The 115,343-nt window shown below is 72.5% G+C and carries 89 protein-coding genes and 1 pseudogene (1 of these 90 running past the window's edge); 49 read left to right on the top strand and 41 right to left on the bottom strand.

Going from position 1 to position 115,343, the window contains the following annotated elements; all coding sequences use genetic code 11:
- Nucleotides 1-37: 37 nt before the first annotated feature.
- Nucleotides 38-835: an SAM-dependent methyltransferase gene (locus tag ACWDR0_RS06575; protein ID WP_456350528.1), complete on the bottom strand. Its 798-nt coding sequence runs from the start codon at nucleotides 833-835 to the stop codon at nucleotides 38-40.
- A gap of 602 nt (nucleotides 836-1,437) precedes the next feature.
- Here ACWDR0_RS06575 and ACWDR0_RS06580 point away from each other — a divergent pair.
- From ACWDR0_RS06580 to ACWDR0_RS06590, 3 genes are read left to right on the top strand one after another with little or no spacing between them, the layout of a single operon-like run.
- Nucleotides 1,438-2,187, top strand: a complete 750-nt coding sequence (locus ACWDR0_RS06580) for a (5-formylfuran-3-yl)methyl phosphate synthase (RefSeq protein WP_456350631.1) — start codon at nucleotides 1,438-1,440, stop codon at nucleotides 2,185-2,187.
- Entirely contained in the window at nucleotides 2,184-3,596 is a 1,413-nt protein-coding gene (locus ACWDR0_RS06585; RefSeq protein ID WP_456350529.1) for an aldehyde dehydrogenase family protein, read from the top strand. The genes ACWDR0_RS06580 and ACWDR0_RS06585 overlap by 4 nt, the downstream gene beginning before the upstream one ends.
- A 2-nt stretch (nucleotides 3,597-3,598) precedes the next feature.
- The gene (locus tag ACWDR0_RS06590; protein ID WP_456350632.1) at nucleotides 3,599-4,699 is read left to right on the top strand and encodes an NAD(P)-dependent alcohol dehydrogenase; all 1,101 of its coding nucleotides are present in this window, start codon (nucleotides 3,599-3,601) and stop codon (nucleotides 4,697-4,699) included.
- 101 nt (nucleotides 4,700-4,800) lie between these two features.
- Here ACWDR0_RS06590 and ACWDR0_RS06595 read toward each other — a convergent pair whose 3' ends face one another.
- Nucleotides 4,801-5,706, bottom strand: coding sequence for a class I SAM-dependent methyltransferase (locus ACWDR0_RS06595; protein WP_456350530.1), 906 nt, complete (start codon nucleotides 5,704-5,706; stop codon nucleotides 4,801-4,803).
- 84 nt (nucleotides 5,707-5,790) lie between these two features.
- Nucleotides 5,791-6,222, bottom strand: a complete 432-nt coding sequence (locus ACWDR0_RS06600; protein ID WP_456350531.1) for a hypothetical protein — start codon at nucleotides 6,220-6,222, stop codon at nucleotides 5,791-5,793.
- A 106-nt stretch (nucleotides 6,223-6,328) separates the two neighbouring features.
- On the opposite strand from ACWDR0_RS06600, the gene ACWDR0_RS06605 reads away from it, so the two are divergent.
- Nucleotides 6,329-6,763, top strand: coding sequence for a VOC family protein (locus tag ACWDR0_RS06605; RefSeq protein WP_456350532.1), 435 nt, complete (start codon nucleotides 6,329-6,331; stop codon nucleotides 6,761-6,763).
- A gap of 107 nt (nucleotides 6,764-6,870) precedes the next feature.
- On the opposite strand, the gene ACWDR0_RS06610 is transcribed toward ACWDR0_RS06605, so the two are convergent.
- The 5 genes from ACWDR0_RS06610 to ACWDR0_RS06630 all read right to left on the bottom strand — a co-directional run bounded on the left by ACWDR0_RS06610 (nucleotide 6,871) and on the right by ACWDR0_RS06630 (nucleotide 12,190).
- Nucleotides 6,871-7,785, bottom strand: coding sequence for a M56 family metallopeptidase (locus ACWDR0_RS06610; protein ID WP_456350533.1), 915 nt, complete (start codon nucleotides 7,783-7,785; stop codon nucleotides 6,871-6,873).
- The gene (locus ACWDR0_RS06615; protein WP_456350534.1) at nucleotides 7,782-8,249 is read right to left on the bottom strand and encodes a BlaI/MecI/CopY family transcriptional regulator; all 468 of its coding nucleotides are present in this window, start codon (nucleotides 8,247-8,249) and stop codon (nucleotides 7,782-7,784) included. Before ACWDR0_RS06615 ends, ACWDR0_RS06610 begins: the two co-directional genes overlap by 4 nt.
- Before the next feature lie 56 nt (nucleotides 8,250-8,305).
- Complete coding sequence (locus ACWDR0_RS06620; RefSeq protein ID WP_456350535.1) at nucleotides 8,306-8,950, bottom strand: TetR/AcrR family transcriptional regulator; 645 nt, start codon at nucleotides 8,948-8,950, stop codon at nucleotides 8,306-8,308.
- 28 nt (nucleotides 8,951-8,978) lie between these two features.
- Nucleotides 8,979-10,484, bottom strand: a complete 1,506-nt coding sequence (locus tag ACWDR0_RS06625; protein ID WP_456350536.1) for a salicylate synthase — start codon at nucleotides 10,482-10,484, stop codon at nucleotides 8,979-8,981.
- 74 nt (nucleotides 10,485-10,558) lie between these two features.
- Nucleotides 10,559-12,190: a (2,3-dihydroxybenzoyl)adenylate synthase gene (locus ACWDR0_RS06630; protein WP_456350537.1), complete on the bottom strand. Its 1,632-nt coding sequence runs from the start codon at nucleotides 12,188-12,190 to the stop codon at nucleotides 10,559-10,561.
- 379 nt (nucleotides 12,191-12,569) lie between these two features.
- On the opposite strand from ACWDR0_RS06630, the gene ACWDR0_RS06635 reads away from it, so the two are divergent.
- The 4 genes from ACWDR0_RS06635 to ACWDR0_RS06650 all read left to right on the top strand — a co-directional run bounded on the left by ACWDR0_RS06635 (nucleotide 12,570) and on the right by ACWDR0_RS06650 (nucleotide 20,545).
- Entirely contained in the window at nucleotides 12,570-17,681 is a 5,112-nt protein-coding gene (locus tag ACWDR0_RS06635) for an amino acid adenylation domain-containing protein (protein ID WP_456350538.1), read from the top strand.
- Nucleotides 17,678-18,478 (top strand): thioesterase II family protein, encoded by an 801-nt coding sequence (locus tag ACWDR0_RS06640; protein WP_456350539.1) that lies wholly within the window; start codon nucleotides 17,678-17,680, stop codon nucleotides 18,476-18,478. The genes ACWDR0_RS06635 and ACWDR0_RS06640 overlap by 4 nt, the downstream gene beginning before the upstream one ends.
- Nucleotides 18,479-18,584: 106 nt before the next feature.
- The gene (purF, locus tag ACWDR0_RS06645) at nucleotides 18,585-20,006 is read left to right on the top strand and encodes an amidophosphoribosyltransferase (protein WP_456350540.1); all 1,422 of its coding nucleotides are present in this window, start codon (nucleotides 18,585-18,587) and stop codon (nucleotides 20,004-20,006) included.
- 173 nt (nucleotides 20,007-20,179) lie between these two features.
- Nucleotides 20,180-20,545 (top strand): BlaI/MecI/CopY family transcriptional regulator, encoded by a 366-nt coding sequence (locus ACWDR0_RS06650; protein ID WP_456350541.1) that lies wholly within the window; start codon nucleotides 20,180-20,182, stop codon nucleotides 20,543-20,545.
- Here ACWDR0_RS06650 and ACWDR0_RS06655 read toward each other — a convergent pair.
- The 8 genes from ACWDR0_RS06655 to ACWDR0_RS06690 form a co-directional block, all read right to left on the bottom strand.
- A complete protein-coding gene (locus ACWDR0_RS06655) occupies nucleotides 20,519-24,781 on the bottom strand; it encodes a type I polyketide synthase (RefSeq protein WP_456350542.1) in 4,263 nt (1,420 codons plus the stop codon). The genes ACWDR0_RS06650 and ACWDR0_RS06655 overlap by 27 nt on opposite strands.
- Complete coding sequence (locus tag ACWDR0_RS06660) at nucleotides 24,778-28,992, bottom strand: SDR family NAD(P)-dependent oxidoreductase (protein ID WP_456350543.1); 4,215 nt, start codon at nucleotides 28,990-28,992, stop codon at nucleotides 24,778-24,780. The genes ACWDR0_RS06655 and ACWDR0_RS06660 overlap by 4 nt, the downstream gene beginning before the upstream one ends.
- Nucleotides 28,993-29,174: 182 nt before the next feature.
- Nucleotides 29,175-30,023 carry an LLM class F420-dependent oxidoreductase gene (locus ACWDR0_RS06665; protein ID WP_456350544.1) on the bottom strand — a complete coding sequence of 283 codons (849 nt, stop codon included), beginning with the start codon at nucleotides 30,021-30,023 and terminating at the stop codon, nucleotides 29,175-29,177.
- The gene (locus ACWDR0_RS06670; RefSeq protein WP_456350545.1) at nucleotides 30,020-31,660 is read right to left on the bottom strand and encodes a type I polyketide synthase; all 1,641 of its coding nucleotides are present in this window, start codon (nucleotides 31,658-31,660) and stop codon (nucleotides 30,020-30,022) included. Before ACWDR0_RS06670 ends, ACWDR0_RS06665 begins: the two co-directional genes overlap by 4 nt.
- The gene (locus ACWDR0_RS06675; RefSeq protein ID WP_456350546.1) at nucleotides 31,657-33,492 is read right to left on the bottom strand and encodes a fatty acyl-AMP ligase; all 1,836 of its coding nucleotides are present in this window, start codon (nucleotides 33,490-33,492) and stop codon (nucleotides 31,657-31,659) included. The genes ACWDR0_RS06670 and ACWDR0_RS06675 overlap by 4 nt, the downstream gene beginning before the upstream one ends.
- Nucleotides 33,485-33,988, bottom strand: coding sequence for a hypothetical protein (locus ACWDR0_RS06680; RefSeq protein WP_456350547.1), 504 nt, complete (start codon nucleotides 33,986-33,988; stop codon nucleotides 33,485-33,487). Before ACWDR0_RS06680 ends, ACWDR0_RS06675 begins: the two co-directional genes overlap by 8 nt.
- Nucleotides 33,985-34,845: a hypothetical protein gene (locus tag ACWDR0_RS06685; protein ID WP_456350548.1), complete on the bottom strand. Its 861-nt coding sequence runs from the start codon at nucleotides 34,843-34,845 to the stop codon at nucleotides 33,985-33,987. The genes ACWDR0_RS06680 and ACWDR0_RS06685 overlap by 4 nt, the downstream gene beginning before the upstream one ends.
- Nucleotides 34,842-35,477 (bottom strand): class I SAM-dependent methyltransferase, encoded by a 636-nt coding sequence (locus tag ACWDR0_RS06690; RefSeq protein WP_456350549.1) that lies wholly within the window; start codon nucleotides 35,475-35,477, stop codon nucleotides 34,842-34,844. Before ACWDR0_RS06690 ends, ACWDR0_RS06685 begins: the two co-directional genes overlap by 4 nt.
- A gap of 156 nt (nucleotides 35,478-35,633) precedes the next feature.
- Here ACWDR0_RS06690 and ACWDR0_RS06695 point away from each other — a divergent pair, with 156 nt between their 5' ends.
- The 3 genes from ACWDR0_RS06695 (at nucleotide 35,634) to ACWDR0_RS06705 (ending at nucleotide 38,771) form a co-directional block, all read left to right on the top strand.
- Nucleotides 35,634-36,800: a zinc-binding alcohol dehydrogenase family protein gene (locus tag ACWDR0_RS06695; protein WP_456350550.1), complete on the top strand. Its 1,167-nt coding sequence runs from the start codon at nucleotides 35,634-35,636 to the stop codon at nucleotides 36,798-36,800.
- An 89-nt stretch (nucleotides 36,801-36,889) separates the two neighbouring features.
- On the top strand, nucleotides 36,890-38,005 hold the full coding sequence (locus tag ACWDR0_RS06700; RefSeq protein ID WP_456350551.1) for a 3-oxoacyl-ACP synthase III family protein: 1,116 nt from the start codon (nucleotides 36,890-36,892) through the stop codon (nucleotides 38,003-38,005).
- A 28-nt stretch (nucleotides 38,006-38,033) separates the two neighbouring features.
- Nucleotides 38,034-38,771 carry an SDR family NAD(P)-dependent oxidoreductase gene (locus tag ACWDR0_RS06705; RefSeq protein ID WP_456350552.1) on the top strand — a complete coding sequence of 246 codons (738 nt, stop codon included), beginning with the start codon at nucleotides 38,034-38,036 and terminating at the stop codon, nucleotides 38,769-38,771.
- Nucleotides 38,772-38,878: 107 nt separating this feature from the next.
- Here the strand turns inward: ACWDR0_RS06705 and ACWDR0_RS06710 are convergent, their stop codons facing one another.
- Entirely contained in the window at nucleotides 38,879-40,450 is a 1,572-nt protein-coding gene (locus ACWDR0_RS06710; RefSeq protein WP_456350553.1) for an MFS transporter, read from the bottom strand.
- Between the two features lie 145 nt (nucleotides 40,451-40,595).
- On the opposite strand from ACWDR0_RS06710, the gene ACWDR0_RS06715 reads away from it, so the two are divergent.
- Nucleotides 40,596-41,084, top strand: a complete 489-nt coding sequence (locus ACWDR0_RS06715; RefSeq protein WP_456350554.1) for a nuclear transport factor 2 family protein — start codon at nucleotides 40,596-40,598, stop codon at nucleotides 41,082-41,084.
- A 244-nt stretch (nucleotides 41,085-41,328) separates the two neighbouring features.
- Here ACWDR0_RS06715 and ACWDR0_RS06720 read toward each other — a convergent pair whose 3' ends face one another.
- The gene (locus tag ACWDR0_RS06720; protein ID WP_456350555.1) at nucleotides 41,329-41,973 is read right to left on the bottom strand and encodes a TetR/AcrR family transcriptional regulator; all 645 of its coding nucleotides are present in this window, start codon (nucleotides 41,971-41,973) and stop codon (nucleotides 41,329-41,331) included.
- A 271-nt stretch (nucleotides 41,974-42,244) separates the two neighbouring features.
- On the opposite strand from ACWDR0_RS06720, the gene ACWDR0_RS06725 reads away from it, so the two are divergent.
- The 4 genes from ACWDR0_RS06725 (at nucleotide 42,245) to ACWDR0_RS06740 (ending at nucleotide 47,238) form a co-directional block, all read left to right on the top strand.
- Entirely contained in the window at nucleotides 42,245-43,750 is a 1,506-nt protein-coding gene (locus ACWDR0_RS06725; protein ID WP_456350556.1) for an MFS transporter, read from the top strand.
- 237 nt (nucleotides 43,751-43,987) lie between these two features.
- Nucleotides 43,988-44,698, top strand: a complete 711-nt coding sequence (locus tag ACWDR0_RS06730) for a response regulator transcription factor (RefSeq protein WP_456350557.1) — start codon at nucleotides 43,988-43,990, stop codon at nucleotides 44,696-44,698.
- 241 nt (nucleotides 44,699-44,939) lie between these two features.
- The gene (locus tag ACWDR0_RS06735) at nucleotides 44,940-45,851 is read left to right on the top strand and encodes a glycoside hydrolase family 19 protein (protein WP_456350558.1); all 912 of its coding nucleotides are present in this window, start codon (nucleotides 44,940-44,942) and stop codon (nucleotides 45,849-45,851) included.
- A gap of 289 nt (nucleotides 45,852-46,140) precedes the next feature.
- Nucleotides 46,141-47,238 (top strand): endonuclease/exonuclease/phosphatase family protein, encoded by a 1,098-nt coding sequence (locus tag ACWDR0_RS06740; RefSeq protein ID WP_456350559.1) that lies wholly within the window; start codon nucleotides 46,141-46,143, stop codon nucleotides 47,236-47,238.
- A gap of 155 nt (nucleotides 47,239-47,393) precedes the next feature.
- Here the strand turns inward: ACWDR0_RS06740 and ACWDR0_RS06745 are convergent, their stop codons facing one another.
- Together ACWDR0_RS06745 and ACWDR0_RS06750 are read right to left on the bottom strand one after the other, a co-directional pair.
- Nucleotides 47,394-47,867 carry a hypothetical protein gene (locus ACWDR0_RS06745; RefSeq protein WP_456350560.1) on the bottom strand — a complete coding sequence of 158 codons (474 nt, stop codon included), beginning with the start codon at nucleotides 47,865-47,867 and terminating at the stop codon, nucleotides 47,394-47,396.
- Nucleotides 47,868-47,942: 75 nt separating this feature from the next.
- On the bottom strand, nucleotides 47,943-49,112 hold the full coding sequence (locus ACWDR0_RS06750) for a PucR family transcriptional regulator (RefSeq protein WP_456350561.1): 1,170 nt from the start codon (nucleotides 49,110-49,112) through the stop codon (nucleotides 47,943-47,945).
- 87 nt (nucleotides 49,113-49,199) lie between these two features.
- On the opposite strand from ACWDR0_RS06750, the gene ACWDR0_RS06755 reads away from it, so the two are divergent.
- Together ACWDR0_RS06755 and ACWDR0_RS06760 are read left to right on the top strand one after the other, a co-directional pair.
- Nucleotides 49,200-50,255, top strand: coding sequence for a ferredoxin reductase (locus ACWDR0_RS06755; RefSeq protein WP_456350562.1), 1,056 nt, complete (start codon nucleotides 49,200-49,202; stop codon nucleotides 50,253-50,255).
- Between the two features lie 7 nt (nucleotides 50,256-50,262).
- Nucleotides 50,263-51,381, top strand: coding sequence for a fatty acid desaturase family protein (locus tag ACWDR0_RS06760; RefSeq protein WP_456350563.1), 1,119 nt, complete (start codon nucleotides 50,263-50,265; stop codon nucleotides 51,379-51,381).
- Between the two features lie 174 nt (nucleotides 51,382-51,555).
- On the opposite strand, the gene ACWDR0_RS06765 is transcribed toward ACWDR0_RS06760, so the two are convergent.
- Entirely contained in the window at nucleotides 51,556-52,332 is a 777-nt protein-coding gene (locus ACWDR0_RS06765; protein WP_456350564.1) for a MerR family transcriptional regulator, read from the bottom strand.
- Between the two features lie 165 nt (nucleotides 52,333-52,497).
- Nucleotides 52,498-53,619: a serine hydrolase domain-containing protein gene (locus ACWDR0_RS06770; RefSeq protein ID WP_456350565.1), complete on the bottom strand. Its 1,122-nt coding sequence runs from the start codon at nucleotides 53,617-53,619 to the stop codon at nucleotides 52,498-52,500.
- Nucleotides 53,620-53,912: 293 nt separating this feature from the next.
- Between ACWDR0_RS06770 and ACWDR0_RS06775 the strand changes: the two genes are divergently transcribed.
- The 10 genes from ACWDR0_RS06775 (at nucleotide 53,913) to ACWDR0_RS06820 (ending at nucleotide 67,568) form a co-directional block, all read left to right on the top strand.
- Nucleotides 53,913-56,855, top strand: coding sequence for an aminotransferase (locus ACWDR0_RS06775; RefSeq protein WP_456350566.1), 2,943 nt, complete (start codon nucleotides 53,913-53,915; stop codon nucleotides 56,853-56,855).
- Nucleotides 56,856-56,857: 2 nt separating this feature from the next.
- Nucleotides 56,858-57,901: a LacI family DNA-binding transcriptional regulator gene (locus tag ACWDR0_RS06780; RefSeq protein ID WP_456350567.1), complete on the top strand. Its 1,044-nt coding sequence runs from the start codon at nucleotides 56,858-56,860 to the stop codon at nucleotides 57,899-57,901.
- Nucleotides 57,902-58,121: 220 nt separating this feature from the next.
- Nucleotides 58,122-59,741: an ABC transporter substrate-binding protein gene (locus tag ACWDR0_RS06785; protein WP_456350568.1), complete on the top strand. Its 1,620-nt coding sequence runs from the start codon at nucleotides 58,122-58,124 to the stop codon at nucleotides 59,739-59,741.
- A gap of 6 nt (nucleotides 59,742-59,747) precedes the next feature.
- On the top strand, nucleotides 59,748-60,713 hold the full coding sequence (locus ACWDR0_RS06790) for an ABC transporter permease (protein ID WP_456350569.1): 966 nt from the start codon (nucleotides 59,748-59,750) through the stop codon (nucleotides 60,711-60,713).
- A complete protein-coding gene (locus ACWDR0_RS06795) occupies nucleotides 60,710-61,708 on the top strand; it encodes an ABC transporter permease (protein ID WP_456350570.1) in 999 nt (332 codons plus the stop codon). Before ACWDR0_RS06790 ends, ACWDR0_RS06795 begins: the two co-directional genes overlap by 4 nt.
- Nucleotides 61,705-62,709 carry an ABC transporter ATP-binding protein gene (locus tag ACWDR0_RS06800; protein WP_456350571.1) on the top strand — a complete coding sequence of 335 codons (1,005 nt, stop codon included), beginning with the start codon at nucleotides 61,705-61,707 and terminating at the stop codon, nucleotides 62,707-62,709. The genes ACWDR0_RS06795 and ACWDR0_RS06800 overlap by 4 nt, the downstream gene beginning before the upstream one ends.
- The gene (locus ACWDR0_RS06805; protein ID WP_456350572.1) at nucleotides 62,706-63,545 is read left to right on the top strand and encodes an ABC transporter ATP-binding protein; all 840 of its coding nucleotides are present in this window, start codon (nucleotides 62,706-62,708) and stop codon (nucleotides 63,543-63,545) included. The genes ACWDR0_RS06800 and ACWDR0_RS06805 overlap by 4 nt, the downstream gene beginning before the upstream one ends.
- Nucleotides 63,542-64,582: a P1 family peptidase gene (locus tag ACWDR0_RS06810; RefSeq protein WP_456350573.1), complete on the top strand. Its 1,041-nt coding sequence runs from the start codon at nucleotides 63,542-63,544 to the stop codon at nucleotides 64,580-64,582. The genes ACWDR0_RS06805 and ACWDR0_RS06810 overlap by 4 nt, the downstream gene beginning before the upstream one ends.
- Nucleotides 64,579-65,709, top strand: a complete 1,131-nt coding sequence (locus ACWDR0_RS06815; RefSeq protein ID WP_456350574.1) for a C45 family autoproteolytic acyltransferase/hydolase — start codon at nucleotides 64,579-64,581, stop codon at nucleotides 65,707-65,709. The genes ACWDR0_RS06810 and ACWDR0_RS06815 overlap by 4 nt, the downstream gene beginning before the upstream one ends.
- Nucleotides 65,706-67,568 (top strand): MOSC domain-containing protein, encoded by a 1,863-nt coding sequence (locus ACWDR0_RS06820; RefSeq protein WP_456350575.1) that lies wholly within the window; start codon nucleotides 65,706-65,708, stop codon nucleotides 67,566-67,568. Before ACWDR0_RS06815 ends, ACWDR0_RS06820 begins: the two co-directional genes overlap by 4 nt.
- 222 nt (nucleotides 67,569-67,790) lie before the next feature.
- Here the strand turns inward: ACWDR0_RS06820 and ACWDR0_RS06825 are convergent, their stop codons facing one another.
- Complete coding sequence (locus ACWDR0_RS06825; protein WP_456350576.1) at nucleotides 67,791-68,738, bottom strand: NAD-dependent epimerase/dehydratase family protein; 948 nt, start codon at nucleotides 68,736-68,738, stop codon at nucleotides 67,791-67,793.
- 68 nt (nucleotides 68,739-68,806) lie between these two features.
- On the opposite strand from ACWDR0_RS06825, the gene ACWDR0_RS06830 reads away from it, so the two are divergent.
- Nucleotides 68,807-69,580: an SDR family NAD(P)-dependent oxidoreductase gene (locus ACWDR0_RS06830; RefSeq protein ID WP_456350577.1), complete on the top strand. Its 774-nt coding sequence runs from the start codon at nucleotides 68,807-68,809 to the stop codon at nucleotides 69,578-69,580.
- 159 nt (nucleotides 69,581-69,739) lie between these two features.
- Here ACWDR0_RS06830 and ACWDR0_RS06835 read toward each other — a convergent pair whose 3' ends face one another.
- A complete protein-coding gene (locus tag ACWDR0_RS06835) occupies nucleotides 69,740-70,711 on the bottom strand; it encodes a ScbA/BarX family gamma-butyrolactone biosynthesis protein (RefSeq protein ID WP_456350578.1) in 972 nt (323 codons plus the stop codon).
- A gap of 883 nt (nucleotides 70,712-71,594) precedes the next feature.
- Between ACWDR0_RS06835 and ACWDR0_RS06840 the strand changes: the two genes are divergently transcribed.
- The 4 genes from ACWDR0_RS06840 (at nucleotide 71,595) to ACWDR0_RS06855 (ending at nucleotide 77,741) form a co-directional block, all read left to right on the top strand.
- The gene (locus tag ACWDR0_RS06840) at nucleotides 71,595-72,884 is read left to right on the top strand and encodes a serine hydrolase domain-containing protein (RefSeq protein WP_456350579.1); all 1,290 of its coding nucleotides are present in this window, start codon (nucleotides 71,595-71,597) and stop codon (nucleotides 72,882-72,884) included.
- Entirely contained in the window at nucleotides 72,872-73,588 is a 717-nt protein-coding gene (locus tag ACWDR0_RS06845; protein ID WP_456350580.1) for a response regulator transcription factor, read from the top strand. The genes ACWDR0_RS06840 and ACWDR0_RS06845 overlap by 13 nt, the downstream gene beginning before the upstream one ends.
- A complete protein-coding gene (locus ACWDR0_RS06850; RefSeq protein WP_456350581.1) occupies nucleotides 73,581-74,660 on the top strand; it encodes a sensor histidine kinase in 1,080 nt (359 codons plus the stop codon). The genes ACWDR0_RS06845 and ACWDR0_RS06850 overlap by 8 nt, the downstream gene beginning before the upstream one ends.
- Nucleotides 74,661-75,275: 615 nt before the next feature.
- A complete protein-coding gene (locus tag ACWDR0_RS06855) occupies nucleotides 75,276-77,741 on the top strand; it encodes a hypothetical protein (RefSeq protein ID WP_456350582.1) in 2,466 nt (821 codons plus the stop codon).
- A gap of 122 nt (nucleotides 77,742-77,863) precedes the next feature.
- Here the strand turns inward: ACWDR0_RS06855 and ACWDR0_RS06860 are convergent, their stop codons facing one another.
- The 3 genes from ACWDR0_RS06860 to ACWDR0_RS06870 form a co-directional block, all read right to left on the bottom strand.
- Nucleotides 77,864-77,980: an ALQxL family class IV lanthipeptide gene (locus ACWDR0_RS06860; RefSeq protein WP_456350583.1), complete on the bottom strand. Its 117-nt coding sequence runs from the start codon at nucleotides 77,978-77,980 to the stop codon at nucleotides 77,864-77,866.
- A 105-nt stretch (nucleotides 77,981-78,085) separates the two neighbouring features.
- Nucleotides 78,086-80,866, bottom strand: a complete 2,781-nt coding sequence (lanL, locus tag ACWDR0_RS06865; protein ID WP_456350584.1) for a class IV lanthionine synthetase LanL — start codon at nucleotides 80,864-80,866, stop codon at nucleotides 78,086-78,088.
- An 18-nt stretch (nucleotides 80,867-80,884) separates the two neighbouring features.
- Complete coding sequence (locus ACWDR0_RS06870; RefSeq protein ID WP_456350585.1) at nucleotides 80,885-81,925, bottom strand: radical SAM protein; 1,041 nt, start codon at nucleotides 81,923-81,925, stop codon at nucleotides 80,885-80,887.
- 935 nt (nucleotides 81,926-82,860) lie between these two features.
- On the opposite strand from ACWDR0_RS06870, the gene ACWDR0_RS06875 reads away from it, so the two are divergent.
- The 7 genes from ACWDR0_RS06875 (at nucleotide 82,861) to ACWDR0_RS06905 (ending at nucleotide 89,996) form a co-directional block, all read left to right on the top strand.
- Entirely contained in the window at nucleotides 82,861-83,691 is an 831-nt protein-coding gene (locus tag ACWDR0_RS06875) for an SAM-dependent methyltransferase (RefSeq protein WP_456350586.1), read from the top strand.
- Between the two features lie 195 nt (nucleotides 83,692-83,886).
- Entirely contained in the window at nucleotides 83,887-84,375 is a 489-nt protein-coding gene (locus tag ACWDR0_RS06880; RefSeq protein ID WP_456350587.1) for an NUDIX hydrolase, read from the top strand.
- 96 nt (nucleotides 84,376-84,471) lie between these two features.
- Entirely contained in the window at nucleotides 84,472-85,491 is a 1,020-nt protein-coding gene (locus tag ACWDR0_RS06885) for a Gfo/Idh/MocA family protein (RefSeq protein ID WP_456350633.1), read from the top strand.
- A 48-nt stretch (nucleotides 85,492-85,539) separates the two neighbouring features.
- On the top strand, nucleotides 85,540-86,829 hold the full coding sequence (locus tag ACWDR0_RS06890) for a DegT/DnrJ/EryC1/StrS aminotransferase family protein (RefSeq protein WP_456350588.1): 1,290 nt from the start codon (nucleotides 85,540-85,542) through the stop codon (nucleotides 86,827-86,829).
- A gap of 26 nt (nucleotides 86,830-86,855) precedes the next feature.
- The gene (locus ACWDR0_RS06895) at nucleotides 86,856-87,545 is read left to right on the top strand and encodes a methyltransferase (protein ID WP_456350589.1); all 690 of its coding nucleotides are present in this window, start codon (nucleotides 86,856-86,858) and stop codon (nucleotides 87,543-87,545) included.
- Nucleotides 87,546-87,585: 40 nt separating this feature from the next.
- Entirely contained in the window at nucleotides 87,586-88,437 is an 852-nt protein-coding gene (gene hisN / locus ACWDR0_RS06900) for a histidinol-phosphatase (protein ID WP_456350590.1), read from the top strand.
- Nucleotides 88,431-89,996: a carbamoyltransferase C-terminal domain-containing protein gene (locus tag ACWDR0_RS06905; protein WP_456350591.1), complete on the top strand. Its 1,566-nt coding sequence runs from the start codon at nucleotides 88,431-88,433 to the stop codon at nucleotides 89,994-89,996. The genes hisN and ACWDR0_RS06905 overlap by 7 nt, the downstream gene beginning before the upstream one ends.
- A gap of 205 nt (nucleotides 89,997-90,201) precedes the next feature.
- Here the strand turns inward: ACWDR0_RS06905 and ACWDR0_RS06910 are convergent, their stop codons facing one another.
- The 5 genes from ACWDR0_RS06910 to ACWDR0_RS06930 all read right to left on the bottom strand — a co-directional run bounded on the left by ACWDR0_RS06910 (nucleotide 90,202) and on the right by ACWDR0_RS06930 (nucleotide 94,368).
- The gene (locus ACWDR0_RS06910; protein WP_456350592.1) at nucleotides 90,202-90,603 is read right to left on the bottom strand and encodes a peptidase inhibitor family I36 protein; all 402 of its coding nucleotides are present in this window, start codon (nucleotides 90,601-90,603) and stop codon (nucleotides 90,202-90,204) included.
- A gap of 150 nt (nucleotides 90,604-90,753) precedes the next feature.
- Nucleotides 90,754-91,131: a hypothetical protein gene (locus ACWDR0_RS06915; RefSeq protein ID WP_456350593.1), complete on the bottom strand. Its 378-nt coding sequence runs from the start codon at nucleotides 91,129-91,131 to the stop codon at nucleotides 90,754-90,756.
- 272 nt (nucleotides 91,132-91,403) lie between these two features.
- On the bottom strand, nucleotides 91,404-92,228 hold the full coding sequence (locus ACWDR0_RS06920; protein ID WP_456350594.1) for a methyltransferase domain-containing protein: 825 nt from the start codon (nucleotides 92,226-92,228) through the stop codon (nucleotides 91,404-91,406).
- A 104-nt stretch (nucleotides 92,229-92,332) separates the two neighbouring features.
- A complete protein-coding gene (locus ACWDR0_RS06925; RefSeq protein ID WP_456350595.1) occupies nucleotides 92,333-93,040 on the bottom strand; it encodes an alpha/beta fold hydrolase in 708 nt (235 codons plus the stop codon).
- A gap of 71 nt (nucleotides 93,041-93,111) precedes the next feature.
- A complete protein-coding gene (locus ACWDR0_RS06930) occupies nucleotides 93,112-94,368 on the bottom strand; it encodes an FAD-dependent monooxygenase (RefSeq protein ID WP_456350596.1) in 1,257 nt (418 codons plus the stop codon).
- A 502-nt stretch (nucleotides 94,369-94,870) separates the two neighbouring features.
- Here ACWDR0_RS06930 and ACWDR0_RS06935 point away from each other — a divergent pair.
- Nucleotides 94,871-95,785, top strand: a complete 915-nt coding sequence (locus ACWDR0_RS06935; RefSeq protein WP_456350597.1) for a LysR family transcriptional regulator — start codon at nucleotides 94,871-94,873, stop codon at nucleotides 95,783-95,785.
- A 42-nt stretch (nucleotides 95,786-95,827) separates the two neighbouring features.
- Here the strand turns inward: ACWDR0_RS06935 and ACWDR0_RS06940 are convergent, their stop codons facing one another.
- The gene (locus ACWDR0_RS06940) at nucleotides 95,828-96,499 is read right to left on the bottom strand and encodes a TetR/AcrR family transcriptional regulator (RefSeq protein WP_456350598.1); all 672 of its coding nucleotides are present in this window, start codon (nucleotides 96,497-96,499) and stop codon (nucleotides 95,828-95,830) included.
- A 145-nt stretch (nucleotides 96,500-96,644) separates the two neighbouring features.
- Between ACWDR0_RS06940 and ACWDR0_RS06945 the strand changes: the two genes are divergently transcribed.
- On the top strand, nucleotides 96,645-97,784 hold the full coding sequence (locus tag ACWDR0_RS06945; protein WP_456350599.1) for a prolyl oligopeptidase family serine peptidase: 1,140 nt from the start codon (nucleotides 96,645-96,647) through the stop codon (nucleotides 97,782-97,784).
- A gap of 257 nt (nucleotides 97,785-98,041) precedes the next feature.
- Here the strand turns inward: ACWDR0_RS06945 and ACWDR0_RS06950 are convergent, their stop codons facing one another.
- From ACWDR0_RS06950 to ACWDR0_RS06965, 4 genes and pseudogenes are all read right to left on the bottom strand, one after another.
- The gene (locus ACWDR0_RS06950; RefSeq protein ID WP_456350634.1) at nucleotides 98,042-98,938 is read right to left on the bottom strand and encodes an intradiol ring-cleavage dioxygenase; all 897 of its coding nucleotides are present in this window, start codon (nucleotides 98,936-98,938) and stop codon (nucleotides 98,042-98,044) included.
- Between the two features lie 138 nt (nucleotides 98,939-99,076).
- Nucleotides 99,077-99,790, bottom strand: a pseudogene (locus ACWDR0_RS06955) (FAD:protein FMN transferase); the annotation flags it as partial.
- Between the two features lies 1 nt (nucleotide 99,791).
- Nucleotides 99,792-100,202: an FMN-binding protein gene (locus ACWDR0_RS06960; protein ID WP_456350600.1), complete on the bottom strand. Its 411-nt coding sequence runs from the start codon at nucleotides 100,200-100,202 to the stop codon at nucleotides 99,792-99,794.
- 76 nt (nucleotides 100,203-100,278) lie between these two features.
- Entirely contained in the window at nucleotides 100,279-101,616 is a 1,338-nt protein-coding gene (locus tag ACWDR0_RS06965) for a ferredoxin reductase family protein (protein ID WP_456350601.1), read from the bottom strand.
- Between the two features lie 155 nt (nucleotides 101,617-101,771).
- Between ACWDR0_RS06965 and ACWDR0_RS06970 the strand changes: the two genes are divergently transcribed.
- Both ACWDR0_RS06970 and ACWDR0_RS06975 read left to right on the top strand, forming a co-directional pair.
- The gene (locus ACWDR0_RS06970) at nucleotides 101,772-102,461 is read left to right on the top strand and encodes a response regulator transcription factor (protein WP_456350602.1); all 690 of its coding nucleotides are present in this window, start codon (nucleotides 101,772-101,774) and stop codon (nucleotides 102,459-102,461) included.
- Entirely contained in the window at nucleotides 102,458-103,969 is a 1,512-nt protein-coding gene (locus tag ACWDR0_RS06975) for a sensor histidine kinase (RefSeq protein WP_456350603.1), read from the top strand. The genes ACWDR0_RS06970 and ACWDR0_RS06975 overlap by 4 nt, the downstream gene beginning before the upstream one ends.
- Nucleotides 103,970-104,210: 241 nt before the next feature.
- Here the strand turns inward: ACWDR0_RS06975 and ACWDR0_RS06980 are convergent, their stop codons facing one another.
- Together ACWDR0_RS06980 and ACWDR0_RS06985 are read right to left on the bottom strand one after the other, a co-directional pair.
- A complete protein-coding gene (locus ACWDR0_RS06980; RefSeq protein WP_456350604.1) occupies nucleotides 104,211-104,960 on the bottom strand; it encodes an SDR family oxidoreductase in 750 nt (249 codons plus the stop codon).
- Between the two features lie 43 nt (nucleotides 104,961-105,003).
- The gene (locus tag ACWDR0_RS06985) at nucleotides 105,004-106,266 is read right to left on the bottom strand and encodes an acyl-CoA dehydrogenase family protein (RefSeq protein ID WP_456350605.1); all 1,263 of its coding nucleotides are present in this window, start codon (nucleotides 106,264-106,266) and stop codon (nucleotides 105,004-105,006) included.
- A gap of 646 nt (nucleotides 106,267-106,912) precedes the next feature.
- On the opposite strand from ACWDR0_RS06985, the gene ACWDR0_RS06990 reads away from it, so the two are divergent.
- The 5 genes from ACWDR0_RS06990 (at nucleotide 106,913) to ACWDR0_RS07010 (ending at nucleotide 112,390) form a co-directional block, all read left to right on the top strand.
- The gene (locus ACWDR0_RS06990; protein ID WP_456350606.1) at nucleotides 106,913-108,100 is read left to right on the top strand and encodes a low temperature requirement protein A; all 1,188 of its coding nucleotides are present in this window, start codon (nucleotides 106,913-106,915) and stop codon (nucleotides 108,098-108,100) included.
- A gap of 304 nt (nucleotides 108,101-108,404) precedes the next feature.
- Nucleotides 108,405-110,297, top strand: a complete 1,893-nt coding sequence (locus ACWDR0_RS06995) for an amidohydrolase (protein WP_456350607.1) — start codon at nucleotides 108,405-108,407, stop codon at nucleotides 110,295-110,297.
- 133 nt (nucleotides 110,298-110,430) lie between these two features.
- The gene (locus tag ACWDR0_RS07000) at nucleotides 110,431-111,093 is read left to right on the top strand and encodes a hydrolase (RefSeq protein ID WP_456350608.1); all 663 of its coding nucleotides are present in this window, start codon (nucleotides 110,431-110,433) and stop codon (nucleotides 111,091-111,093) included.
- 54 nt (nucleotides 111,094-111,147) lie between these two features.
- Complete coding sequence (locus tag ACWDR0_RS07005; protein WP_456350609.1) at nucleotides 111,148-111,672, top strand: DoxX family protein; 525 nt, start codon at nucleotides 111,148-111,150, stop codon at nucleotides 111,670-111,672.
- Entirely contained in the window at nucleotides 111,653-112,390 is a 738-nt protein-coding gene (locus ACWDR0_RS07010) for a YoaK family protein (protein WP_456350610.1), read from the top strand. Before ACWDR0_RS07005 ends, ACWDR0_RS07010 begins: the two co-directional genes overlap by 20 nt.
- Before the next feature lie 76 nt (nucleotides 112,391-112,466).
- Here ACWDR0_RS07010 and ACWDR0_RS07015 read toward each other — a convergent pair whose 3' ends face one another.
- Nucleotides 112,467-113,408, bottom strand: coding sequence for a helix-turn-helix domain-containing protein (locus ACWDR0_RS07015; protein WP_456350611.1), 942 nt, complete (start codon nucleotides 113,406-113,408; stop codon nucleotides 112,467-112,469).
- A 167-nt stretch (nucleotides 113,409-113,575) separates the two neighbouring features.
- Nucleotides 113,576-115,343, bottom strand: partial view of a BTAD domain-containing putative transcriptional regulator gene (locus ACWDR0_RS07020; RefSeq protein WP_456350635.1) — the 3' portion only. It continues 23 nt past the right edge of the window; only the last 1,768 of its 1,791 coding nucleotides appear in the window; its start codon lies beyond the right edge, outside the window; its stop codon occupies nucleotides 113,576-113,578.

The raw sequence follows: 115,343 nt of genomic DNA on the forward strand, positions 1-115,343 counted from the left end.
GCCCGGCCGGCCCGGGCCGGCCCGGGCCCGTCCGGGGTCAGGGTTTGAGGCCGACGAAGCCCCACTGGTCGACGGGTTCACCGGACGGCGGTGCGTCCGGGTGCCAGAGGCTGATCGAACCGAAGCCCGGTTCGACCAGTTCGAGCCCGTCGGCGAAGGAGCGCAGGGTCGCGGCCGGCCGGGAGACATAGGGCGCGGCGCCCCCGCTGGAGTAGTCCTCGGCGGCGGCCCGGGTCTCGGGCGTCTCGACGGTGTCGCAGAGGATCAGCGCGCTGCCCGCCGGAAAGGCCCCGAGATAGGCGCGGATCAGCCCGGCGGCCCGGGTGTCGTCCGTGATGTGCCCGAGGGTGGAGAGCAGCATCACGGCCACCGGCCGGGCCCGGTCCAGCACGCCCTCCACCGCGGCGAGCACGGTCTCCGGATCGCCGAAGTCGGCGTGGACATAGGTGGTGACGCCCTCGGGGCGCCCGACGAGCAGGGCCCGGGCGTGGGCCAGCACGATCGGGTCGTTGTCGACATAGGCGATCCGCGCCGAGGGGTCGACGGTCTGCGCGGTCTCGTGCGTCGCGTCCGCGGTCGGGAGCCCGGTGCCGAGGTCGAGGAACTGCCGGATGCCGTACCGCAGGGCGACCTGGCGTACCGCCCTGGTCTGGAACCGCCGTGACTCCCGCGCGATGTCGACGATCCGCGGATAGCTTCTGCCCAGCCGGGCGCCGAGCGCCCGGTCGACGGCATAGTTGTCGCGCCCGCCGAGCCAGTAGTTCCAGACCCGCGCCGAGTGGGGCGTGCCGGTGTCTATCTGTTCCGGCAGCACCCTGGACCGCTGCGCCTCCATCGGCGTCCCCCTTGCATCTCCATGCCGTACGGCCGTACGAGTGATCGCCATCCTTCCGCACCGGGCTCCGGGCGGACGCGGCGGACCTCCCGTGCCGGGGGATCCCCCCGGGGGAAGTCCGTCCGCCCCGGGACACCGCCTCGCACGGACAGCGGGACGGGACCACGGGCGGAGAGGACAGGGGCGGCGACTGACGGGCCCGGGCGGCGGGGACGGGCCCGGCGGCCCGGACCCACCGCGTCCGGTCCCGGGCCCGGGACCGAACACGTCCCGCAGAACGGTCCGCATGCGGAACCCCTGGAGGGCCCCGCGGGGGCCGCCGCACCCTTCGAGGCGGGGCGCAGAGGGTGAGCGGGCGGCGGGCCGCTGTGCCTGTGTCACCACCGTGCGGCAGGTGACCGGCGCCTGGTGACCCGCACCCGGTGACCGGTACGGCGCCCGCGGGCGGCCGGTTCGCGCCCTACCGGGTACCGCGGCGGCGCCGGAATGATGAAGGAACCGGAACGGAACCAGAACGGAACCGGAACCGACCGTCAGAGATCCGGAAGCCACCGTTCCCCCGCGCCCGGGGGCGGCGGCACCGGCGGAAGGAGCCCACCGTGTTGCTTCTCATCTCCCCGGACGGTGTCGAAGAGGCCCTGGAGTGCGCGAAGGCGGCGGAGCACCTCGACATCGTCGACGTCAAGAAGCCCGACGAGGGCTCTCTCGGCGCCAACTTCCCCTGGGTGATCCGGGCGGTCCGCGACGCGGTCCCCGCGGACAAGCCGGTCTCGGCCACCGTCGGCGACGTGCCGTACAAGCCCGGCACGGTGGCCCAGGCCGCCCTGGGCGCGGCCGTCTCCGGCGCCACGTACATCAAGGTCGGTCTCTACGGGTGCACGACCCCGGATCAGGCCGTCGAGGTGATGAGCGGGGTGGTCCGGGCGGTCAAGGACCACCGGCCGGACGCGCTCGTGGTCGCCTCCGGCTACGCCGACGCCCACCGCATCGGCTGTCTCGGCCCGCTGGCCCTCCCCGATGTCGCCCGTCGCGCGGGCGCCGACGTGGCGATGCTCGACACCGCCGTCAAGGACGGGACACGGCTCTTCGACCACCTTCCGCCGGACGTCTGCGGGGAGTTCGTCCGGCTCGCCCACGGCGCCGGGCTGCTGGCCGCCCTGGCGGGCAGCGTCCGCCGGGAGGACCTCCGCGAACTGACCCGTATCGGCACCGACATCGTCGGCGTGCGGGGCGCGGTCTGCGACGGCGGCGACCGCAACACCGGACGGATCCGGCCCGCTCTGGTCGCCGAGTTCCGGGCGGAGATGGACCGGCACGCCCGGGAGTTCGCGGCCGGCCCGGCAGCGGGATGACCACGGGAACACCGGGGAACGGGCTCCGCCGGGCGGCGGCGCGGGGAGGGCGTTTCGCGGTCGTCGATCCGGCGACGGGCGAACCGTTCGACGAGGCCCCCGACCAGGGCCCGGAGGAACTGGACGCCGCCGTGGCACGGGCCCGCGCGGCCTGGCCGGGCTGGCGCGCGGACCCGGCCGCCCGGACCACGGCACTGCTCGCGGCCGCCGACGCCGTGGTGGCCGCGGGCGACCAGCTCGCCCCGCTGCTCACCCGGGAACAGGGCAAACCGCTGGCCGAGTCGTACGCCGAGATCACCCGGACCGCGGCTCGGCTCCGCTACTTCGCCGAACTCGCCCCCGGGACCCTGCGGATCGCGGACGGCAGACCGGTACGGAGCGAGATCCGCTGGCGCTCCGTCGGTCCCGTCGCCGCGATCGTGCCGTGGAACTTCCCCCTCCAGCTCGCGTCGGCGAAGTTCGCGCCCGCGCTCGCGGCGGGCAACACGATGGTGCTGAAACCGTCCCCGTACACCCCGCTGGCCACCCGGCTGCTGGCCGAGGTGGTCCGGACCGCGCTGCCCGACGGCGTACTGACGGTGGTCACCGGCCGGGAGCCGCTGGGCGCCCGCCTGGTGTCGCATCCGGGGATCCGCCGGGTGTCCTTCACCGGGTCGGCCGCCACCGGCCGGGCCGTGGCCAGGGGTGCGGCGGAAGCGCTGACCCCGGTCACCCTGGAGCTGGGCGGCAACGACGCCGCCGTCCTGCTGGACGATGTGGACGTCGGGCGGATCGCGGACCGGCTGTTCCGGGCCGCCTTCCGCAACTGCGGCCAGGTCTGCATGGCGGTGAAACGCGTCTACGCCCCGGCCCGGCTCCACTCCCGGGTCGTCGAGGCCCTCGCCGAGCGTGCCGAGGCGACCGTTGTGGGATCCGGCCTGGACCCGGAGACCGGGATGGGGCCGGTGAGCAACGCCCCGGCGCTGGCCCGGGTCGAACGCCTCACCGCGCGCGCCCTGGCGGACGGCGCGCGGGCCGCGTCCGGCGGACACCGGCCGGACCGGCCGGGCTACTTCTTCGAACCGACCGTGCTGACCGGCGTCCCGCCGGAGAGCCCCGTGGTGACGGAGGAACAGTTCGGACCGGTGCTGCCGGTGCTGCCGTACCGGAGCCTCGACGAGGCCGTCGACGCCGCCAACGGCACCGGTTTCGGACTCGGCGGCTCGGTATGGGGCACCGATCTCGACCGGGCCGAGGCCGTCGCGGACCGGCTGGAGTGCGGCACGGTATGGCTCAACCACCACGCCGAACTCTCCCTCCACCAGCCCTTCGCGGGCACCAAGGAGAGCGGGGTCGGTGTCGCGGGCGGGCCGTGGGGACTGTACGCCCAGCTCGGTCCGTTCGTGGTCCACCGCCCGGAGGAGCCGTGAGCCTGACGTTCCGCGCCGCCGTCCTGCGCTCGTACGACGGGCGGTTCACCGTCGAGGACGTCGTACTGAGGTCCGGGCCCGCCGACGGCGAGCTGCTGGTCCGGATCGCGGGCTGCGGGATGTGCCGGACGGATCTCGCGGTACGGCGCTCCGCGGGCCGGACCCCGCTGCCGGCGGTCCTCGGCCACGAGGGGGCCGGGACCGTGGTGGCGACCGGCGGACCGGATACCGGTCACCGGCCCGGTGACCATGTGGTGCTGAGCTTCGACTCCTGCGGGCGATGCCCGAACTGCCTGCTGGCGGCCCCCGCCTACTGCGAGTCCTTCGCCTCGCTCAATCTCTTCGGCGGGCGCGCGGAGCACGCCGCCCGCTTCACCGACGCCGCCGGGGGCGCCCTGGCGCCCCGGTGGTTCGGCCAGTCCTCGTTCGCCGAGTACGCCGTGGTCCCGGCCCGTAACGCCGTCGTGGTCGACCCGGATCTGCCGGTCGAGCTGCTCGGCCCGCTGGGCTGCGGCTTCCTCACCGGCGCCGGGGCGGTCCTGAACACCTTCGCCGCGGGCCCCGGCGACACGGTCGCGGTCTACGGGGCCGGGGCGGTGGGGCTGGCCGCGGTGCTGGCGGCGACGGCCGCCGGGGCGGTGAGCGTGGCCGTCGACCGGCATCCCGGACGGCTGGCCCTCGCGGAACGGTGCGGCGCGATACCGCTGTCCGCCTCGACGCCCGCGCTGCCCGAGCGGATACGCCGGCTGACGGGCGGCGGCGCCCGGTACGCGCTGGACACCACCGCCTCCCCCGAGCTGATCAACGACGCGCTGCGGGCCCTGCGCCCCACCGGCCGGCTGGCGCTCGCGGCCCGGCTCACCACCCCGCTCCCCCTCGCCCCGGGCACCCTGGACCAGGGGCGCGGAATCTCCCACCTCTGCGAGGGGGACGCGGTCCCCGGGGTGCTGATCCCGAGGCTGACGGCGCTCTGGCGGGCCGGACTCTTCCCCTTCGACCGGCTCATCCGTACGTATCCCCTCGCCCGGATCGAAACGGCCGAACGGGATTTCGAGGCGGGCCGGGTGGTCAAACCGGTGCTGCTGCCGAAGGGCGCGGGCTGACGACGGCGGCGCACCGGGCCCGACGGCGATACGGCGATACGGCGGCCGGGCCGCGCCGCGCTCCGGCCGCGCGTCCTGTCCGGGTGCCCTATGCGCGTGCCCTATCCGCGTGCTCTGGCCGCGAACACCCAGCGGTTGCCCTCCAGGGCGTCGTTCGCCTCGGGCAGCGGGCCCCGCCCGTGGCGGCGGCTGAACTCGAAGGGCGTGTGGACGGTGGTGGACCAGCCCCGGCCGGCCAGCTCGCCCGCGGAGTCGGGCCGGTCCTCCAGCGCGAAGAGGTCCAGCAGGTCGATCCCGAGCTGCTCCCTGGTCGCGGTGTAGATCGGGCTGTCCCGGTACTCCAGCAGGTCCTTCTCCAGTTTGACCTCGTACGCCAGGGCACTGCCCGCGGCGCTCAGCCGGTCCACCAGGCCGACGAGCCGGGTCTCGGCGGTCCTGGGCAGATAGAACAGCAGCCCCTCGGCCAGCCAGACGCTCGGCGCGGCCGGGTCGAAGCCGGCCCCGGTCAGCTCCGTGACCCAGTCGTCGCGCAGATCGGCCGGTACGGTCACCCGGGCCGCCTTCGGCACGGCGGACACCCCGCCGAGCACCTCGTCCTTGAACGCGAGGACCCCGGCACGGTCGACCTCGAAGACCGTGCAGCCGTCCGGCCAGTCCAGCCGGAACGCCCGGGAGTCCAGCCCCGCCCCGAGCAGCACCACCTGACGGGCCCCGCCCGCCACCGACCGCAGCAGGAAGTCGTCGAGCACCCGGGTCCGCAGCCCGAAGTACCGGGCGAACCGCCCCCAGAGCGGATTGGCCTCCCCGCCCGCCACCTGGTCCGGCCGCACCGGCCAGCCCACGGACGCGGGCGCGGCACGCACGAAGTGCTCGGCGTACCCGTCCCGCGCCAGGCTGTCGTGGCGATGGCTCTCGATCGCCCGTGCCGCAGCCACCAGCAGCGCCGTCACACCGACGCCCCCGTGGACGCCGTCCGTACCCGTGGTCCCGTATGCCGTGTCCGTCATCAGCCCTCCCCAGCCGACACGAGACATACACACCCCGGCCCGCCTCGCAGAGCCGCGCCCACTTCTTTCACCCGAACGGGCGACTCAGGCGGGTATCCAGTTCGGCCACCGCGGCGGGATGTTGCTCGCGGGACAGGTATCGGCGAGCGTCGGATACCCGTCGATGGTGCCGCGGGTCGCAAAGACCCACCAGGCGAACAGGACCGTCACCACCACGATCAGGACCACGGACACGGCGACACGGACGGCCGTGGGAGCCCGGCGGGTCAGCAGCCGCCCGGTGAGCAACGACGCGAGCGCGAGGGCGACGCTCGCCCCCGGGAGGAAGAGGAACAGTACGTTCACCTCCATGCTGCCGCCCGCGTCCTCATCGGGCATGCAGTACTGGCGGGCCCATGCGGTCAGGTACCAGCCCGCGATCCCCACGGCGGCTCCGAGCAACGCGGCACCCGCCAGGGGCAGGAAGGCGGGAAGCTTCGGCTTCTGTGCGGCCGTGACCGTGGTGTCCATGTTCATGAACGGACATGACACCCCCCACGCCGTACCGGTTCCCGCGGCGGCCCGGGCCGGGGCCGGAAGAAATCCTGTGGAAGCGGCCGGAGCTCGCCTTTACGATGGCCCGATGGCGTCGATCAGAGAAGTTCAGATCACCTTCGACTGCGCGGACCCCGAGCGGGTCGCCCGGTTCTGGGCGGAGGTGCTGGGGTATGTCGTACCGTCACCGCCGGAGGGCTTCGCCACCTGGGCCGAGTACGACCTCACCCTGCCGCCCGAGCAGCAGGACCAGGGGGCCTCCTGCTCCGACCCCACCGGGAAGGGTCCCCGGCTGTACTTCCAGCGTGTCCCCGAGGGCAAGGTGGTCAAGAACCGGCTGCACCTCGACGTCCGTGTCGGCACCGGGCTGAAGGGCGCCGAGCGGCTGGCCGCCCTGGAGGCCGAGTGCGCCCGGCTGATCCCGCTCGGCGCGGAGCGCGTGGAGCTGCTCGTCGCGGACGGTGTGAACGAGTCGTGCCTGGTGATGCGGGACGTCGAGGGCAACGAGTTCTGTCTGGACTGAGCCGGTCCGCCTCCGGCGCGGAGATGCGCCAGGGTGGATGGGGCTTCTGGAAAGCCCTCCGCCGGACTGCGGACCGGCCCGGTTACGGACGGCCGTCGGCCCCGCCGTCAGCAGCCGCCCGTCCAAACCCGGGCCACGGCGAGCGCGGTCGGGGCGACGGCGGTGAGGAAGCCGCCCGTCGCCGCCAGGGTCTGGCCCGCCCCGGTCGCGGGGGCGCGGCGGAGCCGGACGATCCGGAGGCCGGTCGAGTCGGCGGCGGCCTGGAGTCCCACCGTGCCGGCCGGGGCGGCCGTCAGGACGGAGAGCGCCGTGGCGACCGTCTCGGAGCGGCACCGGCGCGACGCGTGGTCGTCGGCGGCCAGTTCGACGAGCCAGGCGGTGGCGGGGCGGGCGAGCCGGAAGAGCGGTACCCGGGGGAAGGCCCGGGCGAGCGAGACCGTCACGGCGGCCATCAGATGATGGCGGCCCCGTAAGTGGGCCCGCTCGTGTTCGACGACGGCGGCGACGGACGCCGGGGGCAGTTTGTTCAGCGCTCCCGAGGTGAGCACCACCCGGCCGCCCCGCGCGGGTACGCAGTAGGCGGCGGGCGCGGCGTGCTCCAGGGCGACGGCGGGCAGGCCGGGCAGCGGTCGGGCCAGCAGGTCGAGCACGGCGACATGCCCCCGCCAGCCCTTGCGCAGCCGCCGGAAGGTGCCCGTTGCGACAACGATGCCGCGCAGTACCACCCCGGCCAGGACCGCCGCGCCCGCGGCGCAGAACACCGCCAGCCCGTTGCTGAGCGCCGCGCGGCCCAGCTCCGTACAGCAGCGCATCGTGGTGAACCCGGCGCCGCTCCACAGGAGATGACCCAGCGCGGTCAGCCCGAGCGCCGCGACGGCGGCGCAGACCGCGGCGAGGAGTCCGGCCCAGACGGCGAGCGCGGCACGCGGATAGCGCGAGGTCCACGCGGCCCCGGACAGCAGCCGGGGCATCCAGATCGCGCACACCACCAGATAGCCGGTCAGCAGCGCGATCTGGATCATGTGTCGCGGTCGCAGTCGTGACGGTGGCCGTCCCGGCCGTCCCGGCCGTCCCGCGGTTCCGCGGCTCCCGGCCCGGATTCCGGTGCCGCTCCGGCCACGGGGTCGCCGGGGAGCCGGTGCAGGGCGGAGCGCAGCGCGGTCGAACGCTCCGAGCCGAGGCCCTGGACGAAGTGGAGCAGCGCCACATCGGGGTCCGCGCTGTCGCCGAGCACCTGGTTCATCAGCCGGGCGACGCAGGCGTCGCGGGCTTCGACGGGGGCGTACACGTACTGCTTCCCGCGTTTGTCACGGGTGAGCCAGCCCTTGCGGAAGAGCTTGTACATGGTGGTCATCACGGTGGTGTACGCCAGGGGCTGGGCCCTGGCGGAATTGATCTCGCCGCTCACCTCGCGGACCGTGACGGGCTCGGCGGCGGACCAGATCCGGTCCATCACCTCGGCCTCGAGACTGCCCAGATTCCACATCGTCGCCCGCCCCTCCCGCCTGCGCCTGTGATCATAGCGAGCGGTTCCGGCGGGTCCTAGACGGCCGGTTTGCGGAGGGTGGCGAGCAGGGTGGTCTCCAGGACGGCGGCGGCCTCCTTGGCGCGCAGCCGGCGGGCGGTGGTCTCGGCCGCCGCCGAGTGGAGCAGGCTGTAGAAGACGGTGACCAGCCAGGGGCGCGGCAGGTCGGTGCGGAAGACGCCCTCCTCCTGGCCGCGGGCGATGAGGCGGTCGACGCGGTCCAGGACCATGCGGTGCTGGCGGCGGCGGCGCGGTTCGCCCACCAGGCCCTCGGATGCGGTGACCAGATGGGAGTGCTGGTCGAGGATCCGCCAGCAGGAGCGGATCATGCGGACCATGCTTTCGTCGGCGGGCCCGGTGTCCAGCTCCTGGGCGGCGAGCGCCCGGTCGGCCTCGCTGACGGAGTAGGCGAGGACCGCCTCGAACAGCTCCTCCCGGGAGGGGAAGTGCGCGTACAGGGTGACCCGGCTGACGCCGGCGGCCCGGGCGACGGCGGTCATGCTGGCGTTGGGGTCCTCGCGGAAGCACTCCAGCCCGGCGGCGACGATCGAGACGATGCTGCGTTCGGCGTCGGCGCGGCGTCGGGCGGCTCCGCCGGACGGTCCGGGCGCCGGACGGCCGGCGGAACCGGACGGCGTCCGGCGGCTGGAACTCGTGGGCATGGGGGGAGGGTACGTCAACGCCCCGCCCTCAGCCAGAATCGGCGGCGGTGCCCGGGGGCCCGGCGGCGGGCTGCCGCGCCGCCCCGTTCACGGGCCCGCGCGCACCCTCCGCCGGGCCGGGCGCCGGGCCCCGGACCGCCGCGCCGGACGGGCCCGGGGCCGGGACGAGATGCCGGGAGACGCTGCGCAGCTTCTCGCAGGTCTCCTCGAACTCGCGCTCGGGGCGGGAGGCGCCGACGATCCCGGCGCCGGCCCGCAGCCAGGTGCGGCCCTCGCGCTGGTAGACGGTCCGCAGCACCAGGGCCGCGTCGAGTTCGCCGTCCGCGCCGACCATGAGGACGGCGCCGCTGTAGAGGCCGCGGGGTTCGGTCTCGTACTGCCGGATGAGGTCGTAGGCCGCGGTCTTGGGTACGCCGGAGGCGGTGACGGCGGGGAACACGGCCGCGAGCGCGGGCCAGGGGCCGCGGGTCCGGTCCGCGAGGCTGCCGGTGACCCGGGAGGCGATGTGCTGGACGCTGCCGCGGCGTTTGACGGTCATGAACTCCTCGACCCGGACGGACTCCCGGGCGCAGACCCCGGTCATCTCGTTCCAGGCCACCTGGACGGAGATGGCGTGCTCGTAGACCTCCTTGGCGTCGGCGAGGAGTTCGGCGCGCAGGGCGGCGTCGCGCTCGGGGTCGCCGGTGAGGGCGCGGGTGCCGGCGAGCGGCTGGGTGGAGACGGTGCCGTCGGCGGCGGCCTCGACCACGGTCTCGGGGCTGAATCCGGCGGCCCGGAGTCCGCCGAGGCGCAGCAGGAAGGAGCGGGCGGGGTCGTTGGCGCCGCGTCCGGTCGCATAGGTGGCGATCAGGTCGACGTCCCCGGCGATTTCGACGGTGCGGGAGAGAATGACCTTGTGCAGTTCGCCGCCGCGGATCGCGGCCACGGCGGCGGACACGGCCTTCTCGTAGCCCTCCTTGCCCTGGGCGGCGACATCGACGCGGAGCGCGGGGGCCGGGGCGGGTGCGGGCCGGGTGGTCCGCAGCAGCCGTCCGATCCTCTCGGCCATGGCGGGGTCGGTGGCACGGATGAGCGCCGTACCGTCGCCGATCCGTACTTCGACGGCGGGTACGAGAAGGTGCAGCAGTGGTGCGCCGGGAGCGGGTTCCCCGGATCCGGGGGCGGCTGCGCCGGGGGCGGGTACGGGGGCCGCGGGGCGGGCCGGGCGGCCGTCGAGGGCGTACGACAGCTCGAAGGCGGCCCACCCGTAGGCGCGCCAGTTCTCGACGGGGAGGGCGGCGAGGAGCCGGCGGACCGGGGTGAGGGGGTCGCCGGTCCAGGGCTCGGTGGTGTGCCGGGTGCCGGTGCGCAGTTCGGCGAGGCCGGGGCGGAGGGTGAGTTCGGCCTCGGCCCCGGCGGCGTAGCACCACTCGCCGGGCCGCTCGTAGACCACGTACTGCTCGTACGGCCCGCGCCGGGCGAGACGGGTGGCGAGGTGCAGGGGGTCGCCGGTGACCGGGACGGTGGTTTCGGAGTAGCGCCGGCGCTCGGCCATGGGGGTTCCTCGGGGTCGGAGGTCGTCGGGTCCGCGGCGGTCGCCTGGGGCCGGGTTCACCGGCACCGGGCGGGTCACCGCGGTGGACGGGCGGTGGCCCGCGGGCCCGGGGCGGGCCCGTTGGTCAGGCTGCGGACGAGTGCGCGTTTGTCGACCTTGCCCACGCTGGTGAGGGGGAAGGAGTCGCAGATGCGCACCACGTCGGGGATCTTGTAGGCGGCGAGTCCGCGTTCGTGGAGGAAGTCGGTCAGTCCGGCCGCCTCCCGGTGCCCTTCGCGCAGCAGCAGACAGGCGCAGGTGCGTTCGCCGAGGTAGGGGTCGGGGAGCGGCACCACGGCGGCGTCGAGTACGGCGGGGTGGGCGCGGAGGTGGTTCTGGAGTTCATCGGCCGGGACCTTGTCGCCGCCCCGGTTGACGAGGTCCTTCTCCCGGCCCTCGACGACGAGCCGGCCGCCGGTGGTGAGGCGTACGAGGTCGCCGGTGCGGTAGAAGCCGTCGTCGGTGAAGGCGGTGAGGTTGTGCGCTTCGGCGCGGTAGTAGCCGCGCAGGGTGTACGGGCCGCGGGTGAGGAGCCTGCCGACGGCGCCGGGGGCGACCTCGCGGTCCTCGTCGTCCACGATGCGCAGTTCGTCGGCGGGGCTGAGCGGCAGTCCCTGGGTGGTGGCGGCGGTCTCGGGGTCGTCGCCGCGCCGGGTGTAGCTGAGGAGCCCTTCCGCCATGCCGAACACCTGCTGGAGTTCGCAGCCGAGGGCGGGCGGGACGAGCCGGGCGGCCTCCGGGGAGAGGCGGGCGCCGCCGATCTGGAGGAGGTCGAGGCTGCTGATGTCGGCGGTGTTCCACCGGGCGGCCTGGACCCACAGCGCGGCGAGCGGCGGTACCACGGCGGTGACGGTCGCCCGGTGGCGTTCGACGGCGGCGAACGCGGTCTCGGGGCTCGGGGAGGGGCAGAGGGCGACGGCGCCGCCGGCGTGGAGGGTGCCGAGGACGCCGGGGCAGGCGAGCGGGAAGTTGTGGCCGGCGGGCAGCACCGCGAGATAGACGCTCCGCTCGTCGAGGGCGCAGACCTCGGCGCTGGCGCGCAGGTTGTAGAAGTAGTCGTCGTGGGTGCGGGGGATCAGTTTGGGCAGTCCGGTGGTGCCGCCGGAGACCAGGAGGAGCGCGGTGGTGTCCGCGGGCGGCGCGGGCAGCGGGCGCGGGGCGGCGTCCAGCTCCGCGAGGGCGGTGTGCGGGCCGGGGTCGCCTGCCACCAGGACATGGCGCAGGGAGGGGACCCGGGCGCGTACCTCGGTGGCGAGGTCCCGGTAGTCGAAACCGGTGGCCGGGTCGGTGTCGGGGACGACGTACGCGACGGCTCCGGTGGTGGTGCCGAGGTGGACTGCCTCGCTGCGGCGGTAGGCGGGCAGTCCGAGGACGGGCAGGGCGCCCAGGCGGAAGAGGGCGAAGAGCAGGGTGAGCATCTCCGGGATGTTGGGGAGCTGGACCACCACCCGGTCGCCGGGGCGGATGCCGAGGCGGGCGAGCCCGGCGGCACGCCGGTCGGCGCGCTCGTCCAGCTCCGCGTAGCTCCAGGTGCGGTCGCCGCTCAGCAGGGCGGGGGCGCCGGGGCGCGCACGCGCCCGCTCGCGCAGCAGCTCGCCCAGCGGGCGGCCGAGCCAGTATCCGGCCCGCCGGTACCGCTCGGCGAATTCCGCGGGCCACGGAACCATGTCCACGAGGATTCACACCCCTTCTTATCGATTTTCCCGGCAAGGAATCCCATAACCCTTACCCCTCCGTAAAGAATCTGGCTTCCGCAAAGACGGAACGTCAATAACCACTCGATAACGAACAGGCAAAGTGTCCGGCGGAATCAGATGGAATCAGGGCAACTTCCGGCGTATTTAATAGGATTGATCGCCTAATTCCGACACTCTCCTGGCGGGTATTACACCTTCGAGCACCTTCCTTCCGCGGAACGCGCGTGATGTTTTAGGTTGGCCCGACGGAAGCAGCACCGGGGCGTTACGGCGAACCCGACGAATTCCCCCACGCACCCTTTTGAATCGCCGGTAAAACCGTCGGCGAGGAAGCGAGGAGAGGACAGCGATGACGCACCGCGATCCCGCTGTAGCACGCCAGATCCGCGAGGCCCTGTCCGAGGTGCTCGGCCTTCCCCCGGACTCCCCCGACGCGCCGGCCGATACGGACAATCTGATCGCGCACGGACTCGACTCGATCCGCACCATGGCGCTGGTGGGGCACTGGCGTTCGGCCGGGTTCGAGGTGGACTACGCGGCGCTGGCCGGGGAGCCGACCATCGCGGCCTGGACCCGGCTGATCGGCGCGCTGCCGGGCGCCGGTCTCGCTCCCGCGGCCGGTCCCGCGGCAGGTCCCGGGGGCGCGGCCGCCGCCGGAGCCGCCGTCCGGGGAGGCCCGGACGCCCCGGACTCGGACGACACCCCGGACCTCGACGAGTCGCGCCCCTTCCCGCTGACGCCGGTCCAGCAGGCGTACTGGCTCGGCCGCCAGGACGGCCGGCCGCTCGGCGGCAACGGCTGCCACGCCTATATCGAGTTCGACGGGAAGGGGGTACGCCCCGACCGCCTCGAAGCGGCCGTACGCACCCTCCTCGCCCGCCACGGCATGCTCCGCGCCCGCTTCCTGGACGACGGAACCCAGCAGGTGGCGCCCGATTCGCCCTGGCCGGGCCTGACCGTGCACGATCTGCGCGAGCAGTCTCCGGAGCGGGCGGAACGGTCCCTGGAGGACGTCAGGGCCGCACTCTCGCACCGCCGCTTCGACGTCGCCGCCGGGCATGTCCTCGACGTCCGGCTCTCGCTGCGGCCCGGCGGCGCCACCCGGATCCACTTCGGCATCGACCTGCTCGTCGCCGATGTCCTCAGCATCCAGCTGCTGCTCGCCGAGCTGGCCGAGTGCTACCGCGGGGGCCCGCGCGCCGGAGACGGCGCACCGGGCGGTCCGGCGGAGCCCGGGACGTCCGAGGCATCCGGGGCGTCAGGGGTGTCCGGGGAACCCAGGGCCGCGGGGGCCTCGGGGGTGTCAGAGTCGTCGGAGGCGTCCGGGAAACCGGCGTACTCCTTCGCCCGCTATCTCGGCGACCTCGCCGCGCGCCCCCGCCCCACCGCGGACAAGGCCCGCGCCTACTGGCAGGAGCGGCTCCACGAGCTGCCCGGCGGTCCCGCCCTGCCGCTCGCCGCCGACCCCGAGCGCGTCGAGGCCCCCCGGTTCAGCCGCCGCGGCGCCCGGCTCACCCCTGCCCAGTGGCGCGGATTCACCGGACGGGCCCGCGCTCACGGCATCACCCCCGCCATGGCCCTGGCCGCCGCCTACGCCGAGGTGCTCGGCGCCTGGAGCGCCCAGCAGCGCTTCACCCTCAACCTGCCGCTCTTCAACCGCCAGGACGTCCACCCCGGCGCCGGGTCGCTGATCGCCGACTTCACCAACCTCGTACTGGTCACGGCGGACACCTCGGGCGGCGGCTCCTTCGCCGACCGGGCCCGCGCCCTCCAGGCCCGGTTCCAGCAGGACGCCGCCCACGCCGAGTACCCGGCCGTGGACGTCCTGCGCGACCTCGCCCGCGCCCGCCCCGGCGAACGGCCCACCGCCCCCGTCGTCTTCGCCAGCAATATCGGCTCCGAGTTCGTCGCCCGGCCCTTCCGCGAGACCCTGGGCTCGTTCGGCTGGATGGTCTCCCAGACCCCGCAGGTCTGGCTCGACCACCAGGTGTACGAGGACGCGGACGGGCTGCTGCTCGCCTGGGACGCCGCCGACGAACTCTTCCCCGACGGCCTGCTGGACACCATGTTCGGCGCGTACGAGCAGTTGCTGACCGTCCTCGCCGCGGACGACGCGGCCTGGACCGGTCCCGTGCCCGCGCTGCTGCCCGAGGCGCAGCGCACGGTCCGCGAACGCGCCAACGACACCGCCGACGCCCGCACCGACGCGGGGGCCCGCGGCAGGCTGCTCCACGAGGACGCCGTCGAGGCCGCCCGGCGGGCGGGTGAGCGCACCGCCCTGCTCTGGGGCACGGACGGCCGGATGAGCCATGCCGAACTCCTGTCCCGTGCGGTCGCCGTCGCCACCGGACTGCGCGACCGGGACATCCGGGGCGGCGAACCCGTCGCCGTCGTCCTCGACAAGGGCTGGGAGCAGATCGCCGCGGTCCTCGGGGTGCTTCTCGCGGGCGGCGCCTATCTGCCCGTGGACACCAATCAGCCGCCCGCCCGCCGTGACGGCATACTCGCCGACGCCGGGGTGCGCACCGTGCTCGCCCACTCCCGGCTGGCCGCCTTCGAGGACTTCTCCGCCCTCCCCCATGTCATCGAGGTCGACACGCTGGCCCCGGCCCCGGACGGCACCCCGCTGCCCTCTCCCTCCACCGGCCCCGAGGACCTCGCGTACACCATCTACACCTCGGGCTCCACCGGCCGCCCCAAGGGGGTGATGATCAGTCATCGCAGCGCGCTCAACACCGTCCGCGACATCACCGAGCGGTACGCGGTCACGGCGGGCGACCGGGGGCTCGCCCTCGCCGCCCTCGGCTTCGACCTGTCGGTGTACGACATCTTCGGCGTCCTCGGCGCGGGCGGCAGCCTCGTCCTGCCCGACCCGGACCGGCGCGGCGACCCCTCGCACTGGGCCGAACTGGTCGCCCGCCACCGGGTCACCTTCTGGAACTCCGTACCCGCGCAGCTCCAGATGCTCCACCACTACGCCGAGAGCGACCCCTCGCTCGACCTGTCGGCCCTGCGGCTGGCCCTGCTCTCCGGAGACTGGATACCCGTCACCCTCCCCGACGCCGTCCGGTCCCGGTGTCCCGGCCTGCGCCTGATCGGTCTCGGCGGCGCCACGGAGGCCGCGATCTGGTCGATCGCCTTCCCGATCGGCGAGGTCCCGGCCGACTGGCGCAGCATCCCCTACGGCCGGCCACTGGCCAACCAGACCTTCCATGTCCTCGACGCCGCGCTGCGCCACCGCCCCGACCTCGTCCCGGGCGAGCTGTACATCGGCGGTACGGGCGTCGCCCTCGGCTATCTCGGCGACGAACGGCGCACCGCCGAGCGGTTCCCGACCCACCCCGTCACCGGGGAGCGGCTCTACCGGACCGGGGACCTCGGCCGCTATCTGCCGGACGGCACGATCGAATTCCTCGGCCGGGAGGACACCCAGGTCAAGGTGCGCGGGCACCGCATCGAACTCGCCGAGGTCGAAAGCGCCCTGCTCGCCCACCCCGACGTCGGTTCCGCGGCCGTCGTCGTCGACGGCACGCACACCGCGGGCCGGAGGCTCGCCGCCGTGGTCACCGGCAGCCGCCGCACCCCCGCCGACGGCGACCCCGGGGCCGCCGTCGAGGCCCGCGAACTGGCCCGCGCGGCCCACGCAGCCGGAGCGAAAGCCGCCGCACGGGCCGCGGGCGAGAGCGCGCTCGCCCGGATCGACAAGGACCGGCAGCGGCTGGACGAGATCGCGTTCACCGCCATGGCCGCGGCCCTGCGCGCCCTGGGTGCCTTCCCGGCCGGCGCCCCGGACCCGACCGCCGAGGAGGTGCTGCGGCGGACCGGGGTGCCGCCGCGGAACCGCCGGATCGTACGCCGCTGGCTCACCGCCCTGGAGGGCGCCGGGCTCGTCCGCCGCTCTCCGGCCACCGGCCGCTACCGCGAACTCCAGCCCGTCGGCGCGCAGCGGCCGGCGGAGGAGCTGGCGCGGCTGGAGAGCGAGGGCACGGGAGCACTGTGGACCGCTCCCGTGCACGCCCTGATCGCCGAGAGCATGCGGCGGCTGCCGGAGCTGCTGCGCGGCGAACTCGACCAGGTCCGGCTGCTCTTCCCGGACGGCGAGCCGGAGGCCGCGCGGGCGCTCTACGCCGATAACGCGATCATGCGGTATCTCAATCACGCGGCCGCCGCGCTCGCCGCCCGGGTGGCGGCCGGTACCCCGCCGGGACGGCCGCTGCGCGTCCTGGAGGCCGGCGCCGGGGTCGGCGCGACGACCGAGCAGATGATCGCCGCGCTGCCCGGCGCGTCGGGCGGGCCCGGTATGGAGCCCGACTACCTCTTCACCGACGTCTCGCAGTTCTTCCTCCACGAGGCCCGGGCGCGCTTCGCCGCCCACCCCTGGCTGCGCTACGGGCTGTTCGACTTCAACAGCGGCTACCGGGGCCAGGGACACCGGGCACAGAGCTTCGACCTGATCATGATCGCCAATGCGCTGCACAACGCCCGGGACATCGACGCCGCGCTCGCCGGGCTGCGGGAGCTGCTGGCGCCCGGGGGCTGGCTGGTGCTGACCGAACTCACCGTGGACCGGCCCGACCTGATGACCTGGATGGAGTTCCTGATCCGGCTCGACGGGGAGGACCCGGACGACGAAGGCGACTTCCTGGACCGCCGCCGGGGCCGCGACCGGACCTTCTTCGACGCGGACGAGTGGCGTGAACTCCTCACCGCGGCCGGGGCGCAGGCGGTGCTGGTCCTGCCCGAGGACGGCTCCCCGCTGGCCGCCTTCGGCCAGCGGCTGATCGCCGCCACCTTCAACCGGGACCGGGCCGATATCGACCTGGAGGATCTGAGCGACCATCTCGCCGAGCAGCTCCCCGAGTACATGATCCCCGCCCGTATCGAGACCGTGGAGGAGCTGCCGCTCAGCGCCAACGGCAAGGTCGACCGGGCGACCGTGCTCTCCTGGGTCGCCGAGGGGCGCGGCGATGACCCGGCACGCTCCGCGCCGCTGCTGGACGAACGGGAGCGCGCGCTGGCCCGGCTCTGGGAGGAGCTGCTCGATGTCCGCGGGGTGGCCCGCGACGACGACTTCTACGAACTGGGCGGCGATTCCCTGCTCGTCGCCCGGTTCATCGGGCGGCTGCGGCGCGAGGTGCCCGGGGCGGATGTCCTGCCCTTCGACGAACTGCTGCGGACCATGGTGCGCCGCCCGACGGTCGCCTCGGTGGCCGAACGGCTGCGCCGCGCGGAGACGGAGGGCCCGGAGCAAGTCGCCGAGGCGGGCACGGGCGGGCCGGATGGCCCCGGTACGGAGGCGGTCGCGGGCGCACCCGCCGGTACGGCGACGGTCGCGGGTCGCGAGCCGGGCGCGGACGCGGAACCGGAGCCAGGCACGGACACGGGCGCGGGACCGGGTATGCCCGTGGGCGCGCGGCCGGACCCGGGTACCGCCGCAGGTACGGAGGTGACGGGCCGGTGAACCCCGTCGCCCCCGGCACCGCCGGACTCGCCCGGCAGTGGCTGCGCGGCCCCCGCCCCCGCCGCCGCCCCCGGCTCCGGCTGGTCTGTTTCCCGCACGCGGGCGGCTCCGCCCGCTTCTTCTACCCCTGGCCGCGGGAGCTGCCCACCGGCGTCGAACTGCTGGCCGTGCAGTACCCGGGGCGCGACGACCGGCTCGGCGAACCCGTACCGGTACGGATGGACGAACTGGCCGATCCGCTCGCCGAAGCCGTCGCCGGGGCGGGCGACGTCCCGCTGGTGCTCTTCGGGCACAGCATGGGCGCGTCCGTCGCCTTCGAGGTGGCCCGGCGGCTGCACCACCGCTCCCCCGGCCTCGTACGCCATCTCTTCGTCTCGGCCCGCCCCGCCCCTTTCACCGCCGTGCCCGACTCCGGCCCGCTCCGGGACGACGACACCCTGGTACGGGAGTTGGCCCGGCTCGGCGGCACCGACCCGGCCCTCTTCGACGACCCGGGGATCAGGTCGGCGCTGCTGCCCGCCATCCGGGGCGACTACCGGCTCATCGGACGCTACCGCTACCGCGCGGGCCCGCCGCTGGACTGCGCCACGACCGCCCTGGTGGGCAGCCACGACCCCGAGGCGCCGCGGCGGCTCGCCGAAGGCTGGCGGGCGGCCACCACCGGCACCTTCACCCTGCGGGTCATGCCCGGCGGCCACTTCTATCTGAGCGAGCGCCGCTCCGAGGTGATCGCGTATCTGCTCACCGCGCTCGGTGTGCACGGCGGCCGGGGCGGCGGACCCGCCTCCACCCCCTGAGCCGCGGGCCAGGGCCCTCAAGAAGCTACCGACCAGGAGGACGCGTGGGCGCGCTCGGCAAGGACACACCTCACGGCGGGCTCCGGCCCGGCGACGGCGGTCGCAGGTGAACGACGACCCGCTGGCCAAACCGCGCGAGGCCTGCGGGGTGGCCGGCGTCTGGGGCCCCGCCGTACCCCTGGTGCGCACCATGCTCATCGCGCTCCAGCACCGGGGGCAGCAGAGCGCCGGGATCGCCCTCTGCCGGAGCGGCGGCACCATCGAGCGCCGCACCGGCCCCGGCCGGGTGACCGAGGTCTTCCCCGAACCCGCCCGTCCGGCGCCGCCGGACGCCGCCGGGGCCGTCGGGCATGTCCGGTACGCGACCTCGGGCGGCCCCGGCGACGACGGGGAACCGGCCCAGCCCGTGGTGGTGGAGGCGGGCCCGGGGCACGGGCGGATCGCCCTCGCGCACAACGGCACGCTCGTGCACACCCCCGGGTCCCGTGCGGAGCTGGGGCTCCCGCCGGGGGCCACCGACACCGTCGTACTCGGCCGGATGCTGGGCGCGGCCATGGCAGGCGGCGCCGGGCTGTCCCAGGCGCTGCACCGGGTACTGCCGCATGTCACCGGCGCGTACTCGCTGGTGCTGACCGACGGCAGGCGGATGTACGGGGTACGCGACCCGCACGGCTTCCGGCCCCTGTGTCTGGGCCGGCTGGACGATTCCTGGCTGCTGGCATCGGAGTCGGCGGCGATCGCGGCGGCCGGCGGAAGGTTTCTGCGGGAGGTGGAGCCCGGGGAGGTGCTGGAGGCCGATGCCTCCGGACTGCGCGGCGGCAGGCTCGACGTGCCGGGCGCCCGCCGCGCCTCCTGCGTCTTCGAGCATGTCTACTTCGCCCGCGCCGACTCACGGATCGGCGGCCGGAGCGTCTACGCGGCCCGGTACGCGGCCGGGCGGGCGCTCGCCCGGCACGCGCCGCCGCCACCGTCCGCCGATGTGGTGGTGGCCGTGCCCGAGACGGCCCGGGTGGCGGCCGACGGCTACGCCTGGCGGGCCGGGCTGCCCGGTGTGCAGGGGCTGTTGCGGCACGAGGGCGTCGGCCGTTCGTTCATCACCGCAGACCGGGCGGGCCGCGAGGCCGCGGTGCGGCGGAAGCTGTCCGCCGTACCCGCCGCCGTCGCCGGACGCTCCGTCGTCCTCGTCGACGACTCGCTGGTCCGGGGCACCACGATGTCGGCGGTCGTCGCGATGCTCCGTACGGCCGGGGCGCGGGCGGTGCATCTGCGGATCGCGTCCCCGCCGCACCGCTGGCCGTGCTTCTACGGCATCGACACCGGGCGGGGCGAGACCCTGCTCGCCGCCCGGGTCCCGCAGGACCGGCTGGCCGGACATCTGGGGTGCGACAGTGTGGAGTTCCTCCCGCTGGACGCGCTCGTCGGCGCGGTCGGCGGCGGGACGGACACCCACTGCACCGCGTGTCTGGACGGCCGGTTCCCGACGGCGGTGGACCTCCGCGAAGAGGTCCTTCCCCGGCGGGGGCGCTGAGCCGTCGCCCTACTACGGCACCAGGGGCACCGCGCCCACGGCCGCCGCGGCCCCCGCCCCCGCGAGCGGCACGGGCCCCGACGAACGGCGCAGGGCCTGCCGTACGGGCGGTAACCCGGCCGTACACGTCCCCACGCCTCACCATGACCACGCGTCACACCCGGAGAGAATCGATGAGCGCGTCACTGCAGATCCGAGTTCTCAATCTCCTCTCCTCGTCCCAGCGCCCCCTCAAGGGGCGGGAGGTGCAGGAGCGCCTCAACCGGGAGCGGGAGGACCGGCTCGCGTACACCACCGTCCTGACCGTGCTGACCCGGCTGGTGGACAGCGGTGCCGCCGCCCGCGACCGCAGCGGACGGCAGTACGTGTACCACGCCACCTGCCGGGACGAGGTGGGCCTCGCGGTGCGGAAGGTGTTCACCAGCTTCGGCCCCGAAGCGGTCGCCCACTTCGTCGACCAGGCGTACGCCGATCCCGCGCTGCGGGCCCGGCTGCGCCTGGCCGTCGACGGCTCAGCCCTGCTCCGCGAGACGTCCTAGCGTGACGAGGGTGCGCTCGCGCAGCCCGCGCACCGTCTCCTCCGTACAGCGCGCCCCGTCGTACCACCAGTCGATACGGGTCCGGCCGGACGCGCGGTAGGTCCGGACGTCCAGGGCATGGCCCCGGGCGAGCGGGGGTTCCCCGGGCGGCGGGCCGGGCAGCGGCACCGGGTGCAGCGGGGTGCGGGGAGCGGTGGCGGCTGCCGTGGCCGGCCGGTACACCCCGTGGTCGGCAAAGGTGACCCCGGCGGTGGGCAGTTGCCGCAGCGCCTCGGCGGTCGGCGGGTGGAGATGGCGCAGGATGCCGTAGTGCACGCCGTGGTGGGGAACGTCGTCGAGGGCTTCGCGGGTGGCGTCGAGCAGCCGGGCGGGATCGTCGTGGCGGGCGCCGAGGAGGAGGGGATGGGCGGCGGTGCAGCGCCCGACGGTCCGGCCGAGGTCGATACCGGGGAACGTGCCGTCCCGGGCGCTGCCGAGCAGGTCGACGAGGAAGGGTTCGCCGCCGGTCTCCCGGGCGAGCGCCTCGGCGACGGCGGTGAGCACCACCACTCCCGGTCCCGCGCGGTGCCGCCGCTGGACCGTGCGCAGCGGGCCGGTGAGCTCCGGCCCGAGGGTGGCGCTCAGCCGCCGGACGGGGCCCCGGGCACCCGGCGCGGGCGCGGCCCCCGGGGTGAGTGAGGGGCCGGGGCCCGCCCGGCGGATGCGCTCCAGCCAGTAGGGGCGTTCGAGGAGTACGGCGTCGTCGAGCGCCCAGGTCGTCAGACAGTCCGCCCAGGTGCGCCAGGGGGTGGGTACGGGCGGCAGGAGCACCTCCCGGCCGGCCCGGAGCCGGCGGCACGCGGTGGTGAGGTCCTCGGCGAGCAGGCGCAGCGCGGTCCGGTCGACGGCACCGGCGTGGGCGAGGACCACCAGATGGCGGCCGTGTTCGGGGGCGGCGTCGACGAGGACGGCGGCGACGGCGGGACGGGCGCCCGGCGGGCGGAGCCTGCGGGCCTCCGCGGCCGCCGCCTCGACGAGCGCGGCCGGGCCGGGCGGGCCGTCCCCGGTCCAGGGGAGGACGGCGAGCGCGGCCGGGTCCGTCTCCGTCGGCCGGTGTTCCCAGAGACCGGAGTGGTCGGCGAGCCCGGTGTGCAGTGCTTCGTGGTGGCGTACGGCGTGGGCGAGTGCTTCCCGGAGCAGTCCGGGGTCGAGGTCGTCGGCGGCTTCGAAGAGGAGGGGGACGTCGAGTTCGGGCAGGACCGCGGGGTCGGCGGTCAGCTCCAGCTGGGCGGGGACCGGGGGGATGCCGGCGTCGGCGGGGGGCCGTGGGGCGGTGGTGGTGACGGCGGTAGCGGGTACCGGGCCGGTTGCTGCCGGACCGGGTCCGACGGCTTCGGCGAGGGCGTGCAGGGTGGGGTTCCGGAACATGGTGCGGGGGCTGAAGCGCAGTCCGGCGGAGCGGGCGCGTCCGGTGATCCGGGCGGCCATCACGGAGTCGCCGCCGAGGAGGAAGAAGTCGTCGTCGGGCTGCACGGATTCGACACCGAGGACCTCGCACCACAGGGCGGCGAGAAGCTCCTCCGTCGTCCGGTGCGCGGGGGCGGGGGTCGCGGTCTGCGGGGCGGGTTCGGCGTTCGCGGTGGCGGCGTAGGTGGATTCCAGCCAGTGACGGGAGCGCTGGAAGGGGTAGCCGGGGAGGGGCGTACGGCGGTCCCCGGGACGGCGCGTCGGCGAGCAGTCGATAGCGACGCCGCGTGTCCACAACTCGCCGAGTACACCCAGGAAGACGGCGAGCCCGGCGGCGCCGGGGGCGAACGGGGCGGGGGCGGCACGGCCCGGGGCGTCCCGGACGGGCGTGTCACGGTGTGACGGGCCCCGGGCGGGCGCCGGGAGCAGCGGCAGGGCGGGGCGGGGCGTTCCGGTTGATGTGCCGGTGTCCGCTCCGGCGCTGACCAGCAGTCGGCTGCCGTCGGCGAGGGCAGCCGCGAGCGCGGACTCCCCCGGATCGGTGTCCCGGCCCGCCGTCGCCCACCAGGCGGGGTCGACCGCGTCGGCGGCGCCGAGCGGCCCTCCTGTCGTACCTGAGAAGAAGGGCAGCTCCGGGGGTGCGAGGAGGGGAGCCGGGGCCTCGTCCGGCGTACCCCGCCGTACGACGAGACCGACGGCGTCGGCGAGGCTCATCACCCCGGCCACCACGGCCGCCGCGAACTCGCCCGCGCCCTGTCCGGCGACCGCGGCCGGACGCACGCCCCGGCCCTCCAGCGCGCGGGCCGCCGCGTACTGCGCGCAGAAGGCGCGGGCGGTCACGGCCGTTGGCCCCTCCAGAGCCGCGAGAGCCCGCGCCGGGCGGTCGCCGGGAGCGGCGCCGAGGTGTCCGGCGAAGAGCGCGGCACCGTGGTCGTACGCCTCGGCGAAGGCCGGTTCACTCTCGTACAGTCCGGGCACGGTGTGTCCGGATCCGTCCGCCGCGCCCGGGAACAGCAGGAGGACGGAGGGGTCGGGGCCGGCGGGGTCGCTGTCGACGGCCGGGCGCCCGGGGGCACCGAGAGCGGCCGCGGCCTCCTCGCGGTCCCGGGCCACGAAGGCGGTGCGGTAGCGGAAGGCCCGGCGGCCCTCCGCGAGCGTCAGGGCGGCATCGCCCAGCGCGGGGCCCGGAGTCTCCCGCAGCCGTACGGCGAGCCGTCCGCCCGCCTCGGCGAGGGCTTGTTCGGAGCGGGCGCTGAGCAGCAGGAGCCGGGGCTCGCGCGCCGGGGTGAGCAGGGGCTTCGGGGTGGATGCGGGGACCGGGGCGAGTGCGTGCTCCGGGGTGAGTGCGGCCGTACGGTCCGGCACGGCCGCCGGGCGGCCCGGGGGTTCCTCCAGCACCACATGCACATTCGTGCCGCCCGCGCCGAGAGAGGTGACCCCGGCGAACCGGGGGTGCTCGCCGCTCCACTCCCGCAGTCCGGACTGGATGAAGAACGGGCTCTGCGCCAGCTGGAGTTCGGGGTTGGCCTCGGTGAAGTGCAGGGTGGGTACGAGGGTGCGGTTCTCCAGACAGAGCACGGCCTTGATGAGGCCGACGACCCCTGCCGCCGTCTCGCAGTGGCCGACGTTCCCCTTCACCGAGCCGATACCGCACCAGGGCTCGTCGGGCCGTTCGCCGTAGGCCCGGCGCAGCGCGGCCACCTCGACCGGGTCGCCGAGCGCCGTCCCGGTGCCGTGCGCCTCCACGTACTCCACATCGCGCGGGCCGACCCCGGCCACCGCGAGCGCCTCGCGGACGACGGCGGCCTGCATGTCGACACTGGGCGCGGTGTAACCCATCTTCAGCGATCCGTCGTTGTTGACGGCCGAGCCGCGGATCACGGCCCGGACGTGGTCGCCGTCGGCGAGCGCGTCACTCAGCCGTTTGAGGACGACGACCCCGCCGCCGCTGGTGAAGACCGTGCCACCGGACTTCGCGTCGAAGGGCCGGCAGTGGCCGTCCGGCGACATCACCGAGTCGAGATCGCGCAGATAGCCCACCCGGTGCGGCACCTTGACGGACATTCCGCCCGCGAGCGCCGTATCGGACTCGCCGCAGAGCAGGCTCTGGCAGGCGAGGTGCACGGCGGTGAGCGCGCTGGAGCAGGCGGTCTGCACGCTCAGGGCGGGGCCGCGCAGGTCGAAGGCGTGGGCGATCCGGGTGGCGTAGAAGTTGACGTCGTTCGCCGACCACAGGGACATCTGCGCGGATGAGGACCCGGCGCCGAGCAGGGTGCGCAGGTCCTGCCGGGAGAGGACGTGGTACGGGTAGTAGCCGCAGGCGGAACCGGAGACGAAGACGCCGACGGCACCGCCGTTGCGTTCCGGGTCGCAGCCGGCGTCCTCCAGCGCGTGCCAGGAGGTTTCGAGGAGCAGCCGCAGCTGCGGGTCCATGGTGGCGGCGAGACTGGGCGGGAAGCCGAAGAAGTCCGCGTCGAACTCCTCGATCCCGTGCAGGGTTCCGGCCCGCCGCATATAGCCGGGGTCGCTCAGCACGGAGTCGGGCACCCCCTGGCGGCGCAGTTCGGTGTCGTCCAGGGTCTCCAGGCACTCCCTGCCCTCGCGCAGGTTCCGCCAGAACTCCTCCACCGTGCGGGCCATCGGGAAGCGGCCGGCCATGCCGATGACGGCGACGGACTCCGCGGGCGGCTCCGGCCCGGCCCCGTCTCCGGGCCGGTTTCCGGAGACCGGACCGGGCCCGGTCTCCGGCGTCGCCGGAGACCGGGGGTCCCTCGCGGTACTGCCGTTCATCGCTGCCTCCTTCGGGCCTGCTGTGCCATACGGGTGCGCCGGGCCCGGGAGCGGTCCTCGGCCGTTTCGCGCCCGGCTTCCGCCGGGCCCGCGGCCTCGCGGTCGGCCGTGCCGGTGAGCGCGGCGGTGATCTCCCCGGCCAGGTCGCTGACGCTCACGCCCGCCAGCAGGCGGGCGACCGGGATATCGAGCCGGAAGTCGTCCCGTACGGCGTTTTTGATCCGGACCGCGGCGAGGGAGTCCAGTCCCAGATGGACGAGGGGCTCGCCGAGGGGCAGGACGTCCTCCTGATGGCCCAGCACCGGGCGGACGCGCTCGGCGAGCCGTTCGGTGACCGTCCGGCGCAGGGTCAGCGGGTCCGTGGCGCGCAGCCGGCCGGGGTCGAAGGGGGTGTCCGCGGCGCGGTCCCGGGCGGAGGCGGCGGCGACGCGGGCGAAGTAGGAGGAGTGGCGGGTCTCGGGAAAGACCAGGGCGTGGTCGGGTCCGAGGCGGACGGCACCGGTCTGGATGTCGTCCCGGGCGAGCGCCTCCTCCAGCGCGGCGAACGCCTCCGGCGGGCGGATCTTGCCCAGTCCGCCGACCCGGGCGTCGCGGGCTCCGCCGGTCTCCGCCCAGGGGCCCCAGTTGACGGTCAGTCCGGGCAGCCCCCGGGCCCTGCGCCAGTGGACGAGGGCGTCGAGACAGGCGTTGGCCGCGGCGTAGTTGGCCTGGCCCGGGGAGCCCAGCAGGGCGGCGGACGACGAGTAGCCGATCCACCAGTCCACGCCGTCGGCCGGGGTCGCGAGGTGCAGCCGCCAGGCACCGGTGGCCTTCGCGGACCAGACACGGTCGATGCGCTCCCGGTCGAGTTCGGTGACGAGGGCGTCGTCGAGTACGCCCGCGGCGTGCACCACGCCGCGCAGTTCGGCGCCGACGTCGGTCACGGCCCGCATCAGCGCCTCGGCGACCCCGGGTTCGGCGATATCGCCGAGTACGACGACGACCCCGGTGCCGGTGGCGCGGATGCTCTCGATCTCGCGGGCGGTCCCGGGGCCGGGGAGCGAGCGTCCGTTGAGGACGACGCAGCCCGCGCCGTGCCCGGCGAGCCAGTGTGCGGTGGCGAGCCCGAGGCCGCCGGTGCCGCCGGTCACCACATAGCCGCCGCCGGGCCGCACCGGCGGGCGCGGGGGCGGAGCCGTACGGCCGGCGGGCAGCGGGGTGAGCCGTACGAGACGTCGTACGCCGTCCCGCCACACCACCTCGTCGTCCGCCGGGCCCGCGCACAGCTCGCGCGCCAGCTCCGCGGCACCGGTGCCGGGGCCCAGGTCGATCAGGGTGGGCCGCAGCCGGGGCCGTTCGGCCCGCAGCGAGCGGGTCAGACCGGTCAGCCCCGCCTGGGCGAGGTCGGGTTCGGCGTCGCCGGGCGTGCGGGTGCCCCGCGTGACGACGTACAGCCTCGGTGTCCGGCCCTGCGGGTCCTCGGAGACGGCGGTCGCGAGGCCGACGAGGGCCATGAGCCGCGCGGCGGGGCCGGTGTCGGCGGGCGGTGCACCGTCCGCGGGAGCGCCCCGCGGGCAGGGGTCCGCCGGAGCGCCCGGGCCCCAGCCCAGGTGCACGATGCCCAGGACCGGTTCCTTCGGACCGGCGGGCCGGGGGGCGGCGGGGTCGAGGGGCGGCGCGGTGCGGCCCGCGCGGGTGAGGAGGGAGGACAGTTCGGTACGGAACTCCTCGTCGCCGCCGCGGATCAGCCAGGTGCCGGGCGACGTCGCACCGGACGGAACGTCCTCCGCCGGGGCCGCGGCTCCCCGGGTACCGGCTTCCAGGGGTGCGTCCTCCTCCTCGACGGTGAACAGCAGTCCGTCGGCCGTCGCGGGCAGGGCGTCCTCGTCGAACCGGCGGAAGACCACGTCCCCGAGTTCGGCGACGAGCGCGCCCTCCCCGTCGTACACCGCGATCTGTGCGACGCAGCCCTGCCGGTCGGCCAGGACCCGGGCCCGGCAGAGAAGGTGATCGTCCAGGTCGCCGAGGATCCGGAGCCGTCCGATGCTCGCGGGGAGGCAGAGGCGGGCGCTGTCCCGCACCAGCGCCAGGGCGACACCGTGCAGGGCGGCGTCGAGGAGGGCGGGATGGCAGTGCATCCGGGGGTCGGGGCGCAGGGCCTCCGGGCGGCGGACCCGGCTGACGGTCAGCTGCCCGTCCGGGTAAAGCGCGGCCAGCCCGGCGAACGCCGGGCCGTGGTGCAGCCCGGCGGCACGAAGCAGCGGGTAGATGTCACCGGGCCGCGTGGCGCCGGGGTCGCCGGGCGCGCCGGTCGGGTCGCCGGGCAGGGCTGCGTCCCCGGCCGCCGAGTCGCCCCAAGCGCCGGTCCGGTCGGCGCGTGTGACGGCCGAGTCCCCCAACACTCCGGGCGCGGCCGCCTTGTCCGCGAGAGCCGCGATCCGGTCGCCGGGCGCGGCGGGACCCCCGAGCCCGCCGGGCGCGCCGGGTTCCCGGGATACCGCGGTGACGACGGCGACGGCGGCACTCGCGTGGACGGTGTCGGTCTCGCCGTGTCTGCCGCTGATCTCCATCGTCGCCTCCGCGGCGCCGGTGACGGTCAGCGTCGTGGTCACGGTGACCGGCGCGCCCAGGGGCAGCATCCGGTGGAAGGCGAGCCCGGTGACCTCGATGTCCGGCGGCTTCGCGCCGAATGCCGCGCAGGCCGCCGCGAGCGCCATCTCCGCATAGCCGGTGCCCGGCAGCAGCGGCAGTTCGCCCAGCCGGTGGTCCGCGAGCCAGGGCGGGCGGGACGCGTCGAGCGTGGTCTGCCAGACGTGGCGGCCGGGTTCGCCGGGCAGCCGGAACCCGGTACCGAGCAGCGGGTGCGCGCTCGCGGCCGACGGCGCGGCGGTCACGGCGGTCACGGCGGGGCCGGGTACCGGCCGCCGCTCCCGGTGGTCCCAGGGGGTGGTGGGCAGGTCCAGCAGCGCGCCCGCGGGGTGGAGCCGCGACCAGTCGGCCGAGGCCCCCCGGCAGTACACGCGGGCGAGCGCGGCGAGGAAGGCGGGCAGCGCGGGCTCGCCCCGGCGCAGGGTGCCCCAGGCGACGGCGCCCGGGACCTGGGTGTCGGCGAGGGTGTCGGCGAGCGAGCGCACGGCGACCGGGTGCGGGGAGACCTCCACGAAGGTGCGCAGTCCGTCTCCGGTCGCGGCGGTGAGCGCGTCGAGGAAGCGCACCGGCCGCCGCACGTTGGCCGCCCAGTAGGCGCCGTCGAAGGCCGGAACGGCGCGCGGGTCGCTCAGGACCGTGGAGTAGAAGGGCACCTCGGGGGCGGTGCCGGTGATCCCGGCGAGCAGTTCGGTCAGCTCCGGGACGACCCGGTCGGCGAAGCGGCTGTGCCCGGCGGCGTGGCCGCCGCGCACCGGGTAGGTGGCGATGTCGTCGGCCTCGCAGGCGGCGAGGAAGGCGTCCATCACCTGCTCGTCACCGGCCACCACGGTGGCCCGGGTGGAGCTGTGGACGGCGATCTCCAGATCGAAGCCCGCCGCGAGCCGCCGCCGGACCTCGGGTACAGGCAGTTCCACGACGGCGGTGGTACCGAGCCCGAACATCCTGCGCCGCATCACTTCCGAGCGGCGCAGGACGACCCGTGCCGCGTCGGTCAGCGGGAGGCCACCGCTCGCGACGGCGGCGGCGAGTTCGCCCATCGACTGCCCCAGGACGGCGGCGGGGCGCACCCCGTAGTGCCGCCACAGCGCGGCGAGCGCCGTCTGCATCGCGAAGAGGGCGGGCTGGACGTCGGAGGCGTCGGCCTCGCCGAGCGGGGTACTGGTCAGCAGCTCGTACGGGGTGGCGCGCCCCTCCGCCTCGAAGACGGGGGCGAGTTCGTCCAGGACGGCGCGGAAGGCCGGTTCCCCGGCCAGGCCCGCCCCCATCCGGTCCCACTGGGATCCGTAGCCGGAGAAGACGAAGACGACGTCCGGTGAGGTCCGGGGGGCCTCGGGGGCCGTGATGACGCCCTCGCCGCCCGCACCGGCGGCGAGCAGGCGCAGCCGGGCGGCCAGCCCGGCGTGGTCGTGGGCGAGGACGACGGCGCGCCGGGGCAGATGGGAGCGGCGGCGGGCGAGCGTGTATCCGATGTCGGCGAGTGCGGCCCGGCGGCCGGTCCCGCTCTCCGTCCACTCCGCGAGGCGCGCCGCGCGTTCCCTCAGCCCGCGTGCCGAGCGGCAGGAGAGCGGGAACAGCAGCGGCACCGGTCCGGCGCCGGGTGCGGAGACGGAGACGGGTACGGGTACGGGGATGGGTACAGGTACGGGTAAGGGGTCACCGGCCCGGCGGAGGGCCGGGGTCCGGGCTGCCGAAGCCCCGGCCGGGGGCTCGGCAGCGTTCTCGGCGGCCCTTCCGGCCGCGGCGCTCCCCGCCGTACTCCCGGCCGTCACAGGAAGTCCGCCATCTCGCTCAGCTCCGTGTACCAGTCGAGGAGCGGCAGGACGTCGTCGCGTTCGCCGGGCGGCAGGGTGAAGACGCACCTGCTGACACCGGCCTCCAGACAGCGGGCGACCGCGTCCTCCTCCGGCGGGACCTCCACCACGGTCACCGGCACGGGCCCGCGCCCCTGTTCGGCGGCCTGTTCCCGGAGCTGGGCGATGCGGTCGGCGAGGTGGTCCCCCTCCAGGCCGTACATCGGCATCCACTCGGTGTCCGCCTCGGTCACCCGGTCCAGTGCCCGGCTCCCGGTCAGCCCCATGAGGATCGGCGGATACGGCCGGCTGACCGGTTTGGGCACCGAGACGATGGGGTCGAAGGAGACGAACTTGCCCCGGTAGGAGGCCTCGTGCTCGGTCCAGATCGTACGCATGGCGTCCAGGTGCTCCAGCAGGCGTGCGGTACGGGTGGCCGGGTCGACACCGTGGTTGCGCAGTTCCTCGCGGACCCAGCCGGTGCCGACGCCGAAGAGGAACCGGCCCCGGGAGAGCACGTCGAGGCTGGCGACCTGCTTGGCGAGGATGATCGGGTCGCGTACGGGCACCTCGCAGATGCCGGTGCCGATCAGCAGCCGGGAGGTCGAGGCGGCGATCGCGGCCAGCGCCACGAAGGGGTCGAGTCCCTGCATGGCTTCGGGGACGACCGGTCCGCCGTCGGGCCGTTTGCTCTCGATGACCACCGGCATATGGGTGTGTTCGGGTACGAAGAGGGCGTCGAAGCCGCGTTCCTCCGCCTCGCGCCCCAGCTCCCCCGGCTCGATGGAGAAGTCGGTGACGACGGAGAGCAGTCCGAACTTCATGAACACCTCACAGGAGCGGGCGGATCGGAGAGGACGGCGTGCGCGTTGGTGCCGCCGATGCCGAAGGAGCTGACACCGGCGATGCGCGCGCCCTCCGGCGAGGGCCAGGGGGTGAGCCGGTCCACGACCCGGAGGCGTTGGCCGGACAGCCCGGGGTGGGGCCGGGTGTGGTGGAGGGTGGGCGGGATCGCGCCGTGGTGGAGTGCCAGCACGGTCTTCACCAGGCCGGCCAGTCCGGCGGCGGCTTCGAGATGGCCGAGGCCGGACTTGACCGAGCCGATGAGCAGCGGGTGTTCCTCGGGGCGGCCCCGCCCCAGCGCCCGGCCGAGCGCGCCGGCCTCGATGGGGTCGCCGAGGCGGGTGCCGGTGCCGTGGGCCTCGACATAGCCGACCGTGCCGGGATCGATACCGGCCCGTTCGTACGCCAGGGTCAGCAGCTCTTCCTGGGCGGCGGGGCTGGGGGCGGTCAGCCCGTTGGAGCGGCCGTCCTGGTTGACGGCGGTGCCCCGGACGAGGGCGAGTACGCGGTCGCCGTCGCCCAGTGCGTCGGCGTACCGCTTCAGGACCACGCTCAGGGCGCCCTCGCCGCGCACCATGCCGTCGGCCGCCTCGTCGAAGGGGGCGCAGCGGCCGCCGGGCGAGGAGGCCGACACCTGGTCGGCGTAGACGGTACCGCCGGGTGAGAGCAGGACGTTGACCCCTCCGACGACGGCCAGGTCGCACTCCCCGGTGAGCAGGCTCTGCGCGGCCAGGTGCAGGGCGACGAGCGAGGAGGAGCAGGCGGTGTCGACGGTCAGGCTGGGGCCGCGCAGGTCGAGGAGGTACGAGAGCCGGTTCGCGATCACGCTGAGCGTGGTGCCCGGCAGCGACCAGCCGTTGATGCCCGGGAGGTCCTCCATTCTGCGGCGCGCGAAGTCGTCTCCGCTGGCGCCGGTGAAGACGCCGGTACGGCTGCCCGCGAGGTGTTCCACCGGGAGGCCGGCGTGTTCCAGGGACTCCCAGGCGACTTCGAGGAAGAGCCGCTGCTGGGGGTCGGTCTCGGCGGCCTCGGCGGGCGGGATGCCGAAGAATCCGGCGTCGAAGCCGGTGATGTCGGAGAGGAAGCCGCCGGCCCGGGTGGTGCGGTCGAGGACCTCCGCGTGGGCGGGGGACGCCCGGCGGCAGGACTCCCAGCGGTCGTCGGGTACGGGGCGTACGGCGTCGGCGCCGCGGCGCAGCAGCCGCCAGTAGTCCCCGGGCGAGTAGACCTCGCCGGGGAGGCGGCAGCCGATCCCGACGACGGCGAGCGCCTCGCCCGGCGGCTTGGTCCGCCGGAGCCCCCGGGCCGCGGCTCCGGCCCCGGACCCGGCCGGGCCGGGGGCCCCGGCCTCCCACCCGGCCCCGGACCCTGCCTCCGGACCGGCTTCCGGACCCGCACCCTCCAGATGGGCGGCGAGCAGGCGTACCGTCGGGTGTTCCCAGAAGACCGTGGGTTCGACCGCCCGGCCGAGGTGGCGGGCGAGCCGCCCGGAGAGCGCGACCCCGCCGCGCGAGGTGAGTCCGTAGTCCCGGAAGGGCCGGTCGTGGTCGATCCGTTCCGGGTCGGCCGAGCACTGCCGGGCGAGCTGCTCCACCAGCCAGCGCGTCAGCGCGCTCACCGGACGGTCGGTTCGGCGTCGGCGGGACGGCCCGCGTCCACGGCCCGGTCGGCGTCGATGGTCCGGGCGGCCAGCTCCCCCTCGGTGTACAGCTCCCGGCAGATCCGGCGGCGCAGCTTTCCGCTGGACGTCTTGGGGATGGTCCCCCGGGTGACGAGGGCGATGTCGAACAGGTCGATGTCATGGGCCTCGGCCACGGCGGCCCGGATCGCGGCGCGCAGCTCGACGGGGTCGGCGGCGGCCTCGGGGCGCAATTCGGCGACGACAACGGCCAGTTCCCGGTCGCCGGTCTCCACCGGGAAGGCGGCGACATGGCCGCGCCGTACCGAGGGGTCGACCTGTTCGACGGTGACCTCGATGTCGATGGCGTGGTGGTTGCGGCCGTCGACGATGACGATGTCCTTGGCGCGCCCGGCGATGAAGAGTTCGCCCTTGTGGAAGAAGCCGAGGTCGCCGGTGCGCAGCCAGGGCCCTTCGCCGTCGAGGACGGCGCGGAAGGTGTCGTCGTCCTCCTCGCGCCGCCGCCAGTAGCCCCGGCATACGTTGCCGCCGCGTACCAGCAGCTCCCCGACGGTCCCCGGGGGTGCCTCGGCGCCGGTGGCGGGGTCGGCGACCCGGACGTCCTGGCCCTGGAAGGCGTCGCCGCAGCCGACCAGCCGGCGGGCGTCCCGGTCGTTCTCGGGGCTGGTCTCGACGGTGCCCGCGGCGAGTGCGGCACGGTCGAAGGCGGCGGTCACCGGTTCGGCCTCGGCGCTGATCCCGGTGACGATGAGGGTGGCCTCGGCGAGGCCCCAGCAGGGCGAGTGGGCGGTGTGGCGGAAACCGTGGGGGGTGTACGCCTCGGTGAAGCGCTCCAGGGACTGCGCGCGCACCGGTTCGGAGGCGTTGCCGAGATAGCGGAGGGTGGAGAGGTCGATTCCGGCGCGGTCCGCCGGGGGGACGGCGTCCACGCAGACGTCGAGCCCGAAGTTGGGGATCATCGTATGGGTGCCCCGGTGCTCGCCGAAGAGCGCGAGCCAGCGCCGGGGGTCCTGGATGAAGCCGTACGGCGTGGTCTGGACGGCGGGGACGCCGACGCTCAGCGGCAGGACGAGGGCGAAGACCAGCCCCATGTCGTGGAAGAAGGGGAGCCAGCTGACGATGGTGGAGGTTTCGTCGATGCGCTGGCGGTCGATGTGCTGGGCGACGGAGACGGTGATGTTGCGGTGGGTGACCTCGACACCGCCGGGCCTGCGGGTCGACCCGGAGGTGTACTGGAGGTAGGCGGTCGCGCCGGGGTCCGCGGCCACGGGGGTGAAGGCGGCGTGGGTGAAGGCGGCGGAAGTGACGCCGGGGGGCTGCTCGTCCGGCCGGTCGGCGAGGACGATATGCGCTCCGGAGACCGGGCCGCCGACGGCGGCGAGGGCGTCGGCGACGGACTCCCGGTGGGCCGTGGTGGTGACGACCACGGCGGGAGCGCAGTCGGCGAGGGTGGGGGCGAGCCGTTCGGTACGGCGCTGGAGTCCGGGCGGCAGCAGCGGCACGGGCAGCAGCCCGGCGTAGAGCGCGCCGGTGAAGGCGGCCGCGTAGGCGGGGCCGTTGGGGCAGAGGACGGCGACGCGTTCGCCGGGCGCGGCCAGCCGCCGGAAGGCGGCGGCGAGCGCGGACGCCCGGGCGTCCAGTTCACCGCGGGTGAGCCGGACGGTGCGGCCCTGCCCGTCGGAGGCGTCGGCGAGGAAGGTCATGGCGAGCGCGTCGGGCCGTTCCTCGGCCCGCCGGCGTACCGCGGCGGCGAATCCGTCGTCCAGCGCCCGCAGTTCCTCCCGCAGGGAGGCCGTCTCGATCTCACGCATCGCGGTCACCGTCCTTGACGAGCCAGTCGTGGAAAGCCGCCTCGTCGGGAAGGACGACCGTCGAGCAGGCGAGGACGGCGATGTTGTGGCTCATCCCGGTGACGGCGACGACGGTGCGGCCCGCGCTGAAGGCGGCGTACATCTCGGCGGCGGTGCCCATGCTCGGTTCGTTTCCGGGCAGCCGGGCGACGCAGATATCGCTGGCGGCGGCGAGGCGGGCCATCTCGTGGAAGGCGCCGAGGAGTTCCCGGAGGCCCGGGTCGAGGTCCTCGCGGACGACGGTCGGGGCGGCGGCGACGGTTTCGAGGGCGCGCCGGATCTCCGGAACGCGCTCGCCGTACCGGGCCAGGATCAGTTCCCGGGGGTCGTGGACGGTGGCCCCGGGGCGCAGGTCCTCGATGGTGCGGCGCAGCCGGGCGCGGTAGGTCTGGTCGGCGGCGTCGAAGGCGCGGCCGGCGCCCTGCATGACACCGGCGAGGAAGAAGCTGGTGCTCACTCGTCCTCCGCTGAGTAGTCGGGCCATTGCTGGTCCCGCGGGACGACCCGGTGGTAGATGGCGGCGGCGCCGGTCACGTAGTCGGTGACCTCCCGGGGGGTGCCGCGTACGGCGTCGGCGATCAGCTCCAGCGTTTCGGTGTACCCGGGGGTCCCGGCCGGGTGGACCCTGCCCTGGTTGTCCTTGGCGATCAGGAAGGCCGGGTCGGGCAGTTGCTCGCGCGGGCGGTCGCCGAACGGCAGGACGAGTTCGCCGATGCGGTGTTCGGTGCGGTGCAGTGCCCGGATGGAGAGGTTGTTCTGCATCGGTTCGAGCAGCAGCCGGCGGGCGAATCCGGCGGGCACCGGGAAGGCGGGCAGTTCGGTGCCGAGGTGGAAGGTGAAGGCGCGGTGGGTGACGGTGGTGTCCCGGCGGGGGCTGTAGCGCTCGTACTCCAGGAGGAGTACGCCGTCGGCGAGCCACCAGGTGGCGGCGAGCCGGGAGGGGGCGGGGCTGCCGTCGGCGCGGACGCGCAGGGGGTAGGCGTCGGTATGGGCGCGTACGGTCCCGTCGGCGGCGTCGGCGCGGCGCAGGGTCAGCGGGGCGAGGTGCGGCAGATAGGGGTCGAGGACGGTGATCTCGCCCCGGGTGAGGTACATGGCGGGTGAGTGGCCGCCCGCGTAGAGCTGGGTGGAGCGGGCGCCGCAGCCCTCGGCGACCCGGCGGGCGACCTCGTGGGTCTGCCAGCCGCAGCCGCGGCCGAGCCGCCAGGGCGGGGCGCCGCTCCCGTAGTACTCGTGGTAGGAGGCGGCGCTGCTGTAGGGGACCTGGAACTGGACCTCGGCCAGCGCGTCCGCGTAGACGGGCGGCAGGGTCATGAGCGGATCGCCGTGCCCACGTAGTAGGGCCCGCTGAAGGGGGGTTTGGGGCTGATCCGCCACTGCTCGCCGATCTCGACCCGGAAGCCGAGGTCCCGCATGCGTTCGATGGAGCGGCGGTTGGGGCGGCATCCGAACTGGAGGCGGCGGAGCACGGGGCCGGCGAGATCCTGGGTACGTCCCCGTCGGCCCTCGTCGCGGACGTGCTCGAAGAAGGAGAACCGGCCGCCGGGCTTGAGTACCCGCCGGATCTCGGTCAGGACGGCGTCGAGGTCGTCCACCATGCACAGCAGGAGGGTGCCGACCGCGGCGTCGAACTCCTCGTCGGCGAAGGGAAGGCGTTCGCCGACGGCGTCGACGACCTCGACGGTGGGCCGGACGGCGCCGCCCGACGCGGCGGCCTTGCCCGCCAGTCGCGAGCGCATCCCCGACGACGGTTCGACGGCCACGACATGGTCCGCCCTGGCGTAGTAGGGAAGATTCCGTCCGGTGCCCGCGCCGATCTCGACAACGCGGCCGGTCAGATCTCCCACGACCTTGGTACGGAGCCGCGGCCCTTCAATCGATTTCTCCAGCCGCTCGGAGAGCCGGTCGTACTGCCGGGCGAGTGCCTGAGATACGCGACTGTTCATGGCGGGCGACTCTAGTCCGCGCTTTCCGCCCGCCGCAATAAGGGAGTTGCTTTTCTACGGAATCGTAGAACTACGGCTCCGTAGAAATTCGACGGACTGTTGCTCAAGGCACGAGTCCATGGCTACGGTAATTCCGGAAAGGCAAGGGAGGCCAATGTGATCCATGCCGACGCCTGGGTGCTCCACGCCGGGCCGAAGACCTCCGGCGGGGAGCCTCCGCCGGCCGGTAACCTGCGCCGCGAGGTGTTTTCCTTCACCGCGCCCGCCGAGCACGAAGCCCTGGTGGAGCCGTTGTACGGTTCGTGGGAGGCGAATATCGAGCATGCGATATCGCGCAGCCCGATCGATGTGTGCAGGCTCCGCAACGAGGACAAGGTGGTGCTGGGAAATCTCGGTATCGTACGGGTGCTGAGACCTGCCGTGTCGTCGTCCGGTATCGCCGAGGGCGACATCTGTATGGTGATGCCTTTCTCGAAGCGTGACCGCTATGGATATGCGGAACTGGTCTACGCCTATGAGGCACCGGGCACGATCGGGCTGCTGGCGAACCGCACCAAAATCGACTCGGCCCTGCTGCTGCCGCTGCCGCGGGACAGCGAGTACAGCCTTATGCAATGGGCAGCCTATGCCCGCTATTTCACCGCCTGGGACAACTGGAAGGTCGCCCACCGCTGCTGGTCGGCACAGATGGCGGACCAGGATCCGGGTGAGCATCTGGTCTTCGGCTGGGGCGGCGGTGTGGTGCTGGCCGAACTGCAGCTGGCACGGCGCGCGGGGTTCCGGGTGGCGATGACGGCGGGCAGCGACGGCCGGCTGGCCGAGCTGCGGCGCCTCGGCATCACCCCGGTGGACCGGCGGCTCTTCCCCGATCTGGCGATCGACCCGGAGAACCGTCCGGACGGCCCGGCGGCGCGGGCCCGCTACCGCGCGTCGGAGGCCGGGTTCCTGCGGACGGTCGCGGAGCTGAGCGACGGGGCGGGGGTCGCGGTGTTCGTCGACAATCTGGGCGCGCCGCTGTACAAGGCGACCGTCAAGGCGATGGCCCGGCAGGGGGTGGTGACCACCGTCGGCTGGAAGCAGGGCATGCGCACCTACCATCTGCGGGCCAGTGAGTGCATCAACCGGCATCTCCATGTGAACACCCATGTCTGGCGGTTCGGCGACTGCGCGGCGATCCGCGACTACCAGGAGAGCACCGGCTGGGTGCCCGAGGTCGACCCGGGCGGTGTGTACGACTTCGACGAGGTCGGGCAGCTCGCCGGGGACTACGCCAACGGGAAGATCGAATCGTATTTCCCGCTGTTCCGGGTGAATCCCTTCTGACGACGGCCGCGCCCGGGGTCTTTCCTTCGGACCGGGCCGGCCCGGCAGGATCCGAAAGGGAGACCCCCTGCGGCGGGGGAAGGAGAGCCATGGCAGTCCGGTCGACGACGGGCCGCCCCGGGGCCGGTGCCCACGGGGCGGCGGAGAGCGCCGGGGCGCGGCACGGACCGTACGGGGTGCGTGCCGGTACGGGGGTGGGGATCAGGGCGATCGGGCGGTGTCTGCCCGACCGGGTCGTCACCAACGCCGAACTCGCCGGCCGGCTGCCGACGTCCGACAGCTGGATCCGCGAGCGGATCGGTATCGCCGAGCGGCGGTTCGCCGCTCCGGACGAGTGGTCGTCCGATCTGGGCGCCCGGGCCCTCGCCGACGCCTGCCGGGTTACCGGCATCACCACGGACCAGGTGGACCTGGTCGTCTGCGGTACCTACACACCCGACCATCTGCTCCCCAACACCGCCTCCGCGATCATGCGCAAGGCGGGAATGCGGGGCACACCGGGTTTCGACGTCAACAGCGGCGGCTGTCCGGGCGCGGTCTTCGCGCTGGACGTCGGCGCGAAGTACGTGGCGTCGGGAGCGTATCCGCGGGTCGCGGTGGTGCTGACGGACGTGGGCAGCAAGCTCTTCGACCCGGAGGACCGTACGGTCGGGGTCATCTTCGGGGACGCGGCGGCCTGCTATCTGCTGGAGCCGGTGCTCCCCGGGCGGGGCATCGGCGAGGTGCTGCTGCGGAGCGAGCCCGAGCACTACTTCTCCGTGTACGCCGCCCACGAGGAGCGGGTGGACGCCCTGGGCCGGCCCAAGAAATCCGGGTACGGCGACGCGTTCACCACGATGCGGGGCCCGGACATCAAGGCGTTCGTGCTCGGGACCGTACCGGAGTTCCTGCGGGAGTTCGTCGCAAAGGCGGGGCTCGGCCTGGACGACATCGACTTTTTCGCGCTGCACCAGGCCAATCTGCATCTCGTGCGCGGGGTGCTGGACGCGCTGGGGCAGCCGTACGACAAGACGCTCACCAATATCGAGCGGTTCGGGAACACCTCGGGGGCCTCGGTGCCGCTCGTCCTCGCGGAGGCGGTGGAGTCGGGGCGGCTGCGCCCGGGGCAGCTCGCGCTGCTGGGCGCGTTCGGCGGGGGTCTGAACTACGGCGCCGCGCTGGTGCGCTGGTGCGGGCCCGGGGACTTCGCGGCATATCGGGCGTGAACTCTCGTACCGGAAAGGGGAACGGTCTGTGAACGTCACCTACGACTTCTCGGGACGCACGGTGGTCATCACCGGGGCGGGCCGGGGCATCGGCCTGGCGGCCGCGCGGTTCTTCCATACGGCGGGCGCCGAGGTCTGGCTGATCGGCCGGGACGGCACCCGGCTGAAGGAAGCGGCTGGTTCGCTGGACGGGGCACGTTTCGCGGAGGTGGACGTCACCCGCACCCGGGAGGTCGAGGGCGTCGTCGCGGAGATCGTGGCCGACACCGGGCGGATCGACGTCCTCGTCAACAATGCGGGAATCCTGCGGGACAGGATGATCTGGAACCTCACCGACGAGGACTGGGACTCGGTCCTCGCGGTGCATCTCGGGGGCCCCTTCCGTTTCATCCGCGCCTGCGTGCCGCACTTCCGCCGGCAGAGCTGGGGCCGGGTGGTGAATGTGACCTCGTACGCCGGGACGCACGGCAACCCCGGGCAGACGGCGTACTCCGCGGCGAAGTCGGGGATCATCGGGCTGACCAAGACCGCCGCGAAGGAACTGGTGCGCTTCGGCGTCACCGTCAACGCGATCTCCCCGGTGGCCGAGACCCGGATGATCACCTCGCTGGGCGAGGAGCAGCGGGCGCGGCTCCGGAGCACCATCCCGGCCGGGTACTTCGCCCCGGCGGGGGAGATCGCCTGGGCGCTGGCCTATCTGGCCTCGGAGGAGGCCGAGTACGTCACGGGGACGGTGCTCCCCGTCGACGGCGGGATGTCGATCTGACCACGGCCGGCGGTGCCTCCCGGGCCGTACCCGGCCCGGCGGCGGCCGGCGGCGCGGCGCGCGGCGGCCCGCCCGGTGCGATCCACCGGGCGGGCCCCGGCCACCGGTCAGGCGGCGGGCTGCTTCTCCTGGAGGCGGATGCTCTCCTCCCGGCCCGGCGCCAGCAGCAGCACGGCGAGGGCGCCGACGGCGACGAAGACCGCGGAGACCAGCATCGCCCGGCCCAGCCCGTCGGCGAAGGCGAAGCGGGCGGCGTCGGCCAGCCGGGCACCCGCGGCTCCGCCGATCTTCTCGGCCGTGACCAGCGCCGCGTCGATGGAGTTGCGGACCGTTCCCAGCACATCCGCCGGAACCGCGTCCTCCCGGTCGCCGATACCGGCGCGGTAGCCGCTGTTGAAGGCGGAGCCGAGGATCGCGACGCCCAGCGCGCCGCCGACCTCACGGGTCACATCGTTCACCGCGGAGGCGACGCCCTGCTTGGAGTCGGGCAGCGAGGCGACGATCGAATCGGTGGCGGGTGCCAGACAGAGCGCGATGCCCGCGCCGATGACGACCGTGCCGATCAGCACCGGGAGATAGGAGGAGTCGGCGTCCAGCGTGGTCAGTACGCCCATACCTACGGCCATGATCGCCATGGCCGCGGTCATCACGACCCGCAGACCGAACCGGCGCACCAGACCGGGGGCGGCGGGCGAGACCAGACCGACGGCCACCGTCATGGGCATCAGGGCCAGACCGGCGACGAACGGCGAATAGTCCTTCAGCCACTGGAGGTACTGGAGCATGACGAAGAAGAGACCGAAGATGGCCACGCTCGCCATGACGATCACGATCGAACCGGCGGAGAAGGCGCCGATCCGGAAGAACCGCGGGTCCAGCAGCGGATGTTCGGTCTTCAGCTCCCACAGGACGAAGGCGAACAGCGCGACGGTGCCGCCGATTGCCCCGGCCAGCACGGCCGCGTCGGTCCAGCCGCGCTCGGGCCCTTCGATGATCGCGTACACGACGGCACAGAGGCCGACGACCGAAAGCAGCGCGCCGATGACGTCGACCGGGGTCTCCTCCGGGTCCCGCGAGGTGGGCACGATGGCCAGGATCAGCACCCCGGACAGGACCGCGAGAGCCACGCTCAGCCCGAAGACCGACCGCCAGGAGAAGGCTTCCAGCAGCGCGCCGGAGATCAGCAGACCCATCAGGGCGCCGCCCGCGGCGACCGCCGACCAGATGGCGACGGCCCCGGCCCGCTCCTGCGGCGGGAAGATGGTGGTGACGATCGACAGCGTCATCGGCATGATCATCGCCGAGCCGACCCCGGCGACGACCCGGAGCAGGATCAGCAGTCCGGGATCGTCGGCGAACATCGACCCCGCCGAGGCGGCGCCGAAGACGAGAACGCCCGCGAGCAGCATGCCCTTGCGTCCGTACCGGTCGCCGAGGGCGCCCGCGGGCAGCAGGAACCCGGCGAAGACCAGTCCGTACGAGTTCATGATCCACAACAGCTCGGCCTGGCCGGCCCCGGTGTCCGCCGCGATGCCCGGCAGCGCGACGGTGAGGCCGACGACCATGCTGACGATCATCATCAGCGCCACACACATGACCGCCAGGACGGCCCGGCGGCGCCCGAGTCCGGGCGCCGTGCCCGCACCGTCGGGCGGGGTGGCCCCCTGCTTACTCTCCATGGTTTCGCTCCTTGCGCGGCCGGGCCCGCGTGAGACGGAACCCACCAAGACAAACGACTGATTGAAACGAACGCTTGAACAACGGTACGGGAGCGCCCCCGGCCGCCGCAACCAGGTACCCGCAGCACACTCAACGGAGGTGGAGATGGCCCCGCAGGAGCAGGCGACGGCAGTGGAGAGCACGGTGGACACGGAGTCCGTCACGGAGCGGAACAAGCAGCTGGTGCGCGCTTTCATCGCGGCGCTGAACAGGCAGGATCCGGAAGGGCTCGGCGCGCTGCTGACGGCCGACGCGACCTGGACGGTCTGTGCCCGCGATATCCCGGGCGCGGGTGAGCACGACAGGGAGACGGTGCTCGGGAAGATCCTGCCGACCATGCTCGCGATCTTCGTGCCGGGCGAACCGGTCACGGAGATCGTGCGGCTGGTCGCGGAGGGGGACATCGTCTGCGCCGAGGCGGTCAGCCTGGGGCGGCTGCGGCACGGCGCGGTCTACCGCAACCGGTACTCGCACGTCTACGAGATCGACCGGGGGCTGATCCGGCGGATCAGGGAGTACACGGACACCGACTACGCGGGGAAGATCATGGCCGGGGCGGTGGCGGCGGGCCACTCCCTGGACTTCGAGGGCTGAGCGGGCCGGGCGGCGGCGGCACGGCGGGAACGGCGGGGCCGGATCCGGACCCGGCCGGACGCATCAGCTGCGCCCCCGGCCGTACGGACGGGCGCATCCGCCGCACCCGGCCGCCCCCGGGGCGACCGGCTGCCGGTGCGGACCGACCCGGGCGTACGGCCCCGGGGCGGCACGGTGGCGGGGTTACCCCCGCCACCGTGCCCGGACGGCCCCGCGGGATCCCCCCACGGGAAGCGGGGCCTGGTCAGGGGGCGCGGAAGACCGCCAGTACGGCGCCGACCAGCCGCTCCGTCTCCTGGTCGGGCTCGACCGGGGCGAGCGCGGCGGCCGTGCCGTGCGGTGCGAGATCGGCCAGGGCCCCGGCCTGGTGCAGGGCGAGCAGCCCGACCATGGTGCGGTAGCGGAAGGTGACGTCCTCGGGGGAGAGCGAGGGCAGCGCCCGGGCCAGCTCCGCCAGATAGCGGCCCTCCACCGATTCGACCTCCTGGGCGAACAACCGCCGGATCTCCGGGTCCGGTTCGCACATCACCCGGCCGAGCAGCCGCGTCACGGCCGGGGAGCCGCTCGCCCCGCCCCCGGCCAGATGCGCGCCGGTCCGTACGAACGCGCCGACGAGATCGGCGGCATCGGGTGTGCCGTCGGCGAGAAAGCCGTCGAGGAGGCGCCGCCGCTCCTCGTTGACCGGGCGCATGGCACGGGCCACCACGGCGCGCAGCAGCCCCTCCTTCGACCCGAAGTGGTAGTTCACGGCAGCCACATTGGCCCCCGCGGCCTCGGTGACCGCGCGGAGCGAGGTCGAGGCGTAGCCACGCTCACCGAACAGCCGCTCGGCGACATCGAGAATCCGGTCTTTGGTCCCCGGCGGCGTGGACCCGTCCTTCTCAGCCATGGCCCCAATCTAAAACGACCGCTTGAAGCGGGCAAGGTCGGATCGCCCGCGGGGCCGAACCCGCCGGGCCCGGCGTACCCCGCGGCCGCGTCCGCCGCCGGACCGACGGCCGCATCGACCGCCGCATACGACCGACGGCCGCACCACCGGCGGACCGACGGCTCCCCCGCCGACCGCCGCACAACAGAGCAACCTTTACAACCATGTTCACTTTAAGGCCCGGCGCGGCTACGGTAACCCTTACAGAACTGTTCGAGATCAGGAGCGCCCGGTGACCCAGGAGAGTCCGTCCCACGGCCCCGCACACCACGCGGACCAGCACCACGAGGCGGAGCACGGCCCGCCGCCCGAGCCGCGCCGCTGGGCGATGCTGGCACTGCTGTGCATGGCACAGTTCCTGCTCATCGTCGATGTAACAGTCATCAATGTGGCGCTGCCCACGGTCGGCGACGAACTCTCCCTGACCGCAGGCCAGCTGACCTGGGCGGTGACCGCGTACACCCTGTGCTTCGGCAGTCTGCTGCTGCTCGGCGGCCGGGCGGGCGATCTGGTCGGGCGCAAGCGGATGTTCCTCGCCGGACTGCTGGTCTTCACCGCCGCCTCACTGCTCTCCGGACTCGCCGAGGACGGCGGTACGCTGATCGCCGCCCGCGCCGCCCAGGGTGTCGGCGCGGCGATGCTCTCCCCCGCCGCGATGGCGATCATCACCTCGATGTTCCACGGCCCCGAGCGCAACCGCGCGCTGGGCGTATGGGCGGCGATCGGCGGCAGCGGCGCCGCGTTCGGCGTACTGCTCGGCGGCCTGCTGACCACCAGCCTGGGCTGGGAGTGGATCTTCTTCATCAATGTGCCGATCGGTGTGGTGGTCTTCTTCGCCGTGGCCACGATCCTGAAGGAACCCGCCTCCCCCGCCGGACACGGCCACGGCCACCGGCCCGCCCCGCAGGGCGGCGTCGACGTTCTGGGCGCGCTGACCATGACGGCCGCGCCCGGTCTGCTGATCTACGGTCTGGTCCAGGCCCGCGACCACGGCTTCGCCTCCTCCCAGTCGCTGCTGCCGCTGGTGGGAGCGGTCGTCTGCGCGGTGGCCTTCGTGGTGGTCGAGACGACGGTGCGCGCGCCGCTGGTCCGTTTCTCCGTACTGACCCGCCGCAACCAGGTGGGCGGCGGCCTGGTGATGCTCGCCGCCTCCGGCGTACTGATCTCGCTGTTCTTCCTCTGCTCGCTCTACCTCCAGCACGTACTGGGGCTCAGCGCCCTCAAGACCGGGCTGCTGTTCCTGCCGGTGGCGGTCGTCATCAGCGCCGGGGCGCACTTCAGCTCCCATGCCATCGGGAAGTTCGGCTGGCGCCCGGTGGCCGCCACCGGATTCGCCCTCAGCGCGGCCGGCGGTCTGCTGCTGGCCGGGGTGGGCGCGAGCGGCAGCGCCTGGACCCAGGTACTGCCCGGGTTCCTGCTCGCGGCGCTCGGGCTGGGCGCCGGGTTCGTCGCCGCCACCACCAGCGCGATGAGCGACCTGCCGCACGAGGACATGGGGCTCGCCTCCGGACTGGTGAACACCTTCCACGAGATGGGGGCGGCACTCGGTGTGGCGGTCATGGCGGCCGTGGCCGGAATGAGCCTGGAGGGCGGCGGGGACGCGGCGCGCGCCGTCGACGGATTCGGTAGCGCGTTCCTGGCCTGCGCGGTGATCTCCCTGGGCGCCGTCGTGGTCGCGGCGCTGCTGCTGCCGCGCGGCCGTCCCGACCCGTCCCAGGGGCCGGTTTTCGCCCACTGAGGGCGGCCCGGCCGCACCGCATCGCCCGCCGCGCGCCGGGCTTCCGGCGCCCTCGAACCCCCCGCCACCCGGCGTCAATTCCCCCGTCGCGCACGGGTGGCGGGGTTCTTCCCGACAGCTTGACTATGTAAATATGGCGATCGATAGTACTTTCCGTTGGCACGAACCATCCGCTGTCTCACGGGAAGGCATCGCCATGGGGGAAGACCGTTCCTGTTGTCGTCTGGTCCTGTGTAAATGACGGCGGCCACGGGGGGCCGCAGCACCACCCGGCAGCACAAGCCGCTGCCGAAGGGCCGTACCGGCGGCCATATCCTGCTCATCGATCCGGATCCGGTCTCACGCACCCTCATCCGGCGCGCTCTGGAGGAGTCCAGCCCCTCCGCTCCCGTCACCTCGGTCGCCACCTCGGCGAGCATCCCGGTCGGCGGGGTCGGCGCCCCCCTGACCCTGGTGGTCTCCTCGGAGACCGACCATCAGGACGTGGCTCCTCTGGTGGGCCTGCTGACCCGCCCGGACACCCATGTGGTCATGGTGCTGACCGGTCAGACCCGGGAACGATTCGACGATCTGCTGGGCTTTCCCGTGGACGCGGTGGTACGCGCCGAGGACTTACGGGGCCCGGCGGTGGCCGAGGCTCTGGCCCACCGGGCCGATGAGATGGTCGCCGTCTCCCGCCGGGCCGTACGCCAGCTACTCCGTCTCGCGGGCACCTCACCGGAGTCGGCGGCGGTCGCCCCCTCCCTGACGGCACGGGAAGCCGAGACGCTCAACGGTATGGCGGCCGGGATGAGCAACCGTCAGATCGCCCGGGACATGGGCATTTCCGAGCACGGTGTCAAACGCCATGTCGCTCATATCTTCGCCAAGCTCAACTGCCGCAACCGCACCACCGCCGTGGCGGTGGCCCTGCGGACCGGTCTCGTACGGCATCAGCTCCCCGACTAGACCGCCCCTTTCGGATCTTGCCGGGCGACGTTCCCCTCACTCCGCGACCCCTCGCGTACACGTCAACCAGGGCGGAAATAAAGGCAGTTGTTTCAAAAAACGCATTGGTCTATACCTTGACCGCGCCCCACTCGGGGCGCTTGGGTATGCGTAACCACCCCCCAACACGGCGTGTCTGGTTGCCCCGGTGTTCCATCGGGGTGACCAGGCATGTCCATGGCGCACGAAAGGTCATCCGACCGTGCTCAGAACCCGAATGAAGTCCCTGATGGCCGCCGTGGTCGCGGCGGGCTCGCTGCTGGCGACGGCCCTGGTGCCGACCGCCACGGCCGCCGCCTCCGCCGCCCCGGCGGACGAGTGTGCCGTCGCCCCCGCCTGGGCCGCCGGGCAGAACTACCGCGTGGGCGACATCGTCAAGTACAACGACGGCAGCATCTACATCGCCGAGCGGGCCAACCCCGGGTACAACCCGGTGGTCAGCACGTACTACTGGGACCCGTACACCTGCGGAACGGGCGGCAACCCCGACCCGAACAGCTTCGTGGTGAGCGAGGCGCAGTTCAACCAGATGTTCCCGCGCCGGAACCCCTTCTACACCTACAAGGGTCTGACCGACGCCATGAAGGCGTTCCCGGCGTTCTCCCACACCGGCACCGACACGATGCGCAAGCAGGAGGCCGCGGCCTTCCTGGCCAACATCAGTCACGAGACCGGCGGGCTCTTCTACATCAAGGAGATCGACGAGCGGAACTACCCGCTCTACTGCGACCGCGACCAGCCCTACGGCTGTCCCGCCGGCCAGGCCAAGTACTACGGCCGCGGCCCGATCATGCTGAGCTGGAACTTCAACTACAAGACCGTGGGCGACTGGCTGGGCATCGACCTGCTCAACAACCCCGACCTGGTCGAGACGGACCCGGCCGTCGCCATGATGACGGCGCTCTGGTACTGGAACACCCAGGACGGCCCCGGCCCGGTGACCGCCCATGACGCCATGATCAGCGGCGCCGGGTTCGGCCAGACCATCCGTGCCATCAACGGTGCGCTCGAATGCGACGGCGGCCACCCCGCCCAGGTCCAGAGCCGCATCAACCGCTACAAGAACTTCACCACGATCCTGGGTGTGCCGACCGGCGCCAACCTCTCCTGCTGACCCGGGAGAACGACGGGCCGCCACGGGGCAACGCCGCATTGCCCCGAATCCTGGCGGTGAACCGGTAACACCATGATCAAGGCGTACGGGCCGGGGAGAGCGCTCTCCCCGGCCCGTACCGCTGTCCGGACGCCCGGGACGCCCGGGCAGAGGGGCATCAGCACCATTGACCATTCAACATCCGGCGTTGCGTCCGGGTTCATGCCCAATACACACAAGACCTCCACGCTGTGTCCCGGCCCGCTTCGAACCGTGACCGGGCCGGGACTCAGGCACCAACCGGAGGTCAATGATGGTCAGGCGTCGCGAACTGCTCGGAATGGTCGGCGCGACCGTCGGAGCGGGAGTACTGGCGGCAGGCACGGCCGAGGCCGCCCCGCACGGCGGGCGGAAGCACGGCCGCCCCTCGCGCCGGACGCTCAAGGTCATGCAGTTCAACATCTGGCTCGGCGGCAGCCGGGTGCCGGGCGGCCGGGCGGGCATCGCCGACACCATCGCCGCGGTCAAGCCGGACGTGGTGATGCTCAGCGAGTCCAACCCGGAGCGGGTGGCCAGCCTGCTGGCCGATCTCGCCGCGCGCGGGCTCACCTACTTCGACAACCGGAACCCGGTCGACCCCGCGGTGATCTCGCGCTACCCGATCATCGAGCACGCGTCCTTCCCGTCCTGGTCGAAGGCGGTCGTCTCGGTCGACGGCACCGAGATCGCGGCCTACTCCGGGCATCTGGAGTACCGCTACTACGTCAACTACCTGCCGCGCGGCTACGGCGGCGGCACCCCGTCGCCCCTGGAGACGTCCGAGTACGGCTGGGGCGAGATCCCGACCGGCCCGATCACCGATGTCGACCTGATCAACCGGCTCAACGCCGCGTCGGGGCGTACCAAGGTGACGCGGACGGTCCTCGCGGACGCCGCGAAGGAGCGGGCCAAGGGCCGGCTGACGCTGCTGGGCGGCGACTTCAACGAGCCCTCGCACCGGGACTGGAACCACCGGACCCGGAACCTGTTCGACCACAACGGCGCCGTGGTGGCCTGGTCGACGACGAAGGCCATCGAGGAGGCCGGATTCCGCGACACCTACCGTGCCCTGTACCCGGACCCCGTCCGCACCCCGGGCTTCACCTGGCCGAGCGACAACCCGGGCGCCGACACCGGCCAGCTCACCTGGGCGCCGAAGGCCGACGAGCGGGACCGTATCGACTTCGTCTTCTACCACCCGGACCGGCGGATCCGGCTGCTCGACAGCGTGGTCGTCGGGCCCTCCAGCAGCATCGTGCGCAACGAACGGGTGGAGGAACGGGGCCGGGACCGGTTCCTGGTACCCACCTGGACCTGGCCGACCGACCACAAGGCCGTGCTCAGCACCTTCCGGGTGACCACCCGCTGACCGGAGGCCCGGCGGCACCCCGGCCCGCCTCGCCGTCCGGCCCGCCGCGGCCGGGCGGCGGGGTACGGGATGCCGCCGGGCTCCGCCGGCCGAGGGGCCGGGACCGCCCGGGCCCGGGCACGTACTCCAGGACTCCCCCGTACGGCGCCGGGTGCTCAGGCGCCCGCGGGAACTCCCCGCCCGGCTCCGCGCTTCCGCTCGTCCCGGAGGCGCATCTCCTGCATCCCGGCCAGCAACAGCAGCACGGCCACCACCGGGGTGCCGAAGAAGACCGCGAGCCCGGCACCGATATTGGCGTCGGCCGTACCGGCGGTGAACACCCGGTGGCCCATCGCGACCACCAGACCGGCCGCCGCCAGCGGCAGCACGACGGTCCAGCGGCGCGGGTCGAAGAGACCGCTCCGGCCGGCCCGCACCAGAGAGAGGGCACAGACCCCGGCCACCAGTACCGCCACGACGCCGAGCCCGGTGGCCCAGCCTCCCAGAGCCCAGTCCGGCGCGGTGGAGAGGGTGCGCTCGGACTCCGGATATCCGGGGATGGTCCGCTGCGCCAGCAGACCCCACAGTCCGAGCGGCGCCGCGACGATCAGAACCGCGGCGACCAGGGTGTTCTTCATGTTCCTTCGCATGCGCCCATATGATCACCGGGCCGGCGGCCGGTCATGAGTACGGGTACCTAGGGGCCGTACCGGCGCCGGGCGGGTTCACGGTTGCGGCCGGTCGTCCTCCGGCACGTCAGGGGCCCGGACACCGACCGCCAGCGTCAGTTCGAGGACCCGGTGCGGCGATGCGAGATCCGGGAACAGCTCCCGGAGCTGCGACATCCGGTACCGGACCGTCTGGGGATGGACGAACAGCGCGGCAGCCACCTCGTCCCGCCGGCCCTGGTGCAGCAACCACGCCCGCAGCGTCTCCTCCAGCCGCCGTGACGTCGCGACCGGCAGGGTCCGCAGCGGTGCGAGAGCCCGGGCACGCAGGTCCGCGAACGCCTCCTTGTCGGCGCTCAGCACCAGCTCGGGCAGATGGTCCTCGGTATCGCGGATACCGGCGGAGAGGGAGCGCGCGCGTACGGCCCGGGCATACGAGGCGGACGCCAGGATCCATGGCCGAGCCGGACCGGCGACGGCGGTGCGGCCGGTCAGCTGTCTCAGCAGACGGGACCGGTCGGCGTCGGGGACGAGCAGCACACCGGTCGCGTCCGGCAGATCGTCGAGAACGAGGGTGCCCGGGTCCAGCGTCCGGACGGCGGGTCTGGCCTGGGCGGCGGGCAGCAGGACCGCGGTCAGCGAGACCGGCGGCTGCCAACCGGCCCGCCGGGCGGAGGCCAGCAGTACGTCCGGGCTCGCACCGGCGAGGAGATCGCGGGCCAGGTGTTCCAGATGGAGCTCGTGGGCCCGGCCCCGGGCGGCCAGTTCGTCGGCGTGGCCCGCGGCGCTCGCGGCGGAGAGCTCGTCGATATAGGCGAAGGTCAGCTCGGCGAATCTGGCGACTTCGGCGGCGGGCAGACCGGCCGGTACGGCTCCCGCCGCCAGACAGCGCCAGGCCACCCGGGCACCGACCCGGTAGGCGCTGAGCAGGGCGTCCATCGAACGGCCGTCGCGCACCTCGCCGCGGCCCAGCTCGTAGGCCGCGTCACCGGCGTCGCCGCCCGTGGCCTTGCCGCTCGCGAGGTCCAGATAGTGCCCCAGGGCGGTGCGGACGGCCCGGCGGATGGTGCCGCCCATGCGGCCCGAAAGCGCGTTGGCGTACGGAGGGACCTCGTCGATGATCGCCTGGACGACCTCGTCGGCGGTGCTCTTCAGCGCGGCCCGCAGCGCAGTGACCGTCGTCTCATCCAGGGCCGGCTCGGTGGCCCTCCGGATCACATGCTCCATGTTTTTGTTCCCTGCGAACAATTCGATCGACCAGATTCACGTCCTGCGAATAAGACTTTACGCCCTGGGGCGCATCAAGCTGGAGCCATGACGAGTGCAGCCCTCCGCAGTAGGGCGTGGAAACTGCTGGAGATGGTCACGACGCCGCTGCTGCCGTCGGACTACCTCGACCTGGTCAGCCCGCTGCGTGCGAGTGCTGCCCTGCGGGGGCGCATCGAGGCCGTGCACCCCGAGACGGATGACGCCGCGACCGTGGTGATCAGGCCGGGACGGGGCTGGCGGGGCCACACCGCCGGTCAGTACGTACGGATCGGGGTCGACGTCGACGGGGTGCGCCTGTGGCGTGCCTACTCCCTCACCTCGCCGGCGAACCGTACGGACGGCCGGGTCACGATCACCGTGAAGGCGATCCCGGACGGCAAGGTCAGCAACCACCTGGTCCGCAGGGCGAAGCCGGGCACGCTGATCCAGCTCGACCAGGCGACCGGTGACTTCGTACTGCCGGAGACCAGGCCCGCCAAGGTGCTCTATCTGACCGCCGGCAGCGGCATCACGCCCGCGATGGGCATGCTGCGGGACACCGAGTTCGACGATGTCGTCATGGTCCACTGCGCGCCGCGGCCGCAGGACGTGATCTTCCGCAGCGACCTGCACAAAATGGCCGCGGACCGGAAGCTGCACCTCACCGAGGTGCACACCGACACCGAGGGCAAGCTCGATATCGCGCGTCTCGGCGAACTCGTGCCCGACTGGGCCGAGCGCGAGACCTGGGCCTGCGGGCCCACCGGGCTGCTCGACGCCGCCGAGAAGCACTGGGCCGAGCACGGCGTACCGGACCGCCTGCACACCGAACGTTTCCGCCCGGGCATCGTCGCCACCGGCGACGGTGGCGAGGTCACGTTCAGCACCAGCGGCAGGACCGTCGAAGCGGACGGCGCCACGCCGTTGCTGGACGTCGGTGAGGAAGCCGGCGTGCTCATGCCCTCCGGGTGCCGTATGGGCATCTGCTTCGGCTGCGTCACGCCGCTCAGGGCGGGTGCCGTCCGCGATCTGCGCACCGGCGAGATCACCGAGGCCGAGCCGGGCGTCCTCATCCAGACCTGTGTGTCCGCCGCGGCGGGCCCCTGCGACATCGAACGGTAGGAACACCTTGACCGCCATCGACCCCACCGCCCATCTGACCGCGGAGCAGATCGAGGAGCTCGGCCGCGAGCTGGACGCGATCCGCGACGAGGTGATCGCGAGCCGTGGCGAGCGGGACGCCGCGTACATCCGCAAGGTCATCTCGGTGCAGCGCAAGCTGGAGCTGGCCAGCCGAGGTGTGCTGCTGTTCTCGTTCTTCCCGCCCGCGTGGCTGATAGGCACCGCCGGTCTGTCCGTGGCGAAGATCATGGAAAACATGGAGATCGGCCACAACGTCCTGCACGGGCAGTGGGACTGGATGCGGGATCCGAAGATCCACTCGACCACCTGGGAGTGGGACCACGTCTCACCGGCCGACCAGTGGAAGCACTCGCACAACGAGCTGCACCACACGTACACCAATGTGATCGGCAAGGACAACGACCTCGGCTACGGCATCATGCGCGTCGACGAGGACCAGCGGTGGCACCCGTTCCACCTCGGCCAGCCGCTGTGGAACTTCGTCAACGCCTGCTTCTTCGAGTACGGCATCGCGGCGTACGACCTGGAGCTCGGCAGGAACCTGCGCAAGAACCGGCGCAAGAACCCGGAGTTCCGCGCGCGGGCCAGGGCCGTGGGCCGCAAGATCCGCAGGCAGGTGCTGAAGGACTACGTGATCCACCCGCTGCTGTCGGGCCCGTCGTTCCTCACCACGCTCGCCGCCACCTTCACCGCCAACCTGGTCCGCAACCTCTGGACCCACTCGGTGATCATGTGCGGGCACTTCCCCGAGGGTGTGCAGGTCTTCGAGCGCCGGTCGATCAAGAACGAGACACGCGGCCAGTGGTACCTGCGCCAGATGATGGGCTCGGCGAACATCAGCGGCAGCAAGGCCATGCATTTCATGACCGGCAATCTGTCGCACCAGATCGAACACCACCTCTTCCCCGACCTGCCGAGCAACCGGTACGCCGAGGTCGCGGTGAAGGTGCGCGCGCTCTTCGAGAAGTACGAACTGGAGTACGTCACCGGTCCGCTGCCCAAGCAGGTGTTCTCCGCCTGGCGCAAGGTCTTCCGGCTCTCCCTGCCGAACAGGAAGCCCCGGGGCAGGACGCCCGGCCGCAAGCAGGAGCTCGTCGCGGGCTGAGCCCCGGACCGGCGCGGCCGGGTGACCGGGTGGCCGGGAAGCCGGCGAAGAGACCGGCCGGCCGGCGGAGTACCGCGAGCGGGGAGCGGGCGTCGGCCGGCCGCTCGCCGCGGTGGCGGAGCAGAGGGCGCCGCAGATCCGCACCGGCGGCACCGACTTGTCGCCAGGCCCCCGTCATTGGCGTGGGATGGGTACGCCTGCGGCACGCAGCCTTGCCTCGGTAAGCGCGGTCAGGCGGGCTGACACCGGGGCCTGATCGCCGCGGTGGTTGTTGATGAGCCGGTACTGGGTGGTGGCCTTGCTCCAGGCCCGCCGGCTGGTGGGGCTTCCCAGCAGCGCGGGGTTTGCGAGGTAGTGGTCGGCCATGGCGGTCGCGAGTTCTTCGATCCTCGGGTCGTCCGGTTCCCAGGTCTCGGCCTCCTGGCCGCGCCTGGCCAGGTCGATGTACTCGGGGTCCTCCAGCCGGTGTTCGAGCTGGGCCAGGAAGCCGTCGAAGCCCTCCGGCACCAGTACCCTGGCCAGCACCAGGGCCTCGCGCTGGGCGGCCACGTAGTCGGGGCCGAAACCGAGGCCATGCATCCGGTCCAGGACTGCGCAGGCGCGCTCGGGCAGCAGGGCCCGGTCGCCTTCGGCGAGCTGGTGCAGCATGTCGAGGCGCGCGGACAGGTCCGCGATCCGTTCGGTGAGCTGCTGCGCGACGTTGGCGAGGGCACTGGCGAACTGGCCGGCGTCCGCGTCGAGCATGGGCCCGATCTCGGCCAGCGGCACCCCGGCGGCGGCCAGCGTCCGGACCTGCACCAGCCGCAGCAGTTCCTCCGATCCGTACCGTCGGTAGCCGGAGGCGTCGCGCCGCGGCTCGTTGACCAGCCCGTGCTGGTGGTAGTGCCGCACCGTCTTCACCGTGACACCGACGAACGCCGCCGCCTGCCCGATCGTGACCCCGCTCATCATCCCCGCTCAGCCTGCCTCGTGCTCGGGCTCGGCCACCATGCACAGCGTGACCGAACTGGTGGAGGGGCCGCGCCGAGTCCGGCCGGCCCGGCGCGACCCCGGTTCGCGTTCCGTCTGACGCACGACCGGAAGGGTCGGCCCTCGAAGCGTACGGGCCCCGGGAGTTCAGCCCGCCAGCGGTGTCGGATCGGCCTGCCCCGCGCCGAACACCTCGCTGACGAGCCGCTGCTGGGCGGTCTGGAACGCCGCCGCCACGGACATGTCGGCGTCGTCCACGTAGCTCAGCCCGGCAGTCAGGGTGGTGCTCCCGTCGGACGAGCTGTACATCAGCGCCGCAGAGCCGATGGTGGCGCCGTTGTGGTGGTAGACGATGCCGCGGCCCGGGCCCAGGTCCTGGGCGAACACCCCCAGGCCGTAGCCGATGGTCTCCTCCGGGGTCCGCATCCCGGCCAGTAGTCCGGCCGGCAGCAGCCTGCCGCCCATCAGTGCGGAGAGGTAGGTGTGCAGGTCCTTGGTGGTCGAGATCATGTCACCGCCGGCCGCCACCCAGGTGGGGTTGTGGCGGGTGATGTCGACAGTCTTCTCCTGTCCGGCGTCCTCGTAGCGGTAGTAGCCGTGGTTGTAAGGCTCGGGGACCTCCGGCGAGGCGCCCGGCGCCACGGTGCCGGTCATCCCCAGCGGCCGCAGGATCAGCCGCTGCAACTCCCGGGCGAACGACCGGCCGGTGGCGCTCTCGATCACCAGCCGGGCCAGCACGTAGTTGGTGTTGGAGTAGCTCCAGCCCGAGCCGGGCTCGAACCGCGCCGGCTTGGACAGCGACAGCCGCACCAGTTCCTCGGGCAGGTAGGTGTGGAACCGCTTGTCCACCCATTCCTTGCCCCTCCAGGGGACCCCGAGCACGATCGACCCGTCCTCGTAGAGCTCGCCGGTGTGGCTGAAGATCCCGCTGGTGTGCTGCAGCAGCATCCGCACCGTGATCCGCCGGTCCAGCCCGAACCCGGGCAGGTAGTCGGCGGCCGGGGTGTCCAGGCCGATCCTGCCCTCGGCCACCAGCATGAGCACCGCGGTCGCGATGAAGTTCTTGGTGCTGCTGCCGATGCGGAAGTGCCCGTCGGTCAGGGGCTCGGCGCTCCGGCCGAGCTCGCGCGCCCCGGCGCTGCCGACCCACTCCCCTTGCTCGTCGTTCACCCGCAGCTGCACCCCGAGAAGACCGGACTCGACGATCTCCTCGATCGCCTTCTGCAGGTCCGGGCGATCCTGCTGCTGACCCGGAAGGGTGCTGGACATGTTGCTCCTTCACATCTGCTGCGCCCGCGTCGGCGTCGGGCCGTTGCGACGAGCCTCCACCCTGACCCAAGGTCAACCTCAATGGTGTTCCAGGTCACACGCGGTGTTCCGCAACGACGCCACCAGCCGGGCCGGCCGGGTCACTCCCGGCAGGCAGTTCCGCGCGATCCGTTGACACGTCCCCCGGCCGTCAATATCTTCGCCCTCACACCGTGCCGGATCGATCCGGCATCGATGCGGCACCACCGCCCGCCGACCGGGCGGGCCCTGGGGACGCCACTGATCGGAGTGCTATGGCCATCCCGTCCACAGACTGGCTGATACCGCCGATGGCCGCCGTCGGCGAGGACACCCTGGCAGCCGTACTGGAGGAGCGGTTCGGTGTGCGCGGCACCCTCCGGGATCTCGGCAGCCAGCAGGACCTCAACCACCGGGTGCGGACCCCGGACGGCGGGGACCACGTGCTGAAGATCGCCAACCCCGCGACCCCCGTCGCCCTGCTCAACCACCAGGCGAAGGCCGTCGAGACGCTCGCCGCCGCCGCGCCGGAACTGCGGCTGCCCCGGCACCGGCCCGGCAGGGACGGAGCGTTCGTCCAGCGGGTCACCGTCGGCGGTGTGGAGCTGAGTGTCCGGCTGCTCGACCATGTCCCGGGCGAACCCATCATGGACAGCCGCCATCTCGCCCCCTCGGTCGTCGCCCGGCTGGGCGCGCTCTCCGGGAAAGTCGCCGCCGGGCTCGCCGGATTCGACACCCAGGAGCCGGACGGCCCGCGCCTGTGGGATCTGCGCAACGGCCTCGCCGTCGTGGAGGCCCTCGCGCCGCGGCTGCCGGACCGCACGGTCGCCGAGCGGGTGCTCGGCGCCGCCCGTGCCGCCGCGGCCCGGCTCGCCCCGTATGCCGGCCGGCTTCCCGTGCAGACCGTCCACGGCGATGTCACCGACAACAACATCGTCTGCGATACGGGCCCGGACGGACGGCCGCAGCCGGCCGGGGTGATCGATTTCGGCGATCTCGGACCCGGCTGGACCGCCGCCGAACTCGCCGTCACCTGTGCCTCGGTCCTCCACCATCACGGCTGCGGGCCCGCCGAAGTCCTCCCCGCCGTACGAGCGTTCCACGCCGTACGGCCCCTCTCGGCGGACGAGGCGGACGCCCTCTGGCCGCTGATCGTGCTGCGCTGCGCCGTACTGGTGGCCGGCGGAAGGGTCGACGCGCTCCAGAACCCCGGCAACGCCTATGCCGCCGCCGCACTCGAACGCGAGTGGTCGATGCTGGAGACGGCCCTGTCCGTGCCCGCCGAGGTGATGGCCGCCGAGATCCGCGCCGCCACCGGGCACCCGTCCCCGGCCGGTCCGCCCGCCCCCGCCCATCCGATGGTTCCGGCCGCCCCCGGTTCCGTCGTCTTCCCCGATCTCTCGGTCCTCGGCGACGGACTGCACGGCGGTGGCTGGCTCGCCCCGGACGCCGAGGAGGCCACGGCGGCACGGGCGTTCGCCGCGGGTGCCGGTGCCGTCCTCACCCGGCACGGCGAACACCGGCTCACCCGGTCCCGCCCCGGCGACCCCGCGGCGGCCACCCTGGCCCTGGGTGTGGAGCTGCGTACGGCCGCCCCCGTCACCCTGGCCGCGCCCTGGCCCGGCACCCTGGTGCGCCGGGGACCGCACGGCCTGACCCTCGACGCGGGCGCCTGGCAGCTCAGGGTCGACGGCCTGGACCCGGACTCCGCCGGAGCCGGGACCGCCGTCGCCGCCGGGGACCCGATCGGGACGCTCGGCCCCCGGGGCGGCGCCCCGGGCGCGTACATCCAGCTCACCACCCTCACCGGTGACGCACCGCCCCGCTTCGCCCCGCCCGGCACGGACACCGGCTGGCTCGCCGTCTGTCCGGACCCGACGGAGATCGTCCTCGGTGTGTCCGGCGCCCCGGCGGAGGCCGGTGACGCCGCCGGATCGCCCGCCGCTCTGCTGCGGCGCCGCGACCGGGCCTTCGCGGCCGTGCAGGAGCACTACTACGCGGCACCGCCCCGAATCGAGCGCGGCTGGCGCGAACACCTCGTCGACACCGAGGGCCGCTGCTATCTGGACATGCTCAACAATGTGACCGTCCTCGGCCACGGGCACCCGGGGCTGAGCGGGGCCGTGCACCGGCAGTGGCAGCGGCTCAACACCAACTCCCGCTTCCACTACGCCGCGGTGGTGGAGCTCTCGGAACGCCTCGCCGGGCTGCTGCCCGCCGGACTCGACCAGGTCTTCCTGGTCAACAGCGGCTCGGAGGCCGTCGACCTGGGGCTGCGGCTCGCGTGGGCGGCGACGGGGCGGCAGGACACCGTCGCGATCGGCGAGGCGTACCACGGCTGGACCTACGCCGGTGATGCCGTCTCCACCTCGGTCGCCGACAACCCCGGGGCGGTCGGCTCCCGCCCCGGCTGGGTCCACGCCCTGCCCGCGCCCAATGCCTACCGGGGAATCCACCGGGGCGCCGACGCCGTGCGCTACGGACCGGAAGCGGTGGCCCGCATCGAGGAGCTGACCGCCTCCGGCCGCCCGCCGGGGACTTTCATCTGCGAGCCGTACTACGGCAACGCGGGAGGCATGCCCCTGCCCGACGGCTATCTGGAGCAGGTCTACGCGGCGGTCCGCGCCGCGGGCGGGCTCTGTATCGCCGACGAGGTACAGGTCGGCTACGGCAGGCTCGGCCACTGGTTCTGGGGGTTCGAGCAGCAGGGGGTCGTCCCGGACATCGTCACGGTCGCCAAGGCCATGGGCAACGGACACCCGCTGGGCGCGGTGATCACCACCCGCGAGATCGCGGCCGCCTACCGCAGCCAGGGGTACTTCTTCTCCTCCGCCGGGGGCAGCCCGGTCAGCTCGGTCGTCGGACTGACCGTGCTGGACGCGCTCCGGGACGAGAAGCTCCAGGAGAACGCCCGCACCGTGGGGGACCATCTCCGCGCCCGGCTGCTGGAACTGGCCGAGCGGCACCCGCTGATCGGTGCCGTGCACGGCAGCGGGCTCTACCTGGGGGTCGAGTTCGTCCGCGACCGTGCGACCCTGGAACCCGCGGCGGCGGAGACGGCGGCGATCTGCGAACGTCTGCTCGGACTGGGCGTGATCGTCCAGCCGACCTCGGACCGCCAGTGCGTACTCAAGATCAAACCTCCGCTCTGCCTGACCCGCGAGAGCGCCGACCGGTTCGTCGCGGCCCTGGACGACACCCTGACCCACGGATGGTGACCATGCGGCACGGTTCCCGGACGGCGCCGGACGCCCACGAGAGCAGAGACGGCGCCGCTCCCACCATCGCGGACGTGGCCCGGCTGGCGGCCGTCTCCCGGACCACCGCCTCCGACGCCCTGCGCGGCCACGGGCGGGTCTCCGAGGCCACCAGGAAAGCGGTGTCCGACGCCGCCCGGCGGCTGGGGTATTCGCCCAACCGCAGCGCCCGGTCGCTGCGCACCTCCGTGACGGAGACGATCGGGCTGCACATCCCGGAGTTCCTGACCAGCGCCGAGTACTACATGTCCTTCGTGTTCGGCGTGATCGAGGCGGCCACCCGGGCCAGTCTCAATGTCACCCTGATTTCGGCGGGCCATCTGCGGCACGGCCCGGGCGCCCCCCAGGTCGACGGTCTGGTGCTCTGCGATCCGATGGCCGGTGACCCGGTGGTCGACCGGCTGATGAGCTGCGGACTGCCGGTCGTGACGGCCGAGCGCTATGTCGGGAACAAGGAGTCCACCGGGGTCGTGGTCTCCGACCACCGCACCCACCTCAGGGAGCTGCTCGACCATCTCGGCGACCGGGGAGCACGGCGGGTCGCCTTCCTCGCCTCGGACAACACGGGCGAGTGGGCCACCACCCTGCGCGCGACCTACAGCGAATGGTGCGCGGAACGGGCGGCACCCGACCTCACCCACCGGGCCCCCTTCGGCTCCGCCCCCGAGGTCCTCCAGGCGGAGGTGCGGCGCATGCTCGCCCGCGGCCGGGACGTGGACGCCGTGGTGTGCGCCGCCGACGGGGCGGCCGCGGCGATCCTGCCGGAGCTGCGTGCCGCCGGGCACACCGTGGGCGAGGACCTGCTGCTGGCCTCCTGTGTGGACAGCTCCGCCATGCGGCTGGCCGATCCGCCGATCACCTCCATCGAACTGCACCCCCGCTCGGTAGGGGCCGAGTGCGCCCGGCTGCTCTGCGAAATCCTCGCCGGGACCGCACCGGAGGGAACCATTCGCTCGGTACCCATAGAGCTCAACATCCGGCCGTCCACCGGACTGTCACAGAACTGACGGGCAGGCAGTCACCGCTGCCCGGGCCTTATTGAAAGGGTCTTTCGCGGACCGCCGAAAGGGCGGCCCGCGAAAGACCCTTGCTCATTTCCCAGCCCCTTCAAAAGCCCTGCCGAAGAGTTGATTTTCCGGTGTCCCGAGCATTGACACCACCCTGTTCCGGACACAAACTTTCGGACATGCCGGAACGATCCGGCTGCATTCGGCAAGGGGAAGATCCGTGCGAAGAACCTCCTCCGTCATAGCCGCCTCCGCCGTCCTTTCGACGGCCCTCACCGCATGTACCGCCGGCCCCGCCGCCGACGGTCCGGCCGATACCGCGAAGCGCCCCGGATATCTCGCGGTCGCCGACGGCCCCGCCAAGGGCCGCGGCCCCCTCACCGTCCAGGTCGACTACGACTCCGTGGAAGCGGGCGGCCTCGACCCACAGCTCGCCGGCAGCGCCCGCTCCTGGTCGCTCGGCTCCCTCGTCTACGAACCGCTGGTCACCGTCGGCCCCGACTTCGGGATCAAGCCGCTGCTCGCCGAGGCATGGACCCAGCCCACCCCGACGACGTACGTCTTCACCCTCCGGGCGGGCGCCACCTTCTCCAACGGGCGCGCCGTCTCCACCGCCGATGTCGTGGGCAGCCTCAAGCGACTGACCGCGTCCAAGGCCCCCTACGCCGCCCAGCTCGGCCCGGTGAAGGAGGTCAGGGCCACCGGGCCCACCGAGGTCACGGTCGAACTGCGGAAGCCGTACGGCGCCTTCCTCTCCGCACTGTCGAACACCCCCGCCGCCGTACTCCCGATGAAGGAGATCGAAAACGGCTCGCTCGACATCGGGAAGGAAATGCTCGGCACCGGACCCTTCACCGTCCGCGAGCACAAGCAGGACCGGTACTGGAGGTTCGCACCCAATCCGAAGTACCGCTTCGCGGACAAGCTCCGAATATCAGAGCTCCGGATCGAGATCGTCCCGCAGGAATCCACCCGGCTCGCGGCCGTACGCGGCGGCAGTGCCGGAATGGCGTTCTTCAACAACGTCGACTCCATGGACCAGTTGACCGGCACCCCGAATGCGAAAGCGGTCAACCAGCAGTACAGCGACTTCTACTATCTGATCCAGAACTCGCAGAATCCGAAGTCACCGCTCGCCGACCAGAAGGTCAGATTCGCGCTGGGCAGCGCCCTCGACCGCGGGAAGATCGCCGAGAACGCCCTCGGCGGCCAGTCCCGGCCGACCGGGGTCGCCCCGGCCGTGCTGCCCGGCGGCTGCGACCCGGCCCGGCTGCCGGGAGCGAAGGCGGGACCGGCGAACGCGAAGGCGGCGGTCAAGGCCGCGGGGGCCGACGGGACCACCCTCCGGATCGCGGTCTACACCTCCGAGCCCGCACTCGCCCAGATCGCCCAGGTCGTCCAGCAGCAGTACGCGGCGGCCGGGGTCGAGGTGAAGATCGAGAAGTTCGACGACGCCACCTTCGGCGAGAAGGTCTTCGGCGCGAAGCCCGACTTCGACCTCGCCCTGGGCTGGTTCGCCGGCTATGCGGACGCCACCATGGTCTCCCGCTGGTGGAATCCCTCCGTCGCCGGATTCTCCGGTGTCTTCCTGAAGAACGACACCAAACTGAACGCCCTCATCGACACCGCGTCCGAACAGCCTCCCGGCGACGCCCGCACGGCGGCCCTGCGCGCGGTCTGCGAGCGGGTGGACACCAATGCCGAGATGCTGCCGCTGGTCTCCCGCCCCGGTGTGATCGGCTACCGCACCGACAAGGTCAGCCCCACCCTGCACGCCCGTGAGGGGTACGGCAACCTGCTGCGGAACATCACCGAGTTCACCGTCCCCGGCGCCAAGTAGTCCGCCATGAACCTCTTCCGCTGGGCTCTGGGGCGCCTCGGTGTCGCCGCCCTCACCCTCGCCGGGGTCTCCGTACTGATCTTCGCGGCGGTCCGCGCGATGCCCGGCCGCTACTCCGATCTCGTCCTCGGACCACTCGCCTCCCGCGCCGAGAAGGAAGCCGCGGCGGAGCGGTACGGTCTCGACGGTTCCGTTGCCGAGCAGTACCTGCACTGGCTGTTCAACGCCGTCCGGGGCGACTTCGGGATCTCGATGGCCAGCCGGACACCCGTCGCCTCGGAGTTCGCCGACCGGCTGCCCGCCACCGTCACCCTCACCGCCCTCGCCATGGGCCTGACCGTCCTGATCGGGTTTCCGCTCGGTGTCCTCACCGGAATCCGCGGTTCCGGCGGCGGCAAGCCCGGCCGGCTGCTGAGCGGCCTCGGCCTGAGCGTCCCCGAGTTCGTCCTGGGCAGCCTCGTGGTCTTCGTCTTCACCCGGTACGGACTCGGCCTCACCGTGGGGTCCCATATCCCCTGGTCCCAGGACCCGCTGGGCTCCGTGGTCTCCCTGCTCCTGCCCGCCTCGGTGCTCGCCGTCTTCTGCACGGCGGCGGTCGCCCGCACCACCCGGGACGCCGTCCTCGGCGTCCTCGTCGAACCGCACATCACCGCCGCGGTCGCCCGTGGCGAGCCGACCGCCCATATCGTCCGCCATCACGTCCTGCGCAACGCCGCGATCCCGGTGCTCACCCTGCTGGCCACGCTCACCGCGTATCTGCTGGGCGGCGCCGTCATCGTGGAACGGCTCTTCAACACCCCCGGGCTCGGATCCTTCCTGGTGGACGGGCTGGACCGCCGCGACTACGCGATCGTGCAGGCGGGGGTGCTGCTCGCGGCCACCGTCTTCATCACCGTCAGCCTCCTCGTGGACCTCGTCTGCGGACTCATCGACCCGCGCATCAGCCGGCACGCCGGGAGCACCCCAGGATGAACACCACCACCCCGCACGGCCGGGAACGGCCCACCGGACCCGCCGACAACCCGCCCGGGCAGCACCCCCGGGCCCAGCAGCCGGAACGCCCGGCACCGCGCCGGATTCCCGCCGTACTCCGGTCCCTGCTCGCCCCGCGCCGGACCCCCGCCCGACTGCGGTCCCTGCTCGCCCCGCGCTCCTTCGACGGTCTCTCCCGGGCCGCCCTGTGGACGCTTCTCCTGCTCGTCGCCGCCACCCTCCTCAGCCATCTCTTCGGCCTCGGCGGCGACCCCGGGGCCACCGTCGGCCGACGGCTCACCCCGCCGGGCGCCGAAGCACCGCTCGGCACCGACAGCCTCGGCCGCTCCCTGCTGCCGCGGCTTCTCCAGGGCATCGGTACGACCCTGCTGCTCTCCTCGCTCGCGGTCACCGCGGCGGCCGCCATCAGCACGGCCCTCGGCATCCTCGCCGGCTACCGGGGCGGCCGGACCGCGGAGACCGTCGCCCGGCTCTCCGACATCCTGTACGCCTTCCCCGCCATCGTCCTCGCCGTCCTGGTCGCCGCTGTTCTCGGCCCCGGCCGGTACGCGGCCCTGGCCGCCACCGTCCTGGTCACCGTCCCCCTGATGACCCGGATGGTCGCCGCCTCCGCACAGGCCGTCGCCCGCCGCGACTTCGTCACCGCCGCCCGGATCAGCGGGGTGCCCGCCCTCACCGTCATGCGGCGCCACATCCTCACCAATGTCTCCGGCACCGTCGCCGTCCAGGGCACCTACGCCCTGTCGGTCGGCATCCTCGTCGAGGGCGGCCTCGGCTTCCTCGGCTACGGCGTCCAGCTCCCCGACGCCTCCCTCGGACTCCTCATCCAGGAGGGCAGCCTCTACCTCGTCAACGCACCCTGGCTGATCACCGCGCCCGGTGCCGTCCTGGTCGCCGCCATCGTCGCGATCAACCTCATCGGCGACAGCCTGCGCGACCGCTTCGACCCCAGAGAAACGAGGGCGCTGACATGACGCCGATCGTCCTCGTCGACGATATCGCCGCCGAGTACCGCACCCCCCGCCGCACCGTCCGGGCCCTCGACGGGGTCAGCCTCGCCGTCGAACCGGGCGAGCACATCGGGATCGTCGGCGAATCCGGCTCCGGAAAGTCGACCCTCGGGCTCCTCATCGGCGGACTGCTGCCCGCCGGCACCCACTACCCCCGGGGCCGGGTCCTGGTGGACGGCGAATCCGTCCTGGGCCTCCCCCGCGACCGGCTCGCCCGGCTCCGCCGCGAACGTCTCGCCTTCATCCCCCAGGACCCCGTCGGCGCCCTGGACCCCACCCTGCGCATCGGACGCCAGCTCGCCCTCGCGCTGCGCGGATACGGCACCGACCGCGCCGACCTCGTACGGCGGCTGGAGCAGGTCCGTATCCAGGACCCCGAACGCGTCCTGGGGCTGCGGCCGCACGAGATCTCCGGCGGCATGGCCCAGCGTGTGATCATCGCGATGGCCATGGCCCGTACCCCGGCCGTGCTGATCGCCGACGAACCCACCGCCGCCCTGGACGCCCAGGTGCGCCAGGACGTACTGCGCCTGCTCTTCGCCCTCGCCGCCGAACACGGCACCACCGTGGTCTGGCTCAGCCACGACCTCGGCGGAGTCGCCCGCTGGTGCGACCGGGTCGCCGTGATGTACGGCGGGCGGGTCGTCGAGGACGGCCGCACCGCCGAGGTCCTGGGCGCGCCCCGGCACCCGTACACCGCCGCGCTCGCCGCCGCCGACCCGGCGCGGGCGGCCGACGGCGACCGGCTGCGGGCCATCGCCGGCACCCCGCCCGTGCTCCACGACTCCGCGGCGGGCTGCGCCTTCGCCCCCCGCTGCCCGTCCGCCACCGAGCGGTGCCGCTCCGAACGGCCCGCTCCGGTCTCCGCCGGCACCCGCACCGTCCTGTGTCACCACATCACCGGCCCCGGCTCCGGGGACGAGCCGGCCCCCCATCCGTCCGAGCGCCTGGAGGCGGCCCCGTGAACGACCACCTTCCGGCCCGCGACACCGGCTCCCGTCCGGCCGGCGACCCGTCCGCGCTCGACGGCGACCCGGCCGTACCCGACGACCCGGCCGTACTCGAACTCGACAACGCCTCCGTGGTGTTCCGCGCCGCCCGCCGCAACGGCGGCCCGGTCACCGCCATGGACGGGATCTCCTTCCGGATCGCCCCGGGCGAGACCCTCGGCCTGGTCGGCGAATCGGGTTCCGGCAAGACGACCACCGGAGCCGTCGCCCTGGGGCTGCTCCGCCCGACCACCGGCACCGTACGGTTCCTCGGCGCTCCCCACGGCCGGCGGCGCGGCGCCGGAGCCGGACGTATCCAGGCCGTGCTCCAGAACCCGCACTGGTCCCTCAACCCCCGTCTCACCGTCCGCGACAGCGTCGCCGAACCGCTTGCCGCGGCCACCCGCACCCGCCTCCGCGCCCACCACGGGGCGGTGGCCGACCTCCTCGACCGGGTCGGACTGTCCGAACGCTTCGCCGACCGCTATCCGCACGAACTCTCCGGCGGCCAGCGTCAGCGCGTCGCCATCGCCCGCTCCCTGATCACCGGCCCGCGGTTCATCGTGTTCGACGAGGCCGTCAGCGCCCTGGACGTATCCGTCCAGGCCCAGACCCTGAACCTGATCCGGGACCTCCAGCACGAACACGGCTTCGGCGCCCTCTTCATCTCCCACGACCTCGCCGCCGTCCGCTACATCGCCCACCGCATCGCCGTCATGCGGAGCGGCCGGATCGTCGAACTCGCCGACACCGCCCGCTTCTGGACGACACCCGAGCACCCGTACTCCCGCACCCTTCTGGAGAACCTGTGAACCCGCCGAGCACCGCACCCGAGCACTTCCTCACCGGGGTCCCCGCCTTCGGCCCGTGCCCGGGCAACGACGACATCCGGCCCGAGCCGCGCACCGGCGGACACCAGCGGGTGGTGACATACGACTTCCCCGGCGTCGAGGTCGGCACCGCCGACTACGCCGAGGGCCCCACCGGGGTCACCGTCGTCCATGTCCCCGCGGGCGCCCGGATGGCGATCGACGACCGCGGCGGCGCCATCGGCCTCACCTACGGCGCCGACGCCTTCGCCCATGCCGTCTGTCTCGCGGGCGGTTCCCTGTACGGGCTCGGCGCCGCGCCCGGCGTCGCGAACGAGCTCCTCGCCCGGGTCGGCAACGACGTCAACTGGCACCGGCTCCAGTGCGTCGCCGGCGCGATCATCTACGACTTCAGCGCCCGCTCCAACGCCGTGGCCCCCGACGCGGCGCTCGGCCGGGCCGCCCTGCGAGCCGCCCGCCACGGGGAGTTCCCCGTCGGCCGGTGCGGCGCCGGAGCCAGCGCCTCCGTGGGCAAGGTCGAGTACTCCCGTACCGAATTCGCGGGTCAGGGAGCCGCGTTCCGGCAGATCGGGGACATCAGGATTCTCGCCGCCACCGTGATCAACGCCGTCGGTGTGATCGTGGACCGTGACGGCACGGTCCTGCGCGGCAACTACGACAGCACCACCGGTACCCGCAGCCTGCCCCAGCTCGACTACGAGGAGGCGTTCGCCAAGAACCCCGCGGACGTGCCCGCCACCATGCCGGGCAACACCACGATCTCCGTCCTGGTCACGAACGTACGCCTCGACGACCGGGAACTCGCCCACTTCGGGCGGCAGGTCCACGGCTCCATGAACCGCGGTATCCAGCCCTTCCACACCAATATGGACGGCGACACCCTCTTCACCCTCACGACGGACGAGGTCGACCTGCCGCGCAACCCCATGCGCACCGGGCAGGACACCATGACCTCCGTCGCGCTCGGCGCGGTCGCCTCCGAGGTCATGTGGGACGCGATCCTGAGCAGCGTCCGGTGACCCGTACCGACCTCCGCCCCGGCGGCGCACCGGGCGGCCCCGCACCGGTGAGCGGGCTGCCGCGCTTCCACTCGGACGACCTCGGCCCCACCCGCCGGGGCCATGCCTTCGGCCGCGCGCACGGCGCCCGGATACGGGACGCCGTCACCGCCTACCGCAAGCTCTTCACCGCGGTGGGCGTCGCACCCGGTGATCTCCACCCGCACGGCGAGCAGGCCGCCGGGGAGATCGCCCGCTGGGCCCCCGACCTGTACGCCGAGCTCGCCGCCACCGCCGCGGGCGCCGGGCTTCCGCCGTGGGAACTGGCCCTGGTCAACGCCCGTACCGAGATCCTGGCCACCGTCGGGGCCACTGCCGAGGGCGAGTGCTCCACCGCCGTCCATCTGGGCGGCCCCGGCGCCCCGCACACCGTCCAGACCTGGGACTGGCACGACGAGATGGCCGCGGCCCGGACCCTGACGCGCCATCGCGCGGGCCGGCCGGGGCCCGTCGTGCGGAGCTTCACCGAGGCCGGGGTGCTGGGGAAGATCGGGGTGAACGACGCCGGGCTCGGGCTCCACTTCAATATCCTCAGCCACCGGGAGGACGGGGACGGGATCGGCGTGCCCGTCCATGTGATCGCCCGCCGGATCCTGGACCTGGCGACCACGGTCGCCGAGGCCGTCGACATCGCCCGCTCGGCATGGGTCACCGCGTCCACCGTGCTCACCGTCGTCACCCACGACGGCGGCGGCGGGGACGCGGCGAGCATCGAGGTGTCCCCGGCGGGCGTCGCCGTCGTCCGCCCGGACACGGACGGATATCTGCTGCACACCAACCACTTCCTCGACCCGGCACTCGCCCGCGGCGAGAACACCCCGCCCGGCGCGAGCACCCATCCGCGCTACGCGCATCTCCACCAGCACCGCTCCCTGATGGCCGAAGCCGACCCGCGGCGCTGGGTGGAGCTGCTCACCGCCCATGACAGCGACGGTGTCCCCATCTGCTGCCATCCGCAGGACGGGCTCCCCTTCCACCAGCAGTGGCGCACCCTGCTGACGCTCAGCATCGACGTCGTCCGCGCCCGGCTGCGGGTCCACCCGGGCGGCCCCTGCACCGCGGCACCGGACACCTGGGAGGTCCTGTGAACCACGGGACACCGGTGGACCCGGTCCCGCCCGCCCCCCACCACGGGCTCCGGGCCCGTCTCACCGGCATCGTGCGCTATCCCGTCAAGGGAATGGCGGGCCGCCCCCTCCCCCGGGTTCTCCTCAGCCCGGGACAGGGGCTGCCCCTCGACCGGGCGGTCGGACTGCGCAACGGCACCCTGGAGGTACGGAAGGAGTCCGGCTGGGTCAGCAGCACGGCCTTTCTGCGCCTGCTGAAGAACGCCTCCCTCGCCCGCTTCGGCCTCTCCCTCACCGAGGAGTCCGCCACCGGGGGCACGGCCGTCCTGCGCATCACCTCGCCCGGTGGGGACACTCTCGCCGTCCGGCTCCGCGACGGGATACCCCTGCCCGGCGACACCGCGCGGGCCGATGAGACCCTGCGAACCTGGTTCCCCGACGGTCCCGACGGCCCGGTCACCGCCGACGCGCCCGGTGTCTCCCTGTGGGACTGGCCGTACGCCGCAATCTCCATCATCAACCTGGACACCGTCCGCGCCCTGAGCGAATCCGCCGGGGTCCCGGTCGACCCCCGCAGATTCCGGGCCAATCTGTACGTCGAAGGGCTGGGCGCCTGGAAGGAGTTCGCGCTCGTGGGGCGGCGCGTGGCCCTCGGCGGCGCGGAACTGGAGATCATCCAGGCCACCGACCGCTGCCGCGCCACCACCGTCAATCCCGACACCGGAGAGCGCGACCTCAATGTCCCGCTGCTCCTCGCCTCCCGGTTCGGCCATGTGTACTGCGGGGTGTACGCGCGCGTCGTCCGCGGCGGCCCGGTCGCCGAAGGCGATGCGCTCACCGTCCTGGACACCCCGGCCGACCCCGCGGCACTCCCCGCGCCCGAACCCGGCTGGCCCCGCTGGGCCACCGTGGCGGAGCTGCGCGAGGAGAGCCCCACGGTCACCACCGTACGACTGCACGATCCCGCGGGACTCGCCGCGGCACCCGGGCAGCATCTGCGGATCCATATCGCCGACGAGCGGGGGCCGATCTGGCGCAGCTACACCCTCACCGGAACCGGCGCGGGCGAACCCGCCATCAGCGTCAAGCGGGTGGCGGACGGCCGGGTCTCCCCCCTGGTGCATGCGCTCAGGACCGGCGAGGCGCTCCGTATCTCCGGACCGTACGGCTCCCCGCTCGTCTCGGCGGACCCGACCCGGCCCCTGCTGCTGGCGGTGGCCGGGGTGGGCGTCACACCGGTTCCGGCGATCCTGCGCCATCTCGCCGACACGGCGCCCGAACGGCCCGTCACCGTGCTCAATGTGGTGCGGACCGCCGACGACGCCCCGCTGTGGGACGAGATCCGCGCACTGCTCGCCCGGCTGCCGCACGGCAGCGGCCACCTGTACGTCACCGCCGCCGGGCCCGTACCGCCCGGCGCCCGTACCGGCCGCCCCACCGAGGCGGAGTACGCTCGGCTGGCCCCCGACCCCGGCGGTGAGGCATACCTCTGCGGCCCCGGGCAGTTCGTCAAGGCCGCCCGGGCGGGCCTGCTCGCCGCCGGGCTCGCGCCGGACGCCGTCCGGGACGAGCACTTCTTCTCCCCGGTGGAGGTCCCCCTCACCGACCGGCCCCCGCCCTCCCCGGGCCCGTTCCCCGTCCGCTTCGCCGCCAGCGGAGTGGACACCGTCTGGACCGCCGACGACGGCAGCCTGCTGGACCTCGGCGAATCCGCGGGCGTACGCCTGGAGTCCGCCTGCCGCGCGGGCGCCTGCGGCACCTGCCGCCGCCCCGTCGACGGCGGCACGACCCACCTGATCACCCCGGGCCTCCCGGTCCCCCGGGGCAGCGCCCTGCTCTGCTGCGCGGTCCCTACCGGTCCCGTCACGATCGACGCCTGAACGGCCTCGGCGCTCCACATCCCCGCCGGTGCGGGAGCCTCGCGGCTGAGTCGCCCGGTCATGGGGGGAGTGATGGAGGTTCGGTTGAGGCGGGCGCAGGAGGGCGCCGGTGCAGTCCCCCCGGGGCGCTCATGTCGGCGGAGTAGCGGGTTTGGCCGTTCCCCATTCCGCGGCCGATCGTGCGGCGTGCTGCTCCCGGGCGGCCGTCGTCGCCGTGGTGGATTACCCGAGGTGGCTGCGGTACCAGCTTCCGTGGCGGGCGAAGTCGTCCGCGAACGCGGGCCCCGGATCCGCCGCGACGAGCTTCCAGAGCTGGTCGCTGTCGTACCAGCGGTCCACGGTGACCATGGCCAGCCGGCGCCGCAGCAGTGCGTCCTCCGGGGCCGTGAACATCGCGGCGGCCTCGTCGGTGGTGCACTCACCCTCAGGTGCGGGCAGTCCCAGCTCGCCGGTGACCGTGCTGACCAGATCGCGGACACTGACCGGTTCGGGGTGGCTCGCGTGCAGCACCCGGCCCGCGGGAAGGTGCGGCAGCAGGGCGAGGTCGGAGACGGCCGCGGCCAGGCGGTCCACCGCGACGAGGGAGAGCCGGGCGCGGCCGCCGTCGACCCAGTGGGGCATACGGCGGATCAGACCGACAAGGCCCGGGACCATCCAGGTGTCCCCGGTGCCGTAGATCAGATAGGGGCGCAGCACGGTGCCGCCGGCGGCCAGTACCAGCCGTTCGCCTTCGAGCCGGGTGATGCTGGTGGGTGAGGTGGGGTGTTCCGGTACGAAGCCCTCGGCCGCGCCCCGGTGGGGTCCGCCGGCGTAGACCGCGGCGGTCCCGAGTTGGACGAAGCGTTGTACTCCCGCACGCTCGGCCTCGGCGAGGAGGGTGTGGGTCCCGTCGGAGTTCACGGCCCGGCATTCCGCCTCGGTTCCGTCGATACGGGCCGCGAGATGGAGGACCGTGGTGACACCGTCACAGATGCCGTGCAGAGAGGCGGGATCGCTGAGGCTTCCCGGTATGTGCTCCACCGGGTGGCGGCCGGTTGCGTGTTCCGGGGACCGGCGGTGGGTGAGCAGGCGCAGGGCGGTGCCGCCGGGGGCGTGCGTGAGAAGACGGCTCACCACATGAGAGCCGACGAAGCCGGTGCCTCCCGTGATGAGCAGACGCTGGGAATTCAACAGATGTCCTTCGTGGGCGAGATGGGGCACGGGTCGTGGAATTACGTTCCGTGCTACTCTCCTGCACCATGGTGGACGGTGGCAATCTCCTCGAAGGCAAGTCGGCTCTGATCACGGGGGCCAGTTCCGGAATCGGGGCCGCGGCGGCACGTGTTTTCTGCCGTGAAGGCGCTGCCGTCATGCTGGTGTCGCGCCGTGAACCGGAACTCGCCCGTATCACGGCGGAATTGCGATCGGACGGCTATCGTGCCCACTATGCCGTCGCGGATGTCACGAAATCGGCGGACGTCGAGCGGGCCGTCAACCTTGCCGTCGAGGAATACGGTTTCCTGAACGCCGCCTTCAACAATGCGGGATTCGCGACACTTCCGGCTCCGACGCATCTGCTCGCCGAAGAGGTCTACGACACGACGATGGATGTGAATGTTCGCGGTGTATGGAATTGTCTGCGCCATGAGCTGACCGCGATGCTCGCGGCCGGTGGCGGATCCATTGTGAACAACAGCAGTACGGCCGGTCTTGTCGCGACTATAGCCAACTCTCCCTACATCGCGGCGAAGCACGCCGTAATAGGTCTGACGAAGGCAGTCTCCAACGAGTACGGGCCGCAGGGCATCCGGGTCAACGCACTGGCCACCGGCGCCACGCGCAGCGACATGATCGCCGGCTATCTGGCCGAGGACGCCCCCGCGCGGGAGAACGCCATGGCGAACAAGGCCATGCTGAGGCGGATCGCCGAGCCGCAGGAGATCGCCGAGGCCGCGGCGTGGCTGTGCAGTGACCGGTCGTCCTACATCACGGGGGCCACCATGCCGGTCGAGGGCGGGCGGCTCGCCCGCTGACACCGGTGGTCCGGTACCCGCCGGGGACAGGCCGCGGCCCGTGCCCCCGAATCTGCCGTTGTTCGTGCCGCGCACAGCGCGCACCCCGGGAGACGGAGCCGAGAGCCGCGGGGCTCCCGGGGTGCCTCGGGGTGCGGGCGCGCGGCCCCGGTGGGCAGGTCAGGCGGGCGCCGGCCCGAAGACGCATTCAAACACCGGCGAGTCGTCCTGGAAGCCCACGACCCGGATCGCATCCGGTCCCGCCGACTCGTCGGCAGCGGCCTCCAGCAAGCAGCGCTCGGTGAATTCGGCGTAGCGGTGGAAGACAATGGAGCCGCGGAGCGGGACGAACGGCTCGGGAGCGGTACGGGCGCAGGCGGCCTGGCGTGCCGCTTCGACCAGCAGCATCCCCGGTATGTGGTCGTTCGGACGCTGGAACAGCACGGGATGTCCGGTGTCGGCGCGCAGTTCCCACACATCGCTCCGCGAGGTGGGGGCGAGCAGGATGTCCTGCGGCCGGGAGCGGCCGACCAGCTTCGGGTCCGCCGCCGGAGCGCCGGAGCGGAAGGCCGTCGGCCGGACCCGGTCCTTGCGGAGTCTCCCGTAGATCGGAGGGCTGATCAGGCGTGCGTGGGCCATACCGGTGGCGAGCGTCCGGCCGCCGCGCTCGATCACCCATTCGGCGCGCAGCCGGGACGGGTAGCCGCCTCCGTAGTGGAGTTCGGGGAAGGTGACCACCAGGTCGACCTCGTCCTCCCCGGAGGTGTTCCGCGCCCCGAGTTGTTCGGGGAAGCAGGTGTAGGTGATGTCCCTGAGGAGGAAGTGGTGGTCGGGCGGGGTTCCGTAGGCCCCGTGCAGTACGGCCATCGCCGACTGCCGCATGGTCTCGACGACCAGCAGGGGGTCGTGGAGGCCGCCGTGCACCGGGGAGAAGAAGGGGTGGGCGCCGGGCCAATTCGCCCTTACCAGGAAACGATCCTCGCCCAGGGTGTTCCAGCCGGTCGCGAAGGTGTCGTCGGCGCGGACACGGTGGCACATGTCCAGGGAAACAGGCCGTAAAGCCGCGGTGTCCGTCGCGCGGCCGGCGGGACGGTCCATATCGGCCCCGTCCCGCAGATCTCCCTCGATACCAAGAACAGTTGCTCTAGTCATGGCGGCAATGTATCGACCCAGCGGATTTCTGTCGTGGAATCGGGCGGTGATAAACGCTTCGTGATTGCACGGGCGGAAAGAGCGGACGCTCGCTTTTCCATGGCTTTGACTGTTCGCCGACGCCTTGTTCGGGATGAGTGCGAGCGTGTGTTTCACGCGGTGATACGGCGGTTCCGGGTCTACTCCGGATGCGTCCCGGGTGCATCGCGGGTACGTCTCTGCCGCACTTATTACTCCCTCTGGAGGATGCCGGTTTCCGGGTGAGGTGACCGCCGTTGCCGCACAGGCGAGCAGAACAGGACCCACCGGCCCAAAAACTCCCATCCCGATGAACTTCCAGGAGCAATTGAAGGTGACATTTCTTCGCAAAACAACCACCCTGGACCAATATGGCATGACCGGTGAAGTGCGGGGTCGATGAATTCACCGGCCATGCCGATCCCCTTTCTTCCGGAGGATTGGGGCGACTGTTTCGGTGATAACTTGCGGTGAAACCCCGCATCAGGTGAAGTGGAAAGATTGCCGCATTGCCGCGTTGATGGGTTGACGGGTTCCGCGGTGGAGGCGTCCGCCCCGGAGACTGACCGGCGGCCGAGGCCTCGCGGGCGAACCGGGCCACCCGCCGGTCGCTGCCCGCGCAGCCGACCACGAGCTCGACCGCCACTTGACGGCGGGGACGGCGAGCGCGGGGACGGGCAGCGACGGGTTCCGGACTGGTCGTGCCGCCTCGTCGTACCCGGTTCGCGCCTGGGGGTTCCGTGTATCGCGGGCGTATCGAAAATCGCATACGCCGACGCAACAGCCCGGCGTCTTGAGTGGAGGCATGAACCACAGCGCATCACAGTCAACGCCGGATTCGTTCGGCCGGGAAAGGTCCGTAATCATGGCTTCGGATCCGGTACAGGGCGTCGACCGTCGGCGGCTGTTCGGATGGGGCGCGGTGGCTACCGTCGGCGTGGTGGCGGGCGTGCCGCTGATGGGCGCCGGGACCGGCCACGCCTACGCCGCCCCGACCGACTCGTCCGGGGACGACCGCATCCCGCGGGACACCCTGCCCGGCGGAGCTTTCGACCGGTACGTGGCGCAGTTGGCCGCCGAGGGCAGGTTCTCCGGTGTGGTGCTGCTGTCGCACCGGGGCCGCACCGTCCTGTCCCGCGGCTACGGCATGGCCGACAAGGAGCAGGGGATCCCGAACCACGAGGGCATCGCGTTCAGCCTCAGCTCGGCGGGCAAGCCGTTCCACGCGGTGGCCGTCCTGCAGCTGGCGCAGCAGGGCAGGCTGCGGCTGTCGGACAAGGTGGGCGCCCACCTGACCGGCTTCGCCAAGGACATCGCCGAGCGGGTGACCATCCACCATCTGCTGTCCGGTACCTCCGGGCTGGATTCCCCGGATGAGGACGTGCAACGCGTCTTCCAGAGCCGGGACGAGGTGCACGAGTACTACGGGCAGCGGGCCCGGCAGGCGAGACTCGTGGGCGTCCCGGGCACTTCCAACACCGCGCACGCGGAGGCGGAGGTCACCATTGCCGCGCTGATCGTGGAGGCAGTGGCCGGCACGACGTACTGGGACTACGTCCAGGAGAACATCTTCAGGCGCTGCGGTATGACCGGCTCGGCGTTCCGCACCAGGCCGGAGTGGCTCACCGACCCGCAGATCGCGCACCCGTACATGGAACTGGCCGACGGCAGCGTGGTGGACGCGCTCCGCAACCTGGACCAGGGCAGCCCGTTCCCGTACGTACTCGGCAAGAACCCGGGCCGCGCCTTCATCGATGCCCCCGGGGACGGCGGCTTCGCCACCGCGCCGGATCTGGTCCGCTTCGCGCAGGCGCTCACCGACGGCACAGTGCTGGACCGGCCCTGGGCCGATGTGCTCTTCGGGGCAAAGATCCCCCACGGGCCGAGGTCGTTCGGTGCGTACGGGCTCGCGGTCGGCATCGTCAACGGCCAGTGGAGGTACCAGCGTGCCGGTGGAAACCCCGGTGTCGGCGCCAACTGGAGCATCTACCCGTACACCGGCTGGGTCGCCGTCACTCTGATCAACCGCGACTCCGACAGCCTGGCGGACATCCTCGACCGGCAGACGCAGGCCATCACCGGCGCTGCGCCCTCCGGTGGGCACCCGTCGGCAGCGATTCCGCGACGCCATAGGCTTCACACATGCGGGTACTGATCGTGGAGGACGAGCCCTACCTGGCCGAGGCGGTCCGTGACGGTCTGCGGCTGGAGGCGATGGCCGCCGACATCGCCGGCGACGGCGACGCCGCCCTGGCACTGCTCGGCCTCAACTCGTACGACATCGCGGTCCTCGACCGTGACATCCCCGGACCCTCCGGCGACGAGGTCGCCCGGAGCATCGTCGCTTCCGGCAGCGGGATCCCGATCCTCATGCTCACCGCTGCCGACCGGATCGACGACAAGGCGTCCGGTTTCGAACTCGGTGCCGACGACTACCTCACCAAACCGTTCGAGCTGCGGGAGCTCGTCCTGCGGCTGAGGGCGCTCGACCGCAGACGCGGATACGCCCGGCCTCCGGTGCGCGAGATCGCCGGCCTGCGGCTCGATCCGTTCCGGCGGGAGGTCTTCCGCGACGAACGCTATGTCGCGCTCACCCGCAAGCAGTTCGCGGTGCTGGAGGTCCTCGTCTCCGCCGAGGGCGGGGTCGTCAGGGCCGAGGAGCTGCTGGAACGGGCCTGGGACGAGTACGCCGATCCCTTCACCAACGCCGTGCGCATCACCGTCTCCGCGCTGCGCAAACGGCTCGGCGAACCATGGCTCATCGCCACGGTGCCCGGCGTCGGCTACCGGATCGACACCGGTAGGAAGCCCGTGGCCCCGGACCGGGGCATCGCCGCCCCCGGCGGTCCGTATGCCTAGAGTCCCGGGGCCCAGCACCCGGCTGAAACTCACCCTCAGTTACGCCGGATTCGTGTCGCTCGCCGGCATTCTCCTGCTGGCCGTGGTGTGGGGGTTCCTCCTGCGCTACGTACCGGACAGCGATGTGGGTCTGCTCAGGGTCGCACCCAACCGCTACGTCCTCCTGCAGGTCTTCGGCCCCGCCGCAGCCGCGGCGATGGTCTTCCTGCTTGTGTTCGGGCTGGCCGGGGGATGGATTCTGGCCGGCCGGATGCTCGCACCACTCACACGGATCACGGATGCGGTCCGGACAGCCGGGAACGGATCGCTGTCCCACCGGATCGGCATGAAGGGCCGCCGGGACGAATTCCGTGAACTCTCCGACGCATTCGACGCGATGCTCGAACAACTCGAATCCCACGTCGCCGAGCAGCGGCGATTCGCCGCGAACGCCTCCCACGAACTGCGCACCCCGCTGGCGATCTCGCGGACGCTCCTCGATGTCGCCCGCAAGGATCCGACGCGGGAACGGGACGACCTCATCGAACGTCTGCACGCGGTCAACCAGCGGGCGACCGGCCTCACCGAGGCCCTCCTGCTGCTCGGCCGCGGCGACCGCGGAAACTTCACCCGTGAGAGCGTCGATCTGTCCCTCATCGCCGAAGAGGCCGCCGAAACGCTGCTTCCCCTCGCCGAACAGCGCCGGATCACGCTGGATGTCACCGGCGGACCGGCCTGGACCAGCGGCTCCGCGGAGCTCCTGTTGCGGACGGCGACGAACCTCGTCCAGAACGCCATCGTGCACAACCTCCCCGCCGACGGCACCGTAACGATCCGCACCGAGGCACACGGCGACACGAGCGTGCTGCGAGTCGAGAACACCGGTCGCCGACTCCCACCGGAACTGGTACCGACCCTTGTCGAACCCTTCCGGCGTGGAACAGAACGCGTACGCACCGGCGAACACGCCGGTGCCGGCCTCGGCCTGGCCATCGTGCACAGCATCGTCCGTGCCCACGAAGGAACCCTCGACCTCGTTCCCGGCCCCGCCGGCGGCCTCCTCGTCACGGTCCGGCTTCCCGGCCCGCCCTGAGCCGGCTCCTTCGGATCACCTTGCCGACCGGATCTGGGTGGCGGCGAGGTGGAGACCTGAGAGGTAGGCGGCGCGGTTCGGGAGTCGGCCCGGGCGACGGCCTCGGGCGGGTGGGCATCGTCCACCCGGGCTGCCGGACGGCCGGCCGCGAAGGCGTCGGTGGCAGGTCAGGACGGCACCCCTGACGGTCCGGCCCTCCCGGCCCTCCCGGCCGTCCCCCGTCGCAAACCCGTCCGGGAGTGCGCAGGTGGCCGAAGCCGGAGACCGGCCGCCGCTGAACCTGCGAGACCCCCGCTGTCACTGGGCCCGCGTACCTTCTTCCATCGACCGCCCGGCCGGGTGTCGACGGAGGACAGGGGCATGGACAACTCATGACAGACCGGCCAGGTCTCCTTCACGGCGGAGTTGGGCGGTGCCGTCCGGCCGGGCCGTACCAGGACCGGCAGTGCGGCCGGGATCTGCCGCGGCGGCATACCCGGCGCCCGTTCCCGACAGGCCCCGGAGTCCGCGTTCGCTCCGCCGCACCGGCGTTCCCGTGACGGCACCCCTCCGTCTCCCCGTGTCAGTACCCGGCGGACCACGACAGCCATCCATCGCCATCGAGGAAACGGAAACATGACCAAGGACGGATCCCCCATCCCCGGCCGGCCCGGCATGCCGCACCCCGCGGAGGACCCCTCGGGGCAGGCCGCGACGGACCCGCCGCCGCTGTCCGTACACCGCGTCGCCGAGGACTTCGACGACGACGGCTGCCTTGTCCGGCGCCGCTTCTACACCGCCGGCGGAACGGAAGTCGACGCCGACGGCGAGCCGATACCGCCCCGCCCGGCGAACGTCCCGGAGGACGCCCGGCACACGGCCCGGCACGGCCACTGGTTCCTCGGGCGCACCGAGGCCGGAGGGATGGAGCGGCGTATCGGACTGCACTGCTTCTGGGAGACCGACGGAACCCTGAAGGACGTGGAGTACCACACCCTCGACGGCGGGCTGCTCGCCCGGTTCGGCACGGGCAGTCCGCTGGTCGAGGCCGACCGGGCCGGGGATGCCGCGGCGGTCGAGCTCTGCTTCGACCTGGGACTCGGCAACAACACGCTGGTCGCGGCGCTGGCCGCGCGCGAGGGCCGGACCGCACTCGCCCTGCGGATCCTTGCCGGGGACGGCGATACGCCCGCTCACCCGCCGGAGTCCGCGGAGCCGGTTCGGTGGGGTGAGGTACCGGAGGAGGCGGTCTGGGTGGCGGACCTGTCGGCGTGGGCCGTGGGTGACGTCGATCCGGCCACGGGCTCGGCGCGGGGCACCTGGCGGCTGTGGTGGGGCATACCGCGGCCGGAGGAGGGCCCGCGGACCGTCGTCGACTTCTTCGCCTACCGCCCTTCCCTGGTCCGCGCACCGCGGCGATGGCGTTTCGACGGGCCGGACGAGGAGCGGACGTACGACGGCGCGGGCGAGTTGCTGCTCCGCCGTACGTACCGGAGGGGCAGACCGGACGCCGAGACCGAGTATCTGCCCGACGGGACGGTCGCCCACCGCCGCTTCCCCGGCAACGCACACGGCGACCGCGTCGACCCCGGTGAACGGATCGAGCACGGCGAACGCGTCGTACGCGTCGAACGGGACGGCGCTCTGGTGTCCGAGGAGTGGTTCGCAGGGGACGGCGAGGGCGCGCGCGTCGCGGAAGTCTTGCCGTGCGGGATACGGGTGGCGGGCGAGCCCGTCGAGTGGTGGCGCGCTCTGGACCCGGCCGGGGGCCTGATCGCCGAGGGGCCGGTCCGCCCCGGCCCGGAAGGCGGACCGGTGGGCGAGTGGACGCTGCACGGCGAGGAGTACGGCTCCGGATCCGCGACGGTCGGCTTCGACTTCGACTCCGGGGAGCCGGCGGTCCGGCGCGGCGCCGGCCTGGGCCGCTTCGCGCACGCGCTCCACATGTGGCGCACGATGCCGCTGCCGGAAGCGCTGACCGGTGTCGCGGATGTCGAATGGGCCGGCTACCAGCCCTTCTTCGGCAACGCCGAGGACTTCCCCTTCCTCCTGAAGGGACTCGCCGTACCCGACGAACGCGCCGCGGACTACGCCCGGAACCGGCTCCGGGAAGCGATGCTGCACCGGCAGACCCCCTCCGGAATCGCCGCTCCGGCCATGCGGTACGTGATCGCGCTGGCCGAGTCCCGGCCCGACGACGAGGCGCTCCTGCGGCTCGTCCGGCGTATCGTCACCCGCGACGGGGTCGCGCACGCCGCCCTGGAGCTGAAAATCCTCCACCAGGACGCCGCGACACAGGACGACGGCGCGGCCCACTACGCATGGAGGGGCAGGGAACCCGCCTACTTCGATATCTACACCTCCCTCGCCACTGCCGTACCGACCTGGGCCCGGCTGGCCCGCGAGGCCCCCGGTCCGATCCGGGAGATCGCCCGCCATCTGCTGGCCGCCGCCCCCGGCGAGCAGGCCGCGGCCGCTCTCCGCGACTGCATGACCGCCGAACCGGCCCGCCCCGGCGACCGCGACCGCGCGGCACTCGGCGACCTCCTCCTGTGCGTCTCCTCCAACCGAGGAGCGCCGAACAGTGCGCTCGTCGAACCGTTCCTCGACGACGGGGACCCGCTCCTGGCCTTCTGCGCCGCGCGGGCCTGGAGAGGCACCACCTGGGCCCCTCAGCCCCGCGGATACCCCGTCCTGCGCGGCCTGTCCGGCCCGGACGCCCCCGGCGCCCACCGGACGGCCGGGAGTGATGCCTCCATCGCGGAGCAGGTCGCCATTACCGGTCTGCCGCCCGAGCAGTTCCGGCGCTTCCTCGATCACCTGCTGACGGGGCTGGGCACGGTCGGCCCCTTCCTCGCCGCCGACCTGGCCCGTGCCCTGGGGGGCATCCTCTTCCCGGAGGTGGCGTACAACGAGAACGACCGCCTCACTCCGGAGCAGCGCCGGTTCGTCGAGGCGGTCATCGGCGCCCTTGAGAGCCGGACCTTCACCGATGTCGACATGATCGAGGTACTCCGCTGCAACGGCCTGCCCACCACGGCGGACACACTCCGCGGACTGTGCCGGCGCGAGGACCGGCGAAACCGCGACGGCCGGGGGTGATCCGCCGGCCGCCCGGGGTGTCCTCGCCTCCGGGACGAGGGCGGGGATCGCCTCCGGATTCCGGCGGGCGCACTCCGGTCCGCCCGCCGGGTGCGGCGGGCGGACCGGAGTCATCGGGGATCTCAGAGGGTCCTGATGTCACATGTCGTCGTGACCGTGCAGGGGAACAGGCCGAGGTCGGCTTCCTCCTCCGGCAGCAACTGCAGGGCGTCCACGCTGAACTCCGGTTCGGTCTCCATGGTCTTCACCTCCCTTCTCTGGTACGGCGGGCGAGGGTGGGCGACCGTGCCGCAGCAGGCAGGCCGCTGCGGCACGGGGTGAGGCGGCCGGTCGGGAACGACCGGTCAGAGGGTGGCTGCCGGGGTGCGACCGGTCAGCGAGCCGGGTTGCCACAGGCGCGGTCCGCCGTGGCGGAGACGGAGGTGGAAGGCGAGGACGCCGCTGAGCCCGGTGGCGTAGTCGGCCACCACGGCCGTGCCGGTTTCGTCCGGGGCGAGGCGCCGTCCGCCGCGCAGGGCGTGCCGGTGGTGGATGCAGGCGGCGAGCCGGCCGGCCGCGTCGCGGTAGTGGTCGTCGCCGGTGGCCTGGGCGAGGTCGAGGAGGAAGTCCCCGTCACCCGCCAGTCCGTGGCACTGGGCGGGCGATGCGTGCCGGCGCGCGCGGAACACCGCTTCCGCCGCCTGAACCGCCAGGTCCAGGTACTGCTGCTCGCCGCTGGTCTGCCAGTACCTCAGGAGGAAGGTGCCGACTCCCGAGGATCCGCTGCACCAGTGGGTCTTGTGCCGCCGGTCGGTGTCTGCCGTCGGCCAGTGGGCGGCGCCGTCGTCGACCCGGGCCGCGGCTGCCAGGGTCCGGGCCGCGGCATCGGCCTGTTCGGCGTAGGTACCGTCCCCGGTGGCCCGGGCCGCCGCCAGCAGGAACGCGCCCACACCGGCTGTCCCGTGGGCGAAGCCGTAGTGGCTCACCCCGGCGAGAGCGGACGGGTAGTCGGCGGGGACGGGCCAGTGGATGCCGCCGTCGCGGTGTTCGGCCGCGGCGGTGACGGCGTCGGCCGCTCGGCGGGCCCGGTCCAGGAAGGCCGTCTCGCCGGTGGCCTCCCAGAACCTCAGCCGGGCCAGTCCGGCCCCGGAGGCACCGTGGCAGACGTCGGGGTTCGGGCAGGCCGTGGGTATGCGGGAGCTCAGGTCGCGGGCCTGCTGGACCAGTGCCGGGGCGTCCAGGGCCAGTCCGGCGTCCAGCAGTGCCCATGCGGTGCCGGACCGTCCGAAGTGGAGACCGGGCAGCATGCGCGGTTCACGCGTCACATGGCGGCCGATCCACTCCGCGGCGGTGGTCACCGCCTGCCGCAGTGCCGGGTCCGGCTCGGCCTGGTACGCGCGGACGAGGACCCCGAGGATCCCGGCCGCGCCGTGTTGCACGGCGAACGGGTCGGTGGTGGCGCCGAACGTCCCCGAGGGCCAGAGCCGGTCCGGATCCCGGGGGTCCATCGTCGCGAGGAGGTAATCGACGGCATCGGCGACGAGGGGTTTCAGATCCGGCCCGGTGAACGCGGCCTCGTGCCGGCCGGCTGCTTCCGGGGCGCTCCCTCCATGGGGCGGAGGGGGCGCCTGTGAGATGTCGGCGAGGCGGGTCGACACCTCCTCCAGCGGGGGCCGCCGCCCGGGGTCCTCGCGCATCAGTTCCAGGATGATCCCGCCGAGTTGCAGGGCTGCCGGGTTGGTGACGGCGAGCCGCTCCAGCCAGGTCCCGATCCGGTCTCCCGTCGGGCGGATCGGCGGTTCGTCGGCGGGCAGGACCGGATCCAGGCCGGTCACCAGGTAGAAGAAGGTGGCGCCCAGGCCGTGGAGGTCGGCGGCCGGGCCCGGTGCGGGCCCGAAGGCGGGGGCGTCGCGCTGTTCGGGCGCGGCGTATCCGGGTGTGCCGGCGCGACCGACGCGGTCCCCGGGGCGTGCCACCAGTTCCAGGTCGATCAGCCGTACCGAGCCGTCCGGGATGACCATGACATTGCTGGGGTTGAAGTCCCGCAGGACCAGGCCCTGCGCATGCGCGGCCGACATCAGCGCGGCCAGCCCCTGTGCCAGCCGTCGGGCGTCCTGCGGGGCGGGGCCCCAGGTGTCGCCGTGGCGGGTGAGGTTCTCGACCACCCATCGGCGCAGTGAGACACCGGGCAGGGCTTCCTGGACCAGGAACAGGTCTCCCTGCTGTTCGAACAGCCCGAGCGGGCGGGCGCTCAGCCCGGTCGGCTCCAGCAGTTCCAGCATCCGGGCCTCGTGCCGCCGGAGATCGCGGACATCGCTCCCGGTCAGCTCGGCGCCGGTGTGCGGCCGGGCTTGTTTGATGATGACGTCGGTGCCGGTGCGGCGGTCGGTGCCGCGGTACACCCCGCCGTGGAACGAGTGCCGGACGACCCCCCGGACCAGGTATCGGCCGTCGAGGAGGACGGGTCCGGGGCGGGGGTGCGGAGCGGAGGCACCCGGGGCCGGGGCAGGAGTCTCCGCCGGGTCGGCGGGCCGGAAGGGGTCGCGCGGCGCCCAGGGCGGTGGAGTGAACCAAGCCTTGCGGTGGTCCGGTGCCAGGGACCCGTCCGGAGCGATCAGAAAGGACTCGTAGGTCCCGTCGTTCCCCAGTACGGGTACGCCGCCGAAGGCTCCGTACCGGTAGTGCAGGAGGCTGTCGGCACGGTACCGCCGGTCCGAGAGGATGCCGGGTCCCGGGAGGCCCAGGGTGGCCCGGTGCAGTGCTTCGGCGAGTTCACGGAGCCGGTCGTCGTCGCATTCGGGGTAGACGGTGAGGAACTTCCCGCCGCCGCTGCGGCCCGCGTGCCGGGACACCAGCTCGCGCACCCGGTCCACGGTGGTGGCGAATTTGAAGGCGACGCGGTGCCGGATCAGCACGTCGGCGGCCCGGGCCAGGACGTACGGCGCGGACAGCGGTGTGGCGGAGAGGTGCAGTTTCCACCCCTGGGGGCGCAGCGGGCGGCCTGTGGGGGTCACCCGGCACCAGAATCCGCTGTCGTCGATCACCCGCCAGCGGTCTCTGTCCGCGCGGCTGTCGAGCCGTGCCCGCACGATGCCGGTCAGCAGTCGGTCGGGGCCGGTCCCGTCGGAGTGGTCCAAGGAGTCCACCGGGTTTCTCCTCCTGGCTCAGCAGCCGGGTGCAGCGTAGGCGGGGCGGCGCTCGATGCGCGCCAGGTCTTCCGGTGCGGCGAAGCGCTGGTCGAGGGCGCGGGTGGCCTCCGCCCAGCCGGCCATGGTCCGCACCGGGGCGAGGGTCTCGACGACGTAGGGGTCGCTCCAGCGCGCGACCGCCCGCTGCCACAGTTCGGCGGGGGGCTCCGTCAGCAGGCTGCCCACCGTGCCTTCGTAGATCGGCATGGCCCGCACCGCGCCGTCGGGCTCCACCTGGAGGGCGTGGAACCCGCCGCCCTCGGCGATCGCGACGTCGTACATCCAGAGGAAGGAGTTGTCCGTGGTGCGTACGGTGAGGGTGTCGGGTACGAGGGTCTGCAGCCGGGCGGCGAGTTCGCCCTCGGCGAGTTCTCCGGCCTGTGCGTCGGAGATGAGCTCGTGCTGCTGGAATCCGGTGCGGCTGGCCAGCCCGGCGGGCACGGCCGCCCCGAAGAAGATGAACCCGAGTTCCGGAAAGCGGTCCGCGACGGTGGTGCACAACTGTCCCATCTCGGGGAAGTTGGTTCGGACGACGACGTAGTCGATGCCGAGCCAGGGCTCCCGCTCCTGTGTGCCGCGGCGGTGGCGGGCCGCCTCGTCCAGCAGACCGAGGGCCCGCATGGCGCGGTCGTACGAGCCGGACCGGCCCCGGATCCGGTCGTGCACCTCGGGGGTGCCGCCGTCGATGCTGACGCTGACCCGGGAGAACAGTCGAGCGATGGGCTCGGTCATCCACGGCTCCAGTGACCAGCCGCCGGTGTACAGGATGATCTCGATACCGGCCCGCGCCAGTCGCTCCGCCACGTCGAAAACCCCCTTGACCAGGAGGGGTTCGCCGCCCGCCAGGGCAATACTGTCGGGCCCGAGCTCGATGAGCGCGTCGGCGACCCGCAGCATTCCGTCGAGGTCGAGTTGGCGCGCCGGGCGCCGTCCGGATTCGGAGTAGCAGTGCACGCAGCGCAGCGGACAGGTGTAGGTGATGTCCCAAACGATCTGAGCAGGGCCGTTGCGGGTCATGCGTCCCCCTGGTTGTTGTGTGACGAGCAGACAGCCGAGCCGAGGAGCAGGAAGTCGTGCGCCCGGTGGGCAGGGGGCAGGCCGGCGCTCGCCGTACCGACCGGTGCGGCCGCCCACCTCGTCCACCGGCTACGGGTCCTCCATCACGGCGGCACCGGCTGCAAGAGCCGCGCCGGATCCTCTGTTCACCAGTACTCCTCTTTCCCGGAGGCCGATCCCGGGCCGCCGGACCGCGAATACCGCCCGGCCCCCTGCCCGGCCGGCCCGCCCTCGAATATGGCGGAGCACGAGTCCCGGACGCATGAGTCAGATGTCCCGATGTCCCGGGACATCGAGAGTCCAGGGCTGCGGGACAGCCGGATCGCACACAGCAGGAAGGCGTGCAGTCATACGGCTCCGGGTGCCGCCGTCTCGCCGGCCTGCGGGAGCAGTCCTGACCCTGGGAATCAGCGGGTGAGGCGCTACGGCTCCCGGAGAGACGTCCGGGCGCCCTGGACGAACCGGCGGGCACTCCAGGACAATATCGCCCAATGCTCACAACCATCGCCAGGGCACCGACCGGAGAGGGCGGTAAGGCGCGAGGTCCCACCAGTACCGCAGGCGGACCTCTTCCTGCCGGTCGCACAGGCCACCGAGGTCCGCCGCTTCCCGCCTACCTCCGTCCACAACACCATCAAGCAGCCTCTGCGGCGCCGGTAGACCGCCGCCCTTGCCCTCTGGCCGCAACCATCACACAAGGCACCGGATGCCGGACCGCCGTAGGCACCGCACCGACGCCTCCGGGCATCGGACCGCAAGCCGGCACGGCCCCGCGCGCCAGCGCCGATCACAGGAAATCCCGGCACACCGGGAAGGCCGGCCGCGGCTGCACGGCGTGCCGGCACGGCACTCCCGCTCCTTGACGCCGGCCTGTCCCCCGTTCTCAGGAGAACTCCATGACCGACAAGCCGTCCGTGACTTCCCCCACCCAGCCGGCGACGGACACCGGCAAGCACCCCGGGCCCGCGGACGACGCCGCCACCGACGGGAACATCCATGTCGGCTACTGGGACGGTCCGGCCGACGACCGTACGCTCGATGAGGCAACCGACCGGCTCACCGACCTGGTGCGGGAGCGGCTCGCAGCCACTCCCGGCCAACACCTGCTGGACATCGGCTGCGGTACCGGGCGGCCCGCCCTGCGCATCGCCCGAGCCACCGATACCCGGGTCTCGGCGATCTCGGTCAGCCACGAGGACATCGCCCTCGCAAGGACCCGGGCGGCCGCCGCCGCCCTCGCCGACCGGGTGGACTTCCGGTACGCGGACGTGTGCGAACTGCCCTTCGCGGACGAATCCTTCGACGGCGCATGGACCATCGAATGCATGATGCACATCCGCGACCGGGCCACGGCCCTCACCGAGATCGCCCGGACCCTGCGCCCCGGGAGTCCTCTGGTCATCACCGATGTACTCCTCCGCTCGCCGGTGACCGGAGATGACGCGCATCTGGTCCGCCGGACCTGCCGGGCGTTCCAGTCACCGTCGCTGCCGGAACCGGCGGAGCTCCGCGCCGCCCTCCGCAGCGCCGGTCTCGAGGTGGTGGAGTTCAGCGATATCGGCGAGCATGTACGGCGCACGTACCAGGCCTTCGCGGACGCCTTCGGTAATACCGCGGTCTCCGCCGACGACCGCCATCACGAGTTCTTCGGCTTCGCCCGCTCCCTTCCCCTCTTCGGCGCGCTCCCCCAGGTCGGCTACGCCTTCGTGATCGCCCGCCGCCCTTGAAGAAGAATTCGGCGAACCCATGTTCACCGAAGACGGATGTTTCCCTCGGCGCACATGCCGGTAGGATCAGGAAGGGGATTCAACAGACCATCCGCCGCCGAATCCCCTATCGCCGTTCGGACCGTTCGATTTCATCCGTCTTTTGCCTAGCGTATGGCGCATGCGAATTTTATGTGCAGGTGAAATGAGGAAAGAATGGCCCGCACGTCCATCGGCAGCACCACCGGACCCCGGCTGATGGTAGGCGCGCTGATCCGCGACCCGTACGACCGGATCTTCGTCCAGCGCCGCTCGGCCGGCCGGCGTCTCTTCCCCGGCTGCTGGGACGTCGTCGGCGGCGCCGTCGAGGAGGGCGAAGCCCTCCCGGACGCACTCCGCAGGGAGATCGCGGAGGAGACCGGGTGGCGACTCCGCAGGATTCTCGCCCTGGTGGCACGCGAGGAGTGGACGGCGGACGGAGTCCGGTACATCGAATCGGACTACGTCGTCGAGGTGACCGGGAACCTGTCGTCACCCACGCTCGAACCGGACAAGCACACCGAGTTCGCCTGGCTCGCAGCCGCGGACCTCGCGCTGCTCGACGAGAACGTGCGGCGCGGCGGGAGCGGTTTCATCAGGGATGTCGTGACCGCGGGGCACGCCTGGCTCGCGGCGGCTCCCGGAGAGATATCCGGCGCTCGCTGAAGCATCTCGCGGCCAGGAGTCCGGCCGGGATCTCCATGACCCTCTCCCGGCCACCCCCGCCATCGTCACATGAATTTCCGTGAGGGGATGTTCCGCATGCCCGGCGACAGGCTGAAGAACGTGCGTCCGCGATCCCGAGTCCTGCTGATCGGTTTCGCCGGACAACAAGGAAGAGAATATCTTCCGATGATCGGGGAGAATGCGGATATCGTCGGCGGGGTCGACCCCGCCCCGGCGGCCCCGTCCCTGGCGCACAGTTGGGGATTCCCTCACTACCACCTCCTCGACCAGGCACTCGAAGAGGCCGAGTTCGACACCGCTGTCGTCACCGTGCCGCACAATGAGCACTTTCCGGTCTGTACGAAACTTCTGGCACACGGCAGCCACATCATCAAGGAGAAGCCGTTCGCCGTCACCGAGCGGGAAGCCCAGCAGCTGGTGCAGCTGGCGCAGCGGGCAGACCGTAGCGTGTTCACCCTGTTGCAGCGGAACTTCAGTCCTGTATTCCGGTTCGCCCGGGAGAATCTCGGGCGGATCGGGAAGCCCTACTGGTTCTCCTACGACTACCACTTCAACCTGGCTCATCCGACCGCCGGCTGGCGCGCCTCCCGGGAGCGAGCGCTGGGCGGTGTGCTCCTCGACATGGGCTACCACCTCGTCGACGTGCTGCACGGTCTGTTCCCCGAAGCGTCTCACGTGCACTCCTCCGATTTCGTGCACCACTACCAGGAGATGCGTGACCGCCGGCTGGAGGATCTTGCCGGTCTCATGTGCAGCTATCCCTCGACGGGCCTGGTGGGTTCACTGCGCATCTCACGCCATCACTACGAGAAGGCCGAGCACCTCTGCGTACTCGGCACCGAGGGAGCGCTGAGCGTCTCCCCCGGGACCGCGATCCTGCACTCCCTCGGAGGGCTGCCGCTGGATCGCTGCACGTCGAGGGAGTCCAAGGCCGACACCGTGCGTTCCATGATCGCCCATCATCTGGCGCACTTGGACGACCGCCGCTACCGCCAGGAACACCTTCAGCGTCAACTCGCCGTCGTACGCACGATCGACGGGATCTACCGGGACCGCTCGGGTGCGCGGAAGGACTTCGCCGACCGCTGCGCCTGACGCTGCCTCTCCGTGGCCCGGACCCGGAAGCCGAGACTGGAAGGACGCATGACCACCGCCGAACGACTCGCCCTCTTCGGGGGCGCACCCGCCATCGAGCAGCCGCTGCCCCACGAGGTATGGCCGCCTCCCGCCGAGCAGGCGGAGCTGGCCGAACTCGCGCGGCAGCGGAACACCGACATCTCCATCAAGGGCAACAGTGGTCCCATCGGGCGGCTCGAAGCCGACTTCCTCGCGTTTCTGGACGGCGGAGCCCGCTACGCGGTCACCTTCAACTCCGGTACCAGCTCCCTTCTCGCCGCGTACTTCGCCCTGGGCGTCCGGGAAGGCGTCGACGTGGTGGGTCCGGCGCTCACCTACCACGCGGCGCTGAGCCCCGTCTTCGCGCTCCGCGGTGATGTGGTGCTCGCCGATATCGACCCCGGGACCCGCTGTCTGGACCCCGCGGCACTGGAGGTCGCGCTCACCGAACACACCAAGGTGATCACGGCCGTCCACCAGTGGGGCCATCCCTGCGACATGGACGCGATCCTGCGGATCGCCGAGCGGTACGGGCTGCGCGTTCTGGAGGACTGCTCCCACGCCCACGGCAGCCGCTACCGGGGCAGGCCCGTCGGTACCTTCGGGGACGCCGCGGTCTTCTCCCTCCAGGCCAACAAGGCCGTGTACGCGGGAGAGGGCGGCATTCTCGTCACCAGCGACCCCGCGGTGCACGACCGCGCCACCCTCCTCGGACACTACCGGGACCGCTCGCGGGACGCCGTCGTCGACGAGGACCTGCGCGCGCACTGGGTCACCGGCTTCGGGCTGAAGCTCCGTATGTCACCGTTCAACGCCATCGTCGCCCGGCATGCGCTCGCGGCCTTCCCGGCACGCAAGGAGTCCCGGCACCGCTGCCTCCGCCACCTCGGCGAGCATCTCGCCGAGATCCCCTATCTGGAGCCGGTCCGGATCGGCGCCCATGTCGACATGGGCGCCTGGTACGGCTACAAACCGCTCTACCGGCCCGAGGTCCTGGGCGGCGTCCCCCGCTCCGTGCTCATTGAGGCCCTGCGCGCCGAAGGGATGGAAGTGGGTGCCCCCTCCGGCCCCCGGCTGGCCACCCTGCCGCTCTACTCCCGTCCGGAGAACCCCCTCTTCCCCGGAGTGCCGAAGAAGGGCGCGGCTCCCGTCAACGGCTCGTACGCCGAGCATGTCGAGCAGCACGCCCTCTCCCTGCCCACCTTCACCGACTGGCCCGGAGACACGAAGCTCATCGACCAGTACGCCGACGCCTTCCGCAAGATCGCCCGGCACCGCGAGGCGCTCGTGCGGTACGCGGACGGCCCGTCCCGATGACCATTTCCACCGGAAAGGCGGCGGACATGACGTTCGAGGAAACCCCCGAGACCGTGGCACAGGCCCTCCGGCACGCCCTCGTGGGTGACGACCTGCCGGACTCCTTCACGCTGCTGGGCCGGGAATGGAGCCTGCACCGGGGAGTCTTCCCGGGCACCCTCAGCGCAGCCACCGAGGTGATGGCCTCGATCGTGCCCTATCCCGAGAACGGCTCGTTCCTCGAAATCGGCTGCGGCACAGGCGTCATCGCCGTCACCGCGGCACTGCACGGATGTTCGTCCGTCACAGCGCTGGACATCAACGAGAAGGCGGTGGCCAATACGGTGGCGAACGCCGAGCGGCACGGCGTGAGCGACCGGGTACGGGTCCTCCACAGCGATATGTACACCGCGCTCGGGCCGGAGGATCGCTTCGACGCCATCTTCTGGAACGTGCCCTGGACCTATGTGGAGGACGGCTTCGCACTCTCCACCGACCTGCACTCCGCCGTCTTCGACCCGGGTTACCAGGGTCAGGCCCGATATGTCGCCGGGGCCCACGAGCATCTCGCCGACGGCGGCAGACTCCTGCTCGGCACGGCCGATCTGGGAGACCGCGAACGGCTCGACGAGCTGGTCGCCGGAGCCGGACTGCGGATCGAGCTGCTGCGCCGCGTACGCCGGATCGAAGAGATCCGAGTCATGGAGTATCACCTGTTCGAACTGCACGCCGCATGACCCGGCCGCCTCACGTGCCCGGAGAACCACGAGGTGTGGTGTGAGTCCTTCCCTGCCGCCCGGGGCGGATCTCGAACTGGCCCTGAAGCTCGCCGATCTCGCCGACGGCATCACCTGCCGCCGCTTCCAGGCCGGTGATCTGCGGGTACAGGAGAAGCCGGACCGTACGCCGGTGACCGACGCGGACACCGCCGTCGAGCACGCCGTGCGGGAGGCACTGCGCTCCGCCCGCCCGGACGACGGCTTCGCCGGGGAGGAGACCGGCGGTTCCGTCGGCGGCGGGCGCACCTGGATGGTCGACCCCGTCGACGGCACCAAGAACTTCCTCCGCGGTATCCCGGTCTGGGCCACCCTCGTCGCCCTGCTGGACAACGGCCGGCCCGTCGTGGGCGTGATCAGCGCGCCCGCCCTGCACAGCCGCTGGTGGGCGGCGGCCGGGCAGGGCGCCTGGCTTCGCCGGGGGCGACCCGACGGCCCGCCCCGCCCGCTGCGGGTCTCCGGCACCTCCCGGCTCGCCGACGCCTATCTGTCCACCACCAGCATCCGCACCTGGGATCTGTTCCACTCGCGCGAGGCATATCTCCGCCTGGCCGAGGCGTGCTGGGACGACCGGGCCTTCGGCGACTTCCTCCAGCACTGCATGGTTGCCGAAGGGACCCTCGACATCGCGGCGGAACCGGTCGTCAGTCCCTGGGACATCGCCGCCGTGCAGATTCTGGTGGAGGAGGCAGGCGGTATCTGCACCGATCTCCTGGGCGCCTCGCCGGGCAGCGGTGGCGGAGCTCTGTCGGCCAACCCCCGGCTGCACCGGACCGCCCTCGGAATCCTCTCGGCCCGGCCCGGTACCGCCACCGATCACGAAATTCGCAGAGAGGCGGACCGACCATGCTGATTCTCTCCTTCAAGGAGGGCCACGACGGGGCGATCGCGGCCGTCGAGGACGGCAGGCTGCTCTTCTCCCTGGAGGCCGAGAAGGACTCGTTCCTCCGCTACAGCAATCCGACCGCCGAGGTGTTCGCCCTGGCGGCCGAACGGCTGGACAGACAGCCGGACGTCATCGCCATGAGCGGCTGGATCAAGGGAACACAGGCCACGGACCAGCCCTCACGCGCCGGTTACTTCGGGGTGGGGGAAGCCGCGATCTCCGACGAGGCCGGCCGGTTCTTCGGAAAGAACGTGCGCATCTTCTCGTCCACTCATGAGCGCTCGCACATCATGACGTCCTACGGGATGTCCGCGTTCCGCCTGGACCAGCCCTTCTACAGCCTGGTGTGGGAGGGAAACATCGGCTCCTTCTACCGTATGGACGAGCGCGGGAAGGTGACCCATCTCAAGGAGGTGCTCAACCACCCGGGCAACAAGTACTCCTACGGATTCGCTCTCGCGGACCCCGGTTTCAGCCCGCACCAGGAATGGGTCCGTTTCCAGGACGCGGGCAAGCAGATGGCACTCGCCGGGTTCGCCGAGAACCGGCCGGCGACCCGGGCGGAACGGGAGACCATCGACTTCATCCTCGGTCGGACGGAGGTCATCACCGGTGCCCTGAAGAACCGGATGGCCGACTCCCCCTTCCATGACATCGGGGTGGAATCGGACGCGTACAAGAACCTTGCCGCCCGCCTCTCGGACGCCGTCTTCGACCGGTTCCACGCCTACGCTCAGGAGCATCTGACGGAGGGGCTCCCACTCCTGATCTCGGGAGGCTGCGGACTGAACTGCGAGTGGAACCGCCGCTGGCGCGAATGCGGTCTCTTTCCCGCGGTCTTCGTTCCGCCCTGCCCCAACGACAGCGGCTCCGCGATCGGGACCGCCATCGACGCCCAGCACTTCTACACCGGGTCGGCCGCCCTGGAGTGGGACGTCTATACCGGCGGCGAGTTCGTCGAGGACATCGGGTTCGATCCGCAGCGCTACGAGATCCGTCCGCTGGCCCACGGCGAAGTCGCCCGGTACCTCCGCGACGGGAACATCATCGGCTGGGCGCGGGGCCGCTGGGAGATCGGTCCCCGCGCGCTCGGGAACCGGTCGATCCTGGCCGCCCCCTTCACCGAGGAGACGACCGTCAGACTCAACAGGATCAAACAGCGGGAGAGCTACCGGCCCATCGCCCCGATCTGTCTGGAGCAGGACGCGGGCCGATGGTTCGACGGAGGCGTCCCCGACCCCTACATGCTCTACTTCAGCCGGGTCCGGACCGGCGAACTACGAGCGGTGACACATATCGACGGGACGGCCCGGACGCAGACCGTCACCCCGGCAGCGAACCCGGGAATGGCCGAACTGCTGACGTCGTTCCGGGATCTGACCGGATTCGGCGTCCTCTGCAATACGTCGCTCAACTACTCGGGCCGCGGGTTCATCAACCGGACCAGCGACCTGATCGCGTACGGAGAACTCCACGGCCTGGACGGCTATGTCGTCAATGACAACTTCATCACATCACGAACGTAGCGTGTTCATCACCGCATGCCGCGGAGATGGAATGCCGGTCAGAGGGGATCGGGGCAGCCCCGCAGAGGGCCGCGAAGGATGCCTCGGTCCGCATCCGTTCGCTGCTCCGTCAGGCGGCGGGGCCGGGGACGACCCCGCCGCCCATCGGTTCCCGTGACCACATCCGGCCGCGGGAACCGACGTCACGTGCTCTTGTTCCGTCTCCTCAGCACGGACGGAAGGAGCTGATCTTGTCGTTGATCCAGCCGGGCAGGCTGGCCCACCACTCCCAGGGGCCGATTCTGAACTCCAGCCCGCCGTAGTTGGGATGCTCGTAGAAGCAGATGGAGTAGTGCGAGTCGTTGACGATGGAGGAGACCTGATCCTGGTACTGGCCCAGGTTCGTATGGACATTGGGCATGCTGAAGGGGAGGGAATATCCTCCGTAGTTGACGTCCTTCCTCAGACACAGGCTGCGCCCGTTCCCCATGCAGCCGGCGGCCTCGGCGGGGGTCGCGTTCGCGAGAACACCCGCCGAGGCGGCGAGGGTGACAACAGCACCGAGAAGCGCCAGCCGGCGCTTGGCACGGGCAAGGACGGAGAACCTGCCTTCGTTGCTGGAATACATGGCTGCCTTTCTGTCGGCGGGCCGGCCACTTCTCGCCCTACCGGTTCATGGGGTGGCGATAAGCGGCCGGCGGGGAGGGTGGGCCGGCTCCCGTACCCGCCCCGCAGGGGCGCGCACGGAGGGCTGTGGTGCCGTGCGGATCGTCCTCGCTCAGCAGGGCCGGTAGGACGAGATCTTGTCGTTGATCCACCCGGGGATCGTGGCCCACATCTCGCCGGGGCCGATCCGGAACTCGAGACCGCCGAAGTTGCCGTGCTCGTAGAAGCACATGCGGAGATCCGTGCTGTTGGATATGGAGGAGACGCTGTCCCGCGCCGGGCCGCCGAGATTCGCGACGTACACGGGAGCGCCGCTCGGGTACACCGGGATCGAGTAGTTGGGGTTGGCGTAGATGAAGACGCCGCCCAGGGCGGCGGCCGGAGCGGCGGCCGCCGGGGCCGTAGTAGCCACCAGGCACGCCGAAACGGCCACGGCTCCCACGGCACCTGATGCGGCCAGACGCTGCCAGGCCTTCCTCAACAACGGCATGAGCTTGTCCTTTCCTCGCGGGAAAGGGCCCGACGTCGGTGCACATCGGGCCCGGGGGCGGATGTACGTCATGACGCGATGCTGCAAGTTCTTGCAGAAAGAAGCTGCAAGAAGTTTCTCCGAGTTGACCGCCGAAGACAAGGGGTCGGTACGCGCGGGGCAGGCCAGGGAGCGGGCGCCCGCCCGGACGGCTCCTGCGCCGCCGGTGACGGGGGTGCCGAGGCCGCCCCACCGGACTCGGAAGTCCCGCGCGGCTCGCCGGGAACGCTCTCCTACCGGGAGTGCGCCCTCTTCCCTCTCCCGGGGGCCCGGCCGGTGACGACCACCCAGCCGAGCGAGCAGACCGGGTGGCCGTCCCGGCCGGGAAGGCGGTCGAACTCGGCGACCAGGTCGGGGCCGTCCCAGCGGGCCAGCCGCGGCCCGGCCGCCTCGACGGTTGCGCGGTACAGCAGGTCCCAGGGGGAGCCACCGGCGTAGAACGGCACTTCCATGCACATGTCCTGGAGTTCCAGCCCTGCGCGCCGCACGGCCCGGGGCAGTGCCCGGCCGAGCCGGAAGTCGATCCCCTCGCTCGCCCCCCAGCGGCACCAGGCCGACCAGAAGCGCTGGTGCTCCGGTCCCGCGAAGACCGAAGCGTCGGCGTCCGGTTCGACCAGGACCAGGACCCCGTCCGGCTTCAGAGCGCGCGCCAGACGCTCCACCACGGACTCCCGCCGGGGCAGATGGTGCAGGACCGCACTGCAGGTGATCACGTCGAAGGCGCCGAGGGGCAGCTCGGCGGTGACCACGTCGAGTTCGCGCACCACGATGTTCGGATGCTCCAGGTGTCCCAGGAACGACAGGTTGATATCGGTGGCCAGGACGGAGCCCTCGACGCCGACCTGTTGAGCCATCCATACGGCCATCGAACCGGTACCCGAACCGACTTCCAGGCAGTGCAGCCCTTCTCGTATCCCGGCAGCGCTCAGCGCCCGTTGGTGCAGCGGGTCCAGCAGCCGTGCCAGCAACCGGAGACGATCGCGCTCCCGGGCGCCCGAGTCGGCGAAGACATAGGTGTGTGCTTCCGTGTGCTCCGCGGGGAACGCGCTGCTCGTCATGGGGCGTCCTTCCTTCTCGCACGGACTTGTCGGGTCGGCGGCACGCCGCACGACGGGTCGCATGCCATGGGCCACGGCGGCGACGGCGACGCGGGACGGAGGGCTCAGTCGTCGCCCAGGGCAGTGGACGCGGCCCTGGTGATGAGGGTGGCGACCACATCGGGCCGGGAGACGTAGAGCGCGTGGCTGCCACTGGTCTCCGCCACGGTGGCACCGGCCCGCTCGGCCATGGCGCGCTGGGCGGACGGAGAAAACATGCGGTCGTCCGTGGCGACGAGGAAGAAGCTAGGCTTGTCGCGCCAGGCGGGGTCTCCGACTTTCCCGTTGAGGGCGTCCACCCCCCAGGGCACCTGGGAGTCGGCCAGGAAGCGGGCTTCGTCGGTCGACAGGTCGCCGGCGAAGGAGGTGGGGAACCTCTCCCGGTCGAGGAAGAGGAACCCGTCGACGGGCGGCAGGATCGGCGGTACGGGCGCGCCGGCCGGCGGGTCCGCTATCAGGCTGCTCACGGACTCGCCCGCGGCGGGGACGAAGGCCGCAATGTAGACGAGTGCCGTCACCTTCTCATGACGGCCCGCCTCCGAGACCACCACCCCGCCGTAGGAGTGTCCGACCAGGACCGTGGGGCCGTCCTGGGCGTCGAGGACGAGACGCGTCGCGGCCACGTCGCCCGCGAGGGAGAGAGTGGGGTTCTGGACGACGCTCACCCGGTAGCCGTCCGCGCGCAGCAGGTCGTAGACCCCCTTCCAGCCGGATCCGTCGACGAATCCGCCGTGGACGAGGACGACGTTCCGAGGGCTCGATGCGGTGCTCACTGCAGGTCAGCTCCTTGAGGGGTGATCGGTGCGGGGAGTCCGGTGGTACGGGAGGAGTACGGGGCCGGTGCTCACGGTGAGGGGTGGGTGGCGGGGCGCGTCACCGTCCACGACGTGTGGGTATTGACTTCGGTCACGCCGGCTCCGGCCAGTTGCCGGTAGCGAGTGGCTATCCCCTCGGCGCGGCGGGCGGGCAGCGGTCCGCCGTTCTTCTCGGCTCGCGCGATGATCTCCTCCGGCCCCAGCCGCCGGTTGGCGAGCACCACGGCGTTGACGGCCGGCCGGCGCATCCGGTCGTAGCGGCGGAGCGCGGATACCGGGTCCTTCTGCCGGGCCAGGCACCAGGCCAGCACCCGGGCGTCGACGATGGACTGCGATCCGCCGTTCATGCCCATCGGGTACATCGGGTGGGCGGCGTCACCGAGCAGGGTGATCCGGCCGAAGCTCCAGCGGGGCAGCGGGTCGCGGTCGAGCATCGGATACTCGGCGATCGCCGGGGAGTGCCCGGCCAGTGCAGCCGGGTCGATCCACGGCAGGTTCCAGGACGCCAGCCCGGCGCGGGCCTCCTCCTCGCCGACGCGGCGGCCGGTGCCGGCCGGAGGACGGCGGGGCGGCTCGTGCCGCACCTCCAGCACCCAGTTCATCAGGGCTGCCCCGCCTCCGGCCGCCGGGTCCTCGATGGGATAGGCGACGAATTTGTCACCGGGGGTGCCCCCGGCGACCACGATCGTCCGTCCGCCGAGGACATGCGGGTGGGGTGCTACCCCCCGCCACATATGAACGCCGTTGCCCCGGGCGGGGCCCTCGCCCGGGTAGAGCTGACCGCGTACCCTGGAGCCGATGCCGTCCGCGCCGACCAGGACGTCGGTGTCCTCGGCCGTGGGCCGACCACTCGTCCGGTCCGCGAAGTGGGCCCGGACGCCGTCCGGGATCTCCTTGAAGTGCCGTAACCGCAGCCCGGTACGGACCGCGTCCGGCCCCAGGCGCTTGCGGACCGCCGCCAGCAGGAGCGTCTGGAGACGTCCCCGGTGGACGGAGTACTGCGGCCAGTGGTAGCCGGCGGCGAGCCCCAGCCGTTCCGACCACACTTCCTCGCCCGTGCGGTCGCGGTAGCTGAGCCGGTTCGGGGGCAGGGCGATGGCCGCCAGTTCACCGGCCAGGCCGAGCTCGGAGAGTTCCCGGACGGCGTGCGGCAGCAGATTGATTCCCACACCGACCGCTTCGACGGTCCGTGCGGCTTCCCGGACCCGGGGCTCCCAGCCGGCGGCGTGCAGACTCAACGCACAGGTCAGCCCTGCTATCCCCCCACCCACCACGGTCACTTTCACCGCTGTCCCCTCGTCTTCCGCCGGGCTGTCGGGGCCTTCGGCCGCGTGTCGGGCGGCACGGCGAACGCCTTGCCGGAAGTCCCCCGTGCCGGAGTCCGGCCGGAGCCGGCGGCCGGGCACCAGCCTCCGCCCGTCGGCCGTTGAGCGTCCAATACGGAGCGGTGATGACAGCGGTCACCCTCCCTGATCGCACGGCCGGGCCCGCAACACGTGCACGGAGGCATGCGTCTCCCCGGCCGGCGGGGGCGCGTCTCGGGTGAAGTCGCGACGCCACGGCACAGCGCGCCGAGAAGGCTGGTCCCGGGGGATGCCGAGGGTGAAGCGGACGAGGGCGTGGAGGGTACGGGCCGTCGCCTCCGCCGTGTCCTCCTCCTGGTGCCCGAGGACGGTGAGCCGGGTGTCGGGAGCCGCATTGCGGAAGGACCGGGCTCCCACCCCCGCACGTCACCCCCGAAGCCCGGCAACAGCCTCCCGTTCCGGTCCGGTTGATAGCCTCCCGGGCATGGAGCTCCGCACACTTGAGTACTTTGTCGCGGTGGCGGAGGAGGGGTCGTTCACCAGGGCCGCGGCGCGCTGCCATGTGGTGCAGCCCGCGATCAGCCAGCAGATCCAGGCGCTGGAGAAGGAGCTGGGAGAGCCCCTGTTCGAAAGGCTGCCGCGGCGGGTGGTCCTGACGTCCGGGGGCCGGGTTCTGCTCCCGTACGCGCGGGCCTGTCTGGCCTCGGCCGCCTCGGCCGCCCTGGAGTTCGCCAACCGTTACGGGCTGCTGAGCGGCTCCCTGGCGCTGGGAACCGTAGGCGGTCTGGAGGGGACCCGTGTCCCTCGCCTTCTGGGGGAGTACCACCGCCGGTACCCGGGGGTCTCGGTGAGTCTCGTCGGCGCGTCGAGCCCCACCCTGCTCAAGCGGGTCCGGGAGGGGGCGATCGATGCGGCCGTGCTCGCGGAACCGCCGGACGGGCTACCGGTCGCCGTGGGGTCCCGGGTACTCCTGAACGACCGGATCGTCGCGGTGCTGCCCGCCGGGGACGGATCCGCGGAGCAGTCGATGTCCCTGGAGGAGGCGGCCCGGCACCCCGTCATCAGCTACGGTCCCGACAGCGGTGTTCACGCCTTTATCCGCGACGCCTTCGCCGCTCGGGCGGTGCGGCTGGACATCGCCTATGCCACCAACGATGTCGCCCTGCAGATCGCGCTGGTGGCGGAGCGGGTCGGCATCGCCCTCACCTCCCGCGCGAGCCCGGTTCTCACGGCCGACCGACGCTTCGTCGCCGTACCCCTGGAACCCGCCATCCGGTTGCGCAAAGTGTTCGTCTGGCGGCTGGGTACCCGGCCGAGCGCGCCGCTCCGGGCCTTTCTCGACCTGTGGACGGAGCTACCCGACGATCCCCCGGAGGGCGCGCTCCCGGCACAGGGATGAACCCTGTGCGGATACCCGCTCCCCCGCCTTCGCATCGGCCCGTCAGGATCTGACGATACCCATCGCCTGTTCCACCGTCTCGTTGCTCGGGCCGGGGGTCGTCAGCGCGGGGTTGTCCGGGCGCGCGCGAAGACCGTTGAGGAGGACTTCGAGGTAGCGGCGCCAGATCTCCGGTTGCCGACCGCGGGTGAACTGGGCGGCCGCGTACAGCATGTGCTGGATGACGGGAATATCGGCAGGGGTCACCTCCGGACGGAGGTCTCCGCTTTCCTGGGCCCGGCGGATCAGGGCTTCGAGGAAGGGGAGCATACCGCCGCGCGCTGTCTCGATGGGGGCGGACGTGTGCTCGCCCAGCATGAGCACCTCGTACAGGCCGCGGTTCTCGGCGAGGTCCGCGGACATCTCCAGGAGGAAGTCGACCAGCCCCTGCCAGGGGTCGGCATGTGCGAGAGCTCGCTCGGCGGACTCCTGGCGCGTCCGGAGATCCTGTTCGAACAGGGCCCGGATCAGCGCTTCCTTGGTGGGGAAACGCCGGTAGACCGTTCCGACTCCCACCCCCGCGTGGCGCGCAACCTCGTCGAGTGTGACCCCCAGCCCCTGCCGGCCGAAGACCTCACGTGCTGCGTGCAGAATCCGCGTCCGGTTGAGGGCGGCGTCCCGCCGCAGCGGGCGGGCGCCCTCAACCGGATCACTCTGCCGGGAACTCTCCGTCATGCGGCACAGAATAGTCCTGTCAACGGAACCGGCCGCGCCCGCCCTTCCCGAGTCCAGCCGAGCGGGCGGCCGGGCCTGGCGCTCCGTCCGGGGCGGTGCTACGGTCCGAACTGGAGATACCTTCTCCACTTACAGAGGGGCTCATATGACTTCACGCGTCAGGTTGGGCGCGCTCACCGGAATCGCGCTTCTCGGTCTGAGCGCCACGGCATACCCTTCGGCCGGTACCCCGGCACCCCTGGAAGCGGCGGCATTCGCGGCCCCGGCACAGCCGGTCGAGTGCCCGCGGACGCCCGCCGGCCCCGGCGCACCGCCCGGCACGGTTCCGGTCGCGAAGACGGTCAAGCCGACCAGTACCCGGTCCAGCACGGTCATCGTCCCGGACGGCCCGCAGATCGCATGCGGCGCCACAGAGGTGGCGACGCTCCGGGACATCGTGTACGCATCACCCACCACAGGGGGCGAACGTCACGACCTGAAGCTGGACCTCCAGGTACCGCGGACGAAAGATCCCAAGCCACTGGTGCTCTACATCACCGGCGGCGGGTTCATCAGGGCGGATAAATCAGGCAACCTCAACCAGCGCACCTATATCGCCGAACAGGGTTATGCCGTGGCGAGCATCGAGTACCGCACCGCGAGCACCGGCTCCACCTACCGGGAGGGCGTCGCGGATGTGAAGTCGGCGATCCGCTATCTGCGCGCCCACTCGACCGAACTCGGCATCGACACCGAAAAGGTGGCTGTCTGGGGACAGTCGGCCGGAGGCTATCTGGCAGCCATGGCGGGCGCGACCAACGGCACGGACCTCTTCGAACAAGGAGACAACCTCGACCGGAGCAGCGACGTCCAGGCTGTCGTCGACCAGTTCGGCGCCGACGACCTCGCCAGGATCGCCGACGACTTCGACCGGGAGACCAGGGCCGTCAACCTGGCACCCGGCAGCAACATCAACTCCTATGTCTTCGGACCGGATTCGGCCCGAACCGTCGCGACGGACCGTGCCGCGAACCGGGCGGCCGACCCCGCCACCTATCTCAGCCGTTCATCGGCACCCGTCATCCTGTTTCACGGCGACAACGACCGCATCATCTCGCCCAGCCAGTCGCTCATCCTGCTCCACGCCCTCAAAGCCGAGCGGGTGAAGGCCACTCGATACGTCGTCCAGGGAGCCGACCACGGAGACCTGGCCTTCCTCGGCGATCCCGAGGCCGGCAAGAAGTGGACCACACAGAAGGTGATGGGCACGATCACCCGGTTCCTGGACGAGGAACTCCGGGACTGATGCCGGACGCCGCCACGAAGGCCGTGGTGACGGTCGTCGCGACCGCGCCGCGGTACTCGGAGAAAGTGCCGGTCCACTACCCGGCGGGCGTGGACCGGCCGGCGGACCGCCGGTGACGGAGCACGGCCCCGCCGGAGCCCACGCCCGTCACCGGGCAACCGGTGGGACCGCGCGCAGACTCCGGCAGGGTGCAGATGCTGTCATCGCCCTCGACTACCAGTAGCCGGTACGCCGGACGAGCGGGAGAAGGCCGGTTGTCACTGGCCCGGCCGGACCGGTCCGGGGGGCGGGTTGCCCCTGCGTCCCGGGTTGATCGCGTCCAGGTCGACGGCCGTCGTGATGGATGCCCGGATCGGCCTGGTCGCGTCGGTGCGATCCCACTCCACGGTGAGGAGGCCGTCGGCGGCCGTGTCGCCGGAGTAGAAGGCGTCCGTTTCGTTGGTGGTGCGGGGCAGGTCATTGCGCGTGTACGGCCGTACCCTGCTGACCGCGGCGGTGAGGTCCTCGGGGAAGAAGACCTGCCCCGTGTGGACGGTGACACCCTGGGCGTACGCCCGGTCCAGCAGGACACCGCGGGTGTGCACCTTGACATGGATGTGCACGGTCCGGCCGGTGTACCAGCCGGGGAAGACGGTGCGGAAGCGTACCCAGCCGTCGCGGCCGGTCATCTGGAAGCCGCGCAGATAGGTGGTTTTACTGTCCGGCGGCAGCTTCGGTATCGGGCCGTCGAAGACCAGATCGCCGTTGTTCATCGCCTCCGAGGTCTCCTCGTACCCGGAGTAGATGCCGAGCGCGTCGCACTGCCAGATGTCCACGGACGCGTCGGGCACCGGCTTGCCGTCCTTCGCGTTCAGCACCCGGATACGCACCTCCAGCGGTGTGCCGGGCCTGCCCTCGGAGATGTCGATGCGCTGTTTGTCGTAGTCGAGGTAGTACGGGCCCTCGGTGGTCTCCTTGACCAAGGGCAGGACGTTCGGCGCGGAGGGTGAGGCGGAGGGGGAACTCGGTGCGGGGGGTGCCGGGGTGGCCGCGGCCGGAGAGTCGGCGGTGGCCAGGTGGACACCGCTCAGCCCGATGGCGGTGACGCCCGCGCCACCCGCGGCGAGAAGGGAACGGCGGCTGACCTGAGGTGTGTGGTCCGGTACGGCTCGCAAGGCAGAGGTCCTTCCTGGGAGAACACGGGGAAGTGGGGACAGGAGGGCAGGATTCGCACCGGGGGAAGTGGCTGCCGGGACAGCAGACTCCGCCGGTTGGTCTCGCCGGGCCGTCCCGGCATCTCCGTCGCGGAGGACGAGGGGCAGCCCGCTGCTCCGGTGGACCCGTCGCTCCTCGTCGACGGCGAGCACCTCGCACCCGTCCCGCCCGGCGGCCCAGGCGATGCCTTCCGGGCCGAGCGCGAACGCGGCGGTCGCCGTCACATCCGCCTCGGTCAGTGTCGGAGCGACGACTGTCAGGCTGAGCAACCCGGTGGCGGGCAACCCCGTACGCCCATCGACAATGTGGTCTCCGCGCTCGTACCGTGCGGATGTGGCCACGGCGCCGTCGGTGATCTCCAGGACCGCACATACCTGATCCGCGGCCTCGGGATGACGCACCGCCACCCGCCAGGGCCCTCCGCCGACGATCACATCGCCCCCGGCGTTCAGGCAGAATCTCCTTACCCCGGCTTTCCGGAGCAGCCGCGCGGCCCGCTGCACGGACCACCCCTTCACCACCGCGCAGGGGTCGAGGCCCCGCCCCGGCAGCCGGATGTCGAAGGCACCCCCGGTCTCGTCGCGGTACCGCTCCGCGAGAAGCAGTACCTCCGCCAGGTCCGCGCTGATGCCGTCCGGCGCGATTTCCCCCCGGTCGAAGCGGCACACCTCGCTGTCCGGCCGGAACGGGCTGAACCGCGCGTCCACCTCCCGGAGCCATCCGAACACCGCGTCCGCGAGCCCCGCGGGCACGTCCTCGTCGTCGATCCGCAGGGAGACGGGGAACCCCATGATCTGCTCGACCCGGTGCATATCACGCCCCCTTGGCGTCGATCGCGGCCTGGAGGGACTCCCGGTATCCCTCGCTGGTGACCGTCGCCCCGGACACCGTGTCGACATCGGCTCCCTGCACGCGCAGGGTGTCCTCGATGAGCTTCGGCACCGCGGCGTGGGTCTGCGGATGGTCCGGCTGCCGGAGCATCCGTACCGCGCTGATCCGGTCGCCCTGGAAGGTGACCTCGACCTGCACGGGACCCTTGTCGGTGTCGACCACGGGGCCGGGGAGGACAGCACCGCGGATGCCGCCGGGGGCTTCGGCGGTCGGGGCGGGCGCGGGCGGCGGGGCCGCCACTAAGGCGGCACCGTCGCCGTACGAGGGCGCATAGCGCCATACCGGGATCACTCCGACCACGGTCAGCGCCAGGACGGGCAGTACTCGTCTCATCATCACTTCCTTGTCTTCTCGGTGGCCGCGTCCGTGCCTGCCACGGGTGGGCGGCCGGTTCGGTACTCCCGGCCCGTCAGCCGGCCAGGCTGAACCTCTCGAAATGGACTTGCCGCCGGGGTACGCCCAGTTCGCGCAGAGTGCGGCGGACCGCGCTGGTCATGCCGGGCGGGCCGCAGACGTACACGTCCCGGCCGGCGATGTCCGGAACCAGCCCGGCCAGGGCCTGCGGGGCGAGCGGGTCCGGTGCGATCGGGCCGGTGATCAGGTGCAGCTCGGCTCCCCGGGCGAGGGCCAGTTCGCGCAGCTCCTGGTAGAGAACGGCATCCTTGTCGCTGCCGACGCGGTACAGGACGACGGCGTGGCCGGGCAGGTCTTCCAGGAGCGCGCGGATCGGGGTGACTCCGACACCCCCTGCGATCAGCACGGCGTCCGGGCAGGTGCGGTGCAGAGTGGTGAAGGCGCCGTAGGGGCCCTCGGCGAAGACCCTGGTGCCCGGTTCGACATGACGCAGGGCCGCGCTGCCGGCACCGAGGGATTTGGCGGTCAGCCGGAGCGTACGGCCGTCGGGCGCGGCCGAGAGGGAGAACGGGTTGGCCTGCCACCAGCGGTCGCGGGTGAGGAACCGCCAGAGGAAGAACTGCCCGGCGCGGGCCGGCAGCCGGTCCAGATGACGGCCGGTCAGATGGATGGAGACGACGTCGTCCGACTCGGGCACGACTGCGGTGACCATCAGCCGGTGTCGCCAGTTGCGCCACAACGGCAGCAGCACCCGCCCGCAGACCACGGCGCCGAGCGCGCTGCCCCACAGCGCGTACCAGTAGGCCGTGGCGAGGCCGGAAGCGGCAAAGGAGGTACCGGCCGCGACCTGATGGGTGAAGGCCAGAACCACGGCGAGGTAGGTGTAGAGGTGGATGAAGTGCCAGGTCTCGTAGGCCAGCCGACGCCGGGCGAAACGGGCGGAGACCGCGCCGACCACGAGGATCAGGAGCAGCGCGACGACGGCCCGCAGTACCCCCTCGACGGTCTCGGCGAGATCGACGAGCTGATCGAGCGGGCCCGTCCCGGCGGGCCGGGCGTACCCGAACACGATGAAAGCGGCATGGCCGAGCAGCAGCCACAGCAGGGAGAAGCCGGTCCAGCGGTGCCAGTCGGTCAGCCGGTCCATGCCGATCCGGCGATCGAGCCAGGGCAGCCGGGCCACCAGAAACAGTTGGAAGGCCATCAGCAGCGCGGCGTACAGGCCGGTCAGCCGGCCCAGTACGATCAGCGCGTTCGAGGCGAATCCGGCCTGGACGAAGAAGTACGCGACGATGGCCGCGTTGGCGGCCAGACCGGCGTACAGACCGGTGCGGGCAGCCACTTTCGGCCGGATGCCCCGGGTGGGGCCGGGACGTGAGGCGACAGTCGTCACGGACGGCAGCTCCTTCGTCGGGGATCGGGGTCCGTCCGAGCTTGCCGGTCCGAAGCTGTCGAACCCCTGTCGGCCGACTTTCAAGTGCCTGTCGATCGGCGCCGGTTGTCCGCAGCGGGTCGGCAGCGAGCGGCGCGGTGCCGCACTATGGACGGGTGGACAGAGTTCGAGTGCTGGTTGTGGACGACGACCCGCCCATCGCGGACCTCGTCGCCACCGTCGCCCGCTACGAGGGCTGGGACGCGATGACGGCGAACACGGGCGCGGACGCGCTGCGGGTCGCCGCCGAATTCCATCCGGACATCGTGGTGCTGGACCTGATGCTTCCGGATGTGGACGGCTTCGGGGTGCTGGACCGCCTGCGGCGTTCGGGGACGATGGTGCCGGTCGTCTTCCTCACCGCCCGGGACGGCGTCGCGGACCGGGTGGCGGGGCTCACCCGGGGCGGAGACGACTATCTGGTCAAACCGTTCGCGGTCGAGGAACTGATGGCCCGGCTGCGGACCGTGCTGCGGCGCAGTACGGGGTCCGGCTTCCAGCGCTCGGTGCTCCGGGTGGGCGACCTCTCCATGGACGAGGACACCCGCGAAGTACGCCGAGCGGACCACACCCTCACCCTCACCCCCACCGAGTACGAGGTGCTGCGCTATCTGATGCGCCGCTCCCCGACCGTGCTCACCAAGGCCCAGATCCTGGACCATGTGTGGGAGTACGGCTTCGGCGGACGGTCGAACGTCGTGGAACTCGTGGTGAGCAGGCTCCGCCGCAAACTGGACGAGACCGGTGAACCCCTGATCCACACGGTCCGCGGCTTCGGCTACGTCATCAAGCGGGTCGCCGGGTGAGACGGGCACTGAGCGGACCGCGGCACGCCTACGGCAGGCTGCGCCTGGGCACCCGGCTCGCGCTCGGCCTCGGGGTGCTGTCGCTGATCGTGTTCGCGGTGATCGGCACCGTACTGACCACCTCCATGCGCGACTATCTGGAACGGCAGCTCAGCGACCGGATGAAGTCGGCCCAGGTGGTCCAGGCGAAGGACGCCGTCGAGCACGGAGCGGTCCGGCGGGAGACGTACCTGGGCTGGTACCAGGCGGTGTACGACGTCTCCGGCGGTACGCCCCGGCTACGGCGGCCGGCCGCGCTGCCCCAGGACGAGACGGCGTTCGCCTCGCTCGCCGAGCGGCTGGCGGACTCGCGGGCCGACGACCTCTTCGACACCAGGACTCTCGGCCGGGAGGGCACCTACCGGCTGCGGGCCTGTGAGGTGAAGCCGGGGGTGGTTTTGGTGACGGCCGCGCCGACGACGGACATCGAGAACACCGTCGGCCGGCTGATCACGGTCCAGGTGATCGCCTTCGCGCTGGCCCTGCTGGCCCTGGTCCTCCTCGGCCGGCGGACGCTGCGGCGCGGGCTGCAGCCACTGAGCGACATGGCGCACACCGCATACGGCATCACCTCGCACGATCTGACCGAATCGGCGGCCCGGCTGCCCCTGCGCGCCGACCCCCGAGGCGGCGGGCCCGAGGTGGAGGAGTTGCGCACCGCCTTCAACACCATGCTGGAACACATCGACGCCTCGCTGGCGGTACGCGCCAACGCCGAGCAGCGGCTGCGCCGGTTCGTCGCCGACGCCTCGCACGAACTGCGCACCCCGCTGATGTCGGTGCGCGGTTACGCGGACCTGTTCCAGTACGCGGCGGCCAACGCTCCCGACGAACGCGACAAGCACCTCGCCCGGCTGCGCACGGAAGCGGCCCGGATGGGCGTCCTCCTGGACGATCTGCTGCTCCTCGCCCGGCTGGACGCGTCCGAGGCGGAGATCCCGCTGCGGCTGGAAGAGGCGGACCTGGTGGAACTGGTGCGGCAGGCCGCGGAGGCCTTCCGGGCGAGCCGCCCCGGCCATCCGCTACGGGTGGTAACCGGACCGGCCGCGCTACGGCTGGCGATGGATGCCCAGCGCCTGCGCCAGGTACTGGACAACCTGCTGGCCAACGCGGCCGTGCACACCCCGCCGGGCACCGAGGTGTCGGTCTCCGTCGCGACGGCGGAGGGCGAGGCCCTGGTGGTGGTGGCCGACACCGGCCCAGGGATCCCGCCCGCCGACCGGGCGCGCATCTTCGACCGCTTCTACCGGGTGGACAGGGCCCGCACCCGCGACCGCGGTGGCAGCGGCCTGGGCCTGTCGGTCGCGGACTCCCTGATCCGCGCCCACGGCGGCACGATCGAACTGGCCAGCGCACCGGGCGATACGGTGTTCACCGTCCGGCTGCCGCTGGGATACGGCGCACAGCCCGCGGCGAACCCGGCGCACGGCGTGGGCGGAGCCGGGGAGCCGGCCCGCATGCCCTCCTGAAGCAGTCCGGTGCCGTAGTCGCTTACGCGTCCCCGCGGCCGCGTTCTTGTTCATTCCAGCGGTCATCGGCATACGTGCCGCGCAGACGTTCACCGGTAACCGAGGCGCCGGCTGCCACGGACCGGGAGTATCCGTGGTCCGGCACCTCAACCGCCGCATCAGGACCCCGCAGGTCCCACGGACAGTGTCTCGAGGCCCGCTTCGCCAACCCGTTCACCTCCACACCGGGTGAGCCGTTCGGTCAGCGCATGTGGGTTCCGCCGTTGATGTCGAAGGTGGCGCCGGTAACGTATCCGCCCTCCTCTCCCACCAGGTAGGCCACAAGCGCGGCCACCTCGGACGGTCTGCCCAGACGACCCACCGGGATGCTCCGCGCCGCGGCGGCCACCTCCGGCGCGCCGAGTTCCACCACCGCCGGGGTGTCGACGGCGGCGGGGGCGACCGCGTTCACGGTCACGCCGTGTGCCGCCAGTTCACGGGCGAACACCTTGGTCAGCACGAGGACGCCCGCTTTCGCGGCCGAGTAGTGGGGACCGGCGAGGGTACCGCCCTGCTGGCCCGCGAGCGAGGCGAGGTTCACCACGCGGCCCCAGCCGCGCCGCCGCATCGCGGGCGCGCACAGCCGGGTCAGGGTGAGCACACTGCGCAGATTGGTCGTCAGTACGGCGTCCCACTCCGCCGGCTCGATGTCCCAGACCGATCCCGGTGCCGTGCGGGCGGCATTGTTGACCAGGATGTCGGGTGCGTGCCAGGCAGCGGCGACCTCGCGCAGCGCCGCCCGTACCGCGTCCGTGTCGTCCACATCCGCCCCGAGCGGCAGCGCGGTGCCCGCGGCGGAGTCCAGCGTGCCGGACAGTGCGGTCACGGCGCCGGCGTCGCGGTCCAGCAGGGCGACCCGGTGCCCGAGGGCATGCAGCCGGGTGGCGACGGCCGCTCCGATGCCGCGTCCGGCACCGGTGACCAGTGCCACCCGGGCAGGGGCTGTCGTCATCGTCGGTTCCTCTCCGCTTCGGGGACGGTGGGGGCGGGCGGCATCAGATGGCCGGACCGGACGGCAGCGGGGCGCCGAGGAGCGCGCGGCCGTAGAGCTCCTTGCCCGTCTGGAGGCTGAGCGCGGCGTGCCGGGAGGCCGTCTCGATATCGCGCCAGGCCCGCTGGAGTTCGGAGCCGTCCGCGAGACTGCCCGCGCCCGCGGTGTCCAGCAGCAGGCCCACGGCGTCCCGGGCGCAGCGCATGGCGTGGGCGGCGTCCATACGTAACCGGGCCCGGTCGGTGAGCGGCGGGCGGCGGCCCGACCGCGCGTACCCGTCCGTCTCGTCGGCGGCGCGGCGCAGATGCAGCCGCGCGGTGTCGATCAGCGTGGCGGCGTCGGCCACGTTGAGCTGGTGGGCGGGGGCCTCCGCGACCAGGTGGTACAGAGGCGAAACGGTGCGCTTGCCCCGGGCAGCGGCCCTCAGCACCTGCTCCAGGACCGCTGCGGCGATGCCGACGGCCGTGGCGACGAGGGGGAGGTTGATGGAGAGGTGGAAGACGACCCTCGGCTCGCCGGGGTGGCGCCGCCGGTAGACGCCGTCCGCCATGGCGGAGAGCGAGATCGTCCGCGAGTCCGGGACGCAGACCTCGTCCGCAACCGCGGTGTCGCTGCCCGTTCCCCGCATGCCCGCCGTGTACCAGGTGTCGTCGACGGCCAGGTCGGCGGTGGCGACGAGCGCCATACCGCGCTGCGGCTCCTCCCCCGGGGCGGCGGTCCGGGTGAAGCCGAGCAGGGTCCAGGGGGCGTGGTGGATGCCGGACACCCAGGGCCATCTGCCGTTCAGGATCCACCCCTCGCCGGAGCGCAGGGCCGATCCGGCCGGGTTGGCGCTGCCGCAGACGACGGCGTCCGGGTCGTTCTGCCAGATGGCGGCGCGCTCGGTCAGGGGAAGCTGGGAGGCGAAGCGAGCGCCGCCGTAGGCGATTCCGACGATCCACGAACCGGCCGCGCAGCCCCGCGCGAGTTCCTCGCACACGTCGACGGCGGTACGGACGTCCGCGCCCCGGCCGCCGTGGGACGAGGGCGTGCCCAGCCGGAGCAGACCGGCCCCGCGCAGTGCGGTGAGGGCGGTGTCGGTGAGGGTGCGCTTCTCCTCCGCGCGGGGTGCCTCGGCGGCCAGGAGCGGGACGAGTGAACGTGCCGCCGCCACGGGCGCGAGGCCGTCGCGGGTGTCGCGGCCGTCGCGGGTGTCGCGGCCGTCGCGGGTGTCGCGGCCGTCGCGGGTGTCGGATCGGTGTGTGGTGCCGGGGGGTGCGCTGCCCACAAGAGTGCCTCTCTCCGGTATCAGTGGTGACAACGTGGTCCCGTTCCCCGTTCCCCGTCCACGGCGAACCGGTACGGCTCCCGGCGGACGAGGTCTTCGAGACGGGGCCGCATCGTGGCGGTGGAAGCGCCGGGGCGCGGGGTGGCCGGAACACCGGGCGTCCGGCGGAGCGGATGCCCTGCCGACGGGGGTTCGGGTTCGGTCATGCGGAGCGCGGTGTGCGGACGGCCCTTGCGCGACGGATGCTCGCACGGCTCTTCCCTGCCTCTCACCGGACTCCGCGACCACAGGCCGGCGATCGCTCCGCTGAAGACCTCACCGAAGAGGCCAACGGGGGCGACGCCTGTGACGAGCCTCCGCCGGCCAGCCCTCGGGCGTCCAATACAGAACGGTGATGAGGGCCGACACGATGACTGATGGCAGGACCGGGGCGAGGGACGGCGGGGCGGCGGGCGCACGCAGGGCCGCCTCGTACCCGGGCGCCGGCTCGGGCCGGTGATCGCATGTGTCTGTTCGCTACCGGGCAACTGCCCATGCGCCGAGGGACCGCGGCAGGTATCGGCAGATGTCCAGGGTGGGGAGGGGCAGGCCGTTCCCTTCACCGGTTCGTGGGACCGGCGGTCGGCCCCTCGACCCGAGGAGATCCATGACCGAGCGGGGGCCGCGCGCCGCGCGCCTGACCATGAAGGGGCGGGACCCGGGCGAGGCGCACCGGGCCGCGAGCTCCCTGGAACTCCTCTTCGACCTCTGCTTCGTGATCGCCGTGGCACAGGCGGCCCACGGTCTGGGCGACGCGGTGGCCGAAGGGCACCACGTCGCGGGTGTGCTGCGTTACGCGGTGGTGTTCTTCACCATCTGGTGGGCGTGGATGAACTTCACCTGGCTGGCCTCCGCCTACGACCCGGACAGTGTGCCGTACCGACTGGCGGTGCTGCTCCAGATCGCGGGATCCCTCGTGCTCGCGGCCGGTGTCCCGCGGGCCTTCGCCGAGGACGACCTTCTTCTGGTCACCCTCGGCTACGTCCTGCTGCGCACCACGCTGGCGGGGCTGTGGCTCCAGGTGGCGCGGTCGGATGCGGGACGCCGTCGGACCGCACTGCGTTTCGCGTCCGGTGTGACGGTCTGCCAGGCCGGCTGGGTGGGACTGCTGTTCCTTCCCGAAGAAATCCGGCTCTTCGGAGTGATCGTAATGATCGTGGCCGAGACGGCCGTGCCGGCGTGGGCCCAGGCCGCGGGGATGACGCCCTGGCACCCCGGCCACATCGCCGAGCGCTACGGCCTGTTCCTGCTCATCGTGCTCGGCGAGTCGATCGCGGCAGCCACGACGGCCATACGCGAGGCGTTCGGTCAGTGGCACGGCTCCGGGGCGCTCCTCTCGCTCGCGGCGGGCGGATTGCTGACGGTCTTCGGCATGTGGTGGCTGTACTTCGCCCGTGCGGCGCGCACCCTGCTCGCGACCACGCACCGGGCCGGCCGCCGCAGATTCACCTGGGCGTACGGCCACTATCTGATCTTCGCGGCCGCGGCGGCCGAGGGGGCCGGGCTGGCCGCGTACGCGCATCTGCTCACCGGACCCGGCCCGGCGCCCGCCCAGGCCGCGGGCGCCGCGGTCACCGTGCCGCTGGCCGTCTTCCTGATGACGGTGTGGGTCGTGCATGTGCGGCCGCACCGGCGCGGTTCGCTGGGAGAGTGGGGATATCCGGCCGTGGCCGCGGTGCTTCCGGCCATCGCTTTCCTGCCCCGGCCGGCGCTCGTGGCGGGCCTGCTGTCGGCGGCGCTCGTCCTGGTGGTCGAGGTGACGGACAGAGCGAGTGCCGAGGCGCGGGCCCGATGAGATGAACTCCGTTCGCCGGGGCCGTACATCCGCCCTTCCGGACCGGGCGTCCTGCCCGCCGGTGGACCCGCCGCGCTCCCCGGCGGACGGGACCCGCGGATGCAGTGCCGACACCAGTGCACGGTCAGGACCGCATCGGTGCACTCGCAGGAAAGGCACCGGAGCCGGCCGGGCCTAACGTCGGCTGGGCAGGCGGACGCCGTGACCGCCGGCAGCTGCCCCCTCGTCCGCAGAGCGGTACCGCGCGCATCGTCCCGCCCTCCGCTCGTCCCGTTACCGAAAGGGGTTGCCGAACGTGTCGCCCATGCCCGTCGGCGGATACCTTCCCCGAGCCACCGACGCCGCCGACCTCGTCGTCCGCAATGCGGCCATCCACACCGGTGAACCCCGATTCCCGCAGGCGGAAGCGCTCGCCGTCAGAGACGGCGTGATCTCGGCCGTCGGGAGCGACAAGGACGTGGCCTCGCTCATCGGCCCGCGGACCAAGGTCGTCGACGCCCTCGGCCGCCGGGTGGTCCCCGGTCTCAACGATGCCCATCTGCATGTGATCCGGGGCGGTCTCAACTATGTGCTGGAGCTGCGCTGGGACGGTGTGCGCTCGCTGCGGCAGGGGCTCGCCATGCTGCGCGAGCAAGCCCTGCGGACGCCGAAGGGGCAGTGGGTGCGGGTGGTCGGCGGCTGGTCGGCCGAGCAGTTCGCCGAGCGCCGGCTGCCGACCGTATCCGAGCTGAACGCGGCAGCCCCCGACACCCCGGTGTTCGTGCTGCACCTCTACCAGTCGGCCGTGCTCAACCGGGCCGCCCTGAAGGCCGCCGGCTTCAGCAGGGACACGCCCGACCCCCGCGGCGGCCGGATCGTGCGCGGCCGGGACGGGGAGCCGACGGGCATGCTGCTGGCCGCACCCAGCGCGCTCGTCCTGTACTCGACGCTCGCCAAGGCCCCGGTACTGGAGGGCGAGGACCGCAAGATCTCCACGCGGCACTTCCTGCGCGAACTCAACCGGTTCGGGCTCACCTCCGCTATCGACGCCGCGGGCGGGTTCCAGAACTTCCCCGAGAACTACTCCACCGTCGTCGAACTCGCCGCCGAGGGCGCCCTGTCGCTGCGGATCGCCTACCACCTCTTCCCGCAGACCGCGGGACAGGAGCTGGACGACCTGCGGCGCTGGATCGAGACGACCCGCCCGGGGGACGGGGACGCCTGGCTGCGGCTCAACGGCGCGGGCGAGAACCTCACCTGGGCGGCGGCGGACTTCGAGAACTTCACCCAGCCCCGCCCAGAACTCGACGACTACGAAGCCGAGTTCGAGAAAGCGGTACGGCTGCTCATGGAGAACGGCTGGGGTTTCCGGCTCCATGCGACGTACGACGAGACCATCCGGCGCGACCTCGCGGTGTTCGAGAAACTCGCCGTCGAAGGGCTCTTCCCGGCCGGCAACCGCTGGCTGTTCGACCATGCGGAAACCGTCTCGCCGGACAGCCTGGACCGCATCGCCGCCCTGGACCGCATCGCCGCCCTGGGCGGCGCGATGTCCGTGCAGAACCGGCTGTCCTTCCAGGGCGAGGCGTTCCTGCGCCGGTACGGCCCCGGTGCGGCCGCGGACGCCCCGCCGCTGCTCGGGATGCTCCGGCGCGGACTGACCGTGGCCGGCGGCACGGACGCCACCCGGGTCTCCACGTACAACCCGTGGGTGGCCCTGCACTGGCTGGTCAGCGGTCGCACCCTGGGCGGTCTCGCCCTGCGTCCGCCGTCGAACCGTGTGGACCGGGCCACGGCCCTGGACATGTTCACCCGTGCGGGTGCCGCGCTCACCGGCGAGGAGGACGTCAAGGGAGTGCTGCGCCCGGGCTGCTACGCGGATCTCGCGGTGCTGTCGGAGGACTACTTCACGGTCGCCGAGCCGGATATCGAGCACATCGAGTCCCTGCTGACCGTCACCGGCGGCCGGATCGTGTACGCCGCCGCCGAGTACGAGGGTCTGGACGAGGAACTGCCTGCGGTCAGCCCCGGCTGGAGCCCCGTGGCGCACTTCGGCGGCTACCAGCCGGGCAGGCCGTCCACGGCTCCCGGGGCGCGGCAGGCACAGCTGATCGGCGAAGCCGTCGCGGAGTCCGAGCAGCTCCGGCTGTGGCGCGCGGACCGGGGTTTCACCCCGCACCCCTCGGGCGCCTTCTTCGATCCCTGCTTCACCCTGTGACCCCCGGCGGGGGGCGGCACGACACCAGCCGTCCCCCGTCGGGCCGGCCGCCACAAGCCCCCGTCCAACGGACGGTGTTACCGCGGCGCGGACAGCGGTCCGCGCCGGACCACTCATGGAAAGGCTGACCCCTATGGTCGACATCGACGAGGTCACCGCGGCTCCCGGCCCGGACCTGCTGACCCCCGAAAACTGCGCGGTGCTGTTGGTGGACCACCAACCCCAGATGTTCTTCGCCACGGGCAGCGGCGACCGCACCGCGATCGTCAACGCGACGGTGGGCCTCGCCAAGGCCGCCCGGATCTTCGGTGTGCCGACCGTGCTGAGCACCGTGGCCGCCGAGTCCTTCTCCGGCCCGCTGCTGCCGCAGCTCGCCTCGCTCGACCCGAACAACAAGATCATCGACCGCACCACGATGAACGCCTGGGAGGACGAGGCCTTCGTCGAGGCGGTCAAGGCGACCGGCCGGACGAAGCTGGTCATCGCCGGTCTGTGGACCGAGGTCTGCGTGGTCGGGCCCGCCCTCTCGGCACTCACCCAGGGCTACGAGGTCTACGTCGTCGCCGACGCGTCCGGCGGTGTGAGCCCGGAGGCCCACGAGCACGCCCTGCAGCGGATGCTGGCCGCCGGTGCCGTGCCGGTCACCTGGGTGCAGGTGCTGCTGGAACTCCAGCGCGACTGGGCGCGCACGGAGACGTACAAGGCAGTGACGGAGCTGGTCAAGGAGCACGGCGGCGCGTACGGCATCGGTGTTGTCTACGCCCAGGCCGTCATCGGCGAGCATGCCGTCGGCTGACGCACCGGTTCGGGCAACGCTGATCAACTCCGAGTCGGGAACGGCGGAAGAACAATGGACGCTGGGCTGCTGCTCGTCCGGCTGGTGGTGGGACTACTCATCGCCGGTCACGGGGTGCAGAAGGTGAGTCATCTGCTGGGCGGTGAGGGACTGGCGGGCGGTACGGAGGAGTTCCGCCGCGACGGGTTCCGGGGCGGTCGGCTGACGGCCGTCGCCGCGGGAGGCAGCCAGATCGGGGCCGGCCTGTTCCTGTCCGCCGGGCTGCTCACCCCGCTGGCGGCGACGGCCGCCATGGGGGTGATGACGGTTGCGGGCACCGTCAAACGGCCCAAGGGCCTGTGGGTACAGCACGACGGCTACGAGTACCCCTTGGTGCTCGTCGCCGTATCGGCCTCGCTGGCCCTGACCGGGCCCGGCCGCTGGTCCCTGGACCATGCGCTGGGCGCGACGCCCTGGCCGCTGTGGATCGGCTTCGCCGCGATCGCGGCCGGGCCGCTGAGCGGTCTGCTGACCCGCGTCGCGCTGCACCGCCCGCCGACCTCCCCGGATGGTGTCCGCCGTGCGCGCACTGCTGACTGATGCCTGTCGGACACTGGTCCCGCCGCGGGAGGACCGCCACGGGCCGCTGCCTCCGCTGCTGCTGACCCTGACCCTGGTCACCGGGCTGGTGGACGCCGTGAGCTATCTGGCGCTGGGGAAGGTGTTCGTGGCCAATATGACCGGCAACGTGGTCTTCCTCGGCTTCGCCCTCACCGGTGCCGACGGGCTGTCCGCGCTCGCGTCGGCCGTGTCGCTGACGGCGTTCCTGGCGGGGGCGCTCGCCGGGGGCCGCCTGGGCACACGGTTCGCCGGGAACCGCGGGCGGCTGCTGGCCGTGGCCACCGCGGGGCAGGCAGCCCTGACCGCCGTCGCCGTGGTCGTCGCCGCCGTCACCGGCGGGGAGGTCACCACCGCGGTCCGGTATGCCCTCATCGTGCTGCTCGGTCTGGCCATGGGCGCCCAGAACGCGGTCGCCCGGCGCCTCGGCGTGCCCGATCTCACCACGACCGTGCTGACGCTGACCCTGACCGGGCTCGCCGCGGACTCCGCCTCCGCCGGCGGCAAGGCGCCGCGCCCCGGGCGCCGGATCATGTCCGTGCTGGTGATGTTCCTCGGTGCCCTGGTGGGGGCCGTGCTCATCCGGTACGACCTGTTCGTCGTGCTGCTGGGCCTGGTCCTGCTGCTGGTGGCCGTCACTTCGGTGATCGCGTACCGCCTGTCGGCCGACGGCGCGGTATGGACGCGTCCGCCGTCCTGACCGGCCCCGGGCGGACGGGCGGCCGGGCCTCAGCGGTCCGGCCGCCCGTCCGGCTGCCCGGCTGTCCACCCGCGGTTCAGTCCCGGTCTCCTTGCGTGCGCGGGCCCGAGGTCTCCCGCCACTCGCTGGGCGACATCCCGTAAGCGGCCCGGAACACCCGGCTGAAGTGGGGAGGGCTGATGAAACCCCAGCGGCCCGACACGGCGGCGATCGTCCGCCGGGCTCCGCCGCGCGGCAGCAGTTCGCGGCGGCACTCCTCCAGACGGCGGCGCTGGATCCAGCGGCTGACGGTCAGCCCCTGCTCCTGGAACAACTTGTGCAGGTAGCGGACGGAGATGTGGTTGGCGTCGGCGATCGTCTCCGGCGAGAGGTCTGCATCGGCCAGGTGCAGCTCCATATGGTCGAGGATCCGGGACAGGAGCGACAGCTCGGCACCGCAGGACAGTGGCTCCGTACGCCGCAGCTGCTCGGCGGCGGCCGTGGCCAGCAGGTGCACCCCGTCGCGCACGAGTGCCTCACTGACGGCGGGCTCGGAGTGGGCCGCGGAGTCGGCGAGACCGGAGAGGAAGGGCGACAGCAGGGCGCCGAGGCGCGAGCCACCGGTGACGGGTGACCGGTTGAGCCCGTGCAGGACCGGTTCCGACAGTCCGAGTGCGGTGCGCGACACCAGGAAGACCTTGGTGCGAAACACCGTGGGGAAGTCGAGCGACGTCGGCTGGTGGGCGTCGTAGAAGCAGATGTCGCCTGGAGCGAGGGCGATCTCCGCGGGGAGTTGCAGACAGGGCGTGACCCCACCGTGTACGCCGACGAAGAGGTACTCACCGCTGTGCCGGGCGACGAACCGGACCGGACGCCGGGCGATGCCCGCCGTGATGCCCCCGACGGGTCCGGCGGTGCGCGGCAGGGCGGTCGGGGTGGCTCCGGATGTGACCACATGCAGGTCGTGGGTCAACCGGCGCTTCGCCTCCGGCCCCATGGGGACGGGCCCGTCGCGGCGGGGAGTGGTGGTGGAGTGCATCGTCTGCCCTTGCCTCCGGGGCTTGTCCGAACGGGAGCCTGGCGTGGAAGGGCTTCTGACCTGCGGGTTCGTCGCCTCTGCGAGGGCGCCGGGCAGTGCCGTGGGGGCCTCGTCCACTCCGCCAGGAGCGTAGGCAGGAGGGTGTGCAAGAAAAGTGACGCCGGATGTCACCGGTCGGAACCGTGGTCCTCGGCCAGTTCGGCGGCGAACGAGCGCAGCAGTGGATGGAGTGCGTAGCGGCCGGGCCCGTCCTCGGTGAGGAGGTGGACATCGGCGAGCACGCCCAGACGGGCGCGGGCTTCGCGGACGGGCGGTCCGGAGAGTGCCGCTGCCGACGCCGGGGTGATCCCGGGGCCGGGGTGCCGAGACAGCAGCCGGAAGAGTGCGGCGTGCTCGGGCGGCAGCGCCCGGTACGAGCGCAGAAATGTGGTGCGGACACCGGCCGGGAACGCGTCCAGCCCACTGCCTGACCGGAGTTCCCCGGCGAGGGCGGCGAGCGGGAAGTGCGGACGGGCCACAGCGCGGGCGGCCATGGCGGCCAGCGCCAGCGGAAGGTGTCCGCAGCGGTCCGCGATCTCCCGGACCGCCGCCGGATCTTCGGCCACCCGTGCCGCTCCGATCCGCCGCACCAGCAGATGTTCCGCCTCTCGGGCGGTCGGGGGGCGCAGCCGCAGCGGGCGGGCGCCGCGGGCCACCAGGGGCGACAGGGCATGCCTGCTGGTGACGAGGGTGAGGCAGCCCGGCGCGGCAGCCAGCAGTCTGCGCACCTGATCGGTTCCCGCGGCGTCGTCGAGGACGACGAGTGCGCGGCGTCCGGCCATCAGCTTCCGGTAGAGGTCGGCCAGCGCGTCCTCGGTGTCCGGTAGCCCGCCGGCGCGAACGCCGAGCGACACGAGCATGCCCCGCAGGGCTTCCGCGGGGTCGAGGGGTTGGCGGACGGGATCGAATCCCCCGAGTTCGACGTACAACCGGCCGTCGGGGAAGCGGGCGGCGGCCTCGTGTGCCCAGCGGAGGGCGAGGGTGCTCTTGCCCACGCCGGGGATTCCCCCGATGACGACGGCCGCCGCGGCGCCGGCCGCGCCATCGGCGTCGTCGGCGGCAGCGGTGAGAGCGGCGAGTTCCGCCGATCGGCCGGTGAACACGGACAGGTCGGGCGGCAGTTGGGCGGGAGCGGGGCGGAGGGGCACGGATGGGCTCGTCCGCCGCACCTGCTGACGCAGTACACGGGTGTGAGCCGCGCTCAGCTCCGCGCCGGGAACGGCACCCAGTTCGGCGGCGAGCCGACGGCGGGCCTTCTCGTAGGCGGCGAGCGCCTCCGTCTGGGCCCCGACCGCAGCGAGACCGAGGACCAGGCGGGCGTGCAGCGGCTCGTTCAGGGGGGCGAGGTCGACGGCCTTCCTGATGCTCGGCAGGACCTGCGCGATGCCGTCGTGGCGCAAGGCCAGATCGGCCGCGGTGGCCGTGGCGCGGACGAGTTCGCGTTCCACTGCTGCGAACCAGGGGTGGGCGCGGACCGCTTCGCGTACGCCTTCGGCAACCGGCCCGCGCCACTGGCCCAGCGCTTCGGTGAACTCCCGTATCGCGGAGTCGGGCCGTCCGGCGGCGGCGAGCCGGGTTCCCCGTCCGGCCTGCTCGCGAAACCGCAGCAGGTCGACCTCGGCGCTCTCGGCGTGCAACAGGTAGCCGCCGCCGCGCCACAGCACACGCCGGCCGGGGGTGCGCGGCGCGAGCTCCGGCTCCAGCAGCCGGCGCAGGGAGCCCGCGTACCGGCGTACCGCGTTGGCCGCGCTCGCGGGGGGCCGACCGGACCACAGCGCATCGGCGATCTCCCCGAACGGCACGGGGCGGCCTGCCCGCACCAGGAGCAGGGCGAGCAGGGCACGCTGCCGGGGGAATCCGAGGTCGAGTTCGCTCTCCCCGCGCCATGCGCGCAGG

This window comes from Streptomyces sp. NPDC003691, from assembly GCF_053981115.1.

Coding starts and splice junctions, on each gene's coding strand:
- ACWDR0_RS06575 (WP_456350528.1), bottom strand. CDS start 835: ATGGAGGCGCAGCGGTCCAGGGTGCTGCCGGAACAGATAGACACCGGC.
- ACWDR0_RS06585 (WP_456350529.1), top strand. CDS start 2,184: ATGACCACGGGAACACCGGGGAACGGGCTCCGCCGGGCGGCGGCGCGG.
- ACWDR0_RS06595 (WP_456350530.1), bottom strand. CDS start 5,706: ATGACGGACACGGCATACGGGACCACGGGTACGGACGGCGTCCACGGG.
- ACWDR0_RS06600 (WP_456350531.1), bottom strand. CDS start 6,222: ATGAACATGGACACCACGGTCACGGCCGCACAGAAGCCGAAGCTTCCC.
- ACWDR0_RS06605 (WP_456350532.1), top strand. CDS start 6,329: ATGGCGTCGATCAGAGAAGTTCAGATCACCTTCGACTGCGCGGACCCC.
- ACWDR0_RS06610 (WP_456350533.1), bottom strand. CDS start 7,785: ATGATCCAGATCGCGCTGCTGACCGGCTATCTGGTGGTGTGCGCGATC.
- ACWDR0_RS06615 (WP_456350534.1), bottom strand. CDS start 8,249: ATGTGGAATCTGGGCAGTCTCGAGGCCGAGGTGATGGACCGGATCTGG.
- ACWDR0_RS06620 (WP_456350535.1), bottom strand. CDS start 8,950: ATGCCCACGAGTTCCAGCCGCCGGACGCCGTCCGGTTCCGCCGGCCGT.
- ACWDR0_RS06625 (WP_456350536.1), bottom strand. CDS start 10,484: ATGGCCGAGCGCCGGCGCTACTCCGAAACCACCGTCCCGGTCACCGGC.
- ACWDR0_RS06630 (WP_456350537.1), bottom strand. CDS start 12,190: ATGGTTCCGTGGCCCGCGGAATTCGCCGAGCGGTACCGGCGGGCCGGA.
- ACWDR0_RS06635 (WP_456350538.1), top strand. CDS start 12,570: ATGACGCACCGCGATCCCGCTGTAGCACGCCAGATCCGCGAGGCCCTG.
- ACWDR0_RS06650 (WP_456350541.1), top strand. CDS start 20,180: ATGAGCGCGTCACTGCAGATCCGAGTTCTCAATCTCCTCTCCTCGTCC.
- ACWDR0_RS06655 (WP_456350542.1), bottom strand. CDS start 24,781: ATGAACGGCAGTACCGCGAGGGACCCCCGGTCTCCGGCGACGCCGGAG.
- ACWDR0_RS06665 (WP_456350544.1), bottom strand. CDS start 30,023: ATGAAGTTCGGACTGCTCTCCGTCGTCACCGACTTCTCCATCGAGCCG.
- ACWDR0_RS06675 (WP_456350546.1), bottom strand. CDS start 33,492: ATGCGTGAGATCGAGACGGCCTCCCTGCGGGAGGAACTGCGGGCGCTG.
- ACWDR0_RS06685 (WP_456350548.1), bottom strand. CDS start 34,845: ATGACCCTGCCGCCCGTCTACGCGGACGCGCTGGCCGAGGTCCAGTTC.
- ACWDR0_RS06690 (WP_456350549.1), bottom strand. CDS start 35,477: ATGAACAGTCGCGTATCTCAGGCACTCGCCCGGCAGTACGACCGGCTC.
- ACWDR0_RS06700 (WP_456350551.1), top strand. CDS start 36,890: ATGGCAGTCCGGTCGACGACGGGCCGCCCCGGGGCCGGTGCCCACGGG.
- ACWDR0_RS06710 (WP_456350553.1), bottom strand. CDS start 40,450: ATGGAGAGTAAGCAGGGGGCCACCCCGCCCGACGGTGCGGGCACGGCG.
- ACWDR0_RS06715 (WP_456350554.1), top strand. CDS start 40,596: ATGGCCCCGCAGGAGCAGGCGACGGCAGTGGAGAGCACGGTGGACACG.
- ACWDR0_RS06720 (WP_456350555.1), bottom strand. CDS start 41,973: ATGGCTGAGAAGGACGGGTCCACGCCGCCGGGGACCAAAGACCGGATT.
- ACWDR0_RS06730 (WP_456350557.1), top strand. CDS start 43,988: ATGACGGCGGCCACGGGGGGCCGCAGCACCACCCGGCAGCACAAGCCG.
- ACWDR0_RS06740 (WP_456350559.1), top strand. CDS start 46,141: ATGATGGTCAGGCGTCGCGAACTGCTCGGAATGGTCGGCGCGACCGTC.
- ACWDR0_RS06745 (WP_456350560.1), bottom strand. CDS start 47,867: ATGCGAAGGAACATGAAGAACACCCTGGTCGCCGCGGTTCTGATCGTC.
- ACWDR0_RS06750 (WP_456350561.1), bottom strand. CDS start 49,112: ATGGAGCATGTGATCCGGAGGGCCACCGAGCCGGCCCTGGATGAGACG.
- ACWDR0_RS06755 (WP_456350562.1), top strand. CDS start 49,200: ATGACGAGTGCAGCCCTCCGCAGTAGGGCGTGGAAACTGCTGGAGATG.
- ACWDR0_RS06765 (WP_456350564.1), bottom strand. CDS start 52,332: ATGATGAGCGGGGTCACGATCGGGCAGGCGGCGGCGTTCGTCGGTGTC.
- ACWDR0_RS06770 (WP_456350565.1), bottom strand. CDS start 53,619: ATGTCCAGCACCCTTCCGGGTCAGCAGCAGGATCGCCCGGACCTGCAG.
- ACWDR0_RS06775 (WP_456350566.1), top strand. CDS start 53,913: ATGGCCATCCCGTCCACAGACTGGCTGATACCGCCGATGGCCGCCGTC.
- ACWDR0_RS06780 (WP_456350567.1), top strand. CDS start 56,858: ATGCGGCACGGTTCCCGGACGGCGCCGGACGCCCACGAGAGCAGAGAC.
- ACWDR0_RS06790 (WP_456350569.1), top strand. CDS start 59,748: ATGAACCTCTTCCGCTGGGCTCTGGGGCGCCTCGGTGTCGCCGCCCTC.
- ACWDR0_RS06795 (WP_456350570.1), top strand. CDS start 60,710: ATGAACACCACCACCCCGCACGGCCGGGAACGGCCCACCGGACCCGCC.
- ACWDR0_RS06800 (WP_456350571.1), top strand. CDS start 61,705: ATGACGCCGATCGTCCTCGTCGACGATATCGCCGCCGAGTACCGCACC.
- ACWDR0_RS06830 (WP_456350577.1), top strand. CDS start 68,807: ATGGTGGACGGTGGCAATCTCCTCGAAGGCAAGTCGGCTCTGATCACG.
- ACWDR0_RS06835 (WP_456350578.1), bottom strand. CDS start 70,711: ATGACTAGAGCAACTGTTCTTGGTATCGAGGGAGATCTGCGGGACGGG.
- ACWDR0_RS06840 (WP_456350579.1), top strand. CDS start 71,595: ATGGCTTCGGATCCGGTACAGGGCGTCGACCGTCGGCGGCTGTTCGGA.
- ACWDR0_RS06845 (WP_456350580.1), top strand. CDS start 72,872: ATGCGGGTACTGATCGTGGAGGACGAGCCCTACCTGGCCGAGGCGGTC.
- ACWDR0_RS06850 (WP_456350581.1), top strand. CDS start 73,581: ATGCCTAGAGTCCCGGGGCCCAGCACCCGGCTGAAACTCACCCTCAGT.
- ACWDR0_RS06855 (WP_456350582.1), top strand. CDS start 75,276: ATGACCAAGGACGGATCCCCCATCCCCGGCCGGCCCGGCATGCCGCAC.
- ACWDR0_RS06860 (WP_456350583.1), bottom strand. CDS start 77,980: ATGGAGACCGAACCGGAGTTCAGCGTGGACGCCCTGCAGTTGCTGCCG.
- ACWDR0_RS06870 (WP_456350585.1), bottom strand. CDS start 81,925: ATGACCCGCAACGGCCCTGCTCAGATCGTTTGGGACATCACCTACACC.
- ACWDR0_RS06875 (WP_456350586.1), top strand. CDS start 82,861: ATGACCGACAAGCCGTCCGTGACTTCCCCCACCCAGCCGGCGACGGAC.
- ACWDR0_RS06880 (WP_456350587.1), top strand. CDS start 83,887: ATGGCCCGCACGTCCATCGGCAGCACCACCGGACCCCGGCTGATGGTA.
- ACWDR0_RS06885 (WP_456350633.1), top strand. CDS start 84,472: ATGCCCGGCGACAGGCTGAAGAACGTGCGTCCGCGATCCCGAGTCCTG.
- ACWDR0_RS06890 (WP_456350588.1), top strand. CDS start 85,540: ATGACCACCGCCGAACGACTCGCCCTCTTCGGGGGCGCACCCGCCATC.
- ACWDR0_RS06895 (WP_456350589.1), top strand. CDS start 86,856: ATGACGTTCGAGGAAACCCCCGAGACCGTGGCACAGGCCCTCCGGCAC.
- ACWDR0_RS06905 (WP_456350591.1), top strand. CDS start 88,431: ATGCTGATTCTCTCCTTCAAGGAGGGCCACGACGGGGCGATCGCGGCC.
- ACWDR0_RS06910 (WP_456350592.1), bottom strand. CDS start 90,603: ATGTATTCCAGCAACGAAGGCAGGTTCTCCGTCCTTGCCCGTGCCAAG.
- ACWDR0_RS06915 (WP_456350593.1), bottom strand. CDS start 91,131: ATGCCGTTGTTGAGGAAGGCCTGGCAGCGTCTGGCCGCATCAGGTGCC.
- ACWDR0_RS06920 (WP_456350594.1), bottom strand. CDS start 92,228: ATGACGAGCAGCGCGTTCCCCGCGGAGCACACGGAAGCACACACCTAT.
- ACWDR0_RS06935 (WP_456350597.1), top strand. CDS start 94,871: ATGGAGCTCCGCACACTTGAGTACTTTGTCGCGGTGGCGGAGGAGGGG.
- ACWDR0_RS06940 (WP_456350598.1), bottom strand. CDS start 96,499: ATGACGGAGAGTTCCCGGCAGAGTGATCCGGTTGAGGGCGCCCGCCCG.
- ACWDR0_RS06945 (WP_456350599.1), top strand. CDS start 96,645: ATGACTTCACGCGTCAGGTTGGGCGCGCTCACCGGAATCGCGCTTCTC.
- ACWDR0_RS06960 (WP_456350600.1), bottom strand. CDS start 100,202: ATGAGACGAGTACTGCCCGTCCTGGCGCTGACCGTGGTCGGAGTGATC.
- ACWDR0_RS06980 (WP_456350604.1), bottom strand. CDS start 104,960: ATGACGACAGCCCCTGCCCGGGTGGCACTGGTCACCGGTGCCGGACGC.
- ACWDR0_RS06990 (WP_456350606.1), top strand. CDS start 106,913: ATGACCGAGCGGGGGCCGCGCGCCGCGCGCCTGACCATGAAGGGGCGG.
- ACWDR0_RS06995 (WP_456350607.1), top strand. CDS start 108,405: ATGCCCGTCGGCGGATACCTTCCCCGAGCCACCGACGCCGCCGACCTC.
- ACWDR0_RS07000 (WP_456350608.1), top strand. CDS start 110,431: ATGGTCGACATCGACGAGGTCACCGCGGCTCCCGGCCCGGACCTGCTG.
- ACWDR0_RS07005 (WP_456350609.1), top strand. CDS start 111,148: ATGGACGCTGGGCTGCTGCTCGTCCGGCTGGTGGTGGGACTACTCATC.
- ACWDR0_RS07015 (WP_456350611.1), bottom strand. CDS start 113,408: ATGCACTCCACCACCACTCCCCGCCGCGACGGGCCCGTCCCCATGGGG.